General features: G+C 65.9%; 101 protein-coding genes, 2 tRNA genes and 1 pseudogene (2 of these 104 only partly in view). 60 read left to right on the top strand and 44 right to left on the bottom strand.

Translation table 11 applies throughout. The annotated features are described in order from the left end of the window. From AAFF27_19300 to AAFF27_19290, 3 genes are all read left to right on the top strand, one after another. Positions 1-277: the 3' end of an SfnB family sulfur acquisition oxidoreductase gene (locus AAFF27_19300; protein ID XAH22148.1), read on the top strand. Its footprint begins 983 nt before the window's first position; only the last 277 of its 1,260 coding nucleotides appear in the window; its start codon lies off the left edge, out of view; the stop codon is at positions 275-277. 280 nt (positions 278-557) lie between these two features. Beyond that, entirely contained in the window at positions 558-1,316 is a 759-nt protein-coding gene (locus tag AAFF27_19295) for an ABC transporter ATP-binding protein (protein ID XAH22147.1), read from the top strand. A 174-nt stretch (positions 1,317-1,490) separates the two neighbouring features. Continuing rightward, a complete protein-coding gene (locus AAFF27_19290) occupies positions 1,491-2,291 on the top strand; it encodes a plasmid replication/partition related protein (protein ID XAH22146.1) in 801 nt (266 codons plus the stop codon). Positions 2,292-2,328: 37 nt separating this feature from the next. On the opposite strand, the gene AAFF27_19285 is transcribed toward AAFF27_19290, so the two are convergent. The 10 genes from AAFF27_19285 to AAFF27_19240 all read right to left on the bottom strand — a co-directional run bounded on the left by AAFF27_19285 (position 2,329) and on the right by AAFF27_19240 (position 12,630). Beyond that, the gene (locus AAFF27_19285) at positions 2,329-3,453 is read right to left on the bottom strand and encodes an FAD-dependent monooxygenase (GenBank protein ID XAH22145.1); all 1,125 of its coding nucleotides are present in this window, start codon (positions 3,451-3,453) and stop codon (positions 2,329-2,331) included. Continuing rightward, a complete protein-coding gene (locus AAFF27_19280) occupies positions 3,450-4,631 on the bottom strand; it encodes an MFS transporter (GenBank protein XAH22144.1) in 1,182 nt (393 codons plus the stop codon). Before AAFF27_19280 ends, AAFF27_19285 begins: the two co-directional genes overlap by 4 nt. Before the next feature lie 28 nt (positions 4,632-4,659). Then, positions 4,660-6,180, bottom strand: coding sequence for an MFS transporter (locus AAFF27_19275; protein XAH22143.1), 1,521 nt, complete (start codon positions 6,178-6,180; stop codon positions 4,660-4,662). Between the two features lie 8 nt (positions 6,181-6,188). After that, positions 6,189-7,409, bottom strand: a complete 1,221-nt coding sequence (locus tag AAFF27_19270; GenBank protein ID XAH22142.1) for an efflux RND transporter periplasmic adaptor subunit — start codon at positions 7,407-7,409, stop codon at positions 6,189-6,191. 13 nt (positions 7,410-7,422) lie between these two features. Next, positions 7,423-8,913: an efflux transporter outer membrane subunit gene (locus AAFF27_19265; GenBank protein XAH22141.1), complete on the bottom strand. Its 1,491-nt coding sequence runs from the start codon at positions 8,911-8,913 to the stop codon at positions 7,423-7,425. Positions 8,914-8,987: 74 nt separating this feature from the next. Beyond that, positions 8,988-9,392 carry a DoxX family protein gene (locus tag AAFF27_19260; GenBank protein XAH22140.1) on the bottom strand — a complete coding sequence of 135 codons (405 nt, stop codon included), beginning with the start codon at positions 9,390-9,392 and terminating at the stop codon, positions 8,988-8,990. Next, entirely contained in the window at positions 9,385-9,882 is a 498-nt protein-coding gene (locus AAFF27_19255; GenBank protein ID XAH22139.1) for a nuclear transport factor 2 family protein, read from the bottom strand. Before AAFF27_19255 ends, AAFF27_19260 begins: the two co-directional genes overlap by 8 nt. Positions 9,883-10,050: 168 nt before the next feature. Further along, positions 10,051-10,656 carry an isochorismatase family protein gene (locus AAFF27_19250; protein ID XAH22138.1) on the bottom strand — a complete coding sequence of 202 codons (606 nt, stop codon included), beginning with the start codon at positions 10,654-10,656 and terminating at the stop codon, positions 10,051-10,053. A gap of 54 nt (positions 10,657-10,710) precedes the next feature. After that, complete coding sequence (locus tag AAFF27_19245) at positions 10,711-11,535, bottom strand: pirin family protein (protein ID XAH22137.1); 825 nt, start codon at positions 11,533-11,535, stop codon at positions 10,711-10,713. Positions 11,536-11,556: 21 nt separating this feature from the next. Beyond that, positions 11,557-12,630, bottom strand: a complete 1,074-nt coding sequence (locus tag AAFF27_19240; protein ID XAH22136.1) for an alkene reductase — start codon at positions 12,628-12,630, stop codon at positions 11,557-11,559. A 110-nt stretch (positions 12,631-12,740) separates the two neighbouring features. On the opposite strand from AAFF27_19240, the gene AAFF27_19235 reads away from it, so the two are divergent. Both AAFF27_19235 and AAFF27_19230 read left to right on the top strand, forming a co-directional pair. Beyond that, on the top strand, positions 12,741-13,622 hold the full coding sequence (locus AAFF27_19235; protein ID XAH22135.1) for a LysR family transcriptional regulator: 882 nt from the start codon (positions 12,741-12,743) through the stop codon (positions 13,620-13,622). 24 nt (positions 13,623-13,646) lie between these two features. Further along, positions 13,647-14,204 (top strand): NUDIX hydrolase, encoded by a 558-nt coding sequence (locus tag AAFF27_19230; protein XAH22134.1) that lies wholly within the window; start codon positions 13,647-13,649, stop codon positions 14,202-14,204. Here AAFF27_19230 and chrA read toward each other — a convergent pair. Next, a complete protein-coding gene (chrA, locus tag AAFF27_19225; protein ID XAH22133.1) occupies positions 14,185-15,552 on the bottom strand; it encodes a chromate efflux transporter in 1,368 nt (455 codons plus the stop codon). The two genes, AAFF27_19230 and chrA, sit on opposite strands and share 20 nt — an antisense overlap. Before the next feature lie 165 nt (positions 15,553-15,717). On the opposite strand from chrA, the gene AAFF27_19220 reads away from it, so the two are divergent. Further along, positions 15,718-16,452, top strand: a complete 735-nt coding sequence (locus tag AAFF27_19220; protein ID XAH22132.1) for a hypothetical protein — start codon at positions 15,718-15,720, stop codon at positions 16,450-16,452. Here AAFF27_19220 and AAFF27_19215 read toward each other — a convergent pair. Both AAFF27_19215 and AAFF27_19210 read right to left on the bottom strand, forming a co-directional pair. Continuing rightward, positions 16,440-16,802, bottom strand: a complete 363-nt coding sequence (locus AAFF27_19215; protein XAH22131.1) for a DoxX family protein — start codon at positions 16,800-16,802, stop codon at positions 16,440-16,442. The genes AAFF27_19220 and AAFF27_19215 overlap by 13 nt on opposite strands. Further along, entirely contained in the window at positions 16,795-17,454 is a 660-nt protein-coding gene (locus tag AAFF27_19210) for a TetR/AcrR family transcriptional regulator (protein XAH22130.1), read from the bottom strand. The genes AAFF27_19215 and AAFF27_19210 overlap by 8 nt, the downstream gene beginning before the upstream one ends. 123 nt (positions 17,455-17,577) lie before the next feature. On the opposite strand from AAFF27_19210, the gene AAFF27_19205 reads away from it, so the two are divergent. Further along, positions 17,578-18,768, top strand: a complete 1,191-nt coding sequence (locus AAFF27_19205) for an aminotransferase class V-fold PLP-dependent enzyme (GenBank protein XAH22129.1) — start codon at positions 17,578-17,580, stop codon at positions 18,766-18,768. A gap of 444 nt (positions 18,769-19,212) precedes the next feature. Here the strand turns inward: AAFF27_19205 and AAFF27_19200 are convergent, their stop codons facing one another. Beyond that, complete coding sequence (locus tag AAFF27_19200) at positions 19,213-19,818, bottom strand: pyridoxamine 5'-phosphate oxidase family protein (GenBank protein XAH22128.1); 606 nt, start codon at positions 19,816-19,818, stop codon at positions 19,213-19,215. 136 nt (positions 19,819-19,954) lie between these two features. On the opposite strand from AAFF27_19200, the gene AAFF27_19195 reads away from it, so the two are divergent. The 4 genes from AAFF27_19195 to AAFF27_19180 all read left to right on the top strand — a co-directional run bounded on the left by AAFF27_19195 (position 19,955) and on the right by AAFF27_19180 (position 23,097). Next, a complete protein-coding gene (locus tag AAFF27_19195) occupies positions 19,955-20,827 on the top strand; it encodes a LysR substrate-binding domain-containing protein (GenBank protein ID XAH22127.1) in 873 nt (290 codons plus the stop codon). 692 nt (positions 20,828-21,519) lie between these two features. Next, positions 21,520-22,053, top strand: coding sequence for a DUF4124 domain-containing protein (locus AAFF27_19190; protein ID XAH22126.1), 534 nt, complete (start codon positions 21,520-21,522; stop codon positions 22,051-22,053). Then, positions 22,041-22,688: an ATP-binding cassette domain-containing protein gene (locus tag AAFF27_19185; protein XAH22125.1), complete on the top strand. Its 648-nt coding sequence runs from the start codon at positions 22,041-22,043 to the stop codon at positions 22,686-22,688. Before AAFF27_19190 ends, AAFF27_19185 begins: the two co-directional genes overlap by 13 nt. Before the next feature lie 43 nt (positions 22,689-22,731). Then, positions 22,732-23,097 (top strand): hypothetical protein, encoded by a 366-nt coding sequence (locus AAFF27_19180; GenBank protein XAH22124.1) that lies wholly within the window; start codon positions 22,732-22,734, stop codon positions 23,095-23,097. 467 nt (positions 23,098-23,564) lie between these two features. Here AAFF27_19180 and AAFF27_19175 read toward each other — a convergent pair whose 3' ends face one another. Both AAFF27_19175 and AAFF27_19170 read right to left on the bottom strand, forming a co-directional pair. After that, on the bottom strand, positions 23,565-24,473 hold the full coding sequence (locus AAFF27_19175) for a hypothetical protein (protein ID XAH22123.1): 909 nt from the start codon (positions 24,471-24,473) through the stop codon (positions 23,565-23,567). 52 nt (positions 24,474-24,525) lie between these two features. Continuing rightward, positions 24,526-25,641, bottom strand: coding sequence for an AI-2E family transporter (locus AAFF27_19170; GenBank protein XAH22122.1), 1,116 nt, complete (start codon positions 25,639-25,641; stop codon positions 24,526-24,528). Positions 25,642-25,801: 160 nt separating this feature from the next. Here AAFF27_19170 and AAFF27_19165 point away from each other — a divergent pair, with 160 nt between their 5' ends. Next, complete coding sequence (locus AAFF27_19165; protein ID XAH22121.1) at positions 25,802-28,219, top strand: DUF3772 domain-containing protein; 2,418 nt, start codon at positions 25,802-25,804, stop codon at positions 28,217-28,219. Positions 28,220-28,443: 224 nt separating this feature from the next. Further along, entirely contained in the window at positions 28,444-28,794 is a 351-nt protein-coding gene (locus AAFF27_19160; GenBank protein ID XAH22120.1) for an HPF/RaiA family ribosome-associated protein, read from the top strand. Between the two features lie 74 nt (positions 28,795-28,868). Here AAFF27_19160 and AAFF27_19155 read toward each other — a convergent pair whose 3' ends face one another. Beyond that, entirely contained in the window at positions 28,869-29,399 is a 531-nt protein-coding gene (locus tag AAFF27_19155) for a MarR family transcriptional regulator (protein XAH22119.1), read from the bottom strand. 110 nt (positions 29,400-29,509) lie between these two features. Here AAFF27_19155 and AAFF27_19150 point away from each other — a divergent pair, with 110 nt between their 5' ends. The 11 genes from AAFF27_19150 to AAFF27_19100 all read left to right on the top strand — a co-directional run bounded on the left by AAFF27_19150 (position 29,510) and on the right by AAFF27_19100 (position 41,480). Further along, positions 29,510-30,310, top strand: a complete 801-nt coding sequence (locus tag AAFF27_19150; GenBank protein ID XAH22118.1) for an SDR family oxidoreductase — start codon at positions 29,510-29,512, stop codon at positions 30,308-30,310. 54 nt (positions 30,311-30,364) lie between these two features. Next, a complete protein-coding gene (locus tag AAFF27_19145) occupies positions 30,365-31,441 on the top strand; it encodes an alkene reductase (protein XAH22117.1) in 1,077 nt (358 codons plus the stop codon). Between the two features lie 46 nt (positions 31,442-31,487). Beyond that, on the top strand, positions 31,488-32,993 hold the full coding sequence (locus tag AAFF27_19140) for a sigma 54-interacting transcriptional regulator (GenBank protein XAH22116.1): 1,506 nt from the start codon (positions 31,488-31,490) through the stop codon (positions 32,991-32,993). Between the two features lie 56 nt (positions 32,994-33,049). Next, a complete protein-coding gene (locus AAFF27_19135) occupies positions 33,050-34,162 on the top strand; it encodes a DUF4272 domain-containing protein (GenBank protein XAH22115.1) in 1,113 nt (370 codons plus the stop codon). Positions 34,163-34,351: 189 nt separating this feature from the next. Further along, positions 34,352-35,536 (top strand): substrate-binding domain-containing protein, encoded by a 1,185-nt coding sequence (locus tag AAFF27_19130; GenBank protein ID XAH22114.1) that lies wholly within the window; start codon positions 34,352-34,354, stop codon positions 35,534-35,536. Between the two features lie 82 nt (positions 35,537-35,618). Next, positions 35,619-36,386: an ABC transporter ATP-binding protein gene (locus tag AAFF27_19125; protein XAH22113.1), complete on the top strand. Its 768-nt coding sequence runs from the start codon at positions 35,619-35,621 to the stop codon at positions 36,384-36,386. A gap of 661 nt (positions 36,387-37,047) precedes the next feature. Continuing rightward, entirely contained in the window at positions 37,048-37,773 is a 726-nt protein-coding gene (locus tag AAFF27_19120) for an ABC transporter ATP-binding protein (GenBank protein ID XAH22112.1), read from the top strand. 199 nt (positions 37,774-37,972) lie between these two features. Then, the gene (locus tag AAFF27_19115) at positions 37,973-38,956 is read left to right on the top strand and encodes a branched-chain amino acid ABC transporter permease (GenBank protein ID XAH22111.1); all 984 of its coding nucleotides are present in this window, start codon (positions 37,973-37,975) and stop codon (positions 38,954-38,956) included. Positions 38,957-38,969: 13 nt separating this feature from the next. Further along, a complete protein-coding gene (locus tag AAFF27_19110; protein ID XAH22110.1) occupies positions 38,970-40,043 on the top strand; it encodes a branched-chain amino acid ABC transporter permease in 1,074 nt (357 codons plus the stop codon). Then, positions 40,040-40,918 carry an alpha/beta hydrolase gene (locus AAFF27_19105; GenBank protein XAH22109.1) on the top strand — a complete coding sequence of 293 codons (879 nt, stop codon included), beginning with the start codon at positions 40,040-40,042 and terminating at the stop codon, positions 40,916-40,918. The genes AAFF27_19110 and AAFF27_19105 overlap by 4 nt, the downstream gene beginning before the upstream one ends. 55 nt (positions 40,919-40,973) lie before the next feature. Beyond that, positions 40,974-41,480 carry a DUF1993 domain-containing protein gene (locus AAFF27_19100; protein XAH22108.1) on the top strand — a complete coding sequence of 169 codons (507 nt, stop codon included), beginning with the start codon at positions 40,974-40,976 and terminating at the stop codon, positions 41,478-41,480. Positions 41,481-41,634: 154 nt separating this feature from the next. Here AAFF27_19100 and AAFF27_19095 read toward each other — a convergent pair whose 3' ends face one another. Together AAFF27_19095 and hemH are read right to left on the bottom strand one after the other, a co-directional pair. Beyond that, on the bottom strand, positions 41,635-42,720 hold the full coding sequence (locus tag AAFF27_19095) for a diguanylate cyclase (protein ID XAH22107.1): 1,086 nt from the start codon (positions 42,718-42,720) through the stop codon (positions 41,635-41,637). A gap of 159 nt (positions 42,721-42,879) precedes the next feature. Then, positions 42,880-43,974, bottom strand: a complete 1,095-nt coding sequence (gene hemH / locus AAFF27_19090; protein XAH22106.1) for a ferrochelatase — start codon at positions 43,972-43,974, stop codon at positions 42,880-42,882. Between the two features lie 72 nt (positions 43,975-44,046). On the opposite strand from hemH, the gene AAFF27_19085 reads away from it, so the two are divergent. Next, positions 44,047-44,775 carry an HAD-IA family hydrolase gene (locus AAFF27_19085; protein ID XAH22105.1) on the top strand — a complete coding sequence of 243 codons (729 nt, stop codon included), beginning with the start codon at positions 44,047-44,049 and terminating at the stop codon, positions 44,773-44,775. On the opposite strand, the gene hpnE is transcribed toward AAFF27_19085, so the two are convergent. The 3 genes from hpnE to AAFF27_19070 all read right to left on the bottom strand — a co-directional run bounded on the left by hpnE (position 44,726) and on the right by AAFF27_19070 (position 51,069). After that, positions 44,726-45,988 (bottom strand): hydroxysqualene dehydroxylase HpnE, encoded by a 1,263-nt coding sequence (gene hpnE / locus AAFF27_19080; GenBank protein ID XAH22104.1) that lies wholly within the window; start codon positions 45,986-45,988, stop codon positions 44,726-44,728. The two genes, AAFF27_19085 and hpnE, sit on opposite strands and share 50 nt — an antisense overlap. Before the next feature lie 304 nt (positions 45,989-46,292). Continuing rightward, complete coding sequence (hpnD, locus tag AAFF27_19075) at positions 46,293-47,132, bottom strand: presqualene diphosphate synthase HpnD (protein XAH22103.1); 840 nt, start codon at positions 47,130-47,132, stop codon at positions 46,293-46,295. Between the two features lie 142 nt (positions 47,133-47,274). After that, on the bottom strand, positions 47,275-51,069 hold the full coding sequence (locus AAFF27_19070) for an ExeM/NucH family extracellular endonuclease (protein XAH22102.1): 3,795 nt from the start codon (positions 51,067-51,069) through the stop codon (positions 47,275-47,277). Positions 51,070-51,717: 648 nt separating this feature from the next. Between AAFF27_19070 and AAFF27_19065 the strand changes: the two genes are divergently transcribed. Then, positions 51,718-52,551 (top strand): AraC family transcriptional regulator, encoded by an 834-nt coding sequence (locus tag AAFF27_19065; protein ID XAH22101.1) that lies wholly within the window; start codon positions 51,718-51,720, stop codon positions 52,549-52,551. Positions 52,552-52,630: 79 nt separating this feature from the next. After that, complete coding sequence (locus AAFF27_19060; protein XAH22100.1) at positions 52,631-53,275, top strand: LysE family translocator; 645 nt, start codon at positions 52,631-52,633, stop codon at positions 53,273-53,275. A gap of 4 nt (positions 53,276-53,279) precedes the next feature. On the opposite strand, the gene hpnC is transcribed toward AAFF27_19060, so the two are convergent. Next, a complete protein-coding gene (hpnC, locus tag AAFF27_19055; protein ID XAH22099.1) occupies positions 53,280-54,149 on the bottom strand; it encodes a squalene synthase HpnC in 870 nt (289 codons plus the stop codon). A 116-nt stretch (positions 54,150-54,265) separates the two neighbouring features. On the opposite strand from hpnC, the gene AAFF27_19050 reads away from it, so the two are divergent. The 9 genes from AAFF27_19050 (at position 54,266) to AAFF27_19010 (ending at position 67,188) form a co-directional block, all read left to right on the top strand. Continuing rightward, positions 54,266-55,474 (top strand): efflux RND transporter periplasmic adaptor subunit, encoded by a 1,209-nt coding sequence (locus tag AAFF27_19050; protein XAH22098.1) that lies wholly within the window; start codon positions 54,266-54,268, stop codon positions 55,472-55,474. Positions 55,475-55,481: 7 nt separating this feature from the next. Continuing rightward, positions 55,482-58,682, top strand: coding sequence for an efflux RND transporter permease subunit (locus tag AAFF27_19045; protein XAH22097.1), 3,201 nt, complete (start codon positions 55,482-55,484; stop codon positions 58,680-58,682). A 64-nt stretch (positions 58,683-58,746) separates the two neighbouring features. Continuing rightward, positions 58,747-58,833 (top strand) — tRNA-Leu (locus tag AAFF27_19040). 58 nt (positions 58,834-58,891) lie between these two features. Next, positions 58,892-60,205 (top strand): trigger factor, encoded by a 1,314-nt coding sequence (gene tig / locus AAFF27_19035; GenBank protein ID XAH22096.1) that lies wholly within the window; start codon positions 58,892-58,894, stop codon positions 60,203-60,205. Positions 60,206-60,306: 101 nt separating this feature from the next. Further along, positions 60,307-60,915, top strand: coding sequence for an ATP-dependent Clp endopeptidase proteolytic subunit ClpP (gene clpP / locus AAFF27_19030; GenBank protein XAH22095.1), 609 nt, complete (start codon positions 60,307-60,309; stop codon positions 60,913-60,915). Between the two features lie 97 nt (positions 60,916-61,012). After that, entirely contained in the window at positions 61,013-62,278 is a 1,266-nt protein-coding gene (clpX, locus tag AAFF27_19025) for an ATP-dependent Clp protease ATP-binding subunit ClpX (protein XAH22094.1), read from the top strand. A 134-nt stretch (positions 62,279-62,412) separates the two neighbouring features. After that, entirely contained in the window at positions 62,413-64,845 is a 2,433-nt protein-coding gene (gene lon / locus AAFF27_19020; protein XAH22093.1) for an endopeptidase La, read from the top strand. 107 nt (positions 64,846-64,952) lie between these two features. After that, a tRNA-Gly gene (locus AAFF27_19015) sits at positions 64,953-65,028 on the top strand. 228 nt (positions 65,029-65,256) lie between these two features. Then, positions 65,257-67,188 carry an integrase arm-type DNA-binding domain-containing protein gene (locus tag AAFF27_19010; protein XAH26270.1) on the top strand — a complete coding sequence of 644 codons (1,932 nt, stop codon included), beginning with the start codon at positions 65,257-65,259 and terminating at the stop codon, positions 67,186-67,188. A 130-nt stretch (positions 67,189-67,318) separates the two neighbouring features. On the opposite strand, the gene AAFF27_19005 is transcribed toward AAFF27_19010, so the two are convergent. After that, positions 67,319-67,960: a LysR substrate-binding domain-containing protein gene (locus AAFF27_19005; protein ID XAH22092.1), complete on the bottom strand. Its 642-nt coding sequence runs from the start codon at positions 67,958-67,960 to the stop codon at positions 67,319-67,321. Positions 67,961-68,066: 106 nt separating this feature from the next. Here AAFF27_19005 and AAFF27_19000 point away from each other — a divergent pair, with 106 nt between their 5' ends. Next, positions 68,067-68,360 (top strand): helix-turn-helix transcriptional regulator, encoded by a 294-nt coding sequence (locus AAFF27_19000; protein ID XAH26269.1) that lies wholly within the window; start codon positions 68,067-68,069, stop codon positions 68,358-68,360. Positions 68,361-68,384: 24 nt separating this feature from the next. On the opposite strand, the gene AAFF27_18995 is transcribed toward AAFF27_19000, so the two are convergent. From AAFF27_18995 to AAFF27_18965, 7 genes are all read right to left on the bottom strand, one after another. Then, positions 68,385-69,275, bottom strand: coding sequence for a LysR family transcriptional regulator (locus AAFF27_18995; protein ID XAH22091.1), 891 nt, complete (start codon positions 69,273-69,275; stop codon positions 68,385-68,387). Between the two features lie 270 nt (positions 69,276-69,545). Next, positions 69,546-70,562: a zinc-dependent alcohol dehydrogenase family protein gene (locus AAFF27_18990; GenBank protein XAH22090.1), complete on the bottom strand. Its 1,017-nt coding sequence runs from the start codon at positions 70,560-70,562 to the stop codon at positions 69,546-69,548. 2 nt (positions 70,563-70,564) lie between these two features. Next, complete coding sequence (locus tag AAFF27_18985) at positions 70,565-71,233, bottom strand: carboxymuconolactone decarboxylase family protein (GenBank protein ID XAH26268.1); 669 nt, start codon at positions 71,231-71,233, stop codon at positions 70,565-70,567. Between the two features lie 94 nt (positions 71,234-71,327). After that, the gene (locus tag AAFF27_18980; GenBank protein ID XAH22089.1) at positions 71,328-71,843 is read right to left on the bottom strand and encodes a cupin domain-containing protein; all 516 of its coding nucleotides are present in this window, start codon (positions 71,841-71,843) and stop codon (positions 71,328-71,330) included. A gap of 41 nt (positions 71,844-71,884) precedes the next feature. Further along, the gene (locus tag AAFF27_18975) at positions 71,885-72,310 is read right to left on the bottom strand and encodes a cupin domain-containing protein (GenBank protein ID XAH22088.1); all 426 of its coding nucleotides are present in this window, start codon (positions 72,308-72,310) and stop codon (positions 71,885-71,887) included. Positions 72,311-72,610: 300 nt separating this feature from the next. Next, complete coding sequence (locus AAFF27_18970; protein ID XAH22087.1) at positions 72,611-73,504, bottom strand: LysR family transcriptional regulator; 894 nt, start codon at positions 73,502-73,504, stop codon at positions 72,611-72,613. 16 nt (positions 73,505-73,520) lie between these two features. Next, the gene (locus tag AAFF27_18965; GenBank protein ID XAH22086.1) at positions 73,521-74,414 is read right to left on the bottom strand and encodes a LysR family transcriptional regulator; all 894 of its coding nucleotides are present in this window, start codon (positions 74,412-74,414) and stop codon (positions 73,521-73,523) included. A gap of 387 nt (positions 74,415-74,801) precedes the next feature. Between AAFF27_18965 and AAFF27_18960 the strand changes: the two genes are divergently transcribed. From AAFF27_18960 to AAFF27_18930, 7 genes are all read left to right on the top strand, one after another. Continuing rightward, positions 74,802-75,962 (top strand): aldo/keto reductase, encoded by a 1,161-nt coding sequence (locus AAFF27_18960; protein XAH22085.1) that lies wholly within the window; start codon positions 74,802-74,804, stop codon positions 75,960-75,962. Positions 75,963-76,015: 53 nt separating this feature from the next. After that, positions 76,016-76,519: a DUF2255 family protein gene (locus AAFF27_18955; GenBank protein XAH22084.1), complete on the top strand. Its 504-nt coding sequence runs from the start codon at positions 76,016-76,018 to the stop codon at positions 76,517-76,519. Positions 76,520-76,529: 10 nt separating this feature from the next. Then, positions 76,530-77,552, top strand: coding sequence for an alpha/beta hydrolase (locus AAFF27_18950; GenBank protein XAH22083.1), 1,023 nt, complete (start codon positions 76,530-76,532; stop codon positions 77,550-77,552). 26 nt (positions 77,553-77,578) lie between these two features. After that, entirely contained in the window at positions 77,579-78,649 is a 1,071-nt protein-coding gene (locus AAFF27_18945; protein XAH22082.1) for a sorbosone dehydrogenase family protein, read from the top strand. A gap of 1 nt (position 78,650) precedes the next feature. After that, a complete protein-coding gene (locus tag AAFF27_18940) occupies positions 78,651-79,769 on the top strand; it encodes an amidohydrolase family protein (protein XAH22081.1) in 1,119 nt (372 codons plus the stop codon). A gap of 113 nt (positions 79,770-79,882) precedes the next feature. Next, positions 79,883-80,647 carry an SDR family NAD(P)-dependent oxidoreductase gene (locus tag AAFF27_18935; GenBank protein XAH22080.1) on the top strand — a complete coding sequence of 255 codons (765 nt, stop codon included), beginning with the start codon at positions 79,883-79,885 and terminating at the stop codon, positions 80,645-80,647. 223 nt (positions 80,648-80,870) lie between these two features. Continuing rightward, a complete protein-coding gene (locus AAFF27_18930; protein ID XAH26267.1) occupies positions 80,871-83,174 on the top strand; it encodes a membrane-bound PQQ-dependent dehydrogenase, glucose/quinate/shikimate family in 2,304 nt (767 codons plus the stop codon). Between the two features lie 232 nt (positions 83,175-83,406). Here AAFF27_18930 and AAFF27_18925 read toward each other — a convergent pair. Next, positions 83,407-83,806, bottom strand: a pseudogene (locus tag AAFF27_18925) (IS3 family transposase). A 345-nt stretch (positions 83,807-84,151) separates the two neighbouring features. Here AAFF27_18925 and AAFF27_18920 point away from each other — a divergent pair. Both AAFF27_18920 and AAFF27_18915 read left to right on the top strand, forming a co-directional pair. Continuing rightward, positions 84,152-86,020: a hypothetical protein gene (locus AAFF27_18920; protein XAH22079.1), complete on the top strand. Its 1,869-nt coding sequence runs from the start codon at positions 84,152-84,154 to the stop codon at positions 86,018-86,020. A gap of 525 nt (positions 86,021-86,545) precedes the next feature. Further along, positions 86,546-87,802: an ABC transporter substrate-binding protein gene (locus AAFF27_18915; protein XAH22078.1), complete on the top strand. Its 1,257-nt coding sequence runs from the start codon at positions 86,546-86,548 to the stop codon at positions 87,800-87,802. 121 nt (positions 87,803-87,923) lie between these two features. On the opposite strand, the gene AAFF27_18910 is transcribed toward AAFF27_18915, so the two are convergent. From AAFF27_18910 to AAFF27_18875, 8 genes are all read right to left on the bottom strand, one after another. After that, positions 87,924-88,175 (bottom strand): hypothetical protein, encoded by a 252-nt coding sequence (locus AAFF27_18910; GenBank protein ID XAH22077.1) that lies wholly within the window; start codon positions 88,173-88,175, stop codon positions 87,924-87,926. A gap of 26 nt (positions 88,176-88,201) precedes the next feature. Beyond that, complete coding sequence (locus AAFF27_18905; protein ID XAH22076.1) at positions 88,202-88,579, bottom strand: NAD-binding protein; 378 nt, start codon at positions 88,577-88,579, stop codon at positions 88,202-88,204. Positions 88,580-88,581: 2 nt separating this feature from the next. Next, entirely contained in the window at positions 88,582-88,911 is a 330-nt protein-coding gene (locus tag AAFF27_18900) for an NAD(P)-binding domain-containing protein (protein XAH22075.1), read from the bottom strand. Positions 88,912-88,985: 74 nt separating this feature from the next. Then, on the bottom strand, positions 88,986-90,401 hold the full coding sequence (gene pntB, locus AAFF27_18895) for a Re/Si-specific NAD(P)(+) transhydrogenase subunit beta (GenBank protein XAH22074.1): 1,416 nt from the start codon (positions 90,399-90,401) through the stop codon (positions 88,986-88,988). Between the two features lie 26 nt (positions 90,402-90,427). Further along, entirely contained in the window at positions 90,428-92,047 is a 1,620-nt protein-coding gene (locus tag AAFF27_18890) for a Re/Si-specific NAD(P)(+) transhydrogenase subunit alpha (GenBank protein XAH22073.1), read from the bottom strand. Next, entirely contained in the window at positions 92,047-93,252 is a 1,206-nt protein-coding gene (gene pcaF, locus AAFF27_18885) for a 3-oxoadipyl-CoA thiolase (protein XAH22072.1), read from the bottom strand. Before pcaF ends, AAFF27_18890 begins: the two co-directional genes overlap by 1 nt. Positions 93,253-93,277: 25 nt before the next feature. Continuing rightward, positions 93,278-94,807, bottom strand: coding sequence for a 3-hydroxyacyl-CoA dehydrogenase (locus AAFF27_18880; GenBank protein XAH22071.1), 1,530 nt, complete (start codon positions 94,805-94,807; stop codon positions 93,278-93,280). A gap of 27 nt (positions 94,808-94,834) precedes the next feature. Further along, entirely contained in the window at positions 94,835-95,614 is a 780-nt protein-coding gene (locus AAFF27_18875) for an SDR family oxidoreductase (GenBank protein ID XAH22070.1), read from the bottom strand. A gap of 319 nt (positions 95,615-95,933) precedes the next feature. Here AAFF27_18875 and AAFF27_18870 point away from each other — a divergent pair, with 319 nt between their 5' ends. The 13 genes from AAFF27_18870 (at position 95,934) to AAFF27_18810 (ending at position 110,670) form a co-directional block, all read left to right on the top strand. Further along, positions 95,934-96,776: an enoyl-CoA hydratase-related protein gene (locus tag AAFF27_18870; GenBank protein ID XAH22069.1), complete on the top strand. Its 843-nt coding sequence runs from the start codon at positions 95,934-95,936 to the stop codon at positions 96,774-96,776. A 68-nt stretch (positions 96,777-96,844) separates the two neighbouring features. Beyond that, complete coding sequence (locus AAFF27_18865; GenBank protein XAH22068.1) at positions 96,845-97,771, top strand: LysR substrate-binding domain-containing protein; 927 nt, start codon at positions 96,845-96,847, stop codon at positions 97,769-97,771. 184 nt (positions 97,772-97,955) lie between these two features. Next, positions 97,956-98,942: a tripartite tricarboxylate transporter substrate binding protein gene (locus tag AAFF27_18860; protein ID XAH22067.1), complete on the top strand. Its 987-nt coding sequence runs from the start codon at positions 97,956-97,958 to the stop codon at positions 98,940-98,942. 2 nt (positions 98,943-98,944) lie between these two features. Next, positions 98,945-100,633: a GMC family oxidoreductase N-terminal domain-containing protein gene (locus tag AAFF27_18855; protein XAH22066.1), complete on the top strand. Its 1,689-nt coding sequence runs from the start codon at positions 98,945-98,947 to the stop codon at positions 100,631-100,633. A 96-nt stretch (positions 100,634-100,729) separates the two neighbouring features. Next, positions 100,730-102,172, top strand: coding sequence for an aldehyde dehydrogenase family protein (locus tag AAFF27_18850; protein XAH22065.1), 1,443 nt, complete (start codon positions 100,730-100,732; stop codon positions 102,170-102,172). A gap of 153 nt (positions 102,173-102,325) precedes the next feature. Beyond that, a complete protein-coding gene (locus AAFF27_18845) occupies positions 102,326-103,327 on the top strand; it encodes a tripartite tricarboxylate transporter substrate-binding protein (GenBank protein XAH22064.1) in 1,002 nt (333 codons plus the stop codon). A 73-nt stretch (positions 103,328-103,400) separates the two neighbouring features. Next, positions 103,401-104,789 (top strand): MmgE/PrpD family protein, encoded by a 1,389-nt coding sequence (locus AAFF27_18840; GenBank protein XAH22063.1) that lies wholly within the window; start codon positions 103,401-103,403, stop codon positions 104,787-104,789. A gap of 25 nt (positions 104,790-104,814) precedes the next feature. After that, a complete protein-coding gene (locus AAFF27_18835; GenBank protein ID XAH22062.1) occupies positions 104,815-105,858 on the top strand; it encodes an alcohol dehydrogenase catalytic domain-containing protein in 1,044 nt (347 codons plus the stop codon). Between the two features lie 45 nt (positions 105,859-105,903). Then, entirely contained in the window at positions 105,904-106,449 is a 546-nt protein-coding gene (locus AAFF27_18830; protein ID XAH22061.1) for a hypothetical protein, read from the top strand. 72 nt (positions 106,450-106,521) lie between these two features. Beyond that, entirely contained in the window at positions 106,522-107,484 is a 963-nt protein-coding gene (gene dctP / locus AAFF27_18825; protein XAH22060.1) for a TRAP transporter substrate-binding protein DctP, read from the top strand. A gap of 11 nt (positions 107,485-107,495) precedes the next feature. Next, complete coding sequence (locus AAFF27_18820; GenBank protein ID XAH22059.1) at positions 107,496-108,002, top strand: TRAP transporter small permease; 507 nt, start codon at positions 107,496-107,498, stop codon at positions 108,000-108,002. Then, a complete protein-coding gene (locus AAFF27_18815) occupies positions 107,999-109,309 on the top strand; it encodes a TRAP transporter large permease (protein XAH22058.1) in 1,311 nt (436 codons plus the stop codon). Before AAFF27_18820 ends, AAFF27_18815 begins: the two co-directional genes overlap by 4 nt. A gap of 32 nt (positions 109,310-109,341) precedes the next feature. Further along, complete coding sequence (locus tag AAFF27_18810; GenBank protein ID XAH22057.1) at positions 109,342-110,670, top strand: NAD-binding protein; 1,329 nt, start codon at positions 109,342-109,344, stop codon at positions 110,668-110,670. A gap of 1 nt (position 110,671) precedes the next feature. On the opposite strand, the gene AAFF27_18805 is transcribed toward AAFF27_18810, so the two are convergent. From AAFF27_18805 to AAFF27_18790, 4 genes are all read right to left on the bottom strand, one after another. After that, positions 110,672-111,643 carry a tripartite tricarboxylate transporter substrate binding protein gene (locus tag AAFF27_18805; GenBank protein XAH22056.1) on the bottom strand — a complete coding sequence of 324 codons (972 nt, stop codon included), beginning with the start codon at positions 111,641-111,643 and terminating at the stop codon, positions 110,672-110,674. 33 nt (positions 111,644-111,676) lie between these two features. Then, a complete protein-coding gene (locus AAFF27_18800; GenBank protein XAH22055.1) occupies positions 111,677-112,537 on the bottom strand; it encodes an oxidoreductase in 861 nt (286 codons plus the stop codon). 37 nt (positions 112,538-112,574) lie between these two features. Then, positions 112,575-113,546 carry a tripartite tricarboxylate transporter substrate binding protein gene (locus AAFF27_18795; GenBank protein ID XAH22054.1) on the bottom strand — a complete coding sequence of 324 codons (972 nt, stop codon included), beginning with the start codon at positions 113,544-113,546 and terminating at the stop codon, positions 112,575-112,577. A gap of 121 nt (positions 113,547-113,667) precedes the next feature. Then, positions 113,668-114,594, bottom strand: coding sequence for a LysR substrate-binding domain-containing protein (locus AAFF27_18790; protein XAH22053.1), 927 nt, complete (start codon positions 114,592-114,594; stop codon positions 113,668-113,670). A gap of 349 nt (positions 114,595-114,943) precedes the next feature. Between AAFF27_18790 and AAFF27_18785 the strand changes: the two genes are divergently transcribed. Beyond that, positions 114,944-115,343: the 5' portion of an MFS transporter gene (locus AAFF27_18785; GenBank protein ID XAH26266.1), read on the top strand. It continues 746 nt past the right edge of the window; the window shows 400 of its 1,146 coding nt (coding positions 1-400); it begins with the start codon at positions 114,944-114,946; its stop codon lies off the right edge, out of view.

Raw genomic sequence — 115,343 nt, 5'->3', positions numbered from 1 at the left:
CGACCGTGCGGTGGCCGCACCCACGGCCGACAGCGTTGCCGCCGCACAGATCGCCGTGGCCGAGTCCAAGGTGCTGTCCACCGAGATCGCCATCCTGGCCACCAACAAGCTGTTTGAGCTGGCCGGTACGCGCTCCACCTTGGGCCAGTACAACCTGGACCGCCATTGGCGCAATGCGCGTACGCACACGCTGCATGACCCGGTGCGGTGGAAGTACGCGATTGTGGGGAACTACTTCTTGAACGGTGTGAAGCCGCCGTTCCATGCCTGGAGCTAGGTCCTTCAGTGCGCGATCACGCCGACGGGGCGCCTTGCTCCGCGAATGTCCCCCGGCCTGCGGCCTCCTCCTTTATTTCGCTACGCAAGGCACCCCGCCGTCATGATCGTTCAGCGCCGCAGTTAGGCCGCCAGCACAGGCGCGGCGCTCACAGTGCATGGGGTGCCGGGTGCTCCCCGCAGCGAAATAAAGGAGGAGCCGAAGGCGGGGGACATTCGCGGAGGGGAGTACCCGGTGGCCCGTGCACGCGCACAGCCCCACGCCAACTGGAAACCAGGACATGACACATCCCCTGTTGCACATAGACGCCATCGAAGCCGTCTACCAACACTCCATCGTGGCCTTGCACGGCGTGAGCCTGGAAGTGCGCGCGGGTGAAATCCACGCGCTGCTAGGCGCCAATGGCGCGGGCAAATCGACCACGCTGAAAGCCGTATCCAACCTGCTGCCAGCCGAGCGCGGGCAGGTGACGGCCGGGCGCATCGTCTTCGACGGGCATGAGGTGGCGCGCACCAGCCCGGCCGATCTGGTGCGGCTGGGCCTGGTGCAGGTGCTGGAAGGGCGCCACTGCTTTCGCAGCCTGACGGTGGAAGAGAACCTGCTGACCGGCGCGCTTGGCCGCAGCGCACGGCGGGCGGAGGCGGCAGCGGACCTGGCGCGCGTCTACGCCATCTTCCCGCGCCTGCAAGACAAGCGCCGCACACTCGCCGGCCTGGCCTCGGGTGGCGAGCAGCAGATGACGGCCATCGGCCGCGCCTTGATGTCGCGGCCCCGCCTGCTGGTGCTGGACGAGCCCTCGATGGGGCTTGCGCCTTTGGTGGTGCGCGACATCTTCGAGCAACTGCGGCGGCTCAACCGTGAAGAGGGCCTGTCCATTCTGGTGGCCGAGCAAAACTCCACCGTCGCCTTGCAGTACGCAGACCGCGCCACGGTGCTGGAGGCGGGCGTCGCGGTGCTGAATGGGTCAGCGGCCGAACTGCGGCAACGGGTGGATATCCAGGAGGTTTACTTTGGGCAGGGCGTGGGGGTTGCGGGATAGGGCGGTTTTTGGTGAAAAGTGCCGTTAGCCCAGCTGCTGCCTGGGATATTAGCTATATGTTTAATAGCGTTTGGGCCCGACCAGGTGCCGGGGGCAGGGCCGGTGGCCTCAAAGCCCATGAAGGGGATGGCTCTAGAATCCCGCCCCTTTGCCTGCCTCCCAAACCTCGCGCCCATGAACATCGTCGTCAACGAAGAACTCAAAGCCTATATCGACCCGCTGACCCCGGATGAACACGAGGCGCTGGAGCGCAGCATCCTGGCCGAGGGCTGCCGTGATGCACTGGTGCTGTGGGGCGAGGTGCTGGTGGACGGCCACAACCGCTACGGCATTTGCCAGAAGCACGGCCTGCCGTTCCAGACGGTGCAGAACACGCGCTTTCAGTCCATGGAAGACGTGCACCTGTGGATGATCGACCAGCACCTGGGGCGGCGCAGCGTGTCGGACTTCCAGCGCGGCGTGCTGGCGCTGCGCAAGAAAGAGATCGTGAATGAGCGCCGCGCCCGTGTGCCGGCACCTGCCGCCGTGGATGCACCGCCGGCGCCGGCCGAGGCGGGTCTGCCGCCCTCCGAAACCCTGAACAGCCGCGAGGCCATCGCCAAGGCCGCGCGCCTCAGCAGCAGCCAGGTGGTGATGATCGAGAAGATCCAGAAGCAGGCCGCGCCCGAGCTGGTGGCGGCCGTCAAGTCCGGCACCATCTCCATCAATGCTGCCGCTGCCGTGGCCAGCCTGCCGGCCGAAGAGCAAAGGGCGGCAGCCATCGCCGGCAAGGACGAACTGAAGCAAGCCGCCAAGCGCGTGCGCGACGCCAAGCGCAAACCGCGCGAGGAGCCGGCGGCGCAGCAGCAAGAAGAGCAGGGCGCAGAGCCCGCCGACAGCCTGCAGGCGCTGCGCCAGCGCGTGGCCGAGCTGACGGTCGAGAACGAAGCCCTGCGCCGCCAAGTGTCCGAGCTGCAGGCGGAACTGGCCGGCTAGCAGGCAGCCCATGGGGCTGGATGGTCACGGCGCCCGATCAGGCCGTTGCTGCATAGCGCAGATAGTCGGCGCTGATCCGCTCTGAATGGGTGACCAGCGCTTGGGTAAAGGGCAATCGCGCCGCTTCATAGCGGGCCAGAACGGAGGGGATGGACTCGCTCGCAGGCCGCTCTGCCAGCATCCGAGCCAGCACCGCCGCATCTTCCATCCCGGTCACAAAGCCGCGCCCGGTCATCGGGGATACGACATGGGCGGCATCACCTACGATGGCCAATGCGCCGCGTGCCAGGCGCTCGGGTTTGTATTCGGCGATCGGGGCGCCGCTCAGGGCGTCTGTCGAACGCACCCCGGCAGTCACTGCCTCCGCCCATGTCTGTGGCCACAACTGCGGGATGAGCGCAAGCAGCTCTGCGCGGACTGCTTCGTCAATCGTCCCCCGCCCGAGCGTGCCCACGATGTAGCCATCCGCCGACAGGCGGTGGGTGCGGCGCAGCAAGGCCTCCCGGTGTACGTCGAACCATGCGAAGGTGATCTGGCGCCGCCCGGCTTCCACCGACCCATCGCGGCCGGGCAGCGCCGCGGCCACCAGGCGGTATCCGTCCACCAGCTCAATCCATAAACCACCGTTCGATGGCCAGGGCACGGGGCGCGCCAGCGCCTGTTCATCGACCAGCCCGCGCCACACCACATAGCCGGCATAGCGGGCAAATGGAGCCTCTGGCGCAATCGCCCGGCGGACAGTGCTGTGATAGCCGTCCGCGCCAATCACCGCAGCGGCAAGGCTCTGCGTGCCGTCTGCGAAAAAGAGTTGCGCACGCTCGCCCAGGTCTGCGACCGATGTGACGGCCCGGCCTGCTTCGAGCGTGATGCCGGGTGTTGCGGCGGCCCGGTCATGCAGCCAGGCATACAGCGCCGGCCAGGTTGTCAGGTTGCGATCCCGATAGGCAGGCACCATGGGCAGTGCCAGATGCTTGCGCGGATCGTGGCCAACCGTCGCTGCAAGCGCGGCAAAGTCGATGTTCAGGCTGTCGCCGCCGAGCACGCGCCGGGCAGATCGCTCCAGCACACGCACAGGCACACCTCGGGCGGCGCAGGCCAGCGCCAGCGTGAGGCCGGCCAGCGAGCCGCCAACGATCACGATCTGCGGGGGCGTGGTGTTCATGGCAACTGCTTTGCAACCGGGGCCAGGGGCGCGCGGCCAGGCTGGCGCTGGAGCAGCAGCACGGCCAGCAGGCCCAGGCCCGATGTCACGGCCCCCGCCACGGCAACGATGGGGTAGTGCAAGCCCGCGGCGATGACCGCACCACCCAGCGCCGCGCCGGTCGCGTTGCCCAGGTTGAAGGCGCCGATGTTCACCGAGGACGCGAGGTTTGGGGCGCCCTCAGCCGCAGCCATGACGCGCATCTGCAGCGGCGGCATCAGGGCGAAGCTGGCCACGCCCCACAGGAACACGAGCACTGCCGTCGGCAAGGTATAGGGCATGAAGATGGCCAGGAGCACGAGCGAGATCGAGAGCGCGGCAAGCGACACCATCAGCGTGCGGTCTGGATAGCGGTCTGTGAAGCGTCCGCCGATCCAGTTGCCGACGGTAAGGCCCACGCCATAGGTGACCAGCATGGCCGTCACGAAGGATGTCGATGCACCGGTCTCGAGGCGCAGGATGGGGACGATGTAGGTGAACACCGTGAACATGGCGCTGGAGCTGAGCACCGTCAGCCCGAGCGCGATCCAGACAGGGCGGCGTGCCAGCACGCGCAGTTCGGCATAGGCATTGCTGGCCGCCGGGGCGGGGATGGCGGGCAGCGTCTTCCACAGCGCCAGCATGGTGAAGACGCCTATCCCGCCGATGCCCCAGAACGCGGCGCGCCAGCCCAGCGCCTCTCCGGCCCACGTCGCCAGCGGCACGCCGACCACGTTGGCAATGGTCAGCCCCATGAACATCGCCGATATCGCCGCTGCCCGCCGCTGCGGCGGGACCAGGCCGGCCGCCACCACCGAACCCACGCCAAAGAACGCGCCATGGTTGAGCGAGGTGATCACGCGGGAGACGAGCAGCATGGCGTAGCCGCCGGAGATCGCCGAGAGCAGGTTGCCGAGCGTGAAGATGGCGGCCAGCCCGATCAGCAGCGCGCGCCTGGGCACGCGGGCCGTCATCAGCGTCATGAGGGGCGCACCGATCATCACGCCCAAGGCGTAGGCGCTGATCAATATGCCGGCGGAGGGAATGGAAACGCCAAGGTCATGCGCGATCAGCGGCAACATGCCCATGGGGGCGAACTCGGTCACGCCAATGCCAAAGGCACCTGCGGCCAGTGCCAGGATGGCGGCTTTCGGTTTCATCAAATTTCTCCTACTGTGTGCGACCGGTTCACCGGAAGACACGTTGCAACACGGACACCACCAGCGCGAGTGCCGCGACCCAGACCACGACCCAGAAATACTCGATGCCCGCCATCAGCGAGGCCTGCTGGCCGAGCTGCTGCGCCTGCACGGCCAGCGCGATCTGGGCGGCCTGGCCGGGCTCGTGTGAGGACGAGAAGAACTGGCCCAACTGCTGCAACTGCTGGACAAAGACCGGGTCGTGGCTGCTCATGCGCACGTTGAGCGAGCCGTACTGGACCGTGCTTCTCCATTGCACGAGCACGGTGGCAATGCTGGTGCCCATCGCCATGGCGATCTGGCCCAGCATGTTCTTGACCTGCTGGGCGTGGGAGAACAGCGTGTCTTCACCGGCCACATCGCGAAAGGTCTGCATCGCGGTGGTGGCCAGCACCAGCATGACAAAGCAGCCGTTCAGCGCCAGCGCCGGGAGTATGTGCCGCCACATGTCCGCCGTTGGCGTGAGCGAGGACAGCAGCCAGCCGAAGGCCGCCAGCGAGAAGAATCCCGCGACGAAGAACTTCTTCGGCGCTGGGTACTTGGGCAGCAGCCGCAGCATCACGATCCAGGTGAGCAATGAAGCCGCCAGCCCCATGGACTGGAACCTGCCAATCGTCTCCCAGGAATAGCCCAGGCCCACTTGCAGGAACGAGGGCAGCACGTAATTGTTGGCGCCCAGGATCACGTAGCTGAATGAGAACAGGGCCACGCCCGACACGTAGCGCGGGGTCATGAGCTGGCGGATCTTCAACAGGGGCCGCTCATGGCGGTGCTCGACATGGAAGTAGGTGTAGAGGGCGAATACGGCCAAGGCCGCGAACACCAGCAGGATGCTGGTGTCGTTGTAGAAGTCGTAGTAGGAGCGCTGCAGCACATACAGGAAGAAGAACGATGCGAGCGCCAGCAAAAGCACGCGCGCAGGGCTGGTGCTGGTGCGCTCGTTCTCGGGCTTTGGTTCCCCGGGAAGAAAGCGCAAGGAGAGCAGCGCGGCCAAGACCGAGCCGGCAATGAGAACCCCGAAGATCGCCTGCCAGGTGTCATGGGTGACGGCGATGGATGCCACCAGCGGTGCGGCTGCCGTGCCGCTGGCCAGGCCCATGGCAAAGACCTTGATGCCGACAAAGCGGCCCGGCCCCGGCGGGATGAGGTTGACGATGACGCGCGATGCCGTCATGAAGGAGGCGCCACCCAGGGCCATGACGACGCGCCCCGCTGCAAAGGTGTGCAGGTCGTGGCTCATGCTGCACAGCAGTGCGCCGGCGATGTAGATGCCGATCGAGCCGAGCACATAGTTGCGCCAGCCCAGCCGCTCGGTCAACCAGCGCTGCTTGGAGATGGCGACCACGGCCACGCAGGCGTAGAGCGCGGCGACCAGGCTGTACTCCTCCGGGCTGGCATTGATCTCGCCGCGGATCGGGACCGAGGCGAAGGCGATCATGCCGGTCTGCAGGAACTCGAGCGCGCACAGCAGGTAGACCGTCATCAGCAGTGCGCCATGTTTTCTGTACATGGGCGTGCCTATTTCTCTTGCGCTGTACGCGAGCCGCCTTCGTTGGCGTGGATGACGGCTTCCACGATGGCATCGGCGTCTCGCAACTCATGGTCGTAGACCTGGGTCTTGTAGGCGAAATTCGGTGCGACATCGGTGCGGATCATTTCTCCGTCGCGGCGGGCGGTATCCACCGACACGCGCATCGACAGCCCGACGCGCAAGGGTTGCTGGGCGACCTCCTTGGGGTCCAGCGCAATCCGCACCGGCACGCGCTGCGTCACCTTGATCCAGTTGCCCGTCGCGTTCTGGGCCGGCAGCAGCGCAAAGGCGCTGCCGGTGCCGGCATCCAGGCCCAGGATCTTGCCGTGGTAGACCACGTCGCGGCCATAGACCTCGGCCGTCAGCTCGGCCGGCTGGCCGATGCGCAGATGCGCCAGCTGCGACTCCTTGAAATTGGCATTGACCCACAGCTCGTCCAATGGGACGACGGACATCAGCGCCACACCCGCATTGATGCGCTGGCCCAGTTGCACGCTGCGCTTGGTGACGCTGCCCTCGACGGGGGAAAGAATGGAGGTGCGCGCCCGCGCGATGTACGCATCGCGCAGGTTGGTGGCGGCGGCCAGCACATCGGGATGCGTCCGCAGGCTGGTGCCATCGACCATGGCGCGGCGTTGTGCCAGCGATTGGTTCACTGCGGTCAGGGCGGCCTGGGCGTTCTTCAGCAGGTCTTCGGCATGGCTGATCTCCTCGCGCGAAACGGCGCCGCTGGAGGCGAGCCTGGCGCGCCGGTCCAGGTCGGTCCTGGCTTTCTGCACATCGTTCTGGCGTTGCGCCACTTCGGCCCGCAACTGCTGGACTTGCGAGTACTGCGTCCTGGCCATCCGCGTGGCCTTGGCCAGGGCCGTCTGGGCGCGCTCGAACTGGACTTCCTGGTCCACCGGGTTCAGCGTGACGAGCGGTGCGCCGGCCATGACGTGATCGGTGTTGTCTGCCATGAAGGCCGTCACGGTGCCGGCGATCTGCGACGTCACCTGCACGACGTTGCCATCCACGTAGGCGTCCTCGGTGTGCTCGGTATCGCTCGGCATGGCGTACCACGCAATTCCTGCGACCAGGAGGATCAGGACGATGGCCGTCAGCACCTGGTCGCGTGCCCGAAGCGGCACGGGCGTCTTGTTGCCGCCAGCGCCGCCTGCCGGACTGGACGGGGGCTGTGTTTGTTGGGGCTGGGCACTTTGACTCATTCTTGTGGACTCCTTATTCGTGGCTGCCGTTGCGGGGCGGCTCCGGGACATAGCCGCCGCCCAGGGCGCGGCTGAGGTTGGCCTCCAGCGCAAGGCCGCGGGATTGCAGTTGGACCAACTGGCGCTGCTGCGCGAGTGCATTGGTTTGCGTGGCAAGCACCTGGATGTAGGTGGCCAATCCCGCGGCATAGCGCTTGTGGACCAGCCCTGCGGCGTCATTCGAGGTCTGGACCGCGTCCCGCTGCTGCTCGATCTGTTCACGCAGCCAGCGGATCGACGAGAGCTGGTCCGAGATGTCGCGCAGGGCATTGACCAGCGTCTGGTTGTAGTCCTCTACCGCGATGTCATAGGTGGCGTCCTGCGCCGCCAGGTTGGCACGCAGCCTCCCACCGTCGAAGATGGGCAGGCTGATCGCCGGCCCCGCGCCCAGGATGCGGCTGCTGCCGTCGGCGAACACATCGAAGCCAAGGCTTTGGAAGCCCACAAAGGCTGACAGGTTGACGTTGGGATAGAAGCGCGCCTTCGCCCCTTCGATGTCGTGGCTGGCCGCCTCCACGCGCCAGCGCTGTGCCACCACATCCGGGCGGTGGCCCAGCAGCTCTGCCGGCAGCAGGCTGGGAATGCTCACCGTGTCGGGGCGCTTGAGTTGTGGCGTGCCGATGGCACGCCCACGGTCGGGCCCCTTGCCCAGCAAGGCCGCGAGCTTGTTGCGGCTCAGCTCCATGGCTTCGCCCAGGGCGGCAATCCTGGCGCGGGTGGCGGGGATGGAGGCCTGTGCCTGCTTGATGTCGATCTGGGAGTCCAGCTCGGCCTCGAAGCGCCGGTGCGTGAGCGAGAGGATCTGCTCCTGCTGCTTGAGCATCTGCTGCTCGATCGCAAGCTGCTCGCCGCCTTGCTGCAACTCGATGCAGGCCTGGACGATGGCCGATGACAGCATGAGCCGGGCCGCGTACCGGTCAACCTCCATCGCCTTCAGGCGGCCCAGTGCCGCGTCGACGGCCGCCTGGTTCTTGCCCCAGAAGTCCAGCTCGTAGCCCAGATTGAGCGTGCCCTGGTTCACCGTCTGCCAGGTGCCGGCAACCGGATGCGGTGTGGTGCCATTCGCACTGAAGCGCTGGCGCGTGCTGGCCATGTTGGCGTCCAGGTGGGGCATCTGCTGCGCCTGGGCCAGGCCTTGCAACGCTTCTGCCTGGCGCACACGCGCGGCGGCTGCGCGCAGGCCCGGGCTGTCTGCCAGCGCCTCGTCCACCAGCAGGTCCAGTTGCTTGTCACCGAACGACTTCCACCACTTTTCTTCAGGCCAGTGGGCGTCAGACACCTGGATGCCGCCCAGCGCATCCTGTGCCGCCAGCGCGGCTGGATCGCCGAGCATGGACGAAGGCCTGATGTTCCCGTGGGAGCAGCCAGCCAGCACCAGGGCGCCGGCCAGGGCCAGTGCCGCCAGAGGCAGGCCTTGCGATGGGCGGCGCATGGCGCGCCTGGGATACGGTGGCGGGGTTTTCATGGGGCCAGTGCTGTCTGGGGAGGTGAAAGGTCGATCACGGGGGCCAAGCTGCCGCAGCAGCCTGCTCAGCCGTTCTAAAGGTCCACAAAGGCGAACCTGCCGGGGCCGCACACGGCGAGGTAGAGCAGGCCGCCTGTCAAGGCGATGTTGCCGAAGAAGACGTTTTTCAACATGGCACGCATCTCTGCCGGTCCCTCAAAGGACCAGAACTGCAGGAAGCAAAGCGTGACAAAGGCGATGAACAGGGCCAGGGCCATGGCGGAAATCCGCGCATAGGCGCCCAGCACCAGCGAGGCAGCGCCCACCATTTCAAATATGCCGACCAGCACCGCGAAGAATGCCGGCGCAGGCAGGTGCAAGGAGGCAATCTGCTGCAGCTCGGCAGGCTCAAGCCGGAACTTGTCCAGCGCACTGGTGACAAACAGCGCAGCCAGCATGACGCGGGCAGCCAGCAGGCATAGATCCCGGGTATCAGTCATTTGCCAGCTCCTTTGAATGATCGACCGGAAACCCGGTACCCGTGAAGGCAGAGGTGTCGAGGAACCGGTATTCGTAGCTGCGGCGCTTGAACCGCCAACCGTTGGATTGCTTGACCAACTCGTCGCGGTAGATCGCCAGGTTCTCGTAGTAGTCCTGCTCGCCCTTGCCTCGCTCGCGCTCCGCGAAGCGGGCGCAAGCGCTGCTTTCTCCGGTGAACGAGACCACCCCTGAGTGCGTCAACTGGATGAACAGGGGCTTGGGCGCAAGCAGGCGCGTCAGCATCTCGACAATGGCCTCGATGCCATGGGCACTGGATGGGAAGGGCTGGCCTATCTCCCACACTGCATCGTCAGTCCACAGCTCCCGAAAGGCGGCGGTATCGCGCTCGTTGACGGCATCGGTAAAGCGGGCCGCGAGATTGCGGATGGCCAGTTCGTCTTCGATCTTCTGGAGCCGGCTCGCCAGCTCCTGCAACTGAACATGCTCCATGGGCGCCTCTGGCGCGCGTGGGGCGGGGCGTGGGGTAGGCAGCGGCGGCACGAAGCTTGTCCTTTGTGGCTGAGGTCAAATCCGGGGCATGCCGCCGGCGGCTGCGCAGCGCAGTCACAGAGTCGGCGGCAAGGCGTTTCTCACGGCTGCGGTTGCAGCCGGAGTGGCTTAGGCGATGCCAGCGCCCAGGGCCGGGAAGACGTCGGTGAACAACAAGGTGATCAACTGCTGCCCGTTCGGCGTGGACCAGTCCTGCGCGATCTCTGCCATCAGCGTGTTGGTGGCGGTGAGCACGACGCCCGCGTCATGCATGCGCTGGCGGGAGAGTTCTTCGGAAAGATCGCTGGGCGATCCGGAGGCATCCATCACGGCCTGCACGTTGAAGCCTTCGAGCGCGGCGTCGATGGACGGGAAGATCAGGCAGACATCGGTGGTGACGCCGGCCATGATCAGGTTCTTGCGCCCGGTGGCGAGCACGGCGTTGCGGAAGTCGGCATAGGCCCAGGCATTGACCACGCCGGGACGCTTGACCCGCGCCGCATGCGCTTCGGGCAGGATCTTGGCGATCTCTGGAAGGATCGGGCCCTGGGCGTTGTCTTCCTGGCTGGACGTGATCACGACCGGCAGATTGAGGATCTTGGCCATCTTGGCCAGCGCGATCGACTGCTTGGCGGCAAGCTCCTTGTCGATGTTCTTGATCAGCTGCATGGTGCCGACCTGGTGATCGATCAGCAGCAAGGCAGAGTTTTCAGCGGTGAATCGTTCAACTTTCATGATGGATCTCCTGGGAAGTAAATGGGGCATATGCCCCGGGTGGGCGGCGATTGGCTACAGCTTTCCAAAATCGCCACGTTGGTAGGCGGCGCTGGCCGCGATCAGGCCCTGGCGGCTTGCGAAGGCCATGGGGCCGTTCGACAGCACGGGTTGGCGCAGTGGCTCGCCGATGAACACGGCGAGCTTGGTGCCGCCGGCCGGGGCCGCGAGCGTGTGCGTCACGGCCTCTGTCGTCGCCACAAGAATGGGGGCACTGAGATCGTCAAGGCCGAAGCTTTCGCCATCGATTTCTGCGTTGCCGAGGATCGGCATGACCAGGGCCTTCTGGCCGGCAGCCAGGGGCAGCGCCAGGGTCGCTCCGGCGTCCAGCGAGATGTCCAGCAAGGTGACATCGGTTGGCAGCGTCAGCGGGGAGCGCACGCCACCAAAGCTGCCGAAGGGAATGCGCACCCGTGCGCCGGGGCCCTGCACCACCGGCACGTCCTGTGGGGCCAGGCTGAGCGCAAAGGGCGCTGCTTCTTGCCGGTCGCGCGGCAGGTTGACGAAGATCTGCAGCAGATGCACGGTGCTCCCCAGCACTGCCGGGTTCTCTTCATGGACCACGCCACGGCCGGCGGCGGTCCAGTGCAGGCCGCCCGGCTCGATCAGCCTGTGGTTGCCTTGCGAGTCGCGGTTGGCAATGCCGGTCTCCGAATCCAGGAACAGGTAGGTCACGGCCGAGAAGCCGGCGTGCGGGTGCGGCGGAAAAGTGGGGGCGCTCATCCAGGCGTGGTCAATCCCCAGGAAAGGGTCGAGCTGCGCCGGGTCGGAGCCATGCAGGCTGTAGGCCCGGAAGTGGCTCCCTCGGTTGGCGCGTTGCATGCGGGCGATGGTGGTCATGGCCGTTTGCTCCTTGTCGTCTCAGGCGGGTACCGCTGCGGCCAGTGCCGGATAGTCGATGTATCCCTGGGCGGTGGGCGGTGCAAAGAAGGTGCTGCGGTCCGGCGTGTTGAGCGCGGCGCCTTGGCGGAAGCGCTCTGGCAGGTCGGGGTTGGCCAGGAAGGCGCCGCCAAAAACCGTGGCGTCGGCCCGGCCTTCGGCCAGCGCGGCTTCGGCGCTGTCTTGCGTCAAGCCACCGCCGATCAGGTAGGCGCCTTCGAAGCGCGAGCGCAGCAGTGCGTGGTAGTCGACCTTCGGCGTGCCGAACAGGGCCACATGCAGATAGGCCAGGCCCCAACCGCGCAATTGGTCGACCAGATAGGTGTAGGTCTCTTGCGGCGCGGCATCCGTGATGCTGTTGTAGTTCATCTCCGGCGAAATCTTGATGCCGACACGGTCGGCGCCGGCCTCTGCGGCCATGGCATCCAGCACGTCCAGCACAAAGCGCGCGCGGCCTTCGACGGAGCCGCCGTACAGGTCTTGCCGCTGGTTGCTGCCCGACGACAGAAACTGCTCGGGCAGGTAGCCGGAGGCCGCATGCAGTTCCACGCCGTCGAAACCGGCCTCGATGGCACGGCGGGTGGCTTGGCGGTAGTCGTCGATGACGCCGGCGATCTCGGCCAGGCTCAGCTCGCGGGGTGTGACGAAGTCCACCTGACCGGCAGGCGTCCACGCCTGGCCTGCGGGCTTGATGGCCGACGGTGCCACGGGCGTGGTGCCATCGAGCAAGGAGGGGTGCGAGACCCGGCCGCAGTGCATCACCTGCATGAAGATGCGGCCGCCCCGGGCGTGCACGGCGTCGGTCACCTTCTTCCAGGCCGCAACCTGCACACCGGTTTCGATGCCGGGCGTATGCACGTAGCCCTTGCCCATGGCAGAGGGGAATACGCCTTCGGAAATGATCAGGCCGGCGCTGGAACGCTGGGCATAGTAGGTGACCGTCATGTCGCCGACCACGCCGTCAGCGTCGGCGCGCGAGCGGGTCATGGGGGCCATGACAAGGCGGTTCGGCGCCACGGTGCGGCCGATGCGAACGGGGGTGTGCAGTGGGCTCATATGGTGAATTCCTTGGCGGTGTGAATGCGATGGACGTATCTTTGATTAATCCGCGAGGGAGATAAAGACGGTAGGATGGCAATCATTGGTCCAAAAATGGCGCAATCAGAATGGAACTGCTGAACGACATGGCCTTGTTTGTGGAGGTTGCCCAGACGCGGAGCTTTCGCCGCGCGGCCGATGCCACGGGCGTGCCCAATTCCACCTTGTCCAGGCGCATCAGTGCGCTGGAGAAGGCCATTGGCCTGCGGCTTCTGCACCGCACGACGCGCAAGGTCGAGCTGACGGAGGCCGGCCAGCTCTACTACGAGCGCTGCCGGCGCATCGTGGATGAAGCGCGGATCGCGCACGAGCAGTTGGGCGAGATGCTGGCGCAGCCCAGCGGGGTGTTGCGCGCATCGCTGCCGGTGGACTTCGCCACGATTTACATGGCCCCGCTGATCGCGGAGTTCGCGCGCCGCTATCCCGGCATCAGCTTTGATTTCGACCTCACGCCCCGGCGGGTGGACCTGGTCGCCGAGCCCTTTGACGTGGCTATCCGCATGGGCGAGCTGGCGGACTCAAGCCTGATCGCGCGCCTGCTGGCGCGCCTGTCGGTGCATGCCTATGCCGCGCCGCGCTATCTGGATATCTCCGGCGAACCCACGCACCCCACGGACCTGATGCAGCACGAGTGCCTGGGCTTTCCCAAGGTTGGCAAATGGACGCTGCACCGAGGTGCGGAGACCGTGGAAGTTGACGTGGGCGGGAAGTTCCAGGTCAACAGCGTCGGCATGTTCCGGCGCCTGGCGACGCTGGATCTGGGCGTGATCCTGCTGTCCGAGGACATCGCCGCGGAGGATGTCGCGGCCGGCCGCCTGCGCCGGATACTGCCGGCCTGGCAGGCCACGTCGATACCGGTCTACGCCCTGACCGAAACACGTCTGCTGCCGGCGAAGACGCAGCGATTCATCGAGTTCCTGCAGGAACGCCTGGGCCATCAGAACACCTGATCCACACGACTGACTAGGCATGCCATGCGACAAGCCATACGCGCCGAGCTAAGCGCGATCAAGCCCCTTGACCTCCTGGAACAGACCCACCTGGCCGATGCCCTGGCCTGGGTCGATTCCGGCGCCGAGCTGTGCCGCACCGCCAAGCCGGCCACGCCGCCCAAGCATCTGGTGTCTTACTTCGTGGTGGTGGATGGCGACCATCTCTTGCTGGTCGATCACAAGAACGCGCAACTGTGGCTGCCCACCGGCGGCCATGTCGAGCCGGGCGAGCATCCGCGCAGCACGGTGCTGCGTGAGTTCGAAGAAGAGCTGGGCCTGGCCACCACCCAGGCAGTTGCGGCGCCGCTCATGCTCACCTGCACCACCACCGTCGGCCTGACCGCGGGGCACACGGATGTGTCGCTGTGGTACGTGGTGCAGGCCAGCCGGCAGCAGGCGCTGGTGTTTGACCAGGATGAGTTCCACGCGGTGCGCTGGTTCCACTGCGACGCCCTTCCGTTCGAGCGCAGCGACCCGCACCTGCGGCGCTTTGCAGAGAAATGGGCCGCGCAGCGGCGCGCTACGCGGGCAGCAGCGTAGCCGCCAGCCCGACCAGCGCACAGACCCCCAGCAGGGGCAGCACGCCCACCTTGAAGCGCAGCAGGGCCACCGCTGCCGCCACCGTGATGGCGGCCGACAGCAGGTCGAAGCGGCCCGCGAAGCCGCTGGGCCACAGCACGTGGTACGCAAAGAACATTGCCAGGTTCAGGATCACCCCGACCACGGCCGCCGTGATGGCCGACAGCGGCGCGGTAAAGCCCAGCTTGCCGTGCGTGGACTCGATCAGCGGGCCTCCCGCCAGGATGAAGACGAAGGACGGCAGAAAGGTGAAGAAGGTCACCACCGTGGCCGCCAGTGCACCCCCCAGGAACAAGGCGCCCGGCCCCAGCACCTGCTGCAGCCAGCCGCCCACAAAACCGACGAAGGCCACCACCATGATGAGCGGGCCGGGCGTGGTCTCGCCCAGGGCCAGGCCGTCCATCATCTGCGGCCCGGACAGCCACTGGTAGTGCTCGACCGCGCCCTGGTAGACATAGGGCAGCACCGCATAGGCGCCGCCAAAGGTCAGCAGCGCGGCCTTGGTGAAGAACAGGCCCATCTGCGCCAGCGTGCCATGCAGGCCCGTGCTGGCGACCAGCCCGGCCATGGCCAGCAGCCACAGCGCCGCGCCTATCAGCAGCACCTTGGCGATGAAGGCGCGCGACCACTTGGCATGCGCGGGCGTTGGCGTGTCGTCGTCGATCAGCGCCGGGCCATAGCCAGCCTGGACAGAGGCGTGGCCACCGCCCAGCGTGAACACGCCCGGCGCCCAGCGCGCACCAAAGTACCCCACCAATGCGGCGGCGATCACGATGATCGGAAAGGGCACATCAAACGCAAAGATGGCCACGAAGGCCGCCGCCGCAATGCCCCACATCCAGCGGTTCTTCAGCGCCCGGCTGCCCAGGCGATAGGCCGCCTGCAGCACCAGCGCCGTCACGGCCGGCTTGATGCCGTGGAAGGCGCCCGCCACCGCGGGCACATCGCCAAAGCGCAGATAGACCCACGACAGTGCAACCAGGATGAAGAGCGAAGGCAGCACGAAGAGCGCGCCCGCCACGATGCCGCCGCGCGTGCGGTGCATCAGCCAGCCGATGTAGGTGGCCAGTTGTTGCGCCTCGGGCCCGGGCAGCAGCATGCAGTAGTTGAGTGCGTGCAGAAAGCGCTTCTCGCTGATCCAGCGGCGGCGCTCGACCAGCTCGGCATGCATGATCGCAATCTGCCCGGCCGGCCCACCAAAGCTGATGAAGCCCAGCTTGAGCCAGAAGCGAAAGGCCTGGGCAAAAGAAACAGCCGCAGGCGCGGTCTGGGGTGCGGGGGAGGGTGTTGCAGGCGTAGCGGTGTCCACGGAAAAAACTCCGGTAAAGGTCACCAGCGCTTGGACGGGACACCGTCTACCTGTAAAGGCCGGGAGGCTGTGTTCCCGGAGCGGCGATGTTAGCAGCGCTTATCGAAAGCCATAGGCAGAATTCGCCCTGGCTTCCTGGCCCATTCATCACCTCTGGAGTCTGTCTTGCCGCCGCGTGTCGCGCCTTACGCCCAGGATTTCTTCGACCTGCAATTGCACTTTGCCCGCCGGGTGGCCGTGCTCTCGGGCCTGCCGCTGGCAAGCGTGCTGCTGGACTACACCAACCTCTATGTTCGCTTTGGTCTGGGGCGGGGCTTTGATGCTGCGCATCCTGTCTGGCGCGAGTATTTGGATGGTCTTGAGCGTTCAGCGGACCACGAGGGCTGGACCTATGCGTTCTACCTGGCGCGTGGGCCAGAGGTAGGTCCACCCGATGTCGTCGCTACGGTCGGCTGCTTCTCTTATGCCCGCGCGGGCGAGGGCCGCATCCGCCTGCATTTCCACAATGCCGAGGCCGACGGCCATGCGCCGCTGAGCGCGCAACGGCTTGCGCTGCGGCGCGCCGAATTGCACACATTGTTCGCGGCAGTCATGCAACTGGAAACCGAGCCGCCGCAGGTGCTGGGCACCTCGTGGCTCTACCACCTTGCGGCCTATCGCGGGCTTTTTCCCGGGGCCTATATCGCCTCGGCCACGCCGGCTGGCCCGCGCTTTCGGAACATGCCGCTGTGGGGGCAGTTTCTGGATCGGCAAGGTCAACTGCGGCAGGCGCCTGTTGTTGCGTTTCGGCATGCGTTGGCCCTGCAGGCGGGCATGCCGGGGCTGGGTGAGTGCTTTCCGCTGCAGCCGCTGGCGCTTGAGGCGCCGGCGTCGGTGTTCTTTGATTGCTATGCGGCGTAGCGCCGGGGCCAGGGCTTTGGCGTGACCCAGCCAAGCACCGCCGACAGCGCCAGCACCACCAGTGGTGGGAGCGCATGGGCGTACTCGCCATGCAAGGCCACGGTGGCGACCGCGCCGGACATGACCAGGCAGCCGAGCGCTGCGCCCCAGAACTGCGTGGCCGTCAAGGCCAGCAGGGCCGCAACCACAAGTTCCAGGCCGCCGGTGATGAAGTGGAACCAATCCGGGTAGCCCCAACGCCGGTAGTCTGCGGCGATCGGCTCCGGTGCCAGGATGTTGCCAATGCCCCCGAAGAGGAAGAAGGCTGCCAGTGCCCATGCAAGGGCGGATTTCCATGAGAACTTATGCATGCTTGCCTGCTTTCGTTGGGAGTGCGCCGCCCAGGAACAGGCTGACGGCCTGGTCGACGGTGGAGGTGAGCTGTGCGGGCCGCTGCCGCTTGGGCGCCAGGCCGACCAGGGCGCGCAACTGCGGCCCGGCCACTACCAGGCTGACAAACTGCGCGGCAAGGTCCGTGGCCGGCAGATCGGCCCGAAGCTGCCCGCCAGACTGCTGCTGCTCGACCCAGCGGGCGACGATGCGCATGGCGTGGTCCTGCCCGGCATGCAGGATGGCCTGCGCCAGCGCGGGAAAGCGCTGGCCTTCGGCCACCATCATGCGGTGCAGGGCAAGGGTGCGCGGCTGCAGCACGATCTGCAGCAGGCGGCGCCCGAACAGGGTGAGGGCGCTGGGCAGGTCTTCGCCTTGGATCTCCAGCGCTTCGAGCGGGCGCGCGAGGTCGGTGCAGAGCTGGGTGACGACCTCGATGAACAGGCCCTCCTTGCCGCCGAAATGGCTGTAGATGTTGCGCCGCGAGCCGCCGACGCGGGCGATGAGCGTGTCGATCGACACCGCCTCATAGCCCTGCTCCAGGAACATGTCTGCCGCCGTGTCGGTCAGCGAGCGCACGCGCGCAGCCCCGCGGGCGGTGCGATGGGTTTCCGTACTGGGGGCAAGTGGCATGGGTGGCGATTGGGTGGGTGAAGACTGAATGGTACTGCATCGTACCAATTTGGCGAAGAGCAGCATGCACAGGCTGCACCACAATGGCAGGCATAGATCAGCAGCCGACCTTAGCGATACACCATGCCCCTCCCTCTCACCTCCACCGCCGTAGACGCACTGCGCGCCCGCACCCCCGGCGCGCACGGCACCACGCATTTCAACCACGCCAGCGCCTCGTTGCCCTCTGCCGCCACGCTGGAGGCGATCCACGCGCACCTGTTGCGCGAAGCCATGCAGGGGCCGATGGAGGCGAGCCTGGCGGCGCGTGAGCAGACCGAGCACGCGCGCGTGCTGGCCGCGCAACTGTTCAACGCCCAGCCGGGCGAGATCGCGCTGACCGGCGGCAATTCGCCCGGCTGGGGAGCCGCTTTTGCCGCGCTGGGGCCGTGGCGGGCGGGCGAGCGCATCTTGGTCGGGCGGCAGGAGTGGGGCGGCAACCTGGCCACCATGCGCCTGGTGGCGCAGCGCGCCGGCGCAGTGATAGAGACCATTCCCTGCGACGCCAGCGGCGCGGTAGACCCACAGGCGCTGGAGGCCATGCTGGACGAGCGCGTGCGCCTGATTGCCCTCACCTGGCTGCCGTCCAACGGCGGCCTCATCAACCCGGCCGCAGCCATTGGGCAGGTGGCGCGGCGCCATGGCATTGCCTACTTCATCGACGCTGCGCAGGCCGTGGGCCAGGTGCCGATCGACGTGGCCCAACTGGGCTGCGATGTGCTGACGGGCGTGGGCCGCAAGGCGCTGCGCGGCCCCAAGGGCACGGGCCTGCTGTATGTGCGGCAGGGCTTCTTGCCGCGGCTGACGCCGGCTTTTGTCGATACGCGCTCGGCGCCGCTGGGCGATGACGGCGAGCCGGTGTTGCGCGACGACGCCTCGCGCCTGGAGCCCTCAGAGGCCTCGCTGGCACTGCGCTGCGGGCTGGCCAATGCCTTGCAGGAGGCGCTGGAGATTGGCGTGGACAACATCCGCGCGCGCATCAACAGCACGGCGCAGGCGCTGCGCGCGCAGTTGGCGCAGATCCCCGGCATCACGGTGCTGGACCAGGGCCGTGAACATTCCGGCCTGGTGTCCTTCAACCTGGCGGGTCACGACGCGGCAGCCGTGCAGCGCAGCCTGGCGGCGCAGGGCATATCGATTGGCAGCAATGGCGTGGCCTACACGCCGCTGGACATGAACGCGCGCGGCCTGCGCCAGGTGGCGCGGGCCTCGGTCAGCTACCTGACGACCGAGGCAGAAGTGGACCGGTTGTTGAGCGCGCTGCGTCGGGTCTGAGGGGCATCCTTCTCAAGGTCTTGTGATCTGTTGGGTTCCATCAGCGGTGTGGGACAGCCGAACAGCCGGCCCCCACCCCAACCCGCCCCCAGCGGGGGCGGGAGTCATGCAAAGGCCGAGCGCAGCGACGGCCCGGCTGGCAGTCCTGGGGTCCCCTCTGGGGCGTCGAGGAGCGGAGGAGTCGGCAGGTTGCCCGCAGCGCAGCGAAGGGACGGCGAGGACTGTTTGAGCGAAGCGAGTTCCGCAGCCGCCTGCCGACTTCGAGCACCGCAGAGCAGTCTGCGCAGCAGACCGCCACAGCGGGGTCGCCTTTTCTTTGCCTACTTTCTTTTGGCGAAGCAAAAGAACAGTAGGTCGCCCGCCGGGGCGAACTCCCGGCACCCGCCGCCCGCAAGGCAAACAGCGCAGGGATATCTCAAAGACCTTGAAAAGCATGCATCTGATTCACCACATCGTCTGCCGCGCACGCTCGGCCCAGCCCTGGTCGTAGGCAGCACCGTCGATGCGGCTCATGCCGGCCAGCAGCTCGCCCGGGCTGGGTAGGCTCTTGGGGTCGATATGGCGTGCCGGGTTCCATAGCTCGGCGCGCACGATGGCGCGGGCGCACTGGAAGTAGACCGCCTCTACCGACAGCACCAGCACCGAGCGCGGCGGCTTGTCGTCCACCGCAAAGCTCTGGCACAAATCCGCATCCGTATCCAGGTGCGCGCGGCCATTCACGCGCAGCGTGGTGCCCAGGCCCGGCAGCAGAAACAGCAGCGCCGCACGCGGGTCGCGCACCACGTTGCGCAGGCTGTCCACGCGGTTGTTGCCGCGCCGGTCGGGCAGCAGCAGGGTGCGCGCGTCTTGCATGCGCACAAAGCCCGGCAGGTCGCCGCGCGGTGAGCAGTCCAGGCCCTCGGGCCCGACCGTGGCCAGCGCGGCAAAGGGCGACGCCGCAATCAGCGCCGCATAGGCCGGCGTGATGTGGTCTGCCTCTTTCACCAACGATGCCTCGCCCGGCTCCCCATACAGGGCGGTGAGCTGCTCCACGGTCTGGATGATGGCCATGGCTGTTTCCTTGGAAATGTGAGTAAATTGCACTAATTTGTGCCTATGAGAGTAATCATTCCCAAACTGGGATTGGGCTTCAATCGAGTTGTTTGCATAAATAGTTGAGTTAAAATCACATAAAAGGAGTGCGTCCATGGCGCGTCTGCTTCCGTCCCTGTCAGCGCTGCGGGCCTTCGAGGCGGTCGCCCGGTTGGGCTCGGTCACGCTGGCCGCGCAAGAGCTGGCGCGCACCCACGGCGCGGTCAGCCGCCAGTTGCGCACCTTGCAAGAGCAGGCCGGCGTGCCGCTGTTCGACAAGGTTGGCACCGGCCTGCGGCCCAATGCTGCGGGCACGGCGCTGCAACTGGTTGCGGCGCAGTCGCTCGACGTGCTGGAACAAGGCTGGCGCGACCTGCTGGACGAGGCGCGTGCGCCGGCCCTGCACGTGGCCTGCAGTGCCACCTTTGCCATGCGCTGGCTGGTGCCACGGCTGGGTGGTTTTTATCGGCGCTATCCGTCGGTACGCGTGCGCTTGTCGATGACCTCGGCACGTGAGATTCGCTACCAGGGCGCAGACCTGGTGATCGCCTGGGACCGCAGCGGCTTCCCGCCGCAGGACGAGGCGCGCGCCATTCGCCTGGGCGAGGTCGCCTTCGGCCCGGTGCATGCGCCGGGCTATGCCGCGCGCGTGGCCAAGGGCACGCTGCGCTGCCGCACCGGCATCACGCATGAGTACACCTCGCGCGCCTGGGACAGCTGGCGCGAGCGCTCTGGCCTGCAGGCAGAGTGGAAGGAAGAGCTGCGCTTTCCACACACCCACTTGTGCATAGAAGCGGCGGTGGCCGGCCTGGGCGTGGCCCTGGTCGAGCAGCGCCTGGTGGCCGACGACCTGGCCACCGGCCGCCTGCTGGCGCCTTGCGGTTTCACCCCTTTTCCTGACGGCCTGGCTGCCATTCCCACGTCGGCGCGCGCCGCGCTGCCCGCTGCGCAGGCCTTCGTCGCCTGGCTGGCGGAAACACTGAAGTAATTTGTGCGCAGAGTTATGCCCGCGTGCTGTGTGCCACTCTGTGGATAAGCGCCTGCACAAGCGCTGAAACCCGCGCCAGCACTGGCTTTGCACGCGCTGCCTAAATGGGCGGCAGTGGCTGCGGCGGCTGCAAATGCGTGTTGACGGGCCGCGCAAAAAGTGCTTTTGCCGTGGCGGGGCGGTGGCCTCATGTCGCCACGCCGATCCAGCCAGCGCGCAGCGCGTGCAATGGCGTGTGCGCGCATGCTGCACCAGCCCCATCAAGTTATGCCCGCGCACTGTGCGCCACTCTGTGGATAAGCACCTGCACAAGCGCTGAAACCCGCGCCAGCATTGGCTTTGCACGCGCTGCCTAAATGGTTGGCAGTGGCTTTTCTGGCCTGGAAGAAGGGCTGAAAAGTGCCCAATGCCTGCCGCATGCACAGGGTGGAGTCAAGTTCATTTGATTGCATGTAATGGCCCGCAGCCACTGCCTGCGATGCCTGCCGCGCAGGGCACGCGCGCCGTCCAAGTTATGCCCGCGCGCTGTGCGCCACCCTGTGGATAGCCCCCGGTATAAGCCGCAAAAGCCGCGCCAGCATTGGCTTTGCGGGCGCTGCCCAAATGAGTGGCACTGCGTGGCGTTGCGCGCGACGCCGCGTCTTCCGCGCACGGCCACGTTACGATGGCGCGAACTGCAACGGAGAACCGTAATGACCATCCTGTGGCGCGCCGCTGCCATGGTGCTTGCAAGCCTCGCGGCCTCGCCGGCCTGGGCCATCTACAAATGCGTGGGGGCAGACGGCAAGGTCAGCTACCAGGACGCCGCATGTCCCAAGAGCGCAAAGGCCTCGCAGGTCGATGTGTCTGCGCCGCTGCTCTCGCTTCCGCCAACCAAGGTGCAAGGCAGCACGCCGGGCCAGAGCGAGGCCGATCGGCTCAACGACTTGAGCGCAGAGAGCGAGCGCGAGCGCCGCCGGCGCGAGCTGGAGGAGCGCGTCGTCCCCAACGCCGAGGCCGCGCTGGCGGCCCAGCGTGCGCAGTGCGCGCAAGAGCAGGCCGACGCCGACCCGGCCCGTGAAACCTATCTGGAAACCATGGGCGAGGCCGCCGAGCAATCCGGCACCGTGGTGCCGCCGGGCATGTTCACCACCATCGCCGAGCGCTGCAACGCGCAGGAGCGCGAGCTGCTGGACGCGCTCGACAATGCCCATCGCGAATGCGGGGTGTACCAATGCCAGCGCTGAGCAGCCTGACCCGCACCGGCGTGCTGCATCTGCAAGACCTGCACTTTGCCTACCCGGGGCAGCCGGCGATCGCGGCCGGCTGGTCGGCCTCCATCAATGCCGGCGTGACGCTGCTGCACGGCGACATCGGCAGCGGCAAGTCCACGCTGCTGCGCGTGCTGGCCGGCGCCTTGCCCGCAACTGGCCGGCTGACGCTGGCAGGCACATGCCTGGGCGACGACCCCAAGGCCTATCGGCGCCAGGTGTTTCTTTGCGACCGCGCAAGCGACGCGTTCGACCAGGTGAGCGCACGCGCCTGCACGGCATCGCTTGGCGCAGACGATGCCGGCTTTCGCCAGGACCGGTGGCAGGCGCTGGTCGACGGCTTTGCGCTGGCCCCGCATATCGACAAGCCCCTGTACATGCTCTCGACCGGCTCCAGGCACAAGGTCTGGCTGGCCGCCGTGCTGGCCTCGGGCCGCGCGCTGATCCTGCTGGATGAGCCCACCGCAGGCCTGGACGCCGCATCGGTGCGCTGCCTGTGGAGCGCGCTCACCGACCTGGCCAGCCAGCCGGGGCGCGCCATCGTCATCGCCAGCACCGATCGGATCGACCGGGTGCCGCTGGCGGGCTGCATAGAGTTGCCGCTGGGGTGAGGCCGTTGCCGATCAGGCATCGCTACGAAGGTCCCTGCTCACCATGCGCAGCACTACTTCACTGCTGAGCCTCCTGCTTGCCCTCGCGCCCGCGGCGGCTTTGGCAACGGCGGACGAAGACCAGGTGGTGGCGCTTGGCAAGAACAGGTTCTGGACTGCAACCCCGTACTGGCCCGCTAGCGGCGGGCTGGAGCATGCAAAGAACGCGGTGTTCATGCGCGCTGCCAGGTGGTGCGAGATGCGGGGCCTTCTGGTGGCCAGCACGCGCGCGGTAGACACCCGGGAACCCTATCGCCCCAGCGAAAAAGCGGTAGGCACGTATGAAGTCTTCTTCGCGTGCATTGGTCCCGATTTCCCGCGAGAGAACTCTGTCATTCCACAGGCGCCGGCGCTCCCGGGCGAGCGTTAAAACGTGTTTGCGATCTGTACTGCGCTGTGCCTTGCAGGCGGCGGGAGCCGGGAGTTCGCCGCGGCGGGCGAGTAACTTTCTTTCGCGTCGCCGAAAGAAAGTCACCAAAGGTCGCGAAGCGGGGCTCCGCTCACTTTGCAAAGCGAAGTTATGCGGAGACCAAAAGGCGACCCCACGTGCTGCGTCCCCTGCGCTGGCGCTCCGGGGCAACCTGTGGTACTCGCGTCAGGCGGGGTATCGCCCAAACTCGCCTTCGGCTCAAACAAGGGCGATCCCTGATCCGCCTGCCGCTGCGCTCCTCGGCGCATCCCGAGGGGACCCGGGATAGCCGCACGGGCCATCGCTGCGCTCGGCCTTTGTATTACTCCCGCCCCCGCTGGGGGCGGGTTGGGGGGGGGCTGGCTGTTCGGCTGTCCCACACCGTTGATGGAGCCGAGCAGATCGCAAGACCCTGAAAGGGATGGTTCTTAGCGCCCGGCCGGCAACTGCCGGAACTCGTCGCGCTTCATCACCAAGTATTCGTCGCGATCGATCTCGTGCAGTTGCTGCGCGTAGCGTTCGGTGGCGTCAAACCAGGCGGCCAGGCGCTGCTCGCGCTGCTGCGCCAGGCTGCTGCCGGCCAGGGAGTCGAGGTAGGCGTCGATGGCCAGGTAGTAGCGCATGGTGTTGCGCTCGACCACGGCGCGCACGCCGCCGATGTAGGCCGGCTTGCCATCGGCCGCGCTGCCGGTGGTGGTGAAGCCGCGCTTGCCGCTGCCTACGGTGGCCAGGTAGCCCTTCATGGCCAGTTGCGCCGCGATGCCGTAGGCGTAGGAATAGTCCATCGCCAGGAAGGTCTTGCCGCCCGGCAGCGGCACGGCCTGCAGGCTGATGCGGTAGTCCGAGGTGGCCAGGGGCCCGCGCTCGGCGCGCAGGCGCAGGTCCAGGTAGTCGGCGCTGGCCGTGGGCGACGCAAAGGCCAACTCCACCCGCTGCGCCTGCACCAGCGGCTGGCCGTGCTTGCGGCCGAGGTACACCGCCAGCACCGGGCCGGCGCTGCCCTGGCGCACTTGGCACTGCTTGACGTTGAGGTGCAGCATCAGCACCTCGCACCAGCTCTGCGGTGCTTGCAGCGCTGCGCTCACGGTGTCGAAGGGGTGGTCCACCACGGCCTGGACACGGCCGCTGAGTTGGCCTGCGGCCTCGGTCGAGTCCAGCAGCAGCGGACGGCCAAAGGGGCTGCGCTGCAAGGCCGGGCCCAGCTCCGCGTAGCGCGCCTGCAGGGCGGCGGCGCCCGGGCCGGCTGCATGTGCCAGCAGCCCGGCCAGGCCCAAGGCCCCGGCGGCACAGCCGTGGGCCAATATGCGAAGAAAGTGGAGGGCAGGGCGCCGGGGCATGGCCCATCTTGGGCCAGGGCCGCTGGCGCGGGGGCAGCAGATGTAAGTGTTGTCAGCCTGCCGGTGGCTTGGGCAATTTGGGCGGGATCGCACTGGCGGCCTTGGCGGGTGCCACCGCCGGTGCTTCGCGCGAGGAAGAAAACAGATCCCACACCGCAATGAACATGGCCGCAATCACCGGGCCGATGACAAAGCCGTTCAGCCCAAACAGCGCCATGCCACCCAGGGTGGAGATCAGCACCACGTAGTCGGGCATCTTGGTGTCCTTGCCCACCAGCAATGGGCGCAGCGCGTTGTCCACCAGCCCGATCACCACCACGCCCCAGACCACCAGGCCCACGCCCTTGGCAATGGCGCCGGTGGCCAGGAAGTAGATGGCCACCGGGCCCCAGACCAGGCTCGCACCCACGGCGGGCAGCAGCGACAAAAAGGCCATCAGCACCGCCCACAGCATGGCGCCGTGTATGCCCAGGAACCACAGCGCCGCGCCGCCCAGCGCGCCCTGCACCAGGGCCACCACGATGTTGCCCTTGACCACGGCGCGGATCACGGTGGCAAATTTCTCCAGCAACTGCTGCTTGTGCTCTGCGTCCAGCGGGATCGCTTCCTTGATGCGCAGCGACAGCGCGGTGCCGTCGCGCAGCAGGAAGTACAGCAAATACAGCATCACGAAGAAGTTGACGATGAAGTCGAAGGTGTTCTGCCCGATGTTCAGCGCCTTGCTGGCAATGGCCTGGCTGCCTGAGGTGAGGTTGGAGGTGAGCTTCTCCTGCAGGCCGCCCAGGTCGGATATGCCAAAGCGCGCCAGCAGATCGGTCAGCCACTGCGGCAGGGAGCCCAGCACCTGCTGCGCATAGCGGCCAAAGTTGAGCTCGCCCGACTGCATGCGCTGCACCACGTTGGCGATCTCTTGCACCAGCGACACGGTGATCAGCGCCACCGGGATGATCACGATCACCAGGCAGATCGCCAGCGTGGCAAAGGTCGCCAGGTTGGGCCGCTGCGGCATGCGGGCCAGGATGCGCCGGCGCAGCGGCGCAAACATCAGCGCCAGGATGGCAGCCCAGAACACCGCGCCGTAGAACGGCCACAGGATCCAGCCGAAAGCCACCGTGATGCCTATCAGCAGCAGGATAAAAGTCTTTTGTTCAAGCCGCGGAGAGGTCATGGGCAGGGGGGCCGAAGGCCGAGCGGGGAAAGCGGCATGCTACCTGCATCGTTGCGTGCCATCGCGCCGCCGAACGAATTGTGACGGCGCCCGCGCCCGGCACCAGACAATGGTGCGCCCTTTTGCCCGCCACGCTCGTCTCCCCCGAAGGATCTGCCGGATGCCCGTTTTGATGCGCCTTTTCTCATCTTTGCCGCTGGCGCGCGCATGCCTGCTGGCACTGTGCCTGGCGCTAGCCGGGGAGGCTCCCGCCTGGGCCGATGCGAGCGCCACCGCAGCCTCCGCCGACGACGTGCTGACCAGCGCCCGCCAGACCTTGGCCGACATCCAGAAGCAGCTGGATGGCGACACCACCGACGATGCCCTGGTAGAGCTGCGCACCAATGCCCTGCAGGTGCAGGCGCAGGCCGAGCAGGTGGCCGCCGACCTGGCGCCGGCCCTGGCCAAGGTGCAGGCGCGCCTGACCGAACTCGGGCCGGCACCTACGGCCAAGGGCGTGGTGGAGGCCGCCGACATCGCCGACCAGCGCGCCAGCATGGCAAAGGACCAGCAGCAGCTGGATGCGCAACTCAAGCTCGCGCGCCTGCTGTCGGTGGAAGGGGCACAGGCCGCAGACCAGTTGGCCGAGCGGCGGCGTGCGCAGTTCACCGCGCAGATCGGCGAGCGCACCGCCTCCATCCTGGCGCCGCCGTTCTGGCGTGAGCTGCGCGCCAACCGGCCGCGCGACCTGGGGCGGCTGCAGCAGTTGGAGCAGGCGCTGGCCGATGCCGCACGCGCCACCGCGCCGGGTGTCTGGGCCGTGCTGCTGGCGGGGGTGGTGGCGGTGATCGCGCTGCGCTTCTGGGTGGTGCACCTGCTGCTGCGCTTCACGGCCGCGCGCGTGCCCGCCGGCCGCTTGCGGCGCTCGCTGATGGCCCTGGTGCTGACGCTGCTGAACGTGGCCGCGCCGACCGCGGCGGCGCTGCTGCTGCGCGCCGGCTTTACCTGGGAGGGCAAGCTGTCGGAGGCGCTGGACCAGTTCCTGCTGGGTGGTGTCGGCCTGGTGTGCTTTGGCGCCTATGTGGCGGGCCTGGGTGATGCGCTGCTGTCCACGCGGCGGCCCTCGTGGCGCCTGCCGCCCCTGTCTGATGGCGTGGCGAGCGTGCTGGCGCCGTATCCGCCGCTGCTGGCCATCGTTTTGGTGGCGGGCTGGGTGATGGAGCAGCTCACCGTGCTGCTCAATACCGGCCTGGCCACGGCGGTGGCTTTTGAATGCATGTCGGCGCTGCTGATGGGCTTTTTGCTGGCCCATGGCATGCGCCGCGCAGAGCAGCGGCACCGCGCCGAGCTGATCGCGGCCCAGCCCACGCCCGCAGTGCCCGCCGCCGTGGCGCCCGGCAGCGTGCCCTGGGCCACGCTGGGCGCCACGCTGGTCTGGGTGGTGCTGGGGCTGAGCCTGGCCTGCCTGCTGGTGGGCTACGTGGCCATTGGCAGCTTTGTGGTCAAGCAGATCGCCTGGATTGCCACCGTGGTGGCCTCGGTCTACCTGATCAATGCGCTGATCGACGACGTGTTCGTGGCCTGGCTCGGCAGCCCGCGCGGCACCGCCGACCTGGGCGGCGAGGACACCGCCACGCGCATGCGCGCCCAGGGCGCGGTGCTGCTGTCGGCGCTGGGGCGGCTGGCGGTGCTGTTGGTGGCCTTGGTGTTGGTGCTGGCGCCCTTTGGCCAAGGGCCGTTGGACCTGGCGCAGCGCGCCGTGCAACTGCGCGACGGCATCGCCATTGGCGAGGTGCACCTGCAGCCCGGCACCGTGCTGCAGGCGCTGGCAGTGTTCGTCATTGGCGTGGTGGTGGTGCGGCTGCTGCAGCGCTGGCTGCGCGACCGCTTCCTGCCCACCACCGGCCTGGACCCGGCCATGCGCGATTCAGCCACCACGCTGCTGGGCTATGTCGGCAGCATTGGCGCGTTTGCGCTGGCGCTGTCGGCCATCGGGCTGGGCTTGGAGCGCATTGCCTGGGTGGCCAGCGCGCTGTCGGTCGGCATTGGCTTTGGCCTGCAGGCGGTGGTGTCCAACTTTGTCTCGGGCCTGATCCTGCTGGCCGAGCGGCCGGTGAAGGTCGGCGACTGGGTGTCGCTGGGCGGGGTCGAGGGCGACATCCGCCGCATCAACGTGCGCGCCACCGAGATCCAGATGGGCGACCGCTCCACCGTGATCGTGCCTAACTCCGAATTCATTACCAAGACAGTACGCAACGTGACCCTGGGCAGCCCGCTGGGCCAGGTCACGATCAAGTTCCCGATGCCGCTGGACACCGACGTGGAGCGAGTGCGCGAGATCGTGCTGAACGCCTTCAACGCCCACGAAGGCGTGCTGGACAACCCCGGCCCCAGCGTGTTCCTGGACGGTATCGAAGGCGGCATGCTGGTGTTCAACGCCACCGGCTCGGTCAGCTCGCCACGGCAGAGCTACGGCGTGAAGAGCGCGCTGCTGTACGAGATCCTGCGCGGGCTGCGCGAGGCCGGGCTGCCCATGTCGTCCAGCAAGCCGCAGATGGTGCTGCGGGAGGTGGCGGCGCCTGCGCCATCGGCGGGGTGAGCGGGGAAAATCTGAAGGAAAAGTGCCTCTAGCCCAGACCCTGCCTGGGCTATTAGCTATCTATTTGATAGTTATGCGTTGCCGCTCCAGCAGCGCTTCCAGCGTGGCCCGCATGCCTTGTGCGCAAACCGCGTAACCAAGGGGCAACACTTGGCGCCATCGCGGCCAGCGCGCACACTGGAGCCGTGTTTTTCTGACCGGCCACATCAAAAGGAACGGACACCATGCAAGTACAAGTCCACACCCACAGCGGCATAGAAGCACGCGAGGCCACCGAGCGCTGGGCCTCCGACGAACTGAACCAGGGGCTGGCCCGCTTCCGCGAGGACGTCACCCGCATCGAGGTGCACCTGAGCGACGAGCACCATGGCAAGTCCGGCACCGAAGACACACGCTGCGTGATGGAGGCGCGCCTGACACGCCACCAGGCCGTGACGGTCAGCCACCACGCGACGGGCGTGGACGAGGCCTTTCGCGGTGCGGCGCGCAAGCTCAAGCATTCGCTGGAGAGCGCGCTGGACCGGCGCGGCGACCACCGCGACCGCGAGTCGATCCGCCACGACATGCCCGAGTGAATGGGGCGCGTGGCATCCCTACGCGCATCTCCCAGCCGGGACCCAACAGGAGGCTGAGCAGGGCGCCGCGCGCGTCAACTCGCCGATTTGTATGCGGCCAGAAACGCGTCGGACGCCACCTGATCGGCCAAGGCCCTCAAGTTCGCAGCCGAGGCCGGGCCCAGAACGGCTTCCACCCGGTCGTTGGTTGCGATCCAGCGCACCGTTGCGTCTGAGAGCCGAGTCTTGCCAAGCGGAGTGAGCACACTGTGCTTGGTCCGCCGGTCTTTCGCGTCCGGGCGCAACTCGACGAACCCATCGCGCACCAGCGGCCTGAGCGCATGGGTAAGCGCCGACAGCTGGATCGCAAGCCGGGCCGCCAGCTCCTGCAGCGTCGGGCCTTGCTGATCGGCACCCGTGAGCTTGTCTATTTCCGCCATCAGCGCGAGCTGCGTCGCTTTGAGCTCCAACGGCGCCAGCGCTTCGTCGTACAACTGGCCAAGCCTGCGGGCCGCGAGGCGCAGCGCAGTGTTGGTGCAGACACGCCCACCCAGGATGTCCGGCTCATCTGCGGCCGGCTTATCCGGGCTGTTTTGGGCTGCAACGGGTGCTGTGGTGATTCCCATGTTTTAAAAATGGTTGAGTGCTGCACTATCAGCAAGAGGTGGCTGACCAATCTTACATTTGAGCCCTCAACCTTTTTGGTTGAGCCCTCAATTTTATTGGAAAACCATCAATGACCAATCCCAGCTCCAGGAAAGTCGCTCTTGTCACCGGGGCTTCCTCCGGCATTGGCGCCGTCTATGCGGATCGCCTCGCCGCGCGTGGCTACGACCTCATTCTTGTCGCCCGACGCGCCGACCGCCTGGAAGCCCTCGCCGCAGCAGTCTCGAAGGCGCACGGCATCAAAGCCGAAGCTATCGTGGCCGACCTGACCAACGCCCAAGACCTGGCGCGGGTCGAGGCAGTGTTGTCGACCAATGGCGACCTGCGTGTCCTGGTGAACAACGCCGGCCTTGCGCGCCTGGCGCCGGCTGCCCAGATGCCTGCAAACGACGTGGGCTCCCAGATCGCCCTCAACATCACCGCACTGACGCGCCTGACGCAAGCGGTGCTGCCTGCCTTCATTGCAAGAAACGAGGGGGTGATCGTCAACATCGCGTCCGTGCTGGCCGTCCACTCGCTGCCCATCAGCGCCATCTACAGCGGCACCAAGGCCTTCGTGCTGCAATACAGCCGGGGCCTGCAGGAAGAGTTGGCCGGCACCGGCGTGAAGGTGCAACTGGTCTTGCCGGCATCGACCGCCACCGAGATCTGGGACCTGTCGGGTGTCCCGCTGGCGGCCCTCAACCAGGACGCCTTGATGACGACCGAGCACATGGTCGATGCAGCGCTCGCGGGCCTGGACCAGGGCGAGACGATCACCTGGCCGTCAGTCGCCGATGCCAGTCTGTGGGAGAAGTACGAGGCCGCGCGCTCCGGACTATTCGCGGGCTCCCAGGCCGGAGCGCCGGCGCCTCGCTACCTGGTCGGCTGAGCCCTCCGGCCCCGGCTCTCTTTTTCTTCTTTCCAATTCCGCCAGGACAACTCCATGCTTTTCGACGCCTTCTCCCTGCGTGCCACCACGCTCAGCAATCGCGCCGTGATGTCGCCGCTCACGCGCAGCCGCGCGAGCGACAACAACACCGCCAATAGCCTGATGGCCACCTACTACGCCCAGCGCGCGAGCGCCGGGCTCATCATCACGGAAGGAACCTCACCGTCCCCCAACGGCTTGGGCTACGCCCGGATCCCCGGCCTCTTCAATGACGCCCAGGTGCAAGGCTGGAAGCTGGTGACCGACGCAGTCCATGCCAAGGGCGGCAAGATCGTCGTGCAGTTGATGCATACCGGCCGCGTGTCCCAGCAGGCCAACCTGCCGGCCGGCGCCGAGGTGCTTGGGCCTTCACCCGAGGTCTGCCCTGGCGAGATGTGGACCGATACGCAAGGCAGCCAGCCGCACACGCCGCCGCGCGCCATGGCCGAGGCCGACATCCAGGCCGTGATCGCCGAGTACGCAACGGCTGCGCGCCTTGCCATCGAGGCAGGCTTCGACGGCATTGAATTGCACGCGGCCAACGGTTACCTGCTCGAGCAGTTCCTGAACGCCAACGTCAATCGCCGCACCGATGGCTACGGCGGCACGGCCGAAGGGCGCAACCGGCTGGTGCTTGAGGTCGCCCGTGCTGCAGTGAAAGAGATCGGCGCTGAGCGCGTCGGCATCCGCCTGTCGCCGCACGGCGTGGTCAATAGCACCAGCGCATTCGAAGGTGTTGACGAACAGTACCTGGCGCTTGTCAAGCAACTCTCCGCGCTCGGCCTTATGTACGTGCACGTCCTGGACCATTCGGCCATGGGCGCCCCGCCTGTTCCGGCAAAGCTGAAGGCCGATTTGAAGGCGGCGTTCGATGGCCCCTTCATCCTCGCCGGCGGACTCGATAAAGCCAGCGCCCAACAGGCGCTGAGCGAAGGCCGCGCAGACCTGGCAGCCATGGGCAGGCCTTTCATCGCCAACCCTGACCTGGTCGAGCGCATGCGCCAGGACGCACCCTTGAGCGCGCCTGCCCCGGACACGTTCTACACGCCCGGCGCCAAGGGCTACACGGACTACCCGGCGCTCGCGGGTTGAGCCCACGCAGGGCGGACTGACGGGCGCGCACGGCTACCATCGCCGCATGCCGCCCGCCACCACTGCCACCACCGCGCTGCCCGCTGACGCCCAGGGCATCCTGGAGCTGGCGGCGCGCTCCATGTTCCACCTGTTCTCCAGCGTCAGCCAGGGCATGTTCCTGGTGGACCGCGACGCGCGCATCGTCTGGGTGAATGAGGGCTACCGGCGCTTTCTGCCGGCATTGGGTTTTTCGTCCATCGACCAGTTCCTGGGCCACGTGGTGGAAGAGGTGATCCCCAACACCCAGATGCGCCACGTGCTGGAGACCGGCGAGCCGATCCTGATCGACCTGCTCACCAACAAGGCCGGCACCTTCGTGGTCAGCCGCATCCCGCTGCGCGACGAGGCCGGCCAGGTGATAGGTGCCATAGGCATCGTGCTGTTCGACCACCCCGAGGCCACGCTGCAGCCGCTCATCAGCAAGTTTGCGCTGCTGCAGCGCGAGCTGGACGACGCCCGGCGCGAGCTGGCGAGCCAGCGCAACAACCCGCTCTACCAGCAGGTGGGCGACGGCCAGCGGCGCTCCAAGTACACCTTTGCCAGCTTCATCGGCAGCAGCCCGGCGGCGGTGGAGATCAAGCGCCACGCACGCCGCGCCGCACAGTCGATCAGCCCGGTGCTGTTGCTGGGCGAGACCGGCACCGGCAAGGAGCTGCTGGCGCATGCCATTCATGCGTCTTCCGCGCGCGCCAAGGGGCAGTTTGTCAGCGTCAACATCGCGGCCGTACCCGACACGCTGCTCGAGGCCGAGTTCTTCGGCTTCGCGCCCGGCGCCTTCACCGGCGCCGACCGCAGGGGCCGCGAGGGCAAGTTCAAGCTGGCCGACGGCGGCAGCCTGTTCCTCGACGAAATCGGCGACATGCCGCTGGGCCTGCAGGCCAAGCTGCTGCGCGCGCTGCAGGAGGGCGAGATCGAGCCGCTGGGCTCCAACAAGCTCGTGCCCTTCGATGCGCGCGTGATCGCCGCCACCTCGCGCGACCTGCCCGAGCTGGTGCGGCGCGGCCAGTTCCGCGAAGACCTGTACTACCGCCTCAACGTGCTGCCGCTGCGTGTGCCGCCGCTGCGCGAGCGGCGCGCCGACATCCCCGCGCTGGTCGAGGCGCTGGGCGAGGACATGGCACTGCGCAGCGGCGAAGCACCGCCCGAACTCACGCCCGACGCGCTCGCGCTGTTGGCCGGCCAGCACTGGCGCGGCAACATCCGCGAGCTGCGCAACGTGCTGGAGCAGGTGACGATGCGCAGCGACTCTCAGCGCATCGATGCCGTGCAGCTCGAACGCATCCTGCGCGAGGCGGGGCTGGAGCAGATCGAGCTGCCCGCCACGCTGCAGAGCGCGCACGACGCCGCCGAGGAAGCAAGCTTGCTGCGGCCGCTGGCGCAGCAGGTGGCCGAGCTGGAGCGCAAGGCGATCGCGGCGGCGCTGGCATCCACGGGTGGCAACAAGCTGGCGACCGCGCGGCTGCTCGGGATTTCGCGTGCGACCCTGTACGAGCGCATGGCGAACCAGTAGCGGCCAGGCAGTAGCCAACGGCGGGCGAACTTCAATCGATCCGGGAGGTGATTCCAATGAAGGGTTTGTTGACACGGCTGAAGGCCTTGGGCGGTGCGCCAGCCAAGCCCACGGCAGCGCCCGCCGAGCAAGAACGCGAAGCTGTGCTGATCAATGCCTACTGCACGCGCGCCGACGCCCCGGCGCCCGACTTTGCGCACACCCTTCATGCGCGCCGCGATTGCTCCGATCCGGAACTGGCAACGCATCTTTCGGGGTTCGTGGGCTATGTGCTGGGCCGTGGCAACGGCGAAATGTCGCGCAAGCGCTACCACGTGATGCGCCATATCCAGCGGGTGCGGCAGCATCTGAGCCTGTCTGTCGATGAGTCGCAGCTCGACGCGTTTTCGGCATGGGCAGAGCGCGCGAACGCCATCGTGTTCTTGCCCGACGGCGGCATTCGCGACCCCAACGGACGGGTGTTGCTGTCTGCGGCAGGGGAGGAGCCCGACCAGGAGGCCGCGCTGCCCTATCCCCCCGAGGCCTGGCAACGAAAGGCGCGGACCGAGGCGTTGCTGGCGTCGCGCGGCATGCCGGTGCCGCAGCGCCTGCCACCCGTCGTGTCGGAGCTCGAGTTGCGCTCGCGCGCGCCGCAGGAACTGGCCGGCAGGGCGTTTGCGCTGCTGGCCGTATCGGCCCGCGCCGAGTCGGTTGCGAGTGGTGAGCTGCTGTCGATGGGCGAGCTGTTTGCGCGGCTGCCGTCCGCGCAGGCGAACCTGACGCCCCATGAGCAGGCCTTTCTTTCTGACGATGTGCCCGACGGGTCGACGGTGGCGCAGTTCGGCTGGCGCTACGAGTGTCTCTTCGTGCTCGAGTGGGCCTTGGGCCTGGTCGATGCGCTGCCGTTTCCCGCCGCGATCTGCGACGTGCCGCTTGCCACGCGCACGATGCTGAATGCCGGCGACGTGGCTGGCGTGATGCAGGCGCTGAAGATGCGCACGGAAGGCGAGATCCTCGATGCGCTGGACCTGCACTACCGCCTGCACTGGCTCATACGCGAGGCGCGCCGGAAGGAAGAGGCGCTTGCGCCGGGAGTCGACGCTGGCGTCGTGCTGGAGCGGCACCGTGCGCTGAACTGGCTGGTGCGCTTCGAGGACCACGGCTGGGACGACATCGACACGCCCACATGACGCATGACGGGCGCAGGCTCCGGCAAAACCCTGACCGCTAAACAGACATCTGTCTGAAGAAAAGACAGTTCCAGTGTTCTGGATTCAGTCGAACGGCCTTCTCATCGAATAAGGAAGCGTTTGTTATCAATGGCTTGGGAGGTGGCATGAACTGTGCAATATTCAGTCACCACTTTCAGGAGACAAAGAATGAACCGTCGCCACCTCGTCGCCCTGGCCGCGCTCGCCACTTGCGCCGCCGCTCCCGCCTGGGCCCAGGCCAAGGACATCGTCATTGCCCACGTCTACAGCAAGACCGGCCCGCTCGAAGCCTATGGCAAGCAGACGCAGACCGGCCTGCTGATGGGGCTGGACTACGCCACCGGCGGCACCATGACGGTCAACGGTCGCAAGATCGTGGTGATCGAGAAAGACGACCAGGGCAAGCCGGATCTGGGCAAGTCGCTGCTGGCCACCGCCTATTCCGACGACAAGGCCGACCTGGCCGTGGGCCCTACGTCTTCAGGCGTGGCGCTGGCCATGCTGCCGGTGGCCGAGGAGTACAAGAAGATCCTGCTGGTCGAGCCCGCCGTGGCCGATTCGATCACCGGCGACAAGTGGAACAAATACATCTTCCGCACCGGCCGCAACAGCAGCCAGGACGCCATCAGCAACGCCGTGGCACTGGACAAGCCCGGCGTCACCGTCGCCACGCTGGCGCAGGACTACGCTTTTGGCCGTGACGGCGTAAAGGCCTTCAAGGAAGCGCTCAAGACCGCCAAGGTGGTACATGAGGAATACCTGCCCACCAACACGACAGACTTCACCGCCGGCGCGCAGCGCCTGATCGACGCACTCAAAGACAAGCCCGGCCGCAAGGTGATCTGGATCGTCTGGGCCGGCGCCGGCAACCCTTTCAAGATCGCCGACCTGGACCTGAAGCGCTACGGCATCGAGGTGGCCACCGGCGGCAACATCCTGCCGGCCATGGCCAGCTACAAGAACTTCCCCGGCATGGAAGGCGCCACGTATTACTACTTCGGCATCCCCAAGAACCCGGTGAACGAGGCCATGGTGGCGGCCCACTACAAGCAGTTCAAGGCACCGCCAGACTTCTTCACGGCAGGCGGTTTCTCTGCCGCCATGGCCATCGTCACCGCGCTGAAGAAGACCGGCGGCGACACCGGCACCAACAAGCTCATCTCCACCATGGAAGGCATGAGTTTTGACACGCCCAAGGGCACCATGACTTTCCGCAAGCAAGACCACCAGGCCCTGCAAAGCATGTACCACTTCAAGATCAAGGTGGACCCGGCTTTTGCCTGGGGCGTGCCGGAGCTGGTGCATGAGATCAAGCCGGACGAAATGAATATTCCGGTGCGTAACCAACGTTGAAGGGGCGCGCTCGGCTGCTCACCGAACGGTGTCGTGTCATGCGCTACGAAGACATCCATCGTTCTTCCTCTTGCTGGAACCCATGCTCGAAACCAAGAACCTGACCATCCGCTTTGGCGGCCACGTGGCGGTCAATGCCGTGAGCTGCGCCTTTGCGCCGGGCACGTTGACCGCCATCGTCGGCCCCAATGGCGCGGGCAAGACCACCTACTTCAACCTGATCTCGGGCCAACTGCGCGCCAGCGAAGGGCAAGTGCTGCTGGGCGGGCAGGACTTGTCGCGCCTGTCGGCCTCGGCCCGCACACGTGCTGGCCTGGGCCGCGCGTTCCAGCTGACCAATCTGTTCCCGCACCTGAGCGTGCGCGAGAACGTGCGCCTGGCGGTGCAGGCCACGCGTGAGGGCGCGCACCGCCGCGGCCTGAACCTGTGGAGCATCTGGAGCGACCACCGCGCCGTGACGGATCGCGCCGACGAGATCCTGGCCGACGTGGCCATGCTGCCCAAGGCGGAAGCGGCCGTCGCCAGCCTGCCGCACGGCGACCAGCGCAAGCTCGAAGTCGCCCTGCTGATGGCGCTGGAGCCGCAGGTCTTCATGTTCGACGAACCCACGGCCGGCATGAACGCGGCCGAGGCGCCTGTGATCCTGGATTTGATCCGCAGGCTCAAGCAGGACAAGCGCAAGACGATTCTGTTGGTGGAGCACAAGATGGATGTGGTGCGGGAGTTGGCGGATCGGATCATCGTGCTGCACAACGGGGCGTTGGTGGCGGATGGGTTGCCTGCTGAGGTGATTGCGTCGCCGGTGGTGCAAGAGGCTTATTTGGGTGTTGCCTCGAAGGAGCGGGCATGAGGTCCTTGTTTGTGCATGCGTTCTTTGCCTTGCTGGCGGCGGGTGCCGGGACTCGCCCCGGCGGGCGACCTACTTTGTCTTTGCTTCGCCAAAGAAAAGTAGGCAAAAGAAAGGCGAGCCGGAGTCAGGGGCTCTTCGAGCTCCCCTGCGCTGCTCGCGCCGGGCGGGGTATCGCCCAAACTCGCTTCGCTCAAACAAGGGCGATCCCTGATCCGCCCGTCGCTGCGCTGCTCGGCCCTGCCAACGGCGTTGGACAGCCGAACAGCCGGCCCCCACCCCAGCCCTCCCCCAGCGGGGGAGGGAGCAATACCGAACATCCAACGGCCAACTTCCCCACTCCCTCCCCCTTTGGGGGAGGGCAGGGGTGGGGGCGCCAGGGGCCGAGCGCAGCGATGGCCCGACTGGCTGTCCCGGGTCCCCTCGGGATGCGCCGAGGAGCGCAGCGGCAGGCGGATAAGGGATCGCCCTTGTTTGAGCCGCAGGCGAGTTTGGGCGATACCCCGCCTGACGCGAGCACCACAGGTTGCCCCGGAGCGAAGCGCAGGGGACGCAGCACGTGGGGTCGCCCTTTCTTTGGTGACTTTCTTTCGGCGACGCGAAAGAAAGTTACTCGCCCGCCGGGGCGAACTCCCGGCACCCGCCCTCTGCAGGAGGCGCAACGATGACCACAACGCTGCTCCAACTAACCGGCGTCCACACCCACATAGCCGCCTACCACATCCTCCACGGCGTAAACCTAACAATCCCCCGCGGCCAAGTCACCATGCTGCTGGGCCGCAACGGCGCCGGCAAGACGACCACGCTGCGAACCATCATGGGCCTGTGGCGCGCGTCGCAAGGCACGGTGAGCTTCGCCAACGCAGACATCACCCAGTGGTCGACACCGCGCATCGCCGAGCTGGGCATTGCCTATGTGCCCGAGAACATGGGCATCTTTGCCGACCTGACTGTGAAAGAGAACATGCTGCTGGCCGCGCGCGGCGCGCGCACCGTGCAGCAGATCGACAGCACGCGGCTGCAGTGGATCTTCTCGCTGTTCCCCGCGGTGGAGAAGTTCTGGAACCACCCCGCCGGCAAGCTGTCTGGCGGGCAAAAGCAGATGCTGGCGGTGTCGCGCGCCATCGTCGAGCCGCGCGAGCTGCTGATCGTGGACGAGCCCAGCAAGGGCCTGGCGCCTTCCATCATCAACAACATGATCGACGCCTTTGCGCAGCTCAAGGCGCAGGGCGTGACCATCCTGCTGGTGGAGCAGAACCTGAGCTTTGCCGAGCGCCTGGGCGACCGCGTGGCGGTGATGGACAACGGCCGCGTGGTGCATGCCGGCGCCATGCAGGCGCTGGCGGCAGATGCGGCATTGCAGCAGTCGCTGCTGGGGCTGGCGCTATGACGCGGCAACCCCCTTTTTTTAGTAACTACGCAGCTACCCGCACCGTTCGGGCTGAGCTTGTCGAAGCCATGCCACTCATCGCCGAGCCCTTCGACGGGCGCAGGGCGAACGGGAGGAGTAGTTGTATTTTTAGAAGAAAAGTGCCTGTAGCCAAGGTGCCGCCTGGGCATATAGCTATCAATAAAGGAGTACCCCGCACATGAAGACCATCGACTTCGACTGGAAGCCGCTGGCCTTGGTGCCGGTGCTGGCCTTGCTGGCGCTGCCGCTGATCGGCTCGCCTTCGACCTGGCTCACGCTCACCGTGGCGGGGCTGGCCATGGGCATGATCGTGTTCATCATTGCCTCGGGCCTGACGCTGGTGTTCGGGCTGATGGACGTGCTCAACTTTGGCCACGGCGTGTTCATTGCGCTGGGCGCTTTTGTAGCCACCAGCGTGCTCGGCAGCATGAGCGACTGGACCGGCTCTGACCAGCTCTGGCGCAACCTGGTGGCCGTGCTGCCGGCCATGGTCGTGGCCATGCTGGTGGCGGGCGCGGTGGGGCTGGCGTTTGAGCGCTTCATCGTGCGGCCGGTCTATGGCCAGCACCTGAAGCAGATCCTGATCACCATGGGCGGCATGATCATTGGCGAAGAACTCATCAAGGTCATCTGGGGCCCGCAGCAGATCCCGCTGCCGCTGCCCGCAGCCATGCGCGGCGCGGTGCTGATCGGCGATGCGGCGGTAGAGAAGTACCGCCTCATCGCCGTGGTGGTGGGCCTGCTGGTGTTCGGCCTGCTGGCCTGGACGCTCAGCCGCACCAAGGTCGGCCTGCTGATCCGCGCCGGCGTGCAAGACCGCGAGATGGTCGAGTCGCTGGGCTACCGCATCCGGCGCCTGTTTGTCGGTGTGTTCGTGGTCGGCAGCGCGCTGGCCGGGCTGGGCGGTGTGATGTGGGGCCTGTACCAGCAGAGCGTGGTGCCGCAGATGGGCGCGCAGGTCAATGTGCTGATCTTCATCGTCATCATCATTGGCGGCCTGGGCTCCACCGGCGGCGCGCTGATCGGTGCGCTGCTGGTCGGCCTGATGGCCAACTACACCGGCTTTCTGGTGCCCAAGGTGGCGCTGTTCTCCAACATTGCGCTGATGGTGGCCGTGCTGCTGTGGCGGCCGCAAGGTGTCTATCCGGTGACTAACCGCTGAACCGGAGCCTTCCATGTTGAACCGACTTCTCTCCGGCGACATGCCGCGCAGCCGCGTGCTGGCGGTGCTGCTGATCGCGCTCCTGATAGCGCTGGCCTTTGCGCCCTTCATCTTCCCCGGCGTCAAGGCGCTGAACGTGGCGGCCAAGGTGCTGGTGTTCGTGGTGCTGGTGGCGGGCTTTGACCTGTTGCTGGGCTACACCGGCATCGTGAGCTTTGCCCACACCATGTTCTTTGGCATAGGCGCCTACGGCATCGCGATTGCCACCACGCGCATGGGCGCCACCTGGGGCGCGCTGGCCGTGGGCCTGGGTGGCGCGTTGGCTTTGTCGCTGGTGCTGGCGTTGGCGGTGGGGCTGTTCTCGCTGCGGGTGCGGGCCATCTTCTTCGCCATGATCACGCTGGCCGTGGCCTCGGCCTTCCAGACGCTGGCCTCGCAGTTGTCGGATTTCACTGGCGGCGAAGACGGCCTGACCTTCAAGGTGCCGGCCGTGCTGTCGCCCGCGTTCGAGTTTGCCGACGATCCGTTTTTGGGCGTGTCGCTCGATGGCCGGCTGCTCTGCTACTACCTGCTGTTTGTGTTGGCGGTAGTGATGGTGTTGGCGCTGCTGCGCATCGTCAACTCACCCTTCGGCCGTGTGCTGCAGGCCATCCGCGAGAACGAGTTTCGCGCTGAGGCCATCGGCTACCGCGTGGTGGTGTATCGCACCATTGCCAGCGTGTTGTCGGCCCTGTTCGCCTGCGTGGCCGGCGCCATGCTGGCGCTCTGGCTGCGCTACAACGGGCCGGAGACCTCGCTGTCCTTCGAGATCATGCTGGACGTGCTGCTGATCGTCGTCATCGGCGGCATGGGCACCATCTACGGCGCGGTGGTGGGCTCGGTGCTGTTCGTGGTGGCGCAGAGTTATTTGCAGGATCTGCTGCGTTTGGGCAGCGAGGCGGTGGCCTCGGTCTCTGGCCTTGCCTGGCTGGCCGCGCTGCTGTCGCCCGACCGCTGGCTGCTGTGGCTGGGCGTGTTGTTTGTGCTGTCGGTCTACTACTTTCCCACCGGCGTGGTGGGGCGCTTGCGGGCGAGGGGCGCGCGATGAGCATTCAGCCTTCTTCGCACTACGCAAGCTGCGCCGGCCGCGAGATCCACTACACCGCCTGGGGCGAGCAGGGCGCGCCCGTGGTCATCGCCTGGCACGGCCTGGCACGCACCGGGCGCGACATGGATGAGCTGGCCCAGCATTTCGCGGCGCGCGGCTTTCGCGTGATCTGCCCCGACACCATCGGTCGCGGCCTGAGCCAGTGGAGCCCGGCGCCTGATGAGGAATACCAGCTCTCCTTCTACGCCCACATCGCCAACGCCCTGTGCGATGCGCTGCAAATCGAGCGCGCGCACTGGGTCGGCACCTCGATGGGCGGGGCCATCGGTATGGTCTGCGCCTCCGGCCTGTTCGAGCCGCGCATGAAGGCGCGCATAGCGAGCCTGGTGCTCAACGACAACGCGCCCGAGCTGGCCGCGCCCGCCATTGAACGCATTCGCGCCTACGCCGGCCAGCCGCCGGCGTTTGACACGGTGGTTGAGCTGGAGGCCTTCTTCCGCAGCGTCTACAAGCCCTACGGCTGGCTCAGCGATGCGCAGTGGCGCCGCCTGACCGAAAGCTCCACGCGCCGCCTGCCTGATGGCCGCGTCACGCCGCACTACGACCCGGCCATGGTCCGCCAGTTCAGCGCGCACGACAACGACTACCTGGTCTGGCCGCACTACGACGCCATCGAGGTGCCGGTGCTGTGCCTGCGCGGCGCTGAATCAGATCTGGTGCTGCCCGGCGTGGTGGAAGAGATGCGGCGCCGCGGCCCCGGCGCGGCCGGCCGGCTGCAGGTGATCGAAGTGCCTGCCTGCGGCCACGCGCCGGCGCTCAACGTGCCCGAGCAACTGGAGCCGATCGAAGGGTTTATCCGCGCGGCCAGTCGCTGAAGCCACGGCGGCGAGACAATCGCCGCCGACTCCATCCACACAAGGCACACCTTCCATGGCGCTCTCGCTCTACGACCTGTCCGTGCCCGTTTTCACCCGCGGCCTGGGTCAGCTCACCCATATCCTCGACAAGGGCCTGGCGCACGCCCAGGCCAGCGGCATCGATCCAGCCACGCTGGTCGAGGCACGCCTGGCGCCCGACATGCTCACCCTGGCCGGCCAGATCCAGCGCGCCAGCGATGCCTCCAAGCTGGGCACGGCCCGCATCGCCGGCATCACCGCGCCCAGCTTCCCCGACGAGGAAAAAACCTGGGATGACCTGCTGGCGCGCATCGCCAAGACGCAAGACTTTCTTGCCAGCGTGGACCGCACGCTGATCGACGGCCAGGAAGAGCGCCCCGTCGTCATCCGGACGCGCGAAGGCGAGGCGACCTTCACCGCGCAGCGCTACCTGCTGCAGTTCGCGCTGCCCAACTTCTTCTTCCACGTGACCACCGCCTACGGCGTGCTGCGCCACAAGGGCGTGCCGGTGGGCAAGGCCGACTATCTGGGCCAGTTCTGAGCCCGCAACTCCAGCTATTGAATAGATAGCTATATGCCCAGGTGCTATCTGCATTTCAGGTATAAAACGACCTGAAATGCAGGGTGGACGCCGGCTATAAGCTATTTTTTATGTAGCGCCAATCCCGCCCAGCTCTTGGCAGGAAGGGCCGGCATCAGCCAGCCACCGACACCCGGTCACGCCCCTGCGCCTTGCTCTGGTACAGGCCACGGTCGGCACGCGCGATGGCCTCGTTCAGCGGCTCGTCTGCCGCCAGTTGCGCAACGCCCAGCGACACCGTGCAGGCGATCACCGTATCGCCGTAGCTGATCGTCGTGGCCGCCACCGCAGACCGCATGCGCTCGGCCAGCGTCTGGGCCGCCGCCACGTCGGTGGCCGGCAGCAGGAACAGAAACTCTTCCCCGCCCCAGCGCGCCACCATGTCCTGCTCGCGGCACAGCGCTGCAAACAGCGCACCGATCTGCGACAGCACGTGGTCACCGGCCTCATGGCCGTAGCGGTCGTTGACCAGCTTGAAGTGGTCGATGTCGGCAATCACCAGGGCGGTCGGCTGGCCCAGGCGACGCGCCTGGGCGACCGCCTGGCCCGCCATGGCCAACAGGTTGCGCCGGTTGGACAGGCCGGTCAGCGGGTCGGTCGTGGCCAGCTCCATCAGCTTGCGCTCGGCGCGGCGCACCGTGAGGTAGTAGAAGCGCGCCGTGTAGGCCGCCATGGCAAACACCGTGGCCACGTTGAAGCTGCGCAGCGTCCAGAGCCCGACGTTGCTCAGCGACACCCGCACCCCGGCGGCGTGCGAGACGGCATGCAGGCCCATGTAGAACAGGAACAGCAGCAACAGCAGCGGCAAGGTCGCGCGCCTGGAGCCGCTCACCACGATGGCCGGGATGAACATCAGCAGGTAGTAGTGAAAGCCGCTGTCCCAGCCCACCAGCAGGGAGCCGATGGCTGCGTGCCCCAGCACCTCCAGCCAGATCAGCAGCAGCGCCGGCGTGTTGAAGCGCTTGAGCAGCAGCCAGTAGGCGCTGCCGTACATGGCAATGCTGGCAATGTTGAGCCAGGCCAGCAGAGGCGAGCCAAAGTACAGGAACAGCACCAGGAAGGCGGCATCGACGGCGGCGGCCACCACGGTCACCCGGCGCGACATGATCCAGAACGCGCCATGTGCCAGCCTGCTGCCGGCGTCGGCGCTGCGTTGCAGCCCATGAGAGGACAACTCGGAAACGGTGGTGCGCGCGCCCATGGAGGTCCTGAATGGCAGAGAGAAGCGGGGAGCCCACCCATGCCGCAAGCCATGCAGGGCCGGGCGGCAGGTTCCTGATGGGCCATCCATCAGCGGAACCGCCAATTTATAACCCAGGCGCCTGGCGGCGGTGGGATGGTCTTCCCGGAGGAAGGGCGCTCAGGCCGCCGCGCCCAGTTCCCTGGCGCGTGCCTCGGAGTCCTCCAGCGCGCGCGCATGCGGCACCTGCCGCGTCGGCCAGCCGGCCAGGTGCTGCTGCGCAATGCCTGAGAGCGCCGCAATCCACGGGTGGCTGTCGTTCAGGCAGGGGATGTAGTGGAACTGCTCGCCGCCCGCATTCATGAAGGCGTGGCGCGCTTCCATGTTGATCTCTTCCAGCGTCTCCAGGCAGTCGCTGGTAAAGCCCGGGCAGACCACGTCCACCCGCTTCACGCCAGATTGCGCCAGCTGCACCAGCGTCGGCTCGGTATAGGGCTCCAGCCACTTGGCCTTGCCAAAGCGCGACTGGAAGGTGACCTTCACCTCGTGCTCGTGCAGGCCCAGTTCAGAGGACAGCAGGCGCGCGGTCTTCAGCGCCTCGCAGTGGTACGGGTCGCCCAGGTCGCGGGTGCGCTCGGGCACGCCGTGAAAGCTCATCACCAGCAGCTCGCCCCGGCCTTCGGTGCGCCAATAGGCCTCCACCCGCGCGGCCAGCGCGGCGATGTAGCCCGGGTCGTCGTGGTAGCGGTTGACAAAGCGCAGCTCTGGCAGATGGCGCTGGCGTGCGCTCCAGGCGTTGACCGCATCGGCCACGCTGGCCGTGGTCGTGCCCGAGTACTGCGGGTAGGCCGGCAGCACCAGGATGCGGGTCACGCCCTCGGCCTTGAAGGCGTCAAGCTGCTCGGCGATCGAAGGGTTGCCATAGCGCATGGCATAGCGCACGGCCACCTGGTGCCCGGCCTCGCCCAGCCAGCCGCGCAGCATCAGCGCCTGCTTCTCGGTCCAGACCTTGAGCGGCGAGCCCTCGGGCATCCACACGCTCTGGTACTTGGCGGCGGACTTGGCCGGCCGGGTGCGCAGGATCAGGCCATGCAGGATCGGCTTCCACAGCAGCGGCGGGATTTCCACCACACGCCGGTCGGACAGAAACTGCGCCAGATAGCGGCGCACGGCGGCTGGCGTGGGGGCATCCGGGGTGCCAAGATTGCACAGCAGCACGCCAATGCGGGGCGCCTGGCCGTGGGCGAAGGTGGGTTCGGGGGCGAAAGGAGGCAAGAGAAATCCTGGGAGCGCGGAAAAGGTGCAACGTGGGCTGCAAAATGGTGCGTCCGCTATTTTCGACCAGCCATGCCCATCACCTCGACTCTAGATGTATCGAAAATCCGTGCCGTCAGCCTCGATCTGGACGACACGCTGTGGCCGGTCTGGCCCGCCATCGGGCGTGCCGAGCAGGTGCTGCACGCCTGGCTGGGGCAGCATGCGCCGGCCACGGCCACCCTGTTTGCCGACCCGGCCGCGCTGCGCGCGATTCGCCAACAGATGGACCACGAGCTGCCGCACCTGCGCCACGACCTGAGCGCGCTGCGCCGCGAATCCATCCGCCGCGCGCTGCAGCAGGCGGGTGACGATCCCGAGCTGGCCCACCCCGCCTTCGACGTCTTCTTTGCCGAGCGCCAGCGCGTCGAGTTCTACGACGACACGCTCGCCGCCCTGGCCCGCCTGGCCGCGCGCTGGCCGCTGGTGGCCCTGTCCAACGGCAACGCCGATGTGCATGTGGTGGGCATAGGCCACCATTTCCACGCCAAGGTCGGCGCCCGCGAATGCGGCTTTGCCAAGCCCGACGCGCGCATCTTCCAGGCCGCGGCAGACGCCGCCGGCGTGCCGCTGGAATCCGTGCTGCACGTGGGCGACGATGCCGCCATGGACGTGGTCGGCGCGCTAGAGGCCGGCATGCAGGCCGTCTGGCTCAACCGCAATGGATTGGCCTGGGAACACCCGCTGCGCCCGCAGGTGGAAGTCACAGAACTTACGACCCTGTGCGATTTGCTGGGCTGCGCGGCGCTGCCAAAAGCCTGACCGCCGCCACGCCGCTGCGCACCGCGCCTTCCAGCGTGGCGGGGTAAGGCCCCTCGGCATAGTCGCCGCAGGCCAGCAGGCCGGGCGCAATCTGCAGGGCAGGGCGCTGCAAGGCGGGCGTGCAGGCAAAGGTGGCGCGCTTCTCCACAATCGTCTGCAGCGGCGTCACTGCCAGGCCCAGTTGCGACAAGGCCTGCGCCACCACGGCAGCCTCCAACTGCGCGCGGTCCGTGCCGCTGGCGCTCACCACAAACGCCAGCAGCCCGGTTGGGCCACCCAGGCGGGCACGGTCAAACACAAATTGGGCGGGTGCGGCAGGGCTGCTGCGCAGCGCCAGCATCGCTTGGCCGAGGCCTTGCGGCGCTTGCGCATAGACCGTTGCAATCGCCTCGAAGCGCAGCGCCCGCGCCTGCGCACACCAAGCGGGTGTCTCCTCGGCCAGCCGCGCTGCCTCGGTCGGCGGGCAGGCCAGCAGCACGCCATCAAAGGCCTCGCCATCCACCCGCCAGCCGGTGCCATCCGCCGTGATGGCCTGCACCCGGCAGGGCATGCGCAGCTCGGCACCATTGGCTGTCAGCCATTGCAGCGCAGGTGCGGGGAAGAGGGCGCCCAGATCGGCACGCGGCAACAGCAGGTCACCGCCACGGGGCACGCCAAACAGCGCATCCTGCAGCACGCGCAAAAAGACCTGCCCGCTCGCCTCCGCTGCCGGGGTATTGAGAGCCGACACGCACAGCGGATCAATCAGCTCCGCCAGCACCCGCGGCGCCATGCCGGCGCACAGCTCGGCTACGGTTTGCTGAGGTGCACAGCGAAAGCCCGCCCGCTGCCAGCGCAGCGAGGCCGCCAGCAGCGACAGCCGGTCGCGCCAAGTCCACCCGCGCGCCGTGAACACGCCCGCCAGCAAATCCAGCGGCGCCGGCCAGCGCGGCAGCGCCAACCCGCCGCCATCCGGAAAGCGCAGCGACAGTGGCTGGCGCAGCAGCACATCCTCAGGCCGCACACCCACGGCGGCCATCAGCCGCAGCGTCTCGGTATAGGCGCCAATGAGGATGTGCTGGCCGTTGTCCAGCGCGCCTGGGCCTTCCACCGTCCGCGCGCGGCCGCCGGCGGTGCGTGTGGCTTCAAAGAGCGTGACCTGGTGGCCGGCGCGTACGGCCTCTACCGCTGCGGCGAGGCCGGCCCAGCCTGCGCCGACGATGGCGAGTTTCATGAGGCCGCCGCCGGGCCGCCCCAAGGCGGCCGCGCCTCCCCCTTGGGGGGTGGCGAACTACATGGAGCGAAGCGCCATGAGAAGCCGGGGGGCTCAACAAGCGATGCCGCCGCCGGGCCGCCCCAAGGCGGCCGCGCCTCCCCCTTGGGGGGTGGCGAACTACATGGAGCGAAGCGCCATGAGAAGCCGGGGGGCTCAACAAGCGATGCCGCCGCCGGGCCGCCCCAAGGCGGCCGCGCCTCCCCCTTGGGGGGGGGCGAACTACATGGAGCGAAGCGCAATGAGAAGCCGGGGGGCTCTAGTTTCACAGTCTGCCTAAAGCCTGAACTTTCCAAGCCAGCCAGAACTTGCGCAGCGGCGTCAGGCTCACCCGCTGGTTCAGCACCTGGAAGCCGTCGCGCTCGATCTCCGCCAGCAGCGTGCGGTAGATGCTGGCCATCATCAGGCCCGGCTTCTGCGTGCGCCGGTCGGCGGCCGGCAGCAGCGCCAGCGCCTCGTCATACAGGCGGCGCGCCCGTTCGGACTGAAAGCGCATCAGCGCCACAAAGCGGTCCGAGTAGACGCGGTTGAGCACCTCGTGCGCCTTCACGTCAAACTGCTGCAGCTCATTCACCGGCAGGTAGATGCGCCCGCGCAGGGCGTCTTCGCCCACGTCGCGGATGATGTTGGTCAGCTGAAAGGCCTGGCCCAGGCGGTGCGCGTACTCGGTGGTGCGCGCATCGGTCTGGCCAAAGATGCCGGCCGCAACCTCGCCCACCACGCCCGCCACCAGGTGGCAGTAGCGCTGCAGCCCGGCAAAGTCGAGGTAGCGGGTCTGCTCCAGGTCCATCTGGCAGCCCTGGATCACCGCCTGCAGGTGGCGCTCTTCGATGCGGTAGTCGGCGGTATGGGGCATCAGCGCCTTCATCACCGGGTGGCTGGGCTGGCCTGTATAGGCGCGCGCCACCTCGGTCTGCCACCAGGCGAGCTTGGTGGCGGCCACGCCGGGGTCGTGCACCTCGTCCACCACGTCGTCCACCTCGCGGCAGAAGGCATAGAAGGCGGTGATCGCGGCGCGGCGCGAGCGCGGCAGAAACAAAAAGGCGTAATAGAAGCTGCTGCCCGAGGCGGCGGCTTTTTGCTGGACGTAGTCTTCAGGCGTCATGTCGTGGGTAATTGCCCCGCGATTGTTGCATCTGTCGCATGGCATTTTTTGACTGCACAAACGCGAAGAGGCCCAGCAGGGCCTCTTCGCGTTTGTTCGATCAGCGGTGCGACCGGTACTTTCGAGCCGGCCGCATGGGCCGTCAGGCGCGCCGGCGCCAGCCACCCTGGCGCCGATACGCCAGCAGGCCCACAGACAGCGAGAGCAGGATCAGGCCCCACTCGCTCAGCGTGGGCACCGCCGTCGCTGTGCCGCCGCCGACTGCCGCAGCCGCCGGCACCACCAGCGCGGACGGGTCCACGATGCGGCCGTTGGCGCTCATGTCATCGTCCCCCAGGCCGCCGTCGCGCAGCACGAAGGTGATTACGTTGCCATCCAGCGTGGCAGGGATGCGGTACCAGTGCGGCGCCACGTTGTCGGTGGTGGGGCCCCACTTCCAGTACTCCGCGCCGGCCGGCAGCGGGCTCGGGTAGGTGAGCTTTACCGTCACCACGGCGCCAGTGTCGCAGCCGTCGGTGTTCAGGTTCAGCAGCCCGTGCGGAAGACTCACATTGGGGCGCGGCAGCCCCGAAGCGCCAACCGCGGCCATGCTGAGCAACTGTGGGGCCGCTGTGAGGCGGCAGGTGGCGCCACCGCCGGTCACTTCGCCCGCCACGGCGATCTGGGCCGTGGGCGCGACGCTGAACTGCTTGGCGGGATCGGCTGCCGCAGCGGCCACCGCATTGAGCGCATAGCTGGCCGTGACCGATGGGTTGACGCCGTCGCTCACGCTCAGGTTCACGCTGGCTGAGCCCGGCGCCGTGGCAATGAACACCGCGGTGCTGAACTGGCTGTTGATCTGCGCGGGCGTGCCCACCAGCTGTATGCCTGGCAGGCTGGTATTGGCATCCACCAGGCCCAGTACCTGGCCGTTGGTGCTTGTGACGGTAAGGGTCAGGCTGTCGCTGCTGCCGCCGGCCACGGTCACGTCGGCAAGATCTGCTGCCTGTCCCACGGTCACCGTCTGTGTGGATGTAGGCACGCCGCTGATGGTGGGTGCCTGGTTGCCGAAGGTCAGGCCCATCAGGATGGGGTTGTGGTCGCTCGACCGGTAAGCCGTGGGCGCGTAATAGCCCGACACCTGGGCCGCAGTCTTGAACTCGGTGTTGTAGTCCAGCACCACCGGCTCTTCGGCATTGATGGCCCACTTCACCGCGCGGCCGACCTTGGCGGCCAGGCTCTGGCTCACGAGGATGTGGTCGAGTGAACCCCACAGGCCATCGAACGAGTACGAATAGCCCTGCGTTACCTTGGTGAAGCCATTGGTCTCCAGGTAGGTGATGGGGTCTTCCTTGGCATAGGCATTGAAGTCGCCCACCAGCACCACGTTCGAGGTCCCGGCGCCCGTGGGGTCCGTGGCGAGCCAGGTCTTGAGCTGCTCGGCCGTGCGAACGCGGGCGGCGTTGTTGGCGCCCTGGCCGTCAAGCAGGTCGGCATTGGCGGCGCCGCTGAGCACGCTGCCCTTGGATTTGAAGTGGTTCACCACGAGCGTGAATTGCTCGGCACCACTTGCCGCCATCACAGAGAAGGTCTGCGCGATGGGTACGCGCGCTCCGCCGACGTTCGGGGTAAACGCGTCATAGGTCCCGACGTTCGGCACGGCTGCTGCGCCCACGGGCGTGACGCGGTCACTGCGGTAGATGATGGCCACGGTGATGGCGTCGGTGCCTGCGCCCGCGACGGTGCCGGCGGCCTCGCGCAGCGGCGCCTTGACGTAGTCGTACACCGCGCCCGTGGGTCTATCGGCGCTCACGTTCATCGTGTCCACCAGCATCTTGATGGCGCTGTTGTCGCCATAGCCGTTGTTCTGGACTTCCATCAGGCCATACACGTCAGCGCCGAGGCCGATCAGGTTGGCGACCACCTTGGCGCGCTGGCGCTCCAGCTCGGTGGCGTTGTTGGCGCCGCGAATGGCGATCGAGTTGCCCAGCGGCGTGGTGAAGGTCACGCTCGTGGCGCCCGTGACGCTGAAGAAATTGAGCACGTTGGCCGACGCGATCTTCACCGTGGCCGCGCCCACGGCCTGCTGCAGGTCGGCCGATGTGGGGCGGGCAGGGCCGGTGAAGTTCGGCGCCTGGGTGGGCTGCACGCGGTAGCTGGTCTGGTAGGCCGCTGCGGTAGCCGCGTTGTAGTACTGGTCGAGCACGCCGACGATGCTGCCCACGCTGTCGCCGGCACGCAGCGTGTTCGTTGCAGACAGCGGCTGGCCGTTGCGGCCCCGCACGGGATCGGGGTTTGACGTGCTGGAGCCGTCGTCGAGGATGACCTGGCTGCGCTGCGTGGCCTGCACATAGGCGCTGTAGCCGGCAGTGCTGGGCGCGTTGAGCTCGCTGAACTGAGGCAGCAGGCGGTCTGCCGCCAGGGTGACGTCGCCATAGCGACCCAGCGTGTAGTTGTCGCTCACCACGAGCTGGCCGCCCGCCGTGGCCGACGCCACTTCCACGCGCATGCCTTCGTAGCGTTCCCACTGCGCCATGCTGCTGATGGGAAGCGTGATGCGTACCGGCGCGGGCACGGCGGCCGGGCCCATGATCTGGAAGTTCGTGATGTTGCCCGAGAGCTGGGTCTGGCTGTAGAACTCGCTCACGTTGGCCGTCAGCTGGACGAGCTGGCCCACGGTGCTGTCGTCCACGCCCGGGTTGGTGGTGCCGTAGTAGACGAAGATGCCTTCCGAGGTGGTGTCGTCGCCGTCCGAGTCGGCCGCTTCCTCTTGCAGGAAGAAGCCGCTGAGCCCGGGCATGTAGGCGGTCATGACGGCGCTCACGGTGCGGCTCTGGCCCAGCATGGGCGACTGGTCGCCAGAGCCCTGTATGGCAGAGATCAGCGTGGGTATGGGGCGCTCACCTGTGGTGAAGGCGAGCGCGGCGCCCGCCCAGGCGTTGCCCGAGGTATCGGTCACCGGTGTGCCCATGGGCACCAGGCTGTAGGCCGTGTTCGGGTTCAGGCTCACGCCGGGCTTGATGGTGATGCTGCTGCTGCTGAACACGACCCTGGCGTTGTCGGTCACCGGCAGCGTCGCCACCACGTCGGTGCCCTGGCGCAGTTCGAAGCTGCCGCTGCCGGCGCGCACCGCTTCATCGAACCGCAGCGTAATGTCGGTGCTGAGCGACACGCCCGTCGCGGCGTCCGCCGGCGTGCTGGACTGCAGCTCGGGCGGCGTCGTGTCGGGGCCGGCGATGCTCAGCGAGACATCGTCGATTGCCAGACCGTGGTCGTTGCCGGGGTTGTTGTTGGCCACCCAGCGCAGCCACAGCGTGGCGCCAGGGGCCCAGTCCAGGCCGCGTAGGTCGCCGCCCACGTTGTTGACCCGGCCTGCCGCGTTGCCGTCCACGGCGGCGGCCGTGGCGCCCGTGATTGGCGAGGTCCAGTCGAGCCTGTCACCCGCAGCAGCCCAGGTGGTCACGGTGTCGAAGGTATCGCCCAGGCCGTACTCCAGTCGCATTTTCTGCGCGCTGGTGTTGCCGCCATTGCGCCATTGCTCGCCGTTGAACGTGAGGGTCACGCCGTCGATCGCTGCTGCGGTGTCATTGCGCGCGGCCAGTGCGATCCAGCCGGCCAGCTCGCCAGACGCGGGGGAGCCGAAGTACGCGCCACCGGAGGTCACGCTGCCCAGGGCGCGGTCCGTGGAGCCGGACGTTCCCATGCTGTGGAAGCTGCCCGTACTGCTGCTGCCGGTGCTCGCGACATAGGTGGTGATCGCCGCCATGTCCTTGTTGAACAGAAACCAGCCAGGCAGCGTGCTGTCATTCGCCCACGCGATGTTGGTGCCCGACGCGGCCAGCGTGTCGAAATTCTGCGTATAGGGGTTGCCAGTGAAGGACACCTGGGCCCAGGCCCCCGAGGTGGCCAATAGCGCGGCCAGGGCTAAAGGGGGTAGCCGGAATACGTTGCTGCTCATCGATACCTCTAGTGCGTTGTGGTCAAAGAACGTGGGGAAACGGGAAAGCAAAGAAAAAAGCTCAGCTACCAGTGCAGCCGGGCTTGAGCTTGCCCATGCTGTGTTTGTGAAGGCAAACGTTTGCGCGCTCAAAAACTCAAACTGCGGGAGGCGGCGCAGCTCGCTCCTCTGGACTCCGTGGTGCTGGCGAGCAGTGGAATGGTGGGATACTTGTAAAAAAGCAAACGTTTGCGCACAAACAGGCAAAAATGCCGAGGCGATTTGCGAGCGTGGTGGGTCAGGGTTTTGGCCAGTGGCGGCCGGCGCAATGCTGATACGGCGGACCAGGCGGTAGCGGTGGCAGTACCAATGGAGCGTCAGCCGCCATCCCTCTGGTTGGCGACAGCAGCAACTTCTCAAGCCTTGCGCGCGCAGAGCGCCCAGCGCCAGAGCCGCAGCCATGCATTTGGCGAGCAGGAGCGCCATCGTGCGGACCATCGGAATGATCACGATGGGACCTTGCGCAGAGGAATTTCGTCAATATGGAGCATGGGCTACCGGCTAATTAGACGTAAATGGTGCAAGATGCTTATTACATGTGCATGAAAACGACCGCGACAACGTTTGCACTGCTTTACGCAGCTTTTATGCCAGTGTGACGATTGACCCATGAATGCCACCACTCAGTTCTGGCGCGATCCGGCCCTGCCCTATGCCGAGAGCCGCCGCGCCTGCCACAGCCGGGCCTGCTACAAGCCGCACAGCCATCCCACCTTCTCCATTGGCGCAGTCGATCGGGGGTGCAGCCTGTTCACCGGTGCGAGCGAGAGTCCAGTTCTTCTGCGTGCCGGGACGCTCGTATTCGTCCCCGCGGCCAGGGTTCATGCCTGTAACCCTGTGCCTGACTCTGCGTGGAGCTACCAAATGCTGCACCTGGACGCGCAATGGCTCCAGGCAGTTCGACAGGAGTACGCCATGGCAGAAGCAAGGCGTGATGACGATGAGCCGGCCCGGGTCGTGGCCGCGCCCGCCATCTATGCCAAATTCTGCCGGCTCAATGCAGGCTTGTTTTCCGACGCTGATCCGCAGGACAAAGAGGCGGCACTCATCGAGTTCATCGGGGATTGCGATCGTGAGCAATCGGCGCAATGGGCGCAGTGGGCGGACATCGACACGCCACCTCGATCACCTGGCCTCTCCAAACGGCTTGCCCCGGCCCTGGAGCTTTTGCGCGGCGAGCCGACCGCGAACGCGCCCTTGGAGCGTCTGGCGCGCCTGGTTGGTATGAGCCGCTACCAACTGATCCGCGCCTTTCGTTCGGCAACAGGCTTCACGCCCCATGCCTGGCAGTTGAACCAGCGTGTCAATCTTGCAAGGGAGCGGATGCGGGCGGGCGACGGTATCGCGGATGTTGCGCACGATCTGGGCTTTGCGGATCAGGCGCACTTCCAGCGTGTCTTCAAAGCCCATGCTGGCGTCACGCCGGGATGTTTCCGGGCCTAGGCGTTACTGCAATTTTGTTCAATACATATCGGGCCAAGGCGGGCACTCTTCGGGGAAGAGCCCGAACGTATGCCTTTGAATGCAGCAATTTCTCCTTATCGCCGCAGCGCATTTCCTGGCGCTGCTGTCGCCCGGCCCTGACTTTTTCCTGATCGCTCGAACTTCGCTGTCTTCCGGCTGGAAGCTTGCCAGCGGCGCCTGCCTTGGCATCGCCGTCGCCAATGGCGTGTTCATCGTCGCTGCATTCGCCGGCACGGCCGCGCTGCGCCCGGACAGCATGCTTTTTGTGGGCCTGCAACTGGCCGGCTGCGCCTATCTGCTCTATCTCGGCGTCTTGTTCATTCGCTATGCAGGCGCCAGTCCCCTGGAAAACACATCGCGGCAGATCAGTCCCGCAAGTCAGCCCGTGCATCGGCTCGGCGCCTGGCAACGCGCAGCCGGCATGGGCTTTCTGTCGGGCATCCTCAACCCGAAGAACGCGCTGTTCTATGCCAGCCTGGCCGCAATGCTGACCGGGCCGCATGCCAGCCAAGGCTGGAAAACTGCCTACGGTATATGGATGTTCAGTGTCGTCCTGCTGTGGGACGGGCTGGTCGCCATCATGATCGGCAATCAGGCGGTGCTGAGGCGTTTTGCGCGCGCATTGCCCTGGCTGGAAAGAATCTCCGGTGCCGTGCTGATCCTGCTGGCCCTGGGCGTTCTTGCCATCCTTTGGGCGCGCTGACACGCTACATCCAGGCGGCGCGCCAGAGCATCACCGGCAGGTCGCGGGCGCCTACCGTTGGGCGCTGCAGCAGTGTGGCGTGGTCCAGCGCCGCGATGCGGTCAAGGATACGCAGGCCGCCTTGCACCACCAGGCGCAGTTCCCAGCCGGCTCGGCCGGGAATGCGGTGCACCAGCGGCGCGCCGGCCCGCATGCTGGTGCGCGCCCAGGCGCAGCAGTCTGCTACCAGAGCGGTGGCAGCGGGCGTTTGCCGCCGTGCCAGCACATCATCTTGCGGCACGCCGTGCGCGTGGCGGTCAGCCTCGGTCAGGTAGAAGCGGCCCCGCGGAATGTCTACCGACAGGTCCTGCCAGAAGTTGACCAGTTGCAGTGCGCTGCAGATGGCGTCGCTCTCGGCCAGTGCCGCCGCACCGGTGACGCCGTAGAGGTGCAACAGCAGCCGGCCGACCGGGTTGGCCGAGCGGCGGCAGTAGTCCAGCAGCTCGGCGCGGTCGGCATAGCCGCTGCCCTCATGGGTCTTGCGAACGTCTTGGGCGAAGGCGTCGAGCAGGTCTTCCAGCAGCGGTACTGGCAATTTCCAGTGGGCGATGGCGACTGCCAGAGGGCTGAAAACGGCGGTCCAGCGCGGCGACGGCGCTTGCCCTGCTGCGACCGCCTGCAGATCTGCACGGTAGGCCGCGAGGTCGGCCAGCCGCGCTTCGGCCGGTGCATCGCCCTCATCGGCCAGATCGTCCGCAGTGCGGGCAAAGGCGTAGAGCGCTGCAATCGGCGGCCGCAGCGCTGGCGGGCAGAGCCACGAGGCCACCGGGAAGTTCTCGTAATGGTCGGGCGCAGGCGCCGTGGAATCGGCAGTGGGGAAGGAGGGGGTCGACACCCGGGCATTGTCGGGGCTACTCTTCGGCGAATTCAACTTGACAGCCTTGGGTGGCTTTACTAGATTACTAACCAGTCAGTCATTAATTCAATTCACGGTTGAGTCCGTCCGCGCTCATGCATCCTCTTCGCTCCCCCTCTGTCTCGCGTCCGCCGGGCGTTTTTGCCGTCCTGCTGCTCGTGTCCCTGGTACTGGCCGGCTGCTCGAAGCAGGCGGTGCCCGAAGAGCCGGTGCGGGCCGTGAAGCTGGTGACCGTCACCGCCACCAGCGAAGGCTCCGACCAGGTGTTTGCCGGTGAGGTGCGGGCCCGCATCGAGTCGCAACTGGGCTTCCGCGTAGGCGGCAAGATCCTCAAGCGCCAGGCAGAGGTTGGCCAGCGCGTGCAGGCCGGCCAGTTGCTGGCGCAACTCGATCCGCAGGACCTGCGTCTGGCCGCAGACGCGGCGCGTGCCCAGGTAGCAGCCGCACGTACCAACCACGAGCTGGCGGCTGCCGATTTCAAGCGCTATTCCGCCCTGAAAGAGCAGAACTTCATCAGCAGCGCCGAGCTGGAGCGGCGCGATGCCACGCTGCGTTCGGCCAAGGCCAGCCTGGACCAGGCCCAGGCCCAGTTGTCGGCGCAGGGCAACCAGGCCGAATACGCCAACCTGCTGGCCGATGCGGCCGGTGTAATCACCTCGATCGACGCCGAGCCCGGCCAGGTCGTCTCTGCCGGCACGCCGGTGGTGCGGCTGGCGCAGGACGGCGTACGCGACGCCGTCTTCGCCGTGCCGGAAGACCAGGTGGCCAGCTTTGCCGCCGGCCAACCGGTGCAGGTGCGCACCTGGGCTGGCAGCACGTCGTTGGCTGGGCGGGTGCGCGAGGTCGGCGCCAGTGCCGATCGGGCCACCCGTACCTTCACCGTCAAGGTCGCTCTCGAGGGCGCCGCGCCACCGCTTGGCACTACGGTATCGGTACTGCCGCAACCCGGGCCCAATGCGGCGCCGGCAGTGCTCAAACTGCCGACTTCCGCGCTGCGGCAGGAGGCCGGCGCCACGGCGGTCTGGGTGCTGGATGAGAAGAACATGACGGTGCGTTCACAACCTATCGCCATTAGCGGTGTCGACGGCAGCGATGTCGTGGTGACGCAAGGCCTGAGCCCCGGTATGCGTGTGGTGGCCGCCGGCGTGCATGTGCTGGCCGAAGGGCAGAAGGTCAGCGTTTATGAAGGAAAATACCCTGAAGGCAAGGCTGCTGGCCGGGGTGAAGCTATTGATTCAATAGCATCCGCCACGCCGCCGCCGGCGGTGGTGCCTGCCATTCCCGTTGCTCCCGCAGCGAAGTGAGGCTCGTATGACGCAGCAAGCGCCACACGCGCCCGAAGACGCGCAGCCCAAGTCCGGCTTCAATCTTTCCCGTTGGGCGCTGGAACATGCGTCCCTGACCCGCTACCTGTTGGTGGCGCTGATGGTGCTGGGCTTTGCCGCCTACTTCCAGTTGGGCCAGGACGAGGATCCACCCTTCACCTTCCGTGTGATGGTGGTGCGTACCTACTGGCCGGGCGCGACCGCGCAGCAGGTGGCCGACCAGGTCACCAGCAAACTGGAGCGCTCGCTGCAAGAGGTGCCTTACGCCGACAAGATCCGCAGCTACTCCAAGCCAGGCGAGTCGCAGATCATCTTCCAGGTGCGCGACGACTCTCGCCCGGGCGACGTGCCCAATCTTTGGTACACGGTGCGCAAGAAGATCGGCGACATGCGCTATACGTTGCCGGCGGGCATCCAGGGGCCGTTCTTCAACGACGACTTCGGTGATGTCTACGGTGTCATCTACGCGCTGGAAACCGACGGCTTCGACACGGCAGAGAGCCGGCAGCTGGCCGAGGACGTGCGCCAGCGCCTGTTGCGCGTGAAGGATGTCGCCAAGGTCGAATTGTTTGGGGCGCAGGACGAGAAGGTCTTCATCGAGATCCCGCGCCAGCGCCTGGCGCAGTTGGGGCTCAACCTCAACGACGTGCTGAACCAACTCGGTCAGCAGAACGCGGTGGAGAGTGCCGGCGCCGTGCAGTCGCCGCGCGACGTGGTGCAGGTGCGCGTCGATGGCGCTTTCGAGGCGGTGGCGCAGTTGCGCGACATGCCGATCCGTGGCAGCTCGGGCAACCAGTTGCGCCTGGGCGATATCGCCGAAATCCGGCGCGGCACGATCGATCCACCCGTCACCAAGGTGCTGTTCCAGGGACGCGACGTGATCGCCCTGGGCATCTCCATGGCCAAGGGCGGCGACATCGTGGCGCTGGGCAAGGCACTGCACGCCACGGTGAGCGAGCTTGGCCGCACCCTGCCGGCCGGCGCGCGCCTGGCGCAGGTGCAGGACCAACCGGCCGCGGTGACCGATTCGGTTAGCGAGTTTCTGCACGTGCTGACCGAGGCCGTGGTGATCGTGCTGGCCGTGAGCTTCATCAGCCTCGGCCTGCACCGGCGCACGGGTGCGCAGCGCTGGTGGCAGCGCTACACGCTGGACGTGCGGCCCGGGCTGGTGGTGGGCATCACCATCCCGTTGGTGCTGGCCATGACCTTCCTGGCCATGGACTACTGGAACATCGGCTTGCACAAGATCTCGCTCGGCTCGTTGATCATCGCGCTGGGCTTGCTGGTGGACGACGCCATCATTGCGGTCGAGATGATGGTGCGCAAGATGGAAGAGGGCTACGACAAGGCCCGCGCCGCCACCTTTGCCTATGACGCAACGGCCATGCCCATGCTGACCGGCACTTTGATCACGGCCGCTGGCTTCTTGCCGATCGGCATCGCCAAATCGGTCACCGGCGAATACACCTTCGCCATCTTCGCCGTGACCGTGATTGCGCTGCTGCTGAGCTGGTTTGTCTCGGTCTACTTCGTGCCCTACCTGGGCATGTTGCTGCTGAAGGTCCCGCGCCATGTGCAGGAGGCCGGGCACGATCAGTCGCACGAAATGTTCGACAGCCGCTTCTACAACGGCTTTCGCCGTACCGTGGGCTGGTGCGTGGCGCACCGCTGGATCACCATCGGCGCCACGCTGGCGATCTTTGCCCTCGGCCTGGTGGGCATGGGGCGGGTGCAGCAGCAGTTCTTCCCGGATTCGAGCCGGCCGGAAATCATGGTGGACCTGTGGTCTGCCGAGGGCACGCCGTTTGCCGTGAGCGAGACCATTGCCCGTCGCGTGGAGGCCCGGCTGCGCGAAGAGCCCGGCGTCGAGAGCGTCACCACCTGGATCGGTTCGGGCGTGCCGCGCTTCTATCTGCCGCTGGATCAGGTCTTCCCCCAGACCAATGTGTCGCAACTGATTTTGATGCCCAAGGATTTGGCCGTGCGCGAAACCTTGCGCCTGCGCCTGCCGGCGTTGCTGGCCAAGGAATTCCCCGAGGTGCGTGGCCGTGTCAAGCTGCTGCCTAGCGGGCCGCCGGTGCCGTATCCGGTGCAGTTCCGCGTGATCGGCGATGATCCGGCCGCGTTGCGCGCGCGCGCCGACGAGGTGACCGCCATCCTGCGCGCCAACCCTCACGCGCTGGGCACAAACGACAACTGGAATGAACCGGTAAAGGCGGTCCGCCTGGAGGTGGACCAGGACAAGGCGCGCGCGCTGGGCGTGACCAGCCAGTCCATTGCCCAGGCCACGCGCATGCTGCTCAGCGGCAGCACCGTCGGCCAGTACCGCGAGGGCGACCGACTGATCGACATCGTGCTGCGCCAGCCCGCGTCCGAGCGCGACGCCATTACCGACCTGCAGAGCGCCTACGTCACCTCGGCCTCGGGCCGTGCCATTCCGCTGGCGCAGATCGCCAAGCCGGTACTGGGCTGGGAATACGGCGTGATGTGGCGCGAGAACCGCGAGTACGGCATCACCGTGCAGGCCGATACGGTGGAGGGCATGCAGGGCGCCACCGTCACCAACGAACTGCTGCCCGCCCTGCGCAAGCTGGAAGCGCAATGGCATGCCGAGGGCCGCACCGGCTACCGCATCGAGGTCGCCGGCGCGGTGGAGGAAAGCAGCAAGGGCTCGGCGTCCATCGTGGCGGGTGCGCCCGTCATGCTGTTCGTCGTGTTCACTCTGCTGATGCTGCAGTTGCACAGCTTCAGTCGCGCCGTACTGGTGTTCCTGACCGGGCCGCTGGGTATTGCCGGCGTTGCAGCTGCGCTGCTGTTGCTGAATCGCCCGTTTGGCTTTGTCGCGCTGCTTGGGGTGATCGCGCTGATGGGCATGATCCAGCGCAATTCGGTGATCCTGATTGACCAGATCGAGCAAGAACGCGCCCGCGGCGTGCCGGCCTGGGATGCCATCGTCGAATCCGCTGTGCGCCGGCTGCGGCCCATCGTGCTGACTGCCGCTGCGGCGGTCCTGGCCATGATTCCGCTCTCGCGCAGCGTGTTCTGGGGCCCCATGGCCGTGGCCATCATGGGCGGGCTGATTGTGGCCACCGTGCTCACCTTGCTGGCCCTGCCGGCGATGTATGCGGCATGGTTTCGTATCAAGCGCGAACCCCCTTCCGCGGAAACAGCTCTCACATCGGGCTAAAATAGCGGGTTGACCAAATTGCATGCGCGCGGCCTGACCGGCTGCCGCGTGCCTTGGGAACATTGCGCGGGTGGCGAAATTGGTAGACGCACCAGGTTTAGGTCCTGACGCCAGCAATGGTGTGGGGGTTCGAGTCCCCCCCCGCGCACCAAGCAATATTCCAGATAGGTAGGCGAGATGGCCTGCCGCCGATCTCAAAGGAGCAGAACATGGCCGTCAATGTGGAAACCCTCGAAAAGCTGGAGCGCAAGATCACGCTGACGCTGCCCGTCGCCACGATCCAGTCCGAAGTTGATGTGCGCCTGAAGCGCCTCGCCCGCACCATCAAGATGGACGGTTTCCGTCCAGGCAAGGTGCCGATGAACGTCGTGGCCCAGCGCTATGGCTACTCGGTGCAATACGAAGTCATGAACGACAAGGTCGGTCAGGCTTTCGCCGCTGCTGCCAACGAAGCGCAACTGCGCGTGGCCGGCCAGCCCACCATCACCGAAAAGGACGGCGCGCCCGAGGGCGAACTGACTTTCGACGCGGTGTTCGAGGTCTATCCGGAAGTCAAGATCGCCGACCTGTCTGATGCTGAAGTTGAAAAGCTCAACGCCGAAGTGGACGACAGCGCCATCGACCGTACCCTGGACATCCTGCGCAAGCAGCGCCGCAGCTTCGCCCAGCGTGCCCAAGATGCAGGTGCGCAAGACGGCGACCGCGTGACCGTTGACTTCGAAGGCAAGATCGATGGCGAAACCTTCCAGGGCGGCAAGGCTGAAGCCTTCCAGTTCCTGGTTGGCGAAGGCCAGATGCTCAAGGAATTCGAAGAAGCCGTGCGCGGCCTGAAGGCCGGCGAAAGCAAGACTTTCCCGCTGGCTTTCCCTGAGGACTATCACGGCAAGGACGTGGCCGGTAAGCAGGCTGACTTCCTAGTGACCGTCAACAAGATCGAAGCCGCCCATCTGCCTGAAATCAATGACCTGCTGGCCAAGTCGCTGGGCATTGCCGACGGCACGGTCGACGGCCTGCGTGCTGACATCAAGAAAAATCTTGAGCGCGAAGTGAAGTTCCGCGTGCTGGCCCGCAACAAGCAGTCCGTGATGGACGCACTGGTCGCCAAGGCTGAGCTGGACTTGCCCAAGGCCAGCGTGCAGGCTGAAGTCGAGCGCATGATCGAAGGCGCTCGCGCCGACCTGAAGCAGCGCGGCATCAAGGACGCCGACAAGGCCCCGATCCCTGACGAAGTGTTCCGCCCCCAAGCCGAGCGCCGCGTGCGCCTGGGCCTGGTTGTGGCTGAGCTGGTGCGTGCCAACAGCCTGCAGGCCAAGCCCGAGCAGATCAAGGCGCACATCGATGAGCTGGCCGCCAGCTACGAAAAGCCGGCTGATGTCGTGCGCTGGTACCAGGGCGACCGCCAGCGCCTGGCTGAAGTCGAAGCTGTTGTGATCGAAAACAACGTCACCGATTTCGTGCTGGGCAAGGCCAAGGTCAGCGAAAAGACCGTGGCGTTTGACGAGCTGATGGGTCAGCAGGGCTGATTTTCTGCAATCCGGCTTGACCGGATGCTGCGTGGGGCTTGTGCTTTGCGGCACAAGCCCCACGTCATTTTCGCTACAGTATTCCTTTCCCAGGAGAAATCATGAGTGCACTGGAAACCCAAGGCCTCGGCATGGTGCCGATGGTGATCGAGCAGTCCGGCCGTGGCGAGCGTTCTTACGACATCTATTCCCGCCTGCTCAAAGAGCGGGTGATCTTCCTGGTTGGTGAAGTCAACGACCAGACGGCCAACCTCGTGGTGGCGCAGCTGTTGTTCCTGGAGAGCGAGAATCCCGACAAGGACATCTCCTTCTATATCAACTCCCCGGGCGGCAGTGTGAGCGCTGGCATGGCGATCTACGACACCATGCAGTTCATCAAACCAGCCGTGTCTACGCTGTGCATCGGCTTTGCGGCCAGCATGGGCGCCTTCCTGCTGGCGGCTGGTGAAAAGGGCAAGCGCTTCTCGCTGCCCAATTCGAAGGTCATGATTCACCAGGTGCTGGGCGGCGCACGAGGCCAGGCCACCGACATCGAAATCCATGCGCGCGACATCCTGCGCACCAAGGACCAGATGAACCGCATCCTGGCTGAGCGCACCGGCCAGCCGCTGGAGAAGGTCAAGTCCGACACCGAGCGCGACTACTTCCTCACCGCTGACGAAGCCAAGGACTACGGCATCGTCGATCAAGTGATCTCCAAGCGCAGCTGAAATACCGCCGCAGGCGTCCAAACGGCGTTTTCCCTCTGGAAAGCGCCGTTTTTTATTTCGTTATCATGTCCCCATCCCCTCTTCAGGCATAGCGTCCATGGCCGAGAAAAAAGGCTCCTCCAGCGAGAAAACCCTTTACTGCTCCTTTTGCGGCAAAAGCCAGCACGAGGTGAAGAAGCTGATCGCCGGTCCTTCTGTTTTCATCTGCGATGAGTGCATAGACCTCTGCAATGAAATCATTCGTGATGAGTTGCCTGACGCCGATGTCACCAAGGAGCCGCGCAGCGACCTGCCGACGCCTATCGAAATCAAGACCAATCTCGACAACTACGTCATTGGTCAAGAAGTCGCCAAGCGCACGCTGGCGGTGGCGGTGTACAACCACTACAAGCGGCTGCGGCACAAGGAAAAGTCGAAGAAGGAAGATGTCGAGCTTGCCAAGAGCAACATCTTGCTGATCGGCCCGACCGGCTCTGGCAAGACACTACTCGCGCAGACGCTGGCGCGCATGCTTGATGTGCCGTTCGTGATGGCCGACGCCACCACGCTGACCGAAGCCGGCTATGTTGGCGAGGATGTCGAAAACATCGTCCAGAAGCTGCTGCAAAGCTGCAACTATGAGGTTGAGCGCGCCCAGCGCGGCATCGTGTATATCGACGAGATCGACAAGATTTCGCGCAAGTCGGACAACCCTTCCATCACCCGTGACGTGTCCGGGGAAGGGGTGCAGCAGGCCCTGCTGAAGCTGATCGAAGGCACCATGGCCAGCATTCCGCCGCAAGGCGGGCGCAAGCACCCGAACCAGGACTTCCTGCAGATCGACACGACCAACATCTTGTTCATCTGCGGCGGTGCCTTCTCTGGCCTGGAAAAGGTGATCGAAGGCCGCACAGAGGCCTCGGGCATCGGTTTTGGCGCTTCGGTCCGCAGCAAGCAGCAGCGGGCGCTGACCGAGGTGTTCAAGGAGGTCGAGCCGGAAGATCTGATCAAGTTCGGCTTGATCCCGGAACTGGTCGGCCGCATGCCTGTGGTGGCGACTCTGGCCGAGCTGAGCGAAGACGCCCTGGTCCAGATCCTTACCGAACCCAAGAACGCGCTGGTGAAGCAGTACAGCAAGCTGTTTTCCATGGAAGGCGTGGACCTGGAGGTGCGGCCAGCCGCACTCAAGGCCATTGCCAAAAAGGCGCTGGCCCGCAAGACTGGCGCGCGTGGGCTGCGCTCCATCCTGGAGCAGTCACTGCTCGATACGATGTATGAGTTGCCCCACACCCACAATGTCGACAAGGTGGTGGTAGACGAGTCGACCATCGACGAAAACAAGCCGCCATTGCTGTTGTACCGAGAGTCGGCGAAGAAAGCCTGACGCTGCTCCGTAGCTGCAGCCCTTGATTGGGCTGCGTTGCGGGGGCCGCGATGTTTCCTCTGCTCTTCTGGTCGCTGGCGTATTGAAAACCTCGCCACTCCGGCCATATGGAGCGGGTCAATCAAAGGATTTTCATGTCCGGTCATACACTCCTTCCCGCCGACCCGATCGAGCTGCCGCTCTTGCCGCTGCGCGACGTCGTCGTTTTCCCCCACATGGTCATCCCGCTGTTCGTGGGCCGGCCCAAGAGCATCAAGGCGCTGGAGCTGGCCATGGAGGCCGAGCGGCGCATCATGCTGGTCGCACAGAAGACGGCGGCCAAGGATGAGCCCTCTGTTCAGGACATGTTCGAGGTGGGCTGCGTCTCCACCATCCTGCAGATGCTCAAGCTGCCCGACGGCACGGTGAAGGTGCTGGTCGAAGGCCAGCAACGTGCCGGCGTGACGCAGATTCAGGATTCTGAAACCCATTTCGTCGCTACGGTCACGCCCGTGCAGGAAGCCGAGACTGCGCAGAGCAGTAGCGAGGTCGAGGCCTTGCGCCGTGCCGTGATGCAGCAGTTTGACCAGTACGTCAAACTCAACAAGAAGATTCCGCCCGAGATCCTGACCTCGATCTCCAGCATCGATGATCCGGGTCGTCTGGCCGACACCATCGCTGCCCACCTGCCACTCAAGGTGGACAACAAGCAGACGGTGCTGGATCTGGCCGACATCAAGCTGCGGCTGGAAAACCTGTTCGAGCAGCTCGAGCGCGAGGTCGACATCCTCAATGTCGACAAGAAGATCCGTGGCCGCGTGAAGCGGCAGATGGAGAAGAACCAGCGCGACTTCTACCTCAACGAACAGGTCAAGGCCATCCAGAAGGAGCTGGGCGAGGGCGAAGAGGGCGCGGACATCGAGGAGATCGAGAAAAAGATCAAGCTCGCCAAGATGCCCAAGGAAGCGCTCAAGAAGGCCGAGGGCGAGCTGAAGAAGCTCAAGCTGATGTCGCCCATGTCGGCGGAAGCCACCGTGGTGCGCAACTACATCGACGTGCTCACGGCGCTGCCCTGGAGCAAGAAGACCAAGATCAAGCACGATCTTGCTAACGCCGAGGAAGTGCTCAACGAAGACCACTACGGCCTGGATAAGGTCAAGGACCGCATCCTTGAATATCTTGCAGTGCAACAGCGCGTGGAAAAGGTCAAGGCGCCTATCCTGTGCCTGGTCGGTCCTCCGGGTGTGGGCAAGACCTCGCTCGGCCAGTCGATCGCCAAGGCTACCGGGCGCAAGTACGTGCGCATGGCGCTGGGCGGCATGCGCGACGAGGCCGAGATCCGCGGCCACCGCCGCACCTACATCGGCGCCTTGCCGGGCAAGGTGCTGCAGAGCCTGAACAAGGTCGGCACGCGCAATCCGTTGTTCCTGCTCGACGAGATCGACAAGCTGGGTACGGACTTCCGTGGCGACCCATCCAGTGCCCTGCTGGAGGTGCTGGATCCTGAGCAGAACCATACCTTCGGCGATCACTATGTCGAGGTCGACTTCGATCTATCGGACGTGATGTTCGTGGCTACTTCCAATTCGATGAACATCCCGTCGGCCTTGCTGGACCGGATGGAAGTCATCCGTCTGTCGGGCTACACCGAAGATGAGAAGACCAACATCGCGATGAAGTACCTGCTGCCCAAGCAGTTGAAGAACAACGGGGTCAAGGACGAAGAGTTGCTGGTCACCGAAGATGCCGTGCGTGACATCGTGCGCTACTACACCCGAGAAGCCGGCGTGCGCTCGCTGGAGCGCGAGCTCTCCAAGATCTGCCGCAAGGTGGTCAAGGCCTTGTTGCTCAAGAAGATGGAGCCGCAGGTGGTGGTGTCGGCCGAGAATTTGAACGACTTCCTGGGTGTGCGCAAGTACACCTACGGCCGTGCTGAGCAGAAGAACCAGGTGGGCCAAGTGGCCGGGCTGGCTTGGACCGAGGTCGGGGGCGATCTGCTCACCATCGAGGCAACCGTCATGCCCGGTAAGGGCGTGATCACGCGTACCGGGTCGCTGGGCGATGTGATGAAGGAATCGGTCGAGGCCGCGCGCACCGTGGTGCGCAGCCGCTCGCGCCGCCTGGGCATCCGTGATGACGTGTTCGAGAAGCGCGACATCCACATCCACGTGCCGGACGGCGCCACGCCCAAGGACGGTCCGAGTGCGGGCGCGGCGATGACGACGGCGCTGGTGTCGGCGTTGACGGGTATCCCGGTGCGTGCCGACGTGGCAATGACGGGCGAGATCACCTTGCGTGGCGAAGTGACGGCTATCGGCGGGCTGAAGGAAAAGCTGCTGGCCGCACTGCGCGGCGGCATCAAGACCGTGCTGATTCCCGAAGAGAACGTCAAGGACCTGCAGGAAATCCCGGACAACGTGCGCGATGGACTGGAGATCGTCCCGGCCCGCTGGATCGACAAGGTGTTGGAAGTGGCGCTTGAGCGCTTGCCTGATCCTTTGTCTGACGAAGAGGTGGCGGCGGCCGCCGCTGCGCCGGTGCCTGCTGCCCCGGATACCGCTGCCAAACCTACCTCCGTCAAGCATTGAGGCCACTTTTTTAAAGGCGTATGGCATGGGGTCTGAAAACGGCCAAAAAGTACGCTAGAATTCGATTCGTTGCAGCAAACGACGTTAAAAAGTTGAATGCAGCAGATGCGGGAATAGCTCAGTTGGTAGAGCGCAACCTTGCCAAGGTTGAGGTCGAGAGTTCGAGACTCTTTTCCCGCTCCAATTTAAGATCTACAGACTTCCACTGGGGGCTGTAAGTCGTTGAAAAGAGGAGCTTCGGCTCCTTTTTTCATTCCAGCAAAAGCCACTGGAATCCACCGACAGCCAGCGTTTTTGAGGCCAAAAACAAGGCCAAAGAATGCGGGTGGTTCCGGTTCCGGGTTGTTGCTGGGGTTGGATCGGGATGACCAGCAGCATCGGGCCTAAGTCCAAGACTTAGGAGCTTCGATGATGGCACTTTCTGATCTGACTGTGCGGCAAGCCAAGGCCGCTGACAAAACCTACAGCCTCCCCGATACCGATGGCCTCGGCCTGGTGGTTGCCCCTACCGGCGGCAAATCGTGGCACCTGCGCTACTACTGGCTCGGCAAGCAAAAGCGCATCTCCCTGGGCAACTACCCCGAGATCGGCCTGCGCGAAGCGCGTACCTTGCGCGACGAAGCCCGAGCACTCCTGGCCAAGGGCATCAACCCTCACACCGACCGCAAGCAGAAGCGCCATGCCGTGAAGCTGGCGGCCGACTACACGTTCAAGGCAGTCTTCGATGCCTGGGTCGAGCATCGGCGCAAGGAACTCAAGGAGGGTCGTCAAAGCACCCTCTCGCAGCTCCTGCGGATTTTCGGCAAGGATGTGCTGCCCACCTTCGGGAAGATGTCGATCTACGACATTCGCCGGCCCCAGCTTCTGGGCGTCCTGGCAAGGATCGAGGAACGCAAGGCCTTCACCACGGCAGAAAAGGTTCGCACCTGGTTGAGCCAGTTGTTCCGCTATGCCCTCGTGATAGTCGAGGGGCTGGAGGCCAATCCGGCTTCTGACCTGGATGTGGTGGCGGAGCCCAAGCCTCCGGTGACCCACAACCCGTACTTGCATCTGCCCGAGCTGCCCGAATTCCTCCAGAAGCTCCGGCTCTACAACCCGCGTGGCTGGCAGACCCAGCTCGGCATCCGGCTGCTGTTCCTCACCGGGGTGCGAACCGGCGAGCTGCGGCTGGCGACCCCGGATCAGTTCGACCTGGACCGCGGCCTCTGGATCATCCCGCCCCAGATCGTCAAACAGCTTCAGGACGAGATGCGCAAGGCCGGCAAGCGTCCCCAGGATGTGCCGCCCTACATCGTGCCGCTGTCCCTTCAAGCCATCGAGATCGTGAGCTACCTTCTGGGGGTGATGCGGCCGGCCCAGCGCCACCTGCTGGCGCATCGCAGCGAACTCAAGAAGCGCATCAGCGAGAACACCCTCAATGCCGCCTTGAAGCGGATGGGCTACGAGGACCAACTTACCGGCCACGGCATCCGCGGAACGATTTCGACGGCGCTCAACGAGATTGGCTACCCCAAGATTTGGGTGGATGCGCAGCTTTCGCACTCGGACCCGAACAAGGTAAGTTCGGCCTACAACCACGCCAAGTATGTGGAACCGCGCCGCAGGATGATGCAGGACTGGGCCGACCGCCTCGACCTGCTTGAACAGGGCCAGGTGGAAGCGGCCAGCGCTCACCTCACCATTCGTATCGAGGGGGTGCCGGCGATGGCAGAAGAGGAAGAGCCTGCTGCCACCGTCGCTGTGCCCCCTGAAGCCTCTGTGCCGCCTGTGGTGGCAGCTCCCATCGTCATGATGCCGAACGATGCAGGCATTAGGTTTCAGCGGCTGTCCCAGGTGCCTCCACCACCCACGCGGCCCCCGGAACCGGAAGTGTCCGCAATCCAGCGCGAGCGCGAAGAGATGCTGGCCATCTACGAGTCGCCGAGCTGCCTGCCGGTGCCGCTGTTCGGCAAGCTGGCAGGGAAGTCCAAAGACCAGATCAACCGCGAGTTGAAGGCCGGCAAACTGCTGTCCATCAGCTTGGGCAACCGGGGGCAACGAGTTCCCGATTGGCAACTGGTGCCGCTCAAGCACAAGCTGGCCCAGGTACTCATGCGCCAGTGTCCGCAAGCGGATCCGTGGGAGCTTTACCGCATGTTGACCCGGCCACACCCGGACCTGGGCGATCGCGCGGCCATCGATTTGGTGACGCCAAGCAATCTGGGCACGGTGGTCCAGGTTATCGCAGCCGGTAAGCAGCATGTGGACGTCCCGGAGACCGTCTCGTCTCGCCCCATTCCCGAGGAGGTGCGGCAGAGCGTTCGCCGGTTGGTTGACGGCGTGGTGGTGCTCGACGGTGCGTAAGGGCCAAAGCTAGCGTGGGGGCCTTGTGCCCCCACGCTAAATCGGCGCCGCCTGCATCTTCCACCGATTGTGAATGTGGGGAGTCGCGTCTCCGAGGATTTGATCGGCGTAGGCAGCCCATCGGGCGCAACTAAGCTGCAGCATACTTGGCGACCTGCAGGGCTCTACGCTCGAACCGCTCTGAAATGGCGTTAGCAGGTTCGTTGGGCTGCTGCAGGTGCGTCACGATCTTGTAAGGGCCGTCGCCAAGCGGACGCATGGCGATTCCCCACCTATGAGCATGCTCAATGCGTGATCCCGCAGATACGCCGATTCCATAACCGGCCGCGACCCATAGCGCCATCATCTCGAAGGACGTCACGTGCTGAATGTCTCGCTCGTCCGCAGGTATAAGGGCAGACAGCCGCTGATCCAACAAGGGGCAGGCCTCTGCCTGCCAGCGAAACAGTGGGCGGTTCAGCAGATCGGCGACCGTGAGCTTCCCCTTGTCCAGCAACGGGAAGCGCAATGGAAGCGCAACGGCCATGTCTTCGCTCCACAGCGGTTGGCTTTTCAGGAACGGGTCGCTTACTTCCCGAAGCGAGAGACCTGCGTCGTAGCGACCTTCGTGGAGGCCCGTATGCAGGTTCTCAACTGTGACCTCAAAAAACGCGATGGCGATGTCCGGCTCTTCCGCGCGTTGCAGCGCGAGCAGTGCCGATAGATGCGATGAGGGTACGCCAGGCGCTATAGCGAGCCTGAATCGGGATAACTGGCTGGTGGCGTCGTGCATAAGAGCCCCCAAAAAGCAATCGGGTTAAAAAGGCGAGCCAACATGATAGCCAAAAGAGTTAAGTTTAACGTGGTTAAGTTCCATTGATTGTTTGACGCTTCTGGTAATGCAGAAGCGTAGCGTTCAACGGGGCCGCCCCCCTGGTACAACCACCTATGAAGCCGAGCCGGCACAGGCTTTCGGTCAAGCGGTGCGTGCCGCTCGTATGGACCAAGGGATCGCTCAAGAAGAGCTTGCCTCTTTGGCCGGTATTGAGCGCTCGCACATGGGAAAAATCGAGCGTGGAGAGCATATGCCCACGCTGGCCCTGATACTGAAAGTAGCCGCTGCACTCAGGATAAGTTCTGCTGAATTGATGACTGCAACAGAGCGCAATATCGGTCTCGGCCCAGATTCTTGAGCAGATTACCGGCGGGCAGCTTTGTTAGCCACCGAAATGGGTGCGTAGGCGAATGATAAATCGCTCCAGCGGAGCCGGCAGGCCGTCATTGTCGGGCCGAAGCAGGTAGGTCGTGATCACTGCGGAATCCGCCGCCAATGGGCGGATGACCACATCCGGTCGTTGGCACGCTGCGATTCTGGTTTCCGTTGTGAAACCGAGGCCGAAGCCTGCGCCGACAAGAGTAAGCATCATGTCCAGTGACGACACATGTTCAACAATATTAGGCTCGTGTTCCAGTGGCCGAAGCAGGCGCGCAAGTTCGCGGCAATAGCCCTCGCACACATGCGGATCACATAAGACGAGTGGGTGGCCGCCCAATTCATGAAGAGGGACTTCCTTGTGGGCGAGCAATTCGTGCCGCGCAGGAACCGCGATGACCAGCGGATCTTGCCAGATGGGTTCGGCAACAATGCCATCACCAACATCGGCAGTGTGCGCGAACCCTATCGTAAAGTCGCCAGCCCGCAGGCCACGCAGTTGCTCAGCCAAGGGTAGTTCGGAGAGGCGGATCTCAATCTCCGGCTCCTCCGCGCGACAACGGGCCAGCAACGCCGAAAACCGAGGATCGATCGCCCCGTCAGAGACTGCGATGCGGATACTCCCTCGCAAGCCAGAGCCGACGGCCTTGGCATTTTCTCGCGCCTGCTCAAGGATGGTGAACAGCCTACGAACGTCCGGCAAGAACGTCGCGCCTGCTGCGGTCAGCACAGTTCCTCGGCGGTTCCGAGCGAAAAGCAGCACACCCAGTTCTTCCTCAAGCTCTTTGATGGCTCGCGACAGAGGCGGCTGTTCAATATGCAAGCGCTCGGCAGCGCGTGTGAAATGCAACTCCTCGGCCAGGACGACAAAAAAGCGAAGATGTCGCAATTCCACAGGTGAGCCTCCTTGAGTAAGAACGTCCTTTTATGCGCTTGTTTCGCAGGCTTGCACCCTAACTACCACCGGCCCTCCAGCAAATCTCATGACTCGACCAGCGTGCAATATCCAGTCTCAGCCATCGCTCGCTCTAAGCCCGGTGCAAGCCAAACGGGGCGACCCCTGAATGGCTGGCACGGTGTGCGCAGAGCGCCTCGTTGAGTCTCTTCTAGCTATCTCACGAAGCAGCAACGCCTGAAACGTGTCCGCTTCGTGCTCGTTGGAGCATCAAGGAATCAACAAGGTCTTGATCGCGCGACGTTCGTCCATCGCCCGATAACCTTCCGCCACTTGATCCAACGGTAGCGTCAGATCAAACACTTTGCCGGGATTGATCCTCTCCTGCCAAACCAAGTCGATCAACTCGGGAAGGAACTGGCGAACTGGTGCCGGGCCACCATGGAGATGAACGTGCTCGAAGAACAATTCTTCGCCGTTGAGTTCGACGCCATGTGGAACGCCGACATAGCCAACATATCCGCCTTGCCGAGCGGAATGAATCGCTTGCATCATGGATTCCTGGGTGCCAACGCACTCCAGAACGGAGTCGGCTCCGAGGCCATTGGTCATTTCCATGATGCGTGCCACGCCGTCTTTTCCACGCTCGATCACGATGTCGGTCGCGCCGAATTCGAGAGCGAGCTTCTGACGGGAGGCATGCCGGCTCATCGCGATGATCCGTTCGGCGCCCATCTGCTTGGCCGACAGCACGCCGAGGAGCCCCACCGCACCATCACCGACGACCACGGCTGTTACGCCTGGCTTGACGTTCGCCGCCACGGCCGCATACCAGCCTGTGCCCAATACATCGGACGTGGCCAGCAGGCTTGGAATCAACTCCTTCGAGGGAGTGCCCGGCGTGGCAACCAAAGTACCGTCGGCGAGAGGGACACGCAGCAGCGGTGCCTGGGCGCCGCCGACAAACTCCGCCTGTTGGCAGGAGGATTGGTAGCCGTGCTGGCAGACCGGGCAGGCATTGTCCGAGGCGAAGAACGAGCCGATGACGAACTGGCCCGGCTTGATGTGGCGCACCTCGCTGCCGACGTCTTCCACCACGCCACAGTATTCGTGCCCCATCGGCATGGGCTCGGTGATGGGCTGGATGCCACGGTACGGCCACAAATCCGAGCCGCACACGCAGGCTGCGGCGATGCGCACGATGGCGTCCGTGGGCTTGAGAATCTGTGGGTCGGGTCGATCCTCGAAGCGGATGTCCCGCGGACCGTAGAGCATGGTGGCTTGCATGGTTATTTTGCTCCCGACTTGGTGGCCAGTTGACGGTCCAGCGCCTCGCGCGCACGGCGGGCATGCTCGGCATCCACGCGGTCGGCCAGCACCTGGGTGAGTTGGCGCAGTTGATCGGCCGTCAGGCCGGTGTTCAAGCTGATGCCCATATGGGATTGCAGTTGCGACTCGGCGCCCGGGAGCGCCGACAGCATGCCCACCGTGGCCAGCTCGCGGCTTTGCCAGTCGAGGTTGTCGCGCTCAAAGATGTCACCGAACAGATGCGTCTTGAGGTAGTCATCGATGGCGGGAGCGAAGTCGAAGAGCGGTCCCTTGACCGGCGCGCCCGCCAGCTTGGTCTGGTTGGCCGTGCCCGCGGCGAGCAGCGCGTCACCCTTCGGAATGGCGCGGCTGGGCAGATGACCGGGGGCGTCCTGGATGCCGCGCTGCTTGCGCGCTTCCAGTACCTTCATCAGTTCGCCCAGCGCATTGAGGCTGCGCGGGAAGCCCGCGTAGGCGTAAAGCTGCACGAGGATCTCCTTCGTGTCACTGATCGTCAGACCGGCGTCCAGACCTTGATTCAGGGCCATATTCAGTTTGGCGATGTCGCCCGCTGCAGCGAAGGCCCCGATGGGAACGATGGCCTGCTGCCGGGCCGACAGGGTTGCAGATGCGGTGGATGCACTGACCATATCTTTGGACTCCTGCGTATTCGGGGCGGCCTGGCACAGCGCTGTCGTCATGCCCAGGGCGATGATGGCCAGTACCTTGGCCATGGGGCTCTTTTTATCGCGCATGTTTGCCCTCGTATTGGTCATCCGTGACTTTCTCCATCCAGTCCACATTCTTGCCATCCACGGTGCCCGTGACCGTCAGGTAAGTCACGGCGGTCTTCGGCGCAGCGCCGTGCCAGTGTTTGACGCCAGGCGGGCACCAGATCGCATCGCCGGGGCGCACGATCTGAACAGGCTTGCCCCATTCCTGGACGAGCCCGACGCCCGAACTCACCACCAGACGCTGCCCGTAGGGATGGGTGTGCCAGGCCGAGCGCGCGCCGGGCTCGAAAGTGACCATGGCGCCCGCGGCGTTGATGTCCTTGTTGGGTGACCACAGCGGGTCAATCCGGGCTCGGCCGGTGAACGTCTCGGCGGGACCGGCGATCGAGGCTTGGCTTCCTGCAAGCACGATCTCCTGCTGGGCGGGCGCCGATGCGGCGCTCTCGGCCTGGGGGGCGGCAACAGCAGCGGTGGCGGCCTGTAGCGCGGCGGCGGTCAAGAGAAGGTTGAAGAATGGGATTCGCATAAAGGAACTTTCCTTGTAGAGAGAGGCCTATCGGCGGCTGTTCAGCCGTTCTCGCCAGCGCTGCGCGGCGGACCTGCCAGGTATTGCTCGTCGGTCACGTGCTCCAGCCAATCGACGTTCTTTCCATCGAGGGCTTCCTGGATCGCGATGTGGGTCATGGCGGTGGTTGGCGTGGCGCCATGCCAGTGCTTATGCCCAGGCGGGCACCAGATGACATCGCCTGCTCGGATCTCGACGATGGGCTCTCCCTCGCATTGCGTCCAGCCGCAGCCTGCCGTCACAACAAGCGTTTGGCCGAGCGGATGGGTGTGCCAGGCTGAGCGGGCCCCCGGTTCGAAGGTGACAGCGGCACACGACACTCTGGCAGGCGCAGGCGGGTTGTTCAGAGGGTCGATACGCACCGTGCCAGTGAACCATTCGGCAGGCCCTTTGACGGAAGGCTGAGATCCAGCGCGTTTGAGTTCCATGGGTGGCTCCTTTCAAAAAAAGTCAGGCCCCTCTCGCTGGGCCGACCGCATGGGCCGGCGCATCAATCCTCGCAGGTGACACGCCGCTGAGCCCCTTGGGCGAGTCGCGTGCCAGGAACACCTGACAGGGGCGTCTGGAGGAGCGGGATTGACGAAAGGACGTCGCGAGCGCTCATTCAATCGAATGAGCGTTCCTATCGAATTTAGTTGGAACGACTTCGCGCGACTAGACGCCAGAAACTACATGCGGCTATAAATGGAATTCATGAATCCAATCGCTCCGCCCGCAATCGGAGCAGCCTAGCGGCGGTAGCGCAATGCCTCGACGATCAGCGACAGTGCGGGCGACGATTGGCGCCGGCTGGCGAAGAAGATGTGGAGCCCAGGAAAGGTAGGGCACCAGTCCTTGAGCACGGTTTGAAGTCGGCCGCTCTTGATATGTGGGCGTGCCAATTCTTCTGGCATGTACGCCAGGCCGAATCCCGCCAGCGCGGCGTCGATAACCGGGTAGATGCAATTGAATGTCCACGAACCCTCGACCCGTACCTGCAGGTTTCGTTGGCCCTTCCTGAGTTCCCAGGCATACACCCCGCCACGCATGGAGAAGCGCATGTTGATGCACTCATGCTCGGTCAGGTCCGATGGGGTCTTGGGCAAAGGTCGTCCTTCCAGATAGGACGGTGCCCCAACGATCACCATGCGGATGTCCTTCGAAATCCGAACCGCCGTCATGTCCTTGGCGATCTGGTCGCCGAAACGAACACCGGCGTCGAAGCGCTCCGCCACGATGTCGGTCAGTCCCGGTTCGATCGCGATCTCGATCTTGACGTCGGGATACTTCGGCTGGAGCTTGGAGAGCTTGGGCCAGAGGATCGTGTTCGCCGCGAAATCAGACGCGGTGATGCGCACGGTTCCCGCGGGCCTGTCGCGAAGCTCCTCGAATGCAGCCAGCTCGTCGGTGATCGCCTTGAACCGGGGGGCCACTCGTTGGATCAGCCGTTCGCCTGCCTCCGTCGGCGATACGCTGCGGGTCGTGCGGGTCAGCAAACGCAGCCCCAGCCGCGCTTCCAATGCGCGAATGGTGTGGCTGAGCGCCGACTGAGACACGCCCAACTGAGCCGCCGCGCGGGTAAAGCTCCGCTCCCGCGCAACAGCGAGAAAAGCCAGGATGTCGCGAAAATTTTCACCAGACATACGAGGAACTCCGCTGCTATTGCCGGTAACGCAAGGCTTCGACCAGCAAGGTCATCGCACGCGAAGGCTGGCGCCGGTTTGGGTAGTAGAGATGGAACCCGGGCCACACCGGGCACCAGTCCTCCAGTACCGAGACGAGTTGCCCCTTTGACACCAAGGGACGAACCATGTCTTCCGGCAGGTAAGCCAGCCCGAAGCCAGCCTTGGCCGCCTCGAAAACGTCATAGGCGTTATTGAAGGTGACCGCTCCATCCACCCGTGCATTCACGGTGCGCTTTCCCTTAGCGAACTCCCATTCGTAGAGGCCACCATACGTGGACGTGCGCAGGTTGACACAAACGTGATCGGTGAGGTCGCGCGGTGTCTTGGGAGGGCGGCGCCCCGCGAAATAGGACTTCGATCCCACCACCATGTTGCGGACGTCCGGGCCGATCCGCACTGAAATCATGTCCTGGGCCAGTTCCTGGCCGAACCTCACGCCAGCGTCGTAGCCGCGCGCAACGATATCGACGCTCTCGTACTCGTTGACCAGCTCGACCTTGATCTTGGGGTACTTCGGCAGGAACTTCGCCAGCTTGGGCCACAGCGTGCTTCGGATGGCGTAGTCGATGGCAGTGATGCGGATCGTTCCCATAGGCTCGTCTCGAAGCTCGCCGAGCGACTGGATCTCGGCCTCGATCTCGTCGAACTCAGGCGCGAGGCGATCCAGCAGCCGCTGGCCCGCCTCGGTAGGAGACACGCCCCTCGTGCTGCGCGTGAGAAGGCGAATGCCCAGCTTCTCCTCCAACGTCCGGATGGTGTAGCTCAAGGCGGGCTGTGTGACCCGAAGCTGGGCTGCCGCGCGCGTGAAGCTGCGAGCGCGCGCTACGGCAATGAAGGCCAGCAGGTCGCCGAAGTTGTCACGCGACATGGATGAATTCCCTTGATAGGACTGCATCGATACTACTGAATATCGCCGTTGCGCTCTGCCAATCGACTTGTCTATTCATGAAGTTAATTTATGGGGGTATGCGAATTCTGCCGTCTACTCCGCGCGGCGCGTGCGATCTAAAGTTCATCTTCGGCAGCGCAGGACCGGCTTTGCATCCTCGACTCGACGGATGAGGCTTGCAGGCCAGCATTGAAGCGTCAGCAATCGCTGCACAAGGCCTTCGTAAGCCATCGCATGGGTCGCAACTTAGGTGGCGCATGCAGCCTGCAGTCACTATCGGTTGAGGCGGGAGCCGCCATTCGCAGCTAGATCACCGTGTTGCAGGACGGCGCCCGTTGTTGTTTGAGCATCGAAGGAGCAGAGCGCATGAATGAGCAGAATTCCTCCAGTAGACGCGACCTGATGAAGGCAGGCGCGACGGTCGGCGCTGCCGTGTGTGCCACGCCGCTCACGCTGGGCGCAGCCGCCGCGCAGCATGCACGCTCAACTTCATCGAGGAGCAATGCCATGGATCTGCCCACCATCACCAAGCGCCGGGCCCTTGGTTCAGGCGACGTCCGCATGGAGGTGTCCGCCCTGGGTTTCGGCGTCATGGGCATGAACTACAACCGTGGCGTCCATCCCGATCGCAAGGCCATGATCGGGCTGCTGCATCAAGCGGCCGAGCGCGGCGTCACGCTGTTCGACACGGCGCAAATCTATGGTCCTCTGGTCAACGAAGAACTGGCCGGTGAAGGGCTGTACCCGTTCCGGGGCAAGGTGAACGTGACGACCAAGTTCGGGCACCGCATCGTCAACGGTAAGTACTTTGAGGGCGAACTGGACAGTACGCCCCAGAACATCCGGCGTGTCGTGGAGGAATCGCTCCAGCGTCTGCGGGTCGAAACCATCGAGCTTCTTTATCAGCACCGTCTCGACCCCGCTGTGCCGATCGAGGACGTCGCGGGCACCGTCAAGGATTTGATCCAGGAAGGCAAGGTCAGGCGCTTCGGTCTTTGCGAGGTCAATGCGCAGACCATCCGCCGTGCTCATGCCGTGCAGCCGGTGACCGCCGTGCAGAGCGAATACCACCTGATGTGGAGGGGCCAGGAAAGGGAAGTGTTTCCGGTGCTCCAGGAACTCGGCATCGGCTTCGTGCCCTACAGCCCGCTGAACCGGGGCTTCCTCGGCGGCGGCATCACCGAGTACACGCGCTTTGATTCCGGCAACGACAACCGCAACACGCTGCCGCGTTTCACGCCGGAAGCCATCCGGGCGAATCTGGCGGTGGTGGAAGTGCTCAACACCTTCGGCAGAACCCGGGGGCTCACCTCCGCGCAGGTGGCACTGGCCTGGATGATGGCGAAGGCCCCCTGGATCGTGCCGATTCCCGGCGCCACCAAGCTGGCCCACCTGGACGAGAACCTGCGCACCGCCGAAGTGACGCTGACCCCGGCGGAAGTGCAGGAACTGGAGACCGCCGTCTCGAAGATCCAGATCGTGGGTGATCGCTATCCGGCCTCGCAGCAGAAACAGGTCGAAAGCTGATGGTGAAAGGTAGCCGCGCATTTCCGACCCTTCGCCAACCCGGAGTCACGAACATGCTGACGAGCAGAACGAGTCTTGTGGGATTCGGCGCCGCCGCGGTGCTGGTCGGCAGCGCGCTGCTGGCTGCTCCCCCGTCGAGCAAGGCTGCCACCGCACAGGCTTCAGGAGAATCACGAATGAACTGGTCAAGTGAAGAACTCAGCAAGATCGTCAAAGCCGACGATCTTCACATCGCGCCGTTCCGCGAGGATGGCGTGACCTATGGCACGCCCACGTGGATCTGGTGCGTGGCCGTCGATGGCGATCTCTACGTGCGCGCCTACAACGGGGTCAACTCCCGGTGGCATCAGGCCGCGATACGCGAGAAGGCGGGCCGAATCGTCGCAGCCGGCATGACAAGGGAGGTTTCCTTCGAGCCGGTCGCAGGGCCGATCAACGACTGCATCGACGATGCCTACCGGGCGAAGTATTCGGGCAGCCAGTACCTGCAACCCATGATCAGCGAGCGCTCGCGCGCCGCGACGGTGCGGATCATTCCCCGCGACGCCAAGCAGTGAAGGAATCGAAATGTCTATCTTGAAAAACTCATTGATGTCCGCCGCGATCCTGTTCGCGATACCCACGTTTGCGCACGCCGCCGAACCGACCACCGTGGCACAAGGCGTCAACGTGGTCGGCTCCCAGAAGGTCACATTCAACAATAGCGGTGTCCAGATGGCTGGCAACCTGTACCTGCCCGCCAACTACGACAGCAGCAAGACGTACCCGGCGATCGTCGTGGCGCACCCCTGGGGCGGCGTGAAGGAGCAGACCTCCGGCCTGTACGCGCAGCAACTGGCCCGCAAGGGCTTTATCACGCTGGCCTACGATGCCTCGCACTACGGCGAAAGCGGCGGCGAGCAGCGTGACCTGGAAGACCCGGCCGACCGTGTGCAGGACATCCGCAGCGCCGTGGGCTACCTGGCCAGCCTGCCGCAGGTCGATGCGAACCGCATCGGTGCGGTCGGCGTCTGCGCCGGCGGTGGTTACACGCTGCACGAGGCCCAGACCGATCTGCGCGTGAAGGCGGTGGCCAGCGTGGTTGCCTACGATATCGGGGATGCGACCCGCACCGGCATCCAGGGACTCCCTGTCACGGCCGAGGATCGTCAGAAGCTGCTGCAGAGCGTGGACGAGCAATTGAACAAGGAAGCCGCCGGCGCGCCCGTGCTGGTGCAGCAACTGCTGCCGTCGCGCGATCAGGTGAATGCCAGCACCGACAACTTCACCCGCGAGGCGACCGAGTACTACCTGACGCCGCGCGGCGCGCATCCGAATGCCCGCAACCGCTTCGTCGTGACCAGCCCCGGCTTGCACATGGCGTACTACCCGCTGGAACACATGGAACTGATCTCGCCCAGGCCGGTGCTGCTGATCGCGGGCGAGCGCGCCGAGACGCGCAAGTTCAGCGAAGCGGCGTATGCCAAGGCCCAGCAACCCAAGGAACTGATGATCGTCCCCGGCGCCTCGCACTTCGACCTGTACGACAAGCCGCAGTACGTGACGCCTGCCGTGGACAAGATGGCCGAGTTCTTCGGCAAGCACCTGTGAACAACGAATGACAGGGAGTCACTGACATGAGGCCATTGCTCATCGCCCTGTGTATCCAGGCGCTGTCGGTGTGTGCCGCCCCGGCGGCCCTGGCGCAGGACGCGGCCGGCACCGTGCGCATTCAAGCCACCGCGCCCGGCGACTGGGCCATGCAGGTGGTGAGCGACGGCCTCGACTATCCCTGGGACATCGCGCGGGCCGGAGACCGGTTCGTGCTGACCGAGAAGGCGGGCAACATCGTCGTGATCGAGAACGGCCGGCAGCAGCGCTACCCGCTCCAGACCTCCGACCCCATCGTTCATGAAGGCGGCGCGGGCCTGCTCGGCATGGCGCTGTCGCGCGACTTTGCGCAAAGCGGCGTCGCCTATTTCTACCACTCGTACCGCTCCGATGCGGGCCTGACCAACAAGGTCATCCAGGCGCGGTTCGACGGCACCGCCTGGCGCGAAACCCGCGCGTTGCTGGCGGGCATCCCCGGCCACCGGCTCTACAACGGCGGGGCTATCGCCATCGGGCCGGACGGACACCTGTACGTGACCACCGGCTGGACGGCTAACCGCGAGCGGCCGCAGGACCGGGGCAACCTCGCTGGCAAGGTGCTGCGCATGACGCCGGACGGCCGGGCGCCGCAGGACAACCCCTTCCCGGGTTCACTGGTCTATTCCTACGGCCATCGCAATCCGCAGGGCATGGCCTGGAATCCGGCCGGCGAGTTGTTCGTGGTCGAGCATGGCGAGTTCGGCCATGACGAGATCAACCGGATCAGGCCGGGCGCGAACTATGGCTGGCCGCTTGCCGAAGGCGCCGAGCGGCGCAGCGGCATGGAACCGGCCTGGATCGAATCCGGCCGCAGCACTTGGGCACCTGCAGGCGCCGCGTTCGCCGGCAACGAGCTGTTGGTCGCAGCGCTCGGCGCACGGGGGCTGTTCGTCGTGGACGAAGAGGCCAAGGCGCTCAAGCCCGTGTTCAGCTCCGGCGACCGCATCCGGGGCGTGCTGCCCATGGGACGCGACCTCTACGTGATCACGACGAATCGGTCCCCAAGAGGGGAAGGCCCCTCGAAGGACCGATTGTTGCGACTGTCGCCGAGGCCATGACATGAATCGCCGAAATCTGCTCGCACTCGCGCTCGCCAGTCCTGTGGCCTTCTCCGTGGCACGCGCTCAAACGCTGTCGTCCGGCGACTACCGCCAGATGCAGGCGGGGCGTGACGAACCCATCCTGGAGCCGGATCTCCCCATCATCGACGCGCACCACCACCTGGTCGATCGGCCCGGGCTGCGCTACATGATCGACGACTATCTGGCGGACACGCGCGCCGGCCATCGGGTTGTCGCTTCGGTGTACGTGGAGACCTTGGCTTTTGCGAGGACGGACGGCCCCGAAGTGCTGCGCCCGCTCGGCGAGATCGAATTCGCCAACGGCATCGGCGCGATGTGCGACAGCGGCCGCTACGGCTGCCGCGTCTGCGCCGCCATCGTGGGCCACGCCGACCTGCGGCTGGGCGACCAGGTGGCCGAACTGCTGGACCGGGCGATGGAGCGCGCACCGGACCGTTTCCGGGGTGTGCGCCAGGTCACCATCGAAGACCCGTCCGAGGCGCCATACCGCTTTATTCCGACCCGGCCGCCGAGCGGCGTGATGAAGAGCGCGGGCTTTCGCCCGGCCTTCGCCCACCTCGCCAAGCGCGGTCTGAGCTTCGACGCGGCGGTCTTCCATCACCAGTTGCCGGAGGTGATCGAGCTGGCGGATGCGTTCCCCGACACCACCATCGTGCTGAACCACTGCGGCCATGCGATGGCGATGGACCTGGACGCGCCGGCACGGGAACAAGTGTTTCGGGAGTACCGCCGGCTGATGACCGAGGCGGCCCGGCGCCCGAACATCCACTGCAAGGTGGGTGGCCTGGGCATGCCTTTCTGGGGCTTCCGGTTCGAGGAGCGCAAGGACCCCATCGGATACCGCGAGCTGGCGGCGGCCTGGCGCCCCTATGTGGAAACCACCATCGAGGCGTTCGGCGCCGACCGTTGCCTGATGGAAAGCAACTATCCGCCGGATGGCCGATCCGCAGGCTTCGTTCCCCTGTGGAACGCACTGAAGTACATCGTCCGGTCGGCTTCGGCCGATGAGAAGGCTGCACTGTTCCACGGCACGGCCGCGAAGGTCTATCGCATGCGCGTGCCGGTTGCACAGGCCGGGAAGGCTCCAAGCACGTAGGCCCAGGGGCAAGGCTCCAGGGAGCAGCCGCAAACGCAGCGCACCCAGGTGCCGGGGCCATTTCGTCGCCCCATCTTTATCCAGAACACATCTCCAACAGAGGATCTGACATCATGAAAATCTCCTTCGAAAACCAAGTGGCACTTGTCACCGGCGCGGCGTCGGGCATCGGCCTGGCGACCGCCAAGGCCTTCGCGCAGTCGGGTGCGTCTGTTGCGTTGGCGGACGTGAACGGTGACGGCGCACGCGCCGCCGCCGACGAGCTGGTCGCGGCTGGATTCAAGGCCATCGGCATCCGCTGCAACGTGGCCGATCTGGGCGAGGTCGAGGCGATGGTCAAGGAAACCGTCTCCACCTTCGGCCGCCTGGACGTGGCCTTCAACAATGCCGGCATCCAGAACGCTCTCGCGGAGACCGCCGACGCCACGGTCGAGGACTTCGACCGGGTGAATTCGGTCAATCTGCGCGGCATCTGGGCCTGCATGAAGTACGAGCTGCAGCACATGCGCCAGCAAGGAAGTGGCGCCATCGTCAACTGCTCGTCGTTGGGTGGGCTGGTCGGCGGTGCCGAGCGTGGCACCTACCATGCCGCAAAGCATGGTGTTCTCGGGCTGACCAAGAGCGCAGCGTTGGAATACGCAACGCGCAACATCCGCGTCAATGCCGTGTGCCCGGGCCTGATCTGGACGCCGATGGCCGAACAGATGGCCGCCTCGGGCCAGAAGGAGGCGCTGGACGCCATGGTCGAGGGCATCCCCATGCGCCGGCACGGCCGCGCCGACGAGATCGCCGACGCCGTGCTGTGGCTGTGCAGCTCGGCTTCCAGCTACGTGACCGGCCAATCCATCTCGGTGGACGGCGGGCTCATCATGCGCTGATCGCACTTCGTGGACGAGCGCTCCTGCCACGCCGGCGAACGCTCGTCCGTTGCTCTTTCAACCCGATGGCGGCGCTCATGCGAGCCGTGCCAAGACAAATCAGGAGACACGCCGCATGCTCGAAGATTCCACTTCCCCCAGCCGTGCCAAGGCGAAAGCCCTTGGACTCAGAGGCATCGCGCTGATCGCGCTCGGCCTGGTGATCGTGGCCTTCGGGCTGCTCATGCTCGTGGGCGGGGTTCGCCTCATCACCCTCGGCGGCTCCTGGTACTTCGCGCTGGCCGGCATCGGGTTCGTGGCCGCAGGCATCCTCGCCATGCTGCGGCGGCCGCTGGGCACGGTGGTCTATCTGGCGGTCCTTGCCGCCACGGCCGTCTGGGCGGTATGGGATTCGGGATGGGCGTTCTGGCCGCTGTTCTCGCGCCTCTTTGCGCTGGCCGCGATTGCAGTCCTACTGCTCTTGCTCATGCCTGCCTTGCGGGGCGGTGAACCTTCGGCATCCCGACGGCCGGGCTACGTCTTGGCAGGGCTGATCGCCGTGGCCTTGGGCGCAACGCTCTACACCGCCTTGCAGCCGCAGCCGGTCCAGACGGCGGACGGCGCACCTGCGCCCGTTCCGGGCAACGCGGTCGGTGCTGCGGCGGGCGGCGACTGGCGCCACTGGGGCCGCACGCCCTCCGGCACGCGGCATGCCCCACTGGACCAGATCACCCCTGAGAACGTGGCCGGCCTGCAGGTCGCCTGGACCTACCGGACGGGCGAGATTCCTAAGAGCGGCAGCCAGACGCACGTGGTGACGCCCCTGCATGTGAACGGCATGCTGTACGGGTGCACGCAGTCGAGCCGCCTGTTCGCGCTCGATGCGGAAACCGGCCAGGAGCGCTGGACCTTCGACCCGAAGACCGGCGAGAGCATCTTCCCCCGTTGCCGGGGCGTGGGCTATCACGACGCCACGGCAACCGGCGCCGCCTCGACCGTGCCTGCCGGCGAGCAGCCGACGGCAGCCTGCACGCGCCGAATCATCGCGACGACCGTCGATGCCCGTATCGTCGCGGTGGACGCGCTCACCGGCCAGCCCTGCACGGACTTCGGCGACCACGGCATCGTGAGCCTGCGCGTCGGCATGGACAAGGGCAACCCGGAGTTCTACTTTCCGACCGCGGCGCCCACCGTGACGCGCAACCTCGTGATCGTCGGCGGCCTCGTCTGGGACAACCAGGAACTGGGCGAGCCGTCCGGGGTTGTGCGTGCCTTCGACGTGCGCACCGGCGCGCTGGTGTGGGCCTGGGACCTGGGCAATCCGGCCATCACCGGCCTGCCGCCCGAAGGCCAGAGCTACACGCCCGGCACGCCGAACGTCTGGTCCACGCCGGCCTTCGACGAAGCCCTCGGCCTCGTCTATCTGCCCACCGGCAACGCCACGCCGGACTTCTGGGGCGGCCACCGCACGGAGGCGGACGACCGCTATTCATCGTCCATCGTGGCGCTGGACATCGCCACGGGGCGCGAGCGCTGGCGCTTCCAGACCGTGCGCCACGATCTCTGGGATTACGACGTGCCCTCGCAGCCTGCGCTCTACGACGTGCCGGACGGCAAAGGCGGTATGACGCCAGCCCTGATCCAGACCACCAAGCGCGGACAAATCTTCATGCTCGACCGGCGCGACGGCACGTCCATCGCCGAGGTGGAGGATCGGCCCGTGCCCCAAGGCGGCGTCCCGGATGAGCGCCTGGCCGCCACACAGCCATACTCGGTGGGCATGCCGGCCATCGGCACCGAGCCGCTGAGCGAGCAGCGCATGTGGGGCCTCACGCCGCTGGACCAGTTGATGTGCCGCATCGACTTCCGCAAGGCACGCTACGAAGGCGAATTCACGCCGCCGAGCGAACAGTGGACGATCCAGTATCCGGGCTGGATGGGCGGCACCACCTGGGGATCTACCTCGGTTGCCGAAAACCTGGGGTACCTCATCCTCAATGACACCCGCGTTGCTGTTCTGAACCGGCTGGTTTCCCGTGCGCAGTACGACGCCAAAGCCAGCGCGGACGGTGGACATACCGGAGGCGCGCCGCAGCGCGGTACTCCTTGGGGCATCGAGCAGCAGCGTTTCCTGTCGGTGCTGGGCGTGCCTTGCCAGGAGCCGCCGTACGGCACGATCAATGCGATCGACCTGAGCACGCGCCAGATCGTCTGGTCCATGCCGCTGGGCACCACCGAGGAGACCGGCCCACTAGGCATCGCCACGCGGCTGCCCATGCCGATCGGTATGCCCACACGGGGTGGGCCGATCACCACTTCTTCGGGTGTGATCTTCTTGGCGGCTGCGCAGGACTATTACTTCCGCGCCTTGGATGTTCGCACTGGCCGCGAACTCTGGAAAGAGCGCCTGCCGGTGGGCGCGGAAACTGTACCGATGACCTATGTGTCACCAGCGAGTGGCCGCCAATTCGTAGTCATCAGCGCGGGTGGTAACTCCTCGACGACGCCAAAGGGAGATTACGTCGTGGCGTTTGCCTTGCACCGGTGAAGACTGCCCCGGACGCCGGTCGTGCGATCCGGATATGCTGGTCGTCGCGCCGAACCACAGTCACAAGCTGGCCGCAGTCACCGCCAACGGCAAGAGTATGGTGTCAAGGGCCGGCAGGCTGGATGTGGCGCACTCAGCGACATCGCCAAGGTCGTGAGTCCCGGCACCTTCGAATGCCCCATGCCGGCCGCCGGCACTTGCGCGAGCTCCTGACAGCCCACGATATGGTGGGGAACATGTCGATGACGAAGGCCACGTACAGCCAGCCCTGCAAGGTGGGAGGTCGATGAAGGAGAAGTCGCTGACCTACAGCCGCTCGGCACGGAACTGGCGCTCGATCTGGTCCAGCAGGCATGGGGTCTTGGCGTCGCTGATGGTTTGCGCGCGACCTTCACGCATAACGCCGCGCGGCCCATGCAGGGCATCAACCGCTCGAAGGTGCATCTGGCCACGGCAACGCCTCCGCGCGTTAGTTGGCGCCACACCCTCTCGACAAAATGGACCTGAATGTTGGCTTGCCATACACGTTGAAGCTGCGGCATTGGTGTCTTGTCGCACAGGGCCCGGGCGCAGCGCTTGTGCGGCTCGCATAACAGCGCAGGGTGCCATCGATACGCGGACGGAGAGACCTGCGAAGTTCGGTCGCGACGGAGTGTCGTCCAGGTGAACACCAGCTGTATTTCTGAGGAACACGGCAGTTCGACTATGCCTTCGGAGAATCCATTGGAGGTGCCGACGGCGTTGTGACTCTGCGCTGGCGGTTGGCATGTCGGTTGCAATAGCGGAAGGAGCAGGTTGTCACGTCGTTCGCGAAAAGTAGGGGATTTGACAAAGCGCGCCGCGTGGACTCAGGGGTGAAGGACCCTTCATGTCCTCCAGGTACAGCGTGTGCCGTGACCAGCGGGCTGTGTGCACAGAACCTGATCTCTCTGGGCAGGTTCTTCCCGACACCTGTTTCCTAGTCGGCTGGCCAATCCATGCCTCTGAACGTCACTCTTGTCGATCTACCAAGCGCCGATGTGCTCGTCTACAAGTTCGGGTGCCGGATCGACGCGACCTGCGCCGAACTGGTGGAAAAGCAGATCCTGCTTTCGCGACGCCTCTACAACGACCTCATTGCTGATATCCGTTTGGCTTGCGACAAGCGGTTCGGCCGCGAGATGGAACTCGCCGGCGCAGAAGGAGGGACCCTTCAGCAACAGGTAGATCGTCTCACCCAAGAATTTCGAGCTGCTCGAGCCGACAACGACGCATCGAAGATGACCGCGTTGGCTGCCGAACGACGGAACGCTTGGGCCCAGTTGTCGACGTTGCTGCGTCAGCTTCGCGCGTCGCACAAGGCGGAGCTGAACGCTTACCTCTCAGGGATCGGCCGGTCGTCCGACTGCTCCACCTATGCAATCAGAACTCGCTACGTCGTTGAAGGCCTTGGTTGGGCCACGGCAAATAGAGTGCTTGACTCGGCGCTTCGCGCCTTCAACTCAACAATGAAGCGGGGACAGGCGCCTCGTTTTGCCAAGGCCGATGAAACAACGCACGACGCACTGCGACTTCAGTTCACGGCAGCAGGTGGAGTGCCTGCTGAAACCCTGCTTCTTGGCAAGAATCGCGAGTTCAAGCTCACCATGCCTGCAGAAGGAGGCGGTCGACGGAGGTACGCCAGCTACGCCATGCGCATGGGTGCCGCCAGCAACGACATGTGGGCGACCGGTACCTGCCAGATTCACAGAGAGTTTCCCAAGGGCGTACACATTGCCGCCATCTCACTTGTCCGCGAACGCGTGGCCAACTCCTACAAATGGCACCTTCACTTCTTGCTGAAGACTCCAGTTCCGGTAGAGGTACCCATCGTATCGCCGCGCTTGCCGTTGGCGGTGCTTCATCTTGGATGGTCGGCTGACGCCGAAGGCCGTCGCGTCGGCGCGAGTGCCGATTCGCCCGAACCCGGCGCTGCACGCGTGCTGCAACTTCCTGCTCAGATTGAATCCAGGTTCGGCCGGTCCTCAGAACTGCAGGCAGAGCGGTTTCGCGCGCGCGACCAAGTCGTCACCGAACTGAAGGCTCGTGCTGTCAGCGTGGCAAGCACGTGGCCCGAAAACGCCGCAGCGGAGTTCGCAGCGTTGCACACCCTTTTGCCGCAGCACGTTGCTCCAAGCAGACTGCACCGCATCTGGTGGCTTCTTCACCATGGAGAGGCGCTCAAGGCCGACCTTGCCTTTTTTTCCGCGTGGCGTGCCGCAGATCGTCTCGCACACCAAGCCTATGTCGGAATTGCCCGTACCGCGCGAATGCAACGTCGGGACTTCTATCGGGCGCTCGCGCTCGAGCAGTGCTTGGCCTACGAGTGCCTGGTAGTCGACGTGCCAGATCTTGCTCGCGCTGCAACCATTGTCGATGAGGTCACGGGGAAGAAAAACACCCTTGGGCGCACCGCGCGATCAGGGCGCTTCACGGTTGCGCTGCACGAGTACGAGGCGGCTTTGAAGTGGGCTGCTGTGCGATGCAAAACGGTGCTGCTCGATGTCAGTGGCGCGACATCCAGCAGTTGCTGTGTGTGTGGGCAAGAGGCGCTTCATGTCGTTGAAGGGTCCCGCTTTCAACAAGTCCGTTGCTCGCAGTGCGGAACAGTCCATGATCGGAAGTGCAATGCCGCAACGTCGATCTACCGGCAGGTGAGTGGAGCTACGACAAATGCGATGGTAGAAAAGGCGGCCGTGCTCCGGGCGCAAGGACTGGAGCGAAAGGAGCAAGAGCGGCGTACACGCCTTTCAAAAATTCAGGCATCTCGTCGAACGCGCCTTCTTGCTGCCATGGCGAGGGTGGATGGTCTGGATAAACCGCAGTGAAAGCCGCGTTGGTCCAGGTCCAAGGAAGGTTGTCCCACATGAGGCATCATCGCTTAGACTTGCAGTTGCCATTACAGCGGCTTTATAGCTGTGACATGCAGCACATTGGTTGTCTGCGTAACTTCGGATGTCGCCTTGTTCGGCGGTGAACGATTGCCGGTGGGCGAGAAGCGTGGTTTTTCTTGTCGGGGGGCAATGCCTGGGGGCAGCTGCCGAGCACCGGACCGAGTCCAAACGTCCGCACCGCGACGGGCCGACAAGACCTGCGGGTCCGAATGCTTGGGGCATCGTTGCCCATGGTCGGTTGATCTGGCGTAATTTGGTCTGCGAGCCCAGCCGACCCGGTCGCGGCGTCGATGAGCGCCCTGGCAAGTCCGCGGCGACTGCGAGCCGCCCGTATGCCTCCGGTGAATGCACTGCTGTCCTCGGCGGTGTGTCCTCGGTGAACATTTGCACGCCAATCCGGGTCTTCTTGTAGTGAGTGTGCAGCGCCTACGGCTTGGCACGCGAGTTGCGCAAGTCGTTTTGCACGCACTGGGCGGCAACAACGACTTGGAGATGGCGATGGCAGGACAGCAGGTGTGGGCGACGACGTGGATCGCGGCCGCGGTGGCGGCCTTGGCAACGGGGTCTGTAGCGGCCCAGGTGTCGGACGAAGTGGTGAAGATCGGGGTCATCGTCGACATGAGCGGCATCTACTCTGCCAATGGCGGCCGTGGGGTGGTGCGCGGCGTCGAGCTAGCCGTCAAGGACTTCGGCGGCAAGGTGCTCGGCAAGCCGATCCAGGTGGTCTCGGCCGACTACCAGAACAAAGTCGACATCGCGGCCACCAAGGTGCGCGAATGGTTCGACCTCGACAAGATCGATCTGGTGATCGAGTCCACGGATTCGGCGGCCGCTATTGCGATGCAGCGCGTCGCTGCCGAGAAGAAGAAACCTATCATCTTCGCTGGCTCCGCCAGCACGGCGCTCACCAATGCCGAGTGCTCGCCCTATGGCGTGCACTGGGTCTATGACACCTATGCACTGGCCACGGGAACCGGGCGCGCTGTCATGAAGGAGGGCGGATCGACCTGGTACTTCGTGACGGCCGACTACGCGTTCGGCCAATCGCTCGAACGCGACACGACGAACGTCGTGCAGTCCATGGGCGGAAAGGTGATCGGCACATCGAAGCACCCGCTGAACGCGCCCGACTTCGCTTCCTTCCTGCTCCAGGCGCAAGCGTCGAGGGCGGCCGTGGTCGGGCTGGCGAACGCCGGCAAGGATACGCAGACCGCAGTGCGGCAGGCGGCAGAGTTCGGCGTCGGCCGCAACCAGAAGCTGGCCACGTTGCTGGTGTTCGACACCGATGTCAAAGGCTTGGGGCTGAAAGCCGCCCAGGGCCTGCTCTTCACGACGGGTTTTTACTGGGACATGAACGCTGAAACCCGGGAGTTCTCCAAGAAGTTCTTCGATGCGCACAAGGGCATGCCGACCATGATCCATGCCGGCGCGTACTCCGCCACAATGCACTACCTCAAGGCGCTGGAGGCCCAGAAGACCGACGCCACAGAAGCTGTGCTGCAGCGCATGCGCAATACCCCCGTGAACGACTTCTTCGCCAAGGATGGGCGCATCCGGGCAGACGGCCGCATGGTGCATGACATGTACTTGGCCGAAGTGAAGAAGCCCGAGGAGTCGAGGGGCGAGTGGGATCTGATCCGCATCAAGCAGACCATTCCCGGGGGCGAGGCGTTCATGCCGTTGGCCGACAGCACCTGCAAGCTGGTCAAGAAGTAGCCGCGGCGCGGCCACCGCGAGGCCGGCCGTACGGTTCAGGCCGCGGCTTGCGGTTGCTCGTCGCGCGCTTCGTCCAGCCAGCCCAATGCGCGGCCGGCCTGCGCAGACAGCCGCGTGACGCTTAGGCTCGCAGCAACAAGCCTTGCAATTGCCCATGCGTCACGTGCAACGCCATGGCCCGCATAGCGTGCACCTTGAACGGCACCTCCAGGCCCAGCACGCCCAACTGCATGGCCAGCACCACCTCGCACTGCGCCGGGTCCACACCCGGCGCCGGCATCACCAGGGCACGCATCCGCTGGTAGCGCTCCATGGCCTGCGGATGGACAGCGGCCAGGCGCTGGGAACTGCGCTTTTCGTCGGTCGTCTTCATGCGGTGCTCTCGGTCGGGGAGGGCGCTCAGGCGTCGGCGAACTTCACGCCCGCACGTGCCTCGAACAGCCTGGCCATCTCGTCGATGTTGGCGTCCTGGCCCAGTTCGTTGGCCGCGGCCTCGACCGTGTGGCGCACGGCATTGGCAATCTGCATCGGCGCGCCGCAGCCGGCCGCCGGCTGCGAGGCCAGGTCCAGGGCCAGGTCCTTGACCATGAGTTCCAGCCGCAGCGTGGCCGCGCGGCCGCCCGTGCGCAGCACCGGCACGATGCGTTCGAAGGCCTGGGTCCCGCCCGAGCCCTTGCTGACGGCGGCTGCGAGCTGATCGAGCTTCAGGCCGTTTTTGACCGCCATGGCCACGGATTCGTAGGTGGTCAGGCGGTTGCAGGCGCCCAGCGTGTTCATGATCAGCTTGGCGATGGGGCCGTTGCCGCTCGCGTCGAAGTAGACGACAGCCGGGCCGGTCTGCTCCAGGATGGGCCTAACCGCGCGAACGCCTCGGCCGCACCGCCGCACAGCGTGACGATGGTGCCGGGCTTGGCGCCCGACGGGCTGCCGGACACCGGTGCGTCGACTAGGGCAACGCCCAGGCGTTCGGGTTCGGCGTCCAGCGCGCGCGTCTCGGCCGGGTCGCCGGTGGTTTGGTCGACCAGCACCTTGCCCGCCGACAGGCTTGCAGCTAAACCTTCGGGGCCGAACACCGCCTCGCGCACGATGGCTGATGTGAGAGGGGGCATCGTTGCAAGGGAGTGGTCTGGTCTCTGCACGGTTGATTTGGTCGCGCAGGCCTAGGGGCGTACCTTGCCATGGGTCAGCTCTTGAGTGCCGTCTGCACCTCGTCCAGCATCTTCTTCGCGTCGCCGAACAGCATGCGGTTGTTTTCCTTGTAGAAGAGTGGGTTGTCCACGCCGGCATAGCCCGATGCCATGGAGCGCTTCATCACGATGGAGTTCTTGGCCTTCCAGACTTCCAGCACCGGCATGCCGGCGATGGGGCTCGTGGGGTCGTCCTGCGCGGCCGGGTTCACGATGTCGTTGGCGCCGATGACCATGGCGACGTCCGTGTCCGGGAAGTCCTCGTTGATCTCGTCCATCTCCATCACGATGTCGTAGGGCAGCTTGGCCTCGGCCAGCAGCACGTTCATGTGGCCCGGCATGCGGCCGGCCACCGGGTGGATCGCGAAGCGCACGTTCACGCCCTTGTCGCGCAGCGTGCGCGTGATCTCGTTCACCGTGTGCTGGGCCTGGGCCACGGCCATGCCGTACCCGGGCACGATGACCACGTTCTTGGCATCGCGCAGCAGCTCGGCGGTCTCGGCCGCGCTGATCGGCACGGCCTCGCCCTGCGGCTCGGCGGCGGCCGCATCGCCGCTCTTCTTGGCCGGCGCGCCGGAGCCGAAGCCGCCCGCGATCACGCTGATGAAGTTGCGGTTCATGGCCTGGCACATGATGTAGGACAGGATGGCGCCCGAAGAGCCCACCAGCGCGCCCGTCACGATCAAGAGGTCGTTGCTGAGCATGAAGCCGGTGGCCGCGGCGGCCCAGCCCGAGTAGCTGTTGAGCATGGACACCACCACCGGCATGTCGGCACCGCCAATGGCCATCACCATGTGCACGCCGAACAGCAGCGCGATCATGGTCATCACCAGCAGCGGCAGCATGCCTCCGCCCACGGTGTCGGCGTGGATGAACGCGCGGCCGAGCCAGATCACGATCAACAGCGCGGCCAGGTTGAGCCAGTGGCGCGCGGGCAGCAGCAGCGGCTTGCCGCCGATCTTGCCGTTGAGCTTGCCGAAGGCGACCAGCGAGCCGGAGAAGGTCACGGCGCCGATCAGGATGCCGACGTAGATCTCCACCTCGTGGATCACCTTCTCGGCGCCCTGGTACTGGATCGAGGTGTCGACATAGCTGGCAAAGCCCACCAGGCAGGCCGCAAGGCCCACCAGGCTGTGCATGAGCGCGACCAGCTCGGGCATCTGCGTCATCTTCACGACCTTGGCCGCGTACAGGCCGATGCCGCCACCGATCACGAGCGCGATCACGATCCAGGCGATGCCGCTGCTGCTCACGCGCGGCCCGAACACCGTGGCCAGCACGGCCAGCGCCATGCCGACCATGCCGAACAGGTTGCCGCGGCGCGAGCCCTCGGGGCTGGACAGGCCGCCCAGGCTCAGGATGAACAGGATGGCGGCGCCCAGGTAGGCCACCGTTGCAAGACTTTGGGACATGGTGTCGGTCTCTTTTCTTGTTCTTCTTATTTCTGGAACATGGCCAGCATGCGGCGCGTCACGGCGAAGCCGCCGAACATGTTCACCGCCGTGAGCACCAGGGCCGCGAAGGCCAGCCAGCGGATCAGCTCGTCGGGTCGGCCGCCAGCGGCCCCGTCGGGTGGCGCGATCTGCACCAGCGCCCCGATGGCGATGATGCTGGAGATGGCGTTGGTCACGCTCATGAGCGGCGTGTGCAAGGCGGGCGTAACGTTCCACACCACCATGTAGCCGATGAAGCAGGCCAGCACGAAGACCGTGAAGTGGCCCAGGAACGCGGCGGGCGCGAAGCTGCCGATGAACCAGAACGCCAGTGCCGCCACCGCGAAGACGATGGCCAGCGTCTTGGCCGGCAGCGGGCCGCTGCTGCCATGGCCGTGGCCCTTCTTGGCGGCGGGCGCAGCGGCCGGTTTGGCGGCGGCGGGCGGCTTGGCCGCCTGGGCCAGCGGCGGTGCCGGCCAGGTGATGGTGCCGTCCTTGACCACCGTGAGGCCACGGATCGCGTCGTCCTCCATGTTCACCACGGCGACGCCGTCCTTGGCCTTGCACAGTTCTTCCGTCAGGCGCAGCAGGTTGGTGGCATACAGCGTGGACGACTGCTTGGCCAGGCGCGAGGCCAGGTCGGTGTAGCCCACGATGGTCACGTCGTGGCGCACCACGGCTTCGCCGGGCACGGTGAGCTCGCAGTTGCCGCCCTGTTCGGCCGCCATGTCCACGATCACGCTGCCGGGCTTCATGCTCTGCACCATCTCGGCCGTGATCAGCTTGGGCGCGGGCTTGCCCGGGATCAGCGCGGTGGTGATGATGATGTCCACGTCCCTGGCCTGCTGGGCGTACATGGCGCGCTGGGCGGCCTGGAAGCCCTCGCTCATGACCTTGGCGTAGCCGCCGCCACCCGAGCCCTCTTCCTCGTAGTCCACCTTCACGAACTCGCCGCCCAGCGAGGTGACCTGGTCGGCCACCTCGGCGCGCGTGTCGTTGGCGCGCACGATGGCGCCCAGGCTGGCCGCCGTGCCGATGGCCGACAGGCCGGCCACGCCGGCGCCGGCGATGAAGACCTTGGCCGGCGGCACCTTGCCGGCCGCCGTGATCTGGCCGGCGAAGTAGCGGCCGAAGGCATTGGCGGCCTCGATCACCGCGCGGTAGCCGGACACGCCGGCCATCGAGGTCAGTGCATCCATCTTCTGGGCGCGGCTGAGCGTGCGGGGCAGGCAGTCGATGGCCAGCACGGTCGCGCGCCGGGCGGCGAGTTGCTGCATCAACTCGGGGTTCTGCGCGGGCCAGATGAAATCGATCAGCGTACCGCCTTCGCGCAGCAGCCCCACTTCCTCGAGCGTGGGCGGACGCACCTTGAACACGATGTCCGCCGTGCGCCAGAGCGTGGCCGCGTCGGCCACGATCTCGGCGCCGGCGGCGCGGTAGGCTTCGTCGCTGCAGTTGGCGGCTTCGCCCGCGCCGGACTGCACCGACACCTGGAAGCCCAGCTTGATGAGCTTCTCGACGACATCGGGCACGGTGGCCACGCGTTTTTCGCCCGGGAAGATCTCCCGTGGAACGCCGATGCGTTGCGGCGGCTGGGTGCCGTTGGTCTGTGTCGGCATCGGCATCAGACGCGTTCGAGAATGACGGCGATGCCCTGGCCCACGCCGATGCACATGGTGCAGAGCGCGTAGCGGCCGCCGCTGCGGTGCAACTGGTTCACCGCCGTGGTGGCCAGGCGCGCGCCCGACGCGCCCAGCGGGTGGCCCAGCGCGATGGCGCCGCCGTTCGGGTTCACGCGTGGATCGTCGTCCTGCAGGCCCAGCAAGCGCAGCACCGCCAGGCCCTGCGCGGCGAAGGCCTCGTTCAGCTCGATCACGTCCATCTGGTCCAACGTGAGACCGGCCAGCGCGAGCACCTTCTGTGTCGCTGGCGCGGGGCCAATGCCCATGACGCGCGGCGCCACGCCCGCCGTGGCCATGGCAACGACGCGTGCGCGCGGCGTCAAGCTATTCTTCGCCGCGCCAGCCTCGTCGGCCAACAGCAGGGCGCAGGCGCCGTCGTTGACGCCACTGGCGTTGCCGGCCGTCACCGTGCCGTCGGGTCGCACCACGCCCCGGAGCTTGGCTAGCACCTCCAGTGAGGTTTCGCGCGGATGCTCGTCCCGGGCCACGACGATGGGTTCGCCCTTCTTCTGCGCGATCGTCACGGGCACGATCTCCGCCTCGAAGACGCCAGCCTTCTGCGCCGCCACGGCCTTCAGCTGCGAAGCCAGGGCCATGCGGTCCTGCGCTTCGCGCTTGATCTTATAGTCGGTCGCGACGTTCTCGGCCGTCTCCGGCATGGCATCGACGCCGTACAGCTCCTTCATGCGCTTGTTGACGAAGCGCCAGCCGATGGTGGTGTCGTAGACCGCGTTGGCGCGGGAGAAGGCGCTTTCGGCCTTGGGCATAACGAAGGGAGCGCGGCTCATGCTTTCCACGCCGCCGGCGATCATCAGGGAAGCCTCGCCAGACTTGATGGCGCGTGCGGCCGTGCCGAGCGCGTCCAGGCCGGAGCCGCACAGGCGGTTCACGGTGGAACCTGGCAGCTCCAGTGGCAAGCCGGCCAGCAGCGCGGCCATGCGCGCTACGTTGCGGTTGTCTTCGCCGGCCTGGTTTGCGCAACCGTAGATAACGTCGCTAACGGCTTGCCAGTCCACCTTGGTGTTGCGCGCCATCAGGGCTTTGAGGGGCATGGCGCCGAGGTCGTCGGTGCGCACGGAGGCTAGTGCGCCGCCGTAGCGGCCGAAGGGCGTGCGGATGGCGTCGCAGATGAAGGCGTGTCGGGTCATGGATGTTGTTGTGATTCGAGAAACATCAGCGTCGGTCCGGCGCCGACAAGGACAGGCCGAGCCGCGCACGGCGCACTAGCCAAGGAGACGGGCGGTAGCGCTGGTCGCCGAATGTCGCATGCAGACCCTGCAGGACCTGTAGCACCACGCTGGCGCCGAGCCGGTCGCCCCATTCGAACGGGCCGCAGGGATAGCCCAACCCCAGACGCACGGCCGCATCGATGTCCGCCGGTGCGGCGACACCCTGCTGGGCCATCTCGCAGGCCAGGTTGACCACGCAGGCGACCACGCGGGGCGCCACGTAGCCTGGCGAGTCGTTGACCAGGAAGCTGGGAATCTCCAGCCCGGCGAGAAGGCCCTGGGCTCGGGCAACGGTGTCCGCAGAGCTTGCAGGCGAGGCCATCAAGGTCACGCCAGTCCGGGAGCTGAACAACGGGTCGATGGCCAGGGTCTTGGACGCGTCCAGGCCCAGCTCCACCACGGTGGTCGACAGGTCTGCACCCACAGGGGCCACCAACAACAGATCCGCCTGGGTTGGGTTGTAGCGGCGAGCGCCGGCAGGAAACAGGTCGGCCAGTGCCTCCGGCAAAGCCGCAGGCCCGGAGGTGGGCCACCACACGCTGGCCTCGGCGACCGCCTGCGGCGCCACGGCTGGACGTTGCTGCACGCCCGACGCATAGCTGTAGAACCCTTCGCCCGTCTTGCGGCCAAGCAGGCCCGCCGTCATGCGGGTGCGCGCCAGTGCCACGGGCCGGTACCTGTCGTCCCCGTAATACTGCGCATGGATGGACTCCATCACGGGCACGGACACATCGAGCGCGGTCAGGTCCAGCAGTTCCAGCGGACCCATGCGAAAGCCCGCGTTGCGCAGGATCGCGTCGATGACATGGTGCTCGGCACAGCGTTCGGCAAGCAGCTTGAGACCTTCGGTGACGAAGGCGCGGCCGGCATGGTTGACCACGAAACCGGGCGAGTCCGATGCCACCACGGCCCGGTGCCCGACGCGCTTCGACAGCTCGGCGAGCGCCTGCACCACCTGCGGTGCGGTGCGCGGTGCCTGGATGACTTCGACCAGCCGCATGCGCGGTACAGGGTTGAAGAAATGCCATCCAGCGACACGCTCAGGCCGCTGGCAGGCGGCTGCGATCGCCGTCACGCTCAACGACGAGGTGTTGGTCGCCAGCACACAGTCCGGTGCAACGATGGCTTCAAGTTCCTTGAACAGTCCCTGCTTGGGCTCCAGCTTCTCGACGATGGCCTCCACCACCAGATGGCAGTCGGCCAGGCCGCGCAGATCGGCCTGCGCATGGATGCGCGCCAGCGTCGCTTCGGCTTCGTCCTGTGCGAGCTTGCCTTTGCGCACCGCCTGGTCCAGGTCGTCGCGTACAGCTTGGCGGGCACGTGCGACGGCCTCGCTGGCGCTGTCGTACAGCTGCACCTCGCATCCGGCTGCCGCGCAGACCTGTGCGATGCCGCGCCCCATGGCCCCAGCGCCGATGACGCCCACTTTGTTCAACTGCAGTTCCAAGCCTGTGCCCTGTTGGTTGTCGTTCATGCGGGATGCGTTCGTGGTGGCGAAGCCTTACTCGGCGACGTACTTGAGCCAGCGGCCGCCGTCGACGATGATGTTGTCGCCGGTCACGTAGTTGGCCAGATCCGATCCGAGGTAGACGGCGGCATTGGCGATGTCTTCCTTGCGGCCGAAGCGCCCCAGTGCGGTCTTCTTCGCCTCGAGGTCGCCCTTGCCCGCGTCGATGTACATGCGCTGCACGCCCTCGGTGTCGCCGATAGGGCCGGGCGAGATGGTGTTCACGCGGATGCCGTCGCTCCCCCATTCCACCGCCAACGTGCGCGACAGCGACAGGATGCCGCCCTTGGCGGACGCGGCATGCACGGCGCCGGGCCAGCCGCTGACGCCCAGCATGGTGATGATGCTGATGATGGATCCGCCGTGCTTGGAGGCCTTCAGGTGCGGGTAGGCCGCATGGCAGCCGTAGAACGTGCCGTTCAGGTCGATGTCGATCACCGTGCGGAAGCCGTTCGGTGACAGGTCGGCGCTCGGGCAGACGAAGTTGCCCGCCGCGTTGTTGACGAGGATGTCGAGCCCGCCGAAGCGTGCGACCGTGTCTTCGACGGCAGCCTTCACCTCGTCGTAGTTGCGCACATCGCACTTGCTGGCTTCGGCTTGGCCGCCTTCGCGGTTGATTGCTGCGGCGGCTTCCTGGACGCGTTCCAGGTTGCGGCCGACCAGCATGACCGCTGCGCCCAGGCGCGCATAGGCCGTGGCGATCTCCAGGCCAATGCCGCTGCCCCCGCCAGTGATCAGCGCGGTGCGGCCCTTCAGGGTGTCTTTGGTGAACATCGAAACAATCTCCGTGGTCGTAGTGAGCTTGCAGGCTCTTGCGCAAACCCTGTGCCAGCATCGCGGCGGCGGAGGGCCGCGCCCTGCGCTTCCTGTGAAATGGGCTGTGCGGCGTGCTGTTGCCGGCGTGCTGTCGGGGCGGGACGAAGGCTGTTCCGTGTCTTCACTGCACACCGAAGTGTTTTCGTTGCGGACATCCCCGCGCACGCGACCAAGGCCGGGCCTCTGCGACCGGGCGGCGCGTGGCGTGACGCGCTGTGGCACGCGCCTTGCACAAGAGCGCCTGACGCCGCGCTGTATGCGGTGCAAGGAATCAACAATGAGCAATACACCGGTGGTCACGACGACGCGCGAAGGTTCGGTGCTGGTCGTGCGCCTGAACAGCCCCGAGACCCGCAACTCCCTCACCACGGAGCTGCGCGAGCAGCTTGGCGATGCCGTGGACATGGCCGGCGGCGACCCCGCTGTGCGCGCCGTCTATCTGACGGGTGAGGGTGCCAGCTTCTGTGCTGGTGGCGACTTCAAGATGCTGCAGACACAGTGCGATCCGTGGCCGGTGCACCGGCGGTTTCGCAACTTCAGCCGCTGGCTGACGCCGTTGATCACGCTGGACAAGCCTGTGGTGGTCGGCGTGCGCGGGCACGCAGTCGGCGGAGGCATGGGCTTGGCGCTGACCGGCGACGTGGTGATCGCGGGCGAGAGCGCCAAGTTCATGTCCGGCTTCTTCCGGCTGGGCACGGTACCGGACATCGCCATGATGTACCACCTGCCGCGTTTGATCGGCATGGCCCGCGCCAAGAACTTCCTGTTCAGCAACGGCACCATGTTGCCGGCCGAAGCCCTGTCTCTTGGACTGGTCGCGAAGGTCGTGACCGACGAGCAAGTTGACGCAGCGGGCCTGGAAGAGGCCAGCCGCCTCGCGGCCGGGCCTGCAGAGGTCATGGGCCTCGCGAAGACGCTGATGGCGCGCAGCTTCGAAACCAGCCTGCACGACATGCTGGCCTTCGAGGGCTTCGGCCAGGTGCTGGCGATGTCGAATCCGGAGTTCCGCGAGGGTCTGGCTGCAGTGATCGGCAAGCGCGAAGCGGACTTCACCGGCGTGGCCGCGGATGCGCCGCACAACCGGGGCGGCAGTCCTTCGTCAGCGGCCAAGGCTGCCTGATCCTTCGGAGCAGCCGGGGCGCCTGGCGCCGCCGACAACCCGTTGCCCGATCGACGAGGACCCGACGATTGGAACTGCGCCAACTCCGCTACTACGTGCGGCTGGTCGAGCTGGGCAGCATCACGCGCGCGGCCAAGGACCTGGGCATCGTCACCTCGGCGCTGAGCCAGCAGATGACCCGGCTCGAATCGGAGTTGGGCACGCGATTGCTGCAGCGCTCGGCCACGGGCGTCTGTCCGACCGACGCGGGCCACGCGTTCCACAAACAGGCTCAGCTCAGCCTCCGCCATGCCGATGAGGCTGTTCGGGCTGCCCAGCACGCGCGACTGACCGGGCATGTCGGCGTGGGCATCGGCTCGGCCACCTCGGCGGTGCTGTCAATGCCGTTCTTCGGGGCGATGCACGCTCGCTACCCGGACATCCGGCTGCGCCTGGTCGAGAGCCTGTCGACCAACCTGGCGACCATGGTCAACTCGCGACAGCTGGACTTTGCCGTCCTGCTGCAGGCTCCGGGCGCGCTGCGTGGCAGTGCGCGTCCGCTGGTGCGAGAGCGGCTGTTCCTGATCGGCTGCACCAGCCTGCAGCCGCTGCACGCTCTGCAGGGTCGCTCCGTGAGCATTGCCGAGCTGGCGCACATTCCCCTGGTGCTCGGCTCGCACGGCTTGCGCGACGCCGTGGACACGGCTTTCGCGCAGGAGAACCAAGTGCCTCGTATCGTCCTGGAGGCGGACGGCCTGTCGCTCGTGATGGATGCTGTTCGCGCGGGCGTCGGTGCCACCATCCTTCCAGGCGCGGCCACGCTTCGGCTGCCGGCCGATGCCGTCACCTGCATTGAGATCGCCGGCCCCCATGCCGTGCGCATGAACACCCTGGTCAGCCTTGCCGAAGAAGAACTGTCTCCGGCTGCGCTGGCCGCACGCGCGGTGCTGCGCGACACCATGGAAACCCTGGTGCTGAGCGGGCGTTGGCCCGGCGCGGAGCTTCACAAGAAGTGAAGGGCGCGTCAGGGCTCGCGGGCTACCTGCGGACCTCCTGCCTTCCTAGACTACCCAGCGTGATCTCGGTACCGCGTCGACGGTGACACCTGCGGCGCCTGCAGAAGCGCCTGCCCGGCGGCCGAAGAGCACATGAACCGGCGCTCTGGGCGCGCCGTGCCGAACGACAGATAGGAGACAAAAAATGGCATGTGAAGCTGCCGATGCAGGTCAGTGCTTGAACCGCAGGAAGTTCGTCGCCGCGTTGGGCGTCGCAACCGCATGGGGCCACGCCGATGCGCAGGAGGTGTGGCGCCCCACCGGCCCGGTCAAGCTGGTGGTTCCCTATCCGCCGGGAGGCTCGGCCGACATCCTGATCCGGCTCATCGCACCCGGCCTGGGCGAGCGCCTCGGCCAACCGGTGGTCGTGGAGAACAAGGGTGGTGCGACAGGGTCCATCGGCAGCGGCCATGTCTATGCCGCCGCGGCCGATGGCATGACCTTGCTCGTCGGGCTGTCCGACCCGCTGTCGATCTACCCTCACCTGATCCGGACCACCTACGACGCGACAAAGTTCGTGCCCGTGGCGAGCATCGGGTCGACACCGTTCGTTCTGCTGGCACGGCCCGACCTGCCAGCCAGCAACCTGCAGGAGCTGATCCAGCTGGCACGCAGGCAATCCCTGAGCTATGCCAACGCCGGCATTGGCGGCAGCATTCACATGACCACGCTGGAGTTCGCCCGCGCTGCCAGGGTCGACAACCTGCTGCACGTGCCGTTCACTGGGATGAGCCCGGCCTTGCAGGCCTTGATGGGCAGCCAGGTCGATGTGATGTTCTGCGCCGTCGGCGGCACCACGCAGTACCGCTCCCGTCTCAAGTTCCTGGGTGTGACCGCGTCGGAGCGGGTCGCTGCCATTGCTGAAGTACCCACCTTCCAGGAGCAGGGCTTGCCGCTCGTGAAGGAGCTCTGGATGGGCGTGCTCGCGCCGCCGCGGACGCCGGCAGGAGCCGCAACCCGGCTGGCCGCAGCCATCGAGGAGATCGTCGCCACGCCCGCCTACCGCGCCAAGGCCGAGGAGCTCGCAATGCGTACGCAGTCGATGAACCGGGGCGAGTTCGCCGGCTATTACCTGGACGAGTACCGCAAGTGGGGCGAGGTGGCCCGCGCTGCCAACGTGAAGCTCGACTGACGATGCCGCTGCAATCCTCTCCATCTGGCGCCGCGGCGGTGCACGACTACGTGGTCATCGGCTCTGGATCGACCGGTGCGGTCGTGGCGGCCAGGCTGTCCGAAAGCGGCAGCCACACCGTGGCATGCCTGGAAGCCGGCACACGCGGGGCTGGCTACCTGTGGACACGCGCACCGGCGGCGGTTGGGCACATGATCGAGAACCCGGAAGTCAACTGGTGCCGCTATGCCCAGGCCAATGCAGGGCTGGCAGGCCGCCGCATCTACCTGCCGGCGGGCAAGCTGGTCGGCGGCACCAGCGCGCTCAACGGCATGATCTTCAACCGCGGCCAGCGCATGGACTACGACGGCTGGGCGCGGATGGGTTGCCCGGGATGGTCCTACGCCGACGTGCTGCCGTACTTCAAGCGGTTGGAGAGCACGGACATCGGCAGCGATGAGTTTCGCGGCCGCACGGGGCCGATGCGCGTGACCCTGGCCGAGAAGACTTCACCGTTCTTCGACCTTTTCATCGCGTCGGCGCAAGCCTGTGGCTGGCCTCTGAACCCGGACTACGCCGGTCCGACGCAACACGGCGTCGCGATGGCCCAGGTGACCGTGCACCGCGGCATGCGGCAGAGCACGGCCACGCAATACCTGCAGCCGGCACGCGGGCGTTCCAACCTACAGCTGATCACCGGCGCGGAGGTCAGCGCGCTCATCCTGGAGCGTGGCCGGTGCGTGGGGCTGCGCTACCGCCGCGGCGGGGCCATGCACGAGCTGCGCGCTGCGCGCGAAGTGATTCTTTGCGCGGGCGCGGTGGGTTCGCCGAAGCTGCTGGAGCTGTCTGGCATCGGTGACCCGGCGGTCCTGTCGCGGCACGGAATTGCCATCGCGCGCGCGCTGCCCGGCGTCGGCCGGAACCTGCGTGACCATTTCGGCCCGCCGCTGCAGTGGACTTTCCGCGATGCAGGTCTCTCGCTGGCCGGACGGGGCAGCGGCTGGCGCCTGGCACGCGAGCTGGCGCGCTACCTGATGTTCCGCACCGGCTTCATGTCCCAGGGGTGGTGCACGATGCGCGCCTTCGTCCGATCGCAGCCCGACGTGGCCCAGGCCGACATCGCTTTGCTCGCTAACCCGTACCTGGTGGACGTCAAGGGCAAGCGGCGCGTCATGTCGCCCGTCAACGGCTTCTTCATGTGGGCGCAGGTGCAGCGCCCGGAGAGCACGGGCAGTGTGCACATCCAAAGCGCAGACCCGTTCCAGGATCCAGCGGTTGAGGTGAGCTTCCTGGCCACGGAGAACGACCGGCGCCTGGCGGTGCTGGCCGTGCGGCGGGCGCGCGAACTGGTGGCCCAGCCGCCGCTGGCCGATGCCATCGAGCGCGAGGTGCTGCCCGGTCCCGCGGTGGAGACGGACGCGCAGATCCTGGAGTTCATCCGCCAGCACGGATCGACGACGTTCCACCTGGCCGGCACCTGCCGCATGGGTCGGGACCCCATGGCCGTTGTCGACGAACGCCTGCGTGTGCACGGCATCGGGGGGCTGCGTGTGGCTGACGCCTCCATCATGCCCACGCTGGTGTCAGGCAACACGAGCATCCCCTGCGTGATGATCGGCGAGAAGTGCGCCGACATGGTGCTGGCGGACGCAGCGCAGCCTGCCACGGGCTCCGCTCACCCCATCGAGAACGAAACATGCGTTGCGCTGTGACATGCAGCGCGTCAATCCGCGGACGGCGCCCAGCGTGGTCGTCCTTCCTCCGGCCTGTTCATTCGGCACGGCAACCGTGATCCAGGAGAAGTGCACATGCGGCATTACGGCAAGTTCTACATCGGCGGCCAATGGGTCGAACCGGCGCAGCCCACGGTGGCGCACCTCATCAATCCGGCGACGGAGACAACGTTTGCGACCGTCGCCTTGGGCACGGCCGAAGATGTCGACCGCGCAGTGCAGGCCGCGAGGCAGGCGTTCCCAGCGTTCAGCCGGACCTCCCCGGCCGAGCGCGTCGCCATGATCGAACGCATCATCGAGGTGTACGAGTCGCGCGAAGCGGAGTTGATGGCCGGCGTGACGCTGGAACTCGGCGCGCCTTGTGGCCTGCGCGACCACACACGCGGCTCGCTCGGGCTGCTGCGCGACGCCGTCAAGTTGCTGAAGGAGTACCCGTTCGAGACGCGCATGGGAAACGCCACGATACGGCGTGAGCCCATCGGTGTGTGCGGGCTCATCGCCGCCTGGAACTACCCAGTGCAGATGGTGATGCTGAAGCTGGCCTCGGCGCTGGCAGCTGGCTGCACGGTGGTGGTCAAGCCCAGTGAATTCACGCCCGTCAGCGCGATCCGCCTTGCCGAGATCCTGCACGATGCCGGTGTGCCCCCTGGTGTCTTCAACCTCGTCATCGGCGACGGCCCGACCGTCGGCAATGCGATCTGCCGGCATCCCGGCGTGGCGATGGTGTCGTTCACGGGCTCGACCCGCTCGGGCATCCTCGTGGCAGAGGCCGCAGCGGCCACCGTCAAGCGCGTGTGTCAGGAACTCGGCGGCAAATCCGCCAACGTGGTCCTGCCGGACGCCGACCTGCGCGCTGCAGCGCGCTGGAACGTGCAGCGCAGCTTCTTCAACTCGGGCCAATCCTGCCATTCCCCATCGCGCATGCTGGTGCATGAAGGCCAGAAGGACGCCATGGTCGCGCTGCTGCGCGAGGAGGCTACCCGGGCCCGCATCGGCGATCCGCAGGATCCGGCCACGACGCTGGGCCCTGTGGTCAACGGGCTGCAGTACGAGCGCATTCAGCGCCTGATCCAGTCCGGCATCGACGAAGGCGCGCAAATCGTCTGCGGGGGGCCAGGCCGGCCCCATGGAATGGACAGGGGCTATTTCGTGCAGCCCACGATCTTCTCTGACGTCACGCCCGAGATGACGATCGCGCGCCAGGAGATCTTCGGTCCGGTCCTGTCCGTGCTGACGTATGCCACCGACGAAGAGGCCATCGCCATCGCCAATGGCACCGACTACGGATTGGGTGGCTACGTGTTTTCGGGCGATTCCGCCCGTGGGCGCAATGTATGCGAGCAGCTGCAGGTCGGCCGCGTCTTCTTTAATGGGGACCCTGGCGACATGGTGGCCCCGATGGGCGGCTACAAGCAGTCCGGCAACGGCCGCGAACTCGGTGCGTTCGGGCTGGAGGAGTACCTGGAGGTCAAGGCGATGTTCGGCCTGGCTTGGCCCGGCGCCACGTCGCGCCGTTAGCCGATCACGGGCCAGCCGACAGACAGGCGGTGGCTTCACAAAAAGTGAAGTGCGCGTCACGGGGCCATGACTACCTGCGCTTCTCACCCGTTCCTAAACTGGCTCTCAACAGTGTTGCCGAGAGCAGCACCCACAACGATCAGGAGACGAACCATGCACATTGCGACCAAGGACAAGTGGCGCCGTCTTGCGCCCATCTTCAGCGGATTGCTGGCGGCGGCGGCCCTGTGCAGTGCGGCTCCGGCTGCCCGGTCGGCGGAGCCAGCATTCGCAACGCGGCGGGTCGAGATCGTGGTCTCCGCCGCCGCTGGCGCCACCACCGACATCCTGGGACGCCTGATCGCGGAGAAGCTGGCACCTCGCATCGGCCATCCCGTCATCGTCATCAACAAGCCGGGCGCGAACCAGCAGATCGGTGCCGACTTCGTGTCGCGGGCCGCGCCGGACGGCCACACGCTGCTGCTCTCGCACTCGGCATTGGTAGCGAACCCGGTGATGTTCAAGGCCGTGAAAATGGACATGAACCGCGACCTGACGCCGATCGCGCAACTGGTCTCCACGCCGTGGGTGTTCTCTGTGCCGGACCAGCTGCCGGTGCGCACCGTCGGAGAGTTCATCGCCTATGCCAAGGCCAACCCCGACAAGGTGAACTTCGGCTCGACCGGTGGCACGGTTACTCTGGACACGAAGGTGTTCATGGCACGCGCTGGCATCGAGGCGGAGATCGTCAATTACGCCGGCGGCGCGCCACTTGTGGCGGCGCTGGCGACCAACGAAGTGCAGGCCGCTCTGAGTTCGGTGCGCAGTGTCAACGCAATGGCCGGCAGGGTGAGGCTGCTGGCTGTGACCTCGCCGACGCGCTCGGCATTGGTGCCGGATCTGCCCACGGTAGCCGAAAGCGCGCTCCCGGGATTCGAAGGCGCCTCGCTGTGGTTCGGCCTGTGGGCGCCGGCCGGCATGGCGCCTGAGCTGGCACAGAAGATCAACCGCGAGGTCAACACCATCCTCTCGATGGCAGACGTCAAGCAGCGCATCGTCGACACCATGACTTGCGACATCGTGGGTGGCCCAGCGGAGGAGTTGCGCCGCGCGGTCGCGACCGACCTGGACTACTACCGCCGCGCCGCGCAGGCCGCCAAGCTCGCCGCGCAATAGCGCGCCCCTCCGTTCCAAGCAATGCGCATGCTGTTGCCCGAGCGCCGGGCGAACCCCTTTCAGTGAATCGACCATGAAAGTCTCCAGAACTCCGTCCGCAGCCCGGCAACTTGCCGAATGGGCCCTGTCCACCCAACTGAGCGACATCGATGCGCGCGTGCTCGAGCGCGTCAAGCTGCATGTGCTGGACCAGATCGGCGCGCAGGTGAGCTGCCGCGACCTGCCCACCTGCCGCGTCACGCAGGAGTACGTCAAGCGCTTCGGTCTGCCAGGGACCGCATCGGTCATGGGCACCGCGCTGCGGCTCGACCAGGAGTCTGCCGTGTTCGCCAACGGCACGTTCGGCAGTGCGTTCGAGATCGATGACTACGGCGGCGCGGGCGCCAATTCACATCCAGGATGCACGGTGGTACCGGCGGCGTTCGCCGTGGGCGAGTCGCTTGCGGCTTCCGGGGCCGACGTCCTGCGTGCGGCGGCGATCGGTTTCGAGACGGTGATCCGCCTGGCGCTCGCCAGCATGCCGTCGCTCTTGCTGGAGCGCGGCTTCCATCACACCAGTGCGCTCGGCGTGTTCGCCGTGGCGCTGGAAAGTGCCATGCTCGAAGGCGATGGGCCGGACGTGGCAGTCAACGCGATGGCCATCGCCGGCAGCCATGCCAGCGGCACGACCGAGTTCGCGCGCAGCGGCGGCGAGGTCAAGCGCGTGCATGCCGGCATCAGTGCTGCGGCCGGAGTCCGCTCAGCGCGGCTCGCACGCTTCGGTCTCAGCGGGCCTCCGACCATCCTCGAGGGCGAGCGTGGCTTTCTGCAGGCGTTCTGCAACGACTTCGAGCCGCGCCACCTCACGGAAGACCTGGGCAGCCGCTGGCACTTCCCCGAGCGTGCTTCGATCAAGCTGTTCGCCTCCTGCGCCCTGATGCAGCCGCATTTCGCGGCGTTCGACAAGCTCCGGGCCGATGGCGCCATCGCGCCGCAGGACATCGAGGAAGTCGTGATGGGCTGCGACCCGCTTGCACTGGTCCACACCGGCAATGTCGGCCCGCGTCCGACAGATGTGCTGGGGGCGCAGTTCAGCGCGCAGTACGGCATGGCGATGCGCATCGTCAAGGGTCGCAACGACGTGGGCAGCTACCTGGACATGGAGGCTGGCAGCTTCCAGGACTCCGCCGTACTGGCAGTGGCCGAGCGTGTGCGCATGGTGAGCGACGAGGAATGCACCTTCAAGAACCCGCTGGGGCGTGTGACGCTGAAGATGCGCGACGGCCGCGTGCTGAGCGCCAGCGCCTTTGCGCCTGGATCGCCCGGCAACCCCGTCAGCCGTGCAGACATCGAGCAGAAGTACCTGGGCCTCGTCTCGCGTGACTACGGCGATGACGTGGCGCGGCGCACGCTGGATCTGATCATGGATCTGGAGCACGTGGGTGATGTGCGCGACATCACCCAGCTGTTCGTCGCCCGATGAACGTCGAAGCATTGCGGAGCACCCCATGAAAGCACTTGTTCTCGAAGGTATCCAGAAGATGTCGGTGCAGGAAGTCCCCGAGCCGGCGCTCACGCCTGGCGGCGCCATCATCCGTGTGGTGGCCAACGGGGTGTGCCGCAGCGATTGGCATGCCTGGGTTGGCGACATACCGCGCACATTTCCGATCGTGATCGGGCATGAGATGGCCGGTATCGTCGAAGAGGTGGCGCCCGGTGTCACCCGCTACAAGAAGGGCGACCGTGTTGTGGTGCCTTTCGTCGGCAGCGAAGGGACATGCGAGTATTGCCAGTCCGGCCGCGCGCACCTGTGCGAGAACACCATGATTCCGGGCCGCAACTACTGGGGCGGCTATGGTGAGTACGTCAGTGTGCCCCTGGCAGAGCGCAACATGGTGCCGTTGCCCGAGGAGGTCAGCTTCCGCGACGGCGCCGCGCTGGGCTGCCGTTTCATGACCTCGTTCCACGGCGTCATCGACCGGGCCGGTGTGACCGCAGGGGAGTGGGTGGTCGTGTACGGCTGCGGCGGCGTCGGTCTGTCGGCGATCAACGTGGCGGCGGCACTTGGCGCCCGCGTGATCGGTGTCGACCTCAACCCTGCCAATCTCGAACTGGCGAAGGCCATGGGCGCCGAATTCGTGATCGACGGTCGCGCGACCGACAACCCCGTGCAGGCCGTGATGGACATCACGCACGGCGGTGCCCATGTGTCGATCGATGCGTTGGGTATCACCGAGACCTGCGTCAACGGCATCCGCAGCCTGCGCAAGAGCGGGCGGCACCTGCAGATCGGCTTGACGACCAGGAAGGAAGCCGGGCATATCAGCGTTCCGATCGACCTCATCATCTACCGCGAGCTGTCCATCGTGGGCACGCTGGGCATGGCGCCGCACCGCTACGCGGCCATGATTCCGCTGGTGGCCAATGGCCGCCTGACGCCGGGCAAGCTGGTGACACACGAGATCGGCCTGTCCGAGGTGCCGGGTGTCTTCGAGCAGATGTCGCGCTCGGCCGTGACCGGCACCTGCGTGGTGACGGACTTCCAGCGCTGAGCCCTCGCAAACCCGCTACCCGCTGTTCCAGCAAGGAACTTCAGCATGCCCTTCATTTCCTCCCTGCCACCCGGGGCAAGTCCGCTCGCGATCTACAAGGCCTACCCGGACATCTACGGTCCATGGTCGCAGATGAGCGAGGCCATCATGAACGGCGATTCGGCCTTCAGCCAAGCCGAGCGCGAACTGCTCTTCGCGTACGCGGCTGGCGCCGCCGGTTGCGATTTCGTCTGCGTCGCGCATTCCGAGGTGGCCTACGCACGTGGCGTACCGCATGGCACCGTCGAGGCCCTGCTCAAAGACCCTGCCACGGCCGGGATCGACGCGCCCCTGCGCCCCGTTGTCGACTACATCCAGCTGCTGATGACGCAGCCGCACGCCGTCACGCAGGCCCATGTCGACGCCATCGTCTCGGCCGGCTGGGACGAGCGGGCATTGAACGACGTTGTCGCCATTGCCGGCCGCGCAGCCTTCATGCAGCGCATCGTCGCGGGCTATGGGCTGGTGCCGATGGGCAGGGAGATCGCGGCCGAGCACGCACAGCGCCGCATCGCACTGGGCTATGTGAACGTGGTGAACGGCAAGCCCTGATCGCGCCGGCCGGCGCGGCCGGCAATATTTCTACAACAGGCCGGTGGACAGCCGGCGGACAGGAGACATGACATGGTTCGTTTCACCCTTGTGCTGGCGTTGATGCTGTCGGCATCCGCATACGCCGCAGAGTTCCGCTGGCTCAACAGCTGGGACCGCAACTACGCGGCCATCCCTTCGCTGATCGAGCCTTACATCAAGGAAGTCGAGGCTGCATCCAACGGCAGCATCAAGATCAACGTCAGCGGGCCGGAAACGGTGCCCCCGCTGGAGCAGCTACAACCTGTGGCGGCCGGCGCATTCCATTTCCTCTACACCCATGGCGCCTACCATTTCGGGATCATGCCGCTGGCGACCGTGTTCGAGGCACTGGGCGGAGATCCCCAGGCGCGGCGTGATGCCGGCCTGGTGGACTTCCTGGAGAAGCAGTACCGCAAGATCGGCTTGAAGCTTGTGTTCGCGCCCATGACACCGAACGGAAACTACGCGCTGATCCTACGACAACCTCCGACGGCGAATGGTGACCTGCAAGGCCGCAAGATCCGCGCGACGCCTACCTACAACGGCCTGATCCGTCACCTCGGCGCAACGCCAGTGCAACTGCCGCCGGCGGACATCTACACCTCGCTGGACAAGGGCGTGGTCGACGGGGCCGCATGGGGTGTCACTGGCCCCTTGCCTTACCGTTGGTACGAGGTGTCCAAGTACCTCCTGCGTCCCGCGATCGGCTTCAACCTCAACCCCGTGCTGATGAACTTGGAAGCGTGGAACAGGCTGAAGCCCGAGCAGCAGAAGATCCTCACCGACGTCGGCAAGAAGTACGAGGACCTCTGGTACCGCGAAGCCGGGCGGCAGATGGCCGAGGAGGAGAAGGCGCTGGTCGGCAAGGGCATGAAGGTGGTCGAGATGGGGCCGGTGCAGCAGCAGAAGCTGCAGGCTGCATGGGCCGACGGGTTATGGGACATGGGTCTGGCGTCCAAGGCGCGCAAGGAGGTCGAGGAGATGCGGGCGCTCGCCAAGGCCAAGGGCCTGTGAAGGCGATGCCGATGCATGCTCTCGCACGCCTGCACGACGCAGTCACCCGGTTGGGTTTCGGCCTGGCTGGCCTTGCGCTGGTGGTGATCGTCCTGTCGTTCTGCTTCGAAGTGGTGTCGCGCTACGCGCTCTCCGCGCCCACCGAATGGGCAAGCCCAACGGTGTCGTATGCCATGGCCATCATGATCTTCCTGGCATTTCCCGAGCTGTCGCGCCAATCCGCGCACATTGCGATCAACATCGTGACGGATGAGGTCTCGCCGCCGGCGCGCCGCGTGCTGTTGTCGGCCTTGCGGGTTGCAGCCGCCGTGACCTGCCTTCTGGCCACCTGGTTCAGCTTCAACGAGACCTGGAGTCAGTACCAGCAGGACGTGTGGACCAATCCGCCGCTGGCGGTCCCCAAATGGACGGTCTCGCTGTTCATTCCCTACGGCATGTTGAGTTCGGCGCTGTACTTTCTGCGCCAGGTGACGGGTCGGGAAGAGGGCCACGCTTGCGCTGCGGGGAGCGTTGCATGAGCTGGTACCTTGCGCTCGGCGGCAGCATTGCGCTGCTGGTCGGCCTTCTGGTTCTCGGGCTGCCTGTCTTCGTGGGTTTCCTAATCCTGAACGTGGTGGCTGTGCTGATGTTGTTCGGCCCATCCGGCTTCGGCATGTTCGCCAACAGCATCTACACCACCGCGACGACCTCGGCACTCTCGGCTGTGCCGTTGTTCATCTTAATGGGCGAGTTGCTGTTCCGCTCCGGCGCCATGGAACTGCTGTTCGACGCGATGGATCGGCTGATCGGCCGTTTCCGTGGCCGCCAGTACGTGCTGTGCATCCTGCTCTCGGCCATCCTCGGGGCGCTGTCCGGTGCCGCGATGGCCGTTGCCGGTTTGCTGGGCCGCGGGCTGCTGCCGGTCATGCGCCAGCGCGGCTACGACCTGCGCATGTCCACCGGAACCATCCTGGCGGGCGCCAGCCTGGATCCGATCATCCCGCCGTCCGTGCTGGCCATCCTGATTGCGACGATTGCACAGGTCTCCACAGGCAAGCTGCTGGTCGCCGGCATCATCCCGGGGTTGATGCTGACAGTGATGTTTCTGCTGTACGTGCTTGTGCGTCTGCGCATGAAGCCAGAGCTGGCGCCGGACGTGGATGCGGAGGCGGTGGCCAAGACCGGATCCGTCTGGATGGCCCTGGCCAAGATGCTGCCCTCGCTGTTCCTGTTTTTCCTGGTCATGGGCCTGGTGATGCTCGGCGTCGCCACACCAACAGAGGCTGCGGCGACCGGTGTGGTCGGCGCGTTCATTCTCGCGTGGGCCTATGGGGGGCTGTCCCTCGCCATGCTGAAGGACGCAGTCATGTCTTCGGTGACTGTGGCAGCGCTGCTTCTGGTGGTGATGTGCTGCGCAGTCATGTTCAGCCAGTTGCTGACCCTGACCGGCGCGGCCAGGCAGCTCGCGGAGTATGTGGTCACCATGGAACTCGGCAAGTCCGTGATGTTGCTCCTGATGATGGCGCTGCCATTCGTGCTGTTCATGTTCCTCGACGCGGTGGCCTTGCTGCTGATCCTGGTGCCGATCTACCAGCCGCTGCTGCCCGTCCTGCAGTTCGACGAGATCTGGTTCTGGACGCTGTTCCTGGTCTGCGCCACGGTCGGAGGCATCTCACCGCCATTTGGTTACACCCTGTTCGCACTGCACAGTGCCGCGCCGGACGTTCCCATGTCAGAGGTATTCAAGGCTGCCTGGCCATTCGTCTGGATCATCGTCTGGGGCATGGTGCTGATGGCGGTCTTCCCACCGATCGTCACTTGGCTGCCTCGTCTGCTGGGTGCGTGACGCCGGCTGTCGTCCTTCGAGACTGGAACACCATGAACATTGGATACGTCGGGCTCGGTGCCCTGGGGCGCGAACTTGCACGGCGCTTTCTGCCTCGACATTCCTTGGGCGTGTGGGACCTGAGCCCCGCCGCGTGCGCCGCGTTCGAGGGGAGCGGTGCGCGCGTGGCAGAGTCCGCCGCGGCGCTGGGTCGGCATTGCGACGTGCTCCTCGTGTGCCTGCCGCGCAGCGTAGACGTGCGACAACTGCTATTCGGAAAGACTGGCCTGGCAGCGGCCCTGGCACCCGGCACGCTGGTGATCGACCAGACCAGTGGCGTGCCGGCAGAGACCGCTGCGATCGCATGCGATCTGGCTGCGCTGGGCATTCCACTGGTCGACGCTGCGGTGTCGGCGAACCCTCTGACCGTCCACGCAGGCGCTGCGACCTTGATGGTCTCCGGCGCGCCCGAGATTGTCGAAGAGGCCATGCCGGTGTTGCGCTGCATCACCGAGACCATCCGTCGCTGCGGCGCGCGGGTGGGTGACGGGCAGGCGGTGAAGCTGGTCAACAACGCCATCAATGCGGGCACACGCATCGGTACGCTGGAGATCGCTGCGCTCGGGCGCAAGGCCGGCATTTCATTGCCTGCGTTGGCGCAGGCCTTGAATGGCGGGGACGCCGGCAATCAGACCACCGAGACCATGTTGCCGGCACTCGCGCGCGGCGAGGCGTCGACCAACTTCGCGCTGTCGCTGATGCTGAAGGACTTGAACCAGGCCGTGGAGCTGGGGCTCCAGCATGGCGCAGCGATGCCCTTGTCGGGGCTCACCCGCAGTCTGCTGCAGTTCGGCGTGAATGACCTGGGCGACCAGGCGCGTCTGGAGGACATGGTGGGCGTGGTCGGCTCCATGGCTGCGACCCGGATTGCGGGAACCGCAACCGTGGAGGGTACGGCGCAACCTGGGTTGCTGTTGGACCTGCAGGCCTGCGTGGCTGCGCTGTGCCGTTCCTTGACGCTGGAATGCGTGATGGCGGGAGCCAGGCACGGCCTGGAGTGGTCGGTCATGCGGGATGTTCTAAGCGCCAGCTCCGGCTGGACCGCAGCCGGCCGCACGCTGTTGCCGGCGCTCGCTGGAGGTGCCGACGAGGTGCCCGTGCCGCTGACGCCGCGTCTGCATGCGTTGCGCAGAGCGACCGTGCTGGCCATGCGCCTGGGCGCTCCGATGGTCCTGTCGACGGCTGTGCTCGGCCTTTACGAGGCAGCGCAGGCAGAGTTCGGCCCCGAGGCCACGCTGGACCGACTCAGCGAACTGGGTGTGCGGCAAGCCGGCGTCCGGCGTGGTCAGGCATTCGCCGTGGACGCCAGTGCCGCGTTGTAGCTCACTGCTTTGGCAGGTTGAGCTCCAGCGCAAGGGTCTTCATGGCCTTGACCTCGTCCGTCAGGAACTGGTTGAACTCCGTGGGCGTCAGGAAGCTTGCATCGGCGCCTTCACCCGCGAAGCGGTCGCGCAGCTCCTTGCTGTCCAGGGCTTGTCGCAGCGACTGCGACAAGCGGGCGACGATGTCCTTCGGCGTGTCCGCGCGCACCAGCAGGCCCAGCCACAGCGTGTACCGGTAGTCGATGCCCTGTTCGACGAAGGTAGGAACATCCGGCAGGGGCGCGATGCGCTTGGGTGATGTCACCGCCAGCGCGCGCATCTTGCCGGACTGCAGGTACGGCAGGATGCCGTTGTAGCCACCGAACATCGTCGAGACCCGGCCGGCCACCACGTCCGCGTAGGACACGCCGTTGCCCTTGTAGAGAACGTTGGTGAGCGCTACGCCCTGGCTTTTCATGAACAGGGTCGCCGCGACGTGCGGCGGGCCGCCCAGCCCGCCTGAGGCGAAGGTCAGCGGTTGCGACTTCGCGCGCGCGACGAAGTCGCGTGCGGTCCGGTCGGGCTGGTCGGCGCCGACCACCATCAGGTACGGCGACCGCGTCATCATGCCGACGCCGGTGAAGTCGCGCAGCGGGTCGTAGCCGGGCGACATGTTCAACTCCGGCAGGATCGTGAAGCCATTGGCCTGCGCCAGCACGGTGTAGCCGTCGGCCGGCGCATCCTTGACGAAGCGCGTGCCGATCAGCGTGTCGCCGCCGACGCGGTTCTCGACAATGATCGACTGCCCCAGCGACTCGCTCATCTTCTGGGCAACGAGCCGCGTGACGATGTCCTGGGTTCCCCCGGCGGCGGACGGGACGATAAAGCGGACCGGTCTGGCCGGATAGTCTGCAGCGGATGTGGCGATGGATGCCAGCATGGCAGCGGCTGCCAGCCCATGACGTGCGCGCCTGGCATTGAAGCGGTTGGTCATCGTGTCTCCTTTTCTGACGTGTAGTGCAGCCGTTCAATCGTCGGCCATGGTCGACAGCGACAGGTGCTCCCAGCGATCGAACTCGGTGGCAACGGTGCGCAGCTTCGTGCGGAGCGCCTCGATGCAGTCCTTCCCGAGCGGCAAACGGAGCGGCGGGTTCTCGGCCGCGACGAGCTGGCACATGGCGGGGCCGAACTTGGCGGGGTCGCTCTCCTGCTTGCCGTGGCGCTCGCCGACGTAGCGCGAGATCCGCTGGTTGGTCGCGGCGTAGTCGCCGTCGTCGTTGACGGCCGTGACCAGCGAAGGACCCGCAAAGTCGCTGCGGAAACCGCCGGGCTCGACGATGGTCACGCGGATTCCAAGATCCCGGGTTTCGGCTGCAACGGATTCGGAGAAGCCTTCGACCGCGAACTTGGATGCGCAGTACAGGGAAAAGCCGGTCACGCCCAGAAAGCCGGCCTTGGACGACAGGTTGATGATGTGGCCGCTGCGCTGGCGCCGCATGACCGGGAGCACGGCGCGCGTCATTTCCACCAGGCCGAACAGGTTGACTTCGAACATCGCGCGGTACTTTTCCGGCGGTGTCGCTTCCGCCACGGCCATCACGCCGAACCCCGCGTTGTTGACCAGAACGTCGATGCGGCCGAAGGCGCCAGCGGCCTGTGCGGCCACCTCTGCACAACGGCCCTGGTCACGCGCATCGAGGTGGATCGAACGCAGTCTGTCCGGGTAGTGCGCGGCCAGGTCATGACTGCCATCGGCCGCCAGGACCGTGACGACGACGTTGTCGCCTTGCTCGAGCGCGGCCTTGGCCGTGGAGTGGCCGAGGCCTTTGTCTGCGCCCGTGATGAGCCAGGTGCGGGGTGTGTTGTTCGCCATGAGGAAGGGGTTCATTGGTGGGTGGAGGCAGGCGGTGAGATCGTGCGGGCCGTCAGTCGAGCTTGACGTTGGCCGCGGCGATGCGTGCCCGGTAGGTGGGGGCGGCGCGGCGCAGGTAGTCAGCGAACTCCGATGGCGTGTCGCCGACCACGAAGAAGCCGAAGCGGTCGATCTCCCGGGCGCGGAAGGCCGGGTCTGCCAGGATCGCGCGGACGTCTTCGGAGATCTGCGCGACGATCGCTGCTGGCGTTCCTGCGGGCGCGGCGACGGCGCTCAAGGCCTGGACGTCGACGTCGTAGCCCAGTTCGGTCATGGAGGGCACGGCCGAGAGCACCGGGATGCGTTGGGGCGAGGTCACTGCGAGCGCCCGGAGCGTGTCGGCTTTCAGGAACGTCTCGGCGACGGACAGGGGCACCGTGGTCATGTCCACGTCGCTGGCGAGCACCGCCTGGATGGCCTGCGCACCGCCTTTGTAGGGCACATGGATGAACTGTGCTCCGCTCTTCACGCCCAGCCAGTTCAACGCCTGGTGGATGTGGCCGCCGGGTCCGTTCGACGAATAGCTGAGCTTGCCCGGTTGCTGGCGAGCGGCTTCGATCAACTGCGCCAGGTTCTGGTAGGGGCTGCTCGTGCGGACCACCAGAACCATGGGCGCATTCATTGCGCGGACGATGGGGATGAAGCTCTGCGTCGGGCTGTAGGGCAGTTTGGAAAACAGGAACTCGTTGCTCAGCAGGGCCTGGTCCGTTGCCACCAGCAGGGTGTGGCCATCGGGCTTGGCCGAGGCAACCGCTGCGGCACCCACGATTTCCGAGGCTCCGGGCTTGTTGTCGACGATGACCTCCCTTTTCCAGCGCTCGCCGAGCCGGACGGCCAGTGCGCGTGCGAACACGTCGGTCGATCCGCCGGGTGCGTAGCCGACGACGAGCTTCACGGGTTGGGAGGGGTAGGGGGTGGCAGCGGAAGCCGAGACGGCCAATGCCGTGCACAGGGCTGCCGCGATGGTGCGGGCAAGTCGGTTCAAGAGTGTCTCCTTCGGGTGGGGCGTGTCGGGTGCACTGCCATGGGCGCCCTCGGTGTGGCGCGTCTGGAAAGTCTAGGAACGGATGGACCTGGGCGATAGGCATCCGTGCGCGATGAAGTCGTCACGTTGCGTGAACACATGCGCCGGGCCAGCGTCCTGCCGCGATCATGTCTTTGGCCGTCTCGCGCAGCACGCTGCGCGCGGCCAGCGCGGCGGTGGACAGTTCACTTTCGTTCAGGCAGGCCAACACGTTCAGCCGCCGTGCCATGGGGTCGTCGATCTCGATGCGCCGCAGTGCATTGCGGGGCAGGCGCAGCAGGGATGAGCCGGGCTGGACCGTTGCGCCCATGCCGGCGCGCACGGCATCCAGAAGCACAGCCAAGCCATCGATCTCCAGCACGATGCGTGGCCGGCATCCGACGCGCTCGAACGCGGCATCGACAGCCACGCGCAGCGCGCGGGAGCCGAGCACCAGCGGCACATCCGCCAGCTGTTCCACCCCGACGCGTGTGCGCGGCAGGCGCTGCAACTCCGGCAGGTTCGCCGGGCCGATCAGGAACAGCCGCTCGTCGCCCAGCACGATCACATTGCTACTCTTTGGTGTGCCCGATTCGAACAACACCGACAGGTCCAGTTGGCGTGCGTCCAGCATCGCCGCCAGATTGGTGGAGAGGCTTTCGACGAGCCGCAGCCGGATGTCCGGATAGCGCTGGTGCATCGCCTGCAGGAAGGGCACGGCCAGCACCGCCGCTGCGGACGGCGGCATGCCCAGACTGACATGGCCGGAAAGCCGGGCCTGCTGGGCAGCACGCGTGGCGTCGTCGACATGGCGCAAGGCCAGTTGCGCCTGGCGGTAGAAAGCCAGGCCCGCGTCGGTGGCGAGCACGCCGCCCTTGTTGCGTTGCAGGAGCCGCGTGCAGAGTTCGGCCTCGAGGCGGCTGATCTGCTGGCTGAGTGCTGACGGGACCACGTCCAGCTCCCGCGCCGCCCGGCCGATGCCGCCAAGCTCGACGATGCGCACGTAGTAGCGCAGTTGGCGCAGTTCCATCTGGTTGTCTCCTTGCTTGGCCTGTGGATCCGCGTGGCGAAGCGCCCAGGCGTCCTGTGTCCGATGCAGCGACTGCGCAACTAACGTGCCGATGCGCGAGGCGTCCTTCGCTGGCCGCGTGGCGCCTGCCTTTGCGGGGGACGGATGTCGGCGGGGGCGACCTTCGTGCGCGCAGGACGCCGGAGGAAACGGCGTACGCGCCTGGCACCGCACTTGCGTGATCCCATCCTTTGTGTCCTCTGCGGCGGTTCGTGCCGCGAGCAGGACATCGACACGGAGTTGACCAGTGACCCGCCATCGAGAAGACGCGCAAGCCACCCGGGCGCCCGGTGCAGAGCCGCGTGCAGATCTGGGCACGCTGATTGCGGGCCATGTGTGTTTGCATGCCACGATGGCGGGTTCGCGCATGGCGGCGCCGCTGCTGGCGCTGGACCAAGGCCAGAGCACGGCCGCTGCCGGCATCCTGGTTGCGTTGTTTGCGCTGACGCAGGTCTTCCTGTCGTTGCCGGCGGGCCGCTATGCGGATCGGCACGGCCTGAAGCGGCCAGTCGGGCTCAGTGTGGCCGTGGCATGCGCCGGTGCGGCGCTGGCCGCGGCATGGCCGGTCTACTGGGTGCTGTGCCTGGCGGCGCTGATGTGCGGTGGCGCCATTGGCGCGGCGACGATCGCGCTGCAGCGGCACATCGGCCGACTCGCGCGAACGCCGGCGGAACTCAAGCAGGTGTTCTCGTGGCTGTCGATCGCGCCGG

The organism is Xylophilus sp. GW821-FHT01B05 (assembly GCA_038961845.1).
Taxonomy (GTDB): domain Bacteria; phylum Pseudomonadota; class Gammaproteobacteria; order Burkholderiales; family Burkholderiaceae_C; genus Xylophilus.
This window is presented reverse-complemented; position numbering and strand designations above follow the sequence as displayed.

Coding starts and splice junctions, on each gene's coding strand:
- AAFF27_19295 (XAH22147.1), top strand. CDS start 558: ATGACACATCCCCTGTTGCACATAGACGCCATCGAAGCCGTCTACCAA.
- AAFF27_19290 (XAH22146.1), top strand. CDS start 1,491: ATGAACATCGTCGTCAACGAAGAACTCAAAGCCTATATCGACCCGCTG.
- AAFF27_19285 (XAH22145.1), bottom strand. CDS start 3,453: ATGAACACCACGCCCCCGCAGATCGTGATCGTTGGCGGCTCGCTGGCC.
- AAFF27_19280 (XAH22144.1), bottom strand. CDS start 4,631: ATGAAACCGAAAGCCGCCATCCTGGCACTGGCCGCAGGTGCCTTTGGC.
- AAFF27_19275 (XAH22143.1), bottom strand. CDS start 6,180: ATGTACAGAAAACATGGCGCACTGCTGATGACGGTCTACCTGCTGTGC.
- AAFF27_19270 (XAH22142.1), bottom strand. CDS start 7,409: ATGAGTCAAAGTGCCCAGCCCCAACAAACACAGCCCCCGTCCAGTCCG.
- AAFF27_19265 (XAH22141.1), bottom strand. CDS start 8,913: ATGAAAACCCCGCCACCGTATCCCAGGCGCGCCATGCGCCGCCCATCG.
- AAFF27_19260 (XAH22140.1), bottom strand. CDS start 9,392: ATGACTGATACCCGGGATCTATGCCTGCTGGCTGCCCGCGTCATGCTG.
- AAFF27_19255 (XAH22139.1), bottom strand. CDS start 9,882: ATGGAGCATGTTCAGTTGCAGGAGCTGGCGAGCCGGCTCCAGAAGATC.
- AAFF27_19250 (XAH22138.1), bottom strand. CDS start 10,656: ATGAAAGTTGAACGATTCACCGCTGAAAACTCTGCCTTGCTGCTGATC.
- AAFF27_19245 (XAH22137.1), bottom strand. CDS start 11,535: ATGACCACCATCGCCCGCATGCAACGCGCCAACCGAGGGAGCCACTTC.
- AAFF27_19240 (XAH22136.1), bottom strand. CDS start 12,630: ATGAGCCCACTGCACACCCCCGTTCGCATCGGCCGCACCGTGGCGCCG.
- AAFF27_19235 (XAH22135.1), top strand. CDS start 12,741: ATGGAACTGCTGAACGACATGGCCTTGTTTGTGGAGGTTGCCCAGACG.
- AAFF27_19230 (XAH22134.1), top strand. CDS start 13,647: ATGCGACAAGCCATACGCGCCGAGCTAAGCGCGATCAAGCCCCTTGAC.
- AAFF27_19215 (XAH22131.1), bottom strand. CDS start 16,802: ATGCATAAGTTCTCATGGAAATCCGCCCTTGCATGGGCACTGGCAGCC.
- AAFF27_19210 (XAH22130.1), bottom strand. CDS start 17,454: ATGCCACTTGCCCCCAGTACGGAAACCCATCGCACCGCCCGCGGGGCT.
- AAFF27_19205 (XAH22129.1), top strand. CDS start 17,578: ATGCCCCTCCCTCTCACCTCCACCGCCGTAGACGCACTGCGCGCCCGC.
- AAFF27_19200 (XAH22128.1), bottom strand. CDS start 19,818: ATGGCCATCATCCAGACCGTGGAGCAGCTCACCGCCCTGTATGGGGAG.
- AAFF27_19195 (XAH22127.1), top strand. CDS start 19,955: ATGGCGCGTCTGCTTCCGTCCCTGTCAGCGCTGCGGGCCTTCGAGGCG.
- AAFF27_19190 (XAH22126.1), top strand. CDS start 21,520: ATGACCATCCTGTGGCGCGCCGCTGCCATGGTGCTTGCAAGCCTCGCG.
- AAFF27_19185 (XAH22125.1), top strand. CDS start 22,041: ATGCCAGCGCTGAGCAGCCTGACCCGCACCGGCGTGCTGCATCTGCAA.
- AAFF27_19180 (XAH22124.1), top strand. CDS start 22,732: ATGCGCAGCACTACTTCACTGCTGAGCCTCCTGCTTGCCCTCGCGCCC.
- AAFF27_19175 (XAH22123.1), bottom strand. CDS start 24,473: ATGCCCCGGCGCCCTGCCCTCCACTTTCTTCGCATATTGGCCCACGGC.
- AAFF27_19170 (XAH22122.1), bottom strand. CDS start 25,641: ATGACCTCTCCGCGGCTTGAACAAAAGACTTTTATCCTGCTGCTGATA.
- AAFF27_19165 (XAH22121.1), top strand. CDS start 25,802: ATGCCCGTTTTGATGCGCCTTTTCTCATCTTTGCCGCTGGCGCGCGCA.
- AAFF27_19160 (XAH22120.1), top strand. CDS start 28,444: ATGCAAGTACAAGTCCACACCCACAGCGGCATAGAAGCACGCGAGGCC.
- AAFF27_19155 (XAH22119.1), bottom strand. CDS start 29,399: ATGGGAATCACCACAGCACCCGTTGCAGCCCAAAACAGCCCGGATAAG.
- AAFF27_19150 (XAH22118.1), top strand. CDS start 29,510: ATGACCAATCCCAGCTCCAGGAAAGTCGCTCTTGTCACCGGGGCTTCC.
- AAFF27_19145 (XAH22117.1), top strand. CDS start 30,365: ATGCTTTTCGACGCCTTCTCCCTGCGTGCCACCACGCTCAGCAATCGC.
- AAFF27_19140 (XAH22116.1), top strand. CDS start 31,488: ATGCCGCCCGCCACCACTGCCACCACCGCGCTGCCCGCTGACGCCCAG.
- AAFF27_19135 (XAH22115.1), top strand. CDS start 33,050: ATGAAGGGTTTGTTGACACGGCTGAAGGCCTTGGGCGGTGCGCCAGCC.
- AAFF27_19130 (XAH22114.1), top strand. CDS start 34,352: ATGAACCGTCGCCACCTCGTCGCCCTGGCCGCGCTCGCCACTTGCGCC.
- AAFF27_19125 (XAH22113.1), top strand. CDS start 35,619: ATGCTCGAAACCAAGAACCTGACCATCCGCTTTGGCGGCCACGTGGCG.
- AAFF27_19120 (XAH22112.1), top strand. CDS start 37,048: ATGACCACAACGCTGCTCCAACTAACCGGCGTCCACACCCACATAGCC.
- AAFF27_19115 (XAH22111.1), top strand. CDS start 37,973: ATGAAGACCATCGACTTCGACTGGAAGCCGCTGGCCTTGGTGCCGGTG.
- AAFF27_19110 (XAH22110.1), top strand. CDS start 38,970: ATGTTGAACCGACTTCTCTCCGGCGACATGCCGCGCAGCCGCGTGCTG.
- AAFF27_19105 (XAH22109.1), top strand. CDS start 40,040: ATGAGCATTCAGCCTTCTTCGCACTACGCAAGCTGCGCCGGCCGCGAG.
- AAFF27_19100 (XAH22108.1), top strand. CDS start 40,974: ATGGCGCTCTCGCTCTACGACCTGTCCGTGCCCGTTTTCACCCGCGGC.
- AAFF27_19095 (XAH22107.1), bottom strand. CDS start 42,720: ATGGGCGCGCGCACCACCGTTTCCGAGTTGTCCTCTCATGGGCTGCAA.
- AAFF27_19085 (XAH22105.1), top strand. CDS start 44,047: ATGCCCATCACCTCGACTCTAGATGTATCGAAAATCCGTGCCGTCAGC.
- hpnE (XAH22104.1), bottom strand. CDS start 45,988: ATGAAACTCGCCATCGTCGGCGCAGGCTGGGCCGGCCTCGCCGCAGCG.
- hpnD (XAH22103.1), bottom strand. CDS start 47,132: ATGACGCCTGAAGACTACGTCCAGCAAAAAGCCGCCGCCTCGGGCAGC.
- AAFF27_19070 (XAH22102.1), bottom strand. CDS start 51,069: ATGAGCAGCAACGTATTCCGGCTACCCCCTTTAGCCCTGGCCGCGCTA.
- AAFF27_19065 (XAH22101.1), top strand. CDS start 51,718: ATGAATGCCACCACTCAGTTCTGGCGCGATCCGGCCCTGCCCTATGCC.
- AAFF27_19060 (XAH22100.1), top strand. CDS start 52,631: ATGCAGCAATTTCTCCTTATCGCCGCAGCGCATTTCCTGGCGCTGCTG.
- AAFF27_19050 (XAH22098.1), top strand. CDS start 54,266: ATGCATCCTCTTCGCTCCCCCTCTGTCTCGCGTCCGCCGGGCGTTTTT.
- AAFF27_19045 (XAH22097.1), top strand. CDS start 55,482: ATGACGCAGCAAGCGCCACACGCGCCCGAAGACGCGCAGCCCAAGTCC.
- tig (XAH22096.1), top strand. CDS start 58,892: ATGGCCGTCAATGTGGAAACCCTCGAAAAGCTGGAGCGCAAGATCACG.
- clpP (XAH22095.1), top strand. CDS start 60,307: ATGAGTGCACTGGAAACCCAAGGCCTCGGCATGGTGCCGATGGTGATC.
- clpX (XAH22094.1), top strand. CDS start 61,013: ATGGCCGAGAAAAAAGGCTCCTCCAGCGAGAAAACCCTTTACTGCTCC.
- lon (XAH22093.1), top strand. CDS start 62,413: ATGTCCGGTCATACACTCCTTCCCGCCGACCCGATCGAGCTGCCGCTC.
- AAFF27_19010 (XAH26270.1), top strand. CDS start 65,257: ATGGCACTTTCTGATCTGACTGTGCGGCAAGCCAAGGCCGCTGACAAA.
- AAFF27_19005 (XAH22092.1), bottom strand. CDS start 67,960: ATGCACGACGCCACCAGCCAGTTATCCCGATTCAGGCTCGCTATAGCG.
- AAFF27_19000 (XAH26269.1), top strand. CDS start 68,067: ATGCAGAAGCGTAGCGTTCAACGGGGCCGCCCCCCTGGTACAACCACC.
- AAFF27_18990 (XAH22090.1), bottom strand. CDS start 70,562: ATGCAAGCCACCATGCTCTACGGTCCGCGGGACATCCGCTTCGAGGAT.
- AAFF27_18985 (XAH26268.1), bottom strand. CDS start 71,233: ATGGTCAGTGCATCCACCGCATCTGCAACCCTGTCGGCCCGGCAGCAG.
- AAFF27_18980 (XAH22089.1), bottom strand. CDS start 71,843: ATGCGAATCCCATTCTTCAACCTTCTCTTGACCGCCGCCGCGCTACAG.
- AAFF27_18975 (XAH22088.1), bottom strand. CDS start 72,310: ATGGAACTCAAACGCGCTGGATCTCAGCCTTCCGTCAAAGGGCCTGCC.
- AAFF27_18970 (XAH22087.1), bottom strand. CDS start 73,504: ATGTCTGGTGAAAATTTTCGCGACATCCTGGCTTTTCTCGCTGTTGCG.
- AAFF27_18965 (XAH22086.1), bottom strand. CDS start 74,414: ATGTCGCGTGACAACTTCGGCGACCTGCTGGCCTTCATTGCCGTAGCG.
- AAFF27_18960 (XAH22085.1), top strand. CDS start 74,802: ATGAATGAGCAGAATTCCTCCAGTAGACGCGACCTGATGAAGGCAGGC.
- AAFF27_18955 (XAH22084.1), top strand. CDS start 76,016: ATGCTGACGAGCAGAACGAGTCTTGTGGGATTCGGCGCCGCCGCGGTG.
- AAFF27_18950 (XAH22083.1), top strand. CDS start 76,530: ATGTCTATCTTGAAAAACTCATTGATGTCCGCCGCGATCCTGTTCGCG.
- AAFF27_18945 (XAH22082.1), top strand. CDS start 77,579: ATGAGGCCATTGCTCATCGCCCTGTGTATCCAGGCGCTGTCGGTGTGT.
- AAFF27_18940 (XAH22081.1), top strand. CDS start 78,651: ATGAATCGCCGAAATCTGCTCGCACTCGCGCTCGCCAGTCCTGTGGCC.
- AAFF27_18935 (XAH22080.1), top strand. CDS start 79,883: ATGAAAATCTCCTTCGAAAACCAAGTGGCACTTGTCACCGGCGCGGCG.
- AAFF27_18930 (XAH26267.1), top strand. CDS start 80,871: ATGCTCGTGGGCGGGGTTCGCCTCATCACCCTCGGCGGCTCCTGGTAC.
- AAFF27_18920 (XAH22079.1), top strand. CDS start 84,152: ATGCCTCTGAACGTCACTCTTGTCGATCTACCAAGCGCCGATGTGCTC.
- AAFF27_18910 (XAH22077.1), bottom strand. CDS start 88,175: ATGAAGACGACCGACGAAAAGCGCAGTTCCCAGCGCCTGGCCGCTGTC.
- AAFF27_18905 (XAH22076.1), bottom strand. CDS start 88,579: ATGAACACGCTGGGCGCCTGCAACCGCCTGACCACCTACGAATCCGTG.
- AAFF27_18900 (XAH22075.1), bottom strand. CDS start 88,911: ATGCCCCCTCTCACATCAGCCATCGTGCGCGAGGCGGTGTTCGGCCCC.
- pntB (XAH22074.1), bottom strand. CDS start 90,401: ATGTCCCAAAGTCTTGCAACGGTGGCCTACCTGGGCGCCGCCATCCTG.
- AAFF27_18890 (XAH22073.1), bottom strand. CDS start 92,047: ATGCCGATGCCGACACAGACCAACGGCACCCAGCCGCCGCAACGCATC.
- pcaF (XAH22072.1), bottom strand. CDS start 93,252: ATGACCCGACACGCCTTCATCTGCGACGCCATCCGCACGCCCTTCGGC.
- AAFF27_18880 (XAH22071.1), bottom strand. CDS start 94,807: ATGAACGACAACCAACAGGGCACAGGCTTGGAACTGCAGTTGAACAAA.
- AAFF27_18875 (XAH22070.1), bottom strand. CDS start 95,614: ATGTTCACCAAAGACACCCTGAAGGGCCGCACCGCGCTGATCACTGGC.
- AAFF27_18870 (XAH22069.1), top strand. CDS start 95,934: ATGAGCAATACACCGGTGGTCACGACGACGCGCGAAGGTTCGGTGCTG.
- AAFF27_18860 (XAH22067.1), top strand. CDS start 97,956: ATGGCATGTGAAGCTGCCGATGCAGGTCAGTGCTTGAACCGCAGGAAG.
- AAFF27_18855 (XAH22066.1), top strand. CDS start 98,945: ATGCCGCTGCAATCCTCTCCATCTGGCGCCGCGGCGGTGCACGACTAC.
- AAFF27_18850 (XAH22065.1), top strand. CDS start 100,730: ATGCGGCATTACGGCAAGTTCTACATCGGCGGCCAATGGGTCGAACCG.
- AAFF27_18845 (XAH22064.1), top strand. CDS start 102,326: ATGCACATTGCGACCAAGGACAAGTGGCGCCGTCTTGCGCCCATCTTC.
- AAFF27_18840 (XAH22063.1), top strand. CDS start 103,401: ATGAAAGTCTCCAGAACTCCGTCCGCAGCCCGGCAACTTGCCGAATGG.
- AAFF27_18835 (XAH22062.1), top strand. CDS start 104,815: ATGAAAGCACTTGTTCTCGAAGGTATCCAGAAGATGTCGGTGCAGGAA.
- AAFF27_18830 (XAH22061.1), top strand. CDS start 105,904: ATGCCCTTCATTTCCTCCCTGCCACCCGGGGCAAGTCCGCTCGCGATC.
- dctP (XAH22060.1), top strand. CDS start 106,522: ATGGTTCGTTTCACCCTTGTGCTGGCGTTGATGCTGTCGGCATCCGCA.
- AAFF27_18820 (XAH22059.1), top strand. CDS start 107,496: ATGCATGCTCTCGCACGCCTGCACGACGCAGTCACCCGGTTGGGTTTC.
- AAFF27_18815 (XAH22058.1), top strand. CDS start 107,999: ATGAGCTGGTACCTTGCGCTCGGCGGCAGCATTGCGCTGCTGGTCGGC.
- AAFF27_18810 (XAH22057.1), top strand. CDS start 109,342: ATGAACATTGGATACGTCGGGCTCGGTGCCCTGGGGCGCGAACTTGCA.
- AAFF27_18805 (XAH22056.1), bottom strand. CDS start 111,643: ATGACCAACCGCTTCAATGCCAGGCGCGCACGTCATGGGCTGGCAGCC.
- AAFF27_18800 (XAH22055.1), bottom strand. CDS start 112,537: ATGAACCCCTTCCTCATGGCGAACAACACACCCCGCACCTGGCTCATC.
- AAFF27_18790 (XAH22053.1), bottom strand. CDS start 114,594: ATGGAACTGCGCCAACTGCGCTACTACGTGCGCATCGTCGAGCTTGGC.